Below are 95,821 nucleotides of genomic sequence, written 5' to 3' on the forward strand. Positions count from 1 at the left end.
TATGATTTAGATAATCTTAATGCTTATATCAAGCCAGAGCGTGATTTGCAATTTACTTATCTTGGTATAAAAACTTTGTATGATAGGTATTTGATTAAAGATTCTAAAGGTATGCCTATAGAATTACCACAACAAATGTTTATGGCTATTGCGATGTTTTTAGCACAAAATGAATTAGATTCTCAAACTTGGGCTAAAAAATTTTATGATTTGATCTCAACTTTTGAAGTAATGCTTGCAACTCCAACCCTTTCAAATGCAAGAACTACAAGACACCAATTAAGCTCATGTTATATAGGAAGCACACCTGATAATATAGAAGGGATTTTTGATTCCTATCAAGAAATGGCACTCTTATCTAAATTTGGCGGTGGTATAGGCTGGGATTGGTCTAAGGTGCGTGCTATGGGTGGAAGTATAGATGGGCATAAAAACGCAGCAGGCGGGATCATACCATTTTTAAAAATCACTAATGACATAGCCGTTGCTGTTGATCAACTTGGTACTAGAAAAGGGGCGATTGCTGTATATATTGAACCTTGGCATATGGATATTAATGACTTTTTAGATTTGCGTAAAAATTCTGGCGAAGAAAGAAGAAGAGCGCATGAACTTTTCCCTGCTTTGTGGATTAATGATTTATTTATGAAAAGAGTAAGGATAAATGGTAAATGGACGCTTTTTGATCCTGCTGATACTGCAAGTTTATGCGATTTATATGGTGAAGAATTTGAGAAAAAATACGAAGAATTTGAAAAAGATGAAAGCATAGCTAAAGAAATTATAGATGCAAAAGAGCTTTGGAAAAAAATACTTTTATCTTATTTTGAAACAGGTATGCCATTTTTATGTTTTAAAGATAGTGCAAACAAAACAAATCCAAATTCCCACGCAGGGATTATAAGAAGTTCAAATTTATGTACAGAAATTTTTCAAAATACAGATCCAAATTATTATCAAATCAAAATCGTATTTGATGATAAAACAGAGCTTCATTTAGATGAGGATGAAGAGCTTGCAATAGATGGAGGGTATAAAAAGCTTGCTAAGAAAGTTTCTACTTTAGATAGTATTAATGGTAAAAAAGTCTATATAGTAGAAAAATATAAAAACGAAGGAAAAACCGCAGTTTGTAATCTTGCAAGTATAAACTTAAGTAAAATCAACACCAAAGAAGACATCCAAAGAGTAGTGCCAACGGCAATAAGAATGCTTGATAATGTGATTGATTTGAATTTTTATCCCCATGTAAAGGTTAAAAATACCAACTTAAAATCACGCGCTATAGGACTTGGTGTAATGGGTGAAGCGCAAATGCTGGCTGAAGCTCAAATTTATTGGGGTTCTAATGAGCATTTTGAAAAAATTGATCGTATTATGGAGATGATTAGCTATGAGGCGATTTTAGCTAGCTCAAATTTAGCCTTAGAAAAAGGAAGTTATCCTGACTTTGAAGGATCAAATTGGAGTAAAGGTATAGTGCCAATTGATGTAGCAAATGAAAATGCTAAAAAACTTACCGCAAGTGAAGGTTTGTTTGATCAAAGCGAGTGTGATTGGGAAAAATTAAGAGAAAAACTAAAAAGAGATGGCATAAGAAATGGTTATTTAATGGCTATAGCGCCAACTTCTTCTATCTCGATTTTAGTGGGTACTACTCAAACAATTGAGCCTGTATATAAAAGAAAATGGTTTGAGCAAAACTTAAGTGGTATGATACCAACTGTGGTGCCAAATCTAAGTGCTAATACTTGGCAGTATTACACTCCTGCTTATGAGCTTGATCAAAAAATCTTAGTAAAAGCAGCAGCGATTCGTGGTAAATGGATTGATCAAGGTCAATCATTAAATATCTTTGTTTCTTTAGATAAAGCAAGCGGTGGATATTTAAATGAAATTTATCAACTTGCTTGGGAATTAGGTGTTAAATCAACTTACTATCTAAGAAGCGAAAGCCCTGATAGTCAAAAAGTAAATGATGATGTGGTTGATAGAACTATAGAATGTGAAGGTTGTCAATAAAAATGGAGAAACAAAATGTATACAAAAAACTCACTACCGGAGCTTACGCTTAGGGGTATAATACTAGGAAGTATTTTAACGATTATTTTTACTGCCTCAAATGTATATTTGGGGCTTAAAGTTGGTCTTACTTTTTCTACTTCTATTCCTGCTGTTGTAATTGCAATGGCTGTTTTAAAAATGTTTAAAGATTCTAATATTTTAGAAAATAATATGGTTCAAACTCAAGTTTCAGCTGCAGGTACGCTCTCGGCTGTGATTTTTGTTATACCAGGTCTTTTTATATGTGGGTATTGGTTTGAATTTCCACTTTGGCTTACCTTTATGCTCTGTCTTTGCGGAGGTGGATTAGGCGTGCTTTTTACTATACCTTTGCGTAGAGCTATGGTAGTAGAGAGTAAATTGGCTTATCCTGAAGGAAGGGCTGCTGCTGAAATTTTAAAAGTGGCCAATAAAGATCAAGCTGATAAAAAAGGAAAGGTGGGCTTAAAAGAAATCACACTTGGTGTAGTATTAGCTTCTATTGTAAGCCTTTTTTCAAGCGGCTTTAAACTACTTTCAAGTGGAAGTAGTTTTGCATTTATTTGGCAAAAAATGACTTTTGGATTTTCTATGGGCTATTCGGTGGCACTTTTGGGTGCTGGATACTTAGTAGGTATAGCTGGAGGTGTTGCATTGCTTGTGGGTATGGTGCTTGCTTGGATGGTTTTTGTGCCATATTTTTCTGCTAAAGAAAGTTTTGATGTAAGCTTAAGTGCGCTTGATATAGCTAATCAAATTTGGGCTCAAAAAGTACGCTTAATAGGTACAGGAGCTATTGCCATAGCAGCATTATGGACTTTAATAGAGCTTGCAAAGCCTGTATATGATGGTATGAAAAATATGCTTAAAAAAACTTCATTAAACCTCTCACAAGATCCTAAAGATATGGATTTGTCTTTAAAAGCTATGCTAGGTTTATTTGTACTTATGTGTATAGGCTTATTTATTTCATTTTATGCTTTTGTGGCTGATTCAAATTTAGCAAGTGGTTATCAAATTCTTTTTGCCTTAGTAGGAACTTTAGTAGCTATTTTTATAGGCTTTTTTGTAGCTTCTGCTTGTGGATATATGGCAGGTTTAGTGGGTTCATCATCTTCTCCTATTTCGGGTATAGGACTAATTGGGATTATGATTTCTTCTTTGATTATTTTACTTTTTGGTTATCAAGTAGATTTATTTAGTGATCCTTTAATGTCTAAATTTGCTATTGCTTTTGCTATATTTACTACTAGTGTTATTTTGGCAACTGCTGCTATTTCTAATGATAATTTACAAGATTTAAAAACTGGCTATTTAGTGGGTGCAACTCCTTGGAAACAACAAGTTTCTTTGATTATAGGTTGTGTGTTTGGAGCTTTAGCTATAGCTCCTGTGTTAAATTTGTTATACCAAGCTTATGGTTTTGTGGGTGCAATGCCAAGAGAAGGAATGGATGAGGCAAATGCACTTGCTGCACCACAAGCAAATTTAATGAGCACTATAGCTCAAGGTATTTTTAACGCTAACATTGATTGGGGTTATATTATAGCGGGAGCTTTTGTGGGTGTTGGTATAATCATTGTCGATCGTTTATTAAGAAAGAAAAATATGTCTTTACCACCTTTAGCTGTGGGTATAGGTATATATTTACCACCTGCTGTTAATATGCCTTTGTTTATAGGTGGATTATTGGCATATTTAATTAAAAAGCGTTTGGGTCAAAGATATGCTAAAAATGCTCATAAAAAAGAACTTATTCAAGAGCATGAGCAAAAAGGAACCTTATTTGCCTCTGGTTTGATAGTAGGTGAGAGTTTGTTTGGAGTGTTAATAGCTGGCTTAACTGTGCTTTCTATTAGCAGAGGTGGGGCTGAAGATCCGCTTGCTATTACAACTTCATTTAAAGATGATGGGATTATAGGTTTTGTAGTTTTTGTAGCGATTATGCTAATTTTTGCAAGAAGAGTGCTTAAAAAATGAATTTAGATTATTATTATGCTTTGATTTTAGGAATCATTGAGGGTCTGACAGAATTTTTACCTGTTTCATCTACTGGGCATATGATCTTGGGTGCTGAAATTTTGGGTTTAAATATAGATGATTTTTGGAGAAGTTTTTTTATTATCATTCAGCTTGGTTCTATACTAGCGGTGATTTTTATTTTTAAAGAAAAACTAACTCAAAAACTTGATATTTGGTTAAAACTTGCTGTGGGCTTTTTGCCTGCAGGTGGGGTGGGTTTTATAGCATATAAGTTTTTAAAAGAAATATTTAATGGCTATACCGTGGCTACTATGTTAATCATTGGTGGGATTGTTTTTATCATCATAGAACTTAAACATAGAAAAAAAGACTATACAATTCACTCTTTAGATGAGGTAAGTTATAAACAAGCTTTTTTGATAGGCTTAACTCAAGCTCTTGCTATTATACCAGGTACTTCAAGAAGTGGAGCAAGTATCATAGGTGGCTTATTGCTTGGACTTGATCGCAAAGTGGCTTCTGAATTTTCATTTTTGCTTGCAATTCCTACTATGATTATAGCAACAGCTTATAGCATTTATAAAGAACCACAAGTTCTAAGCAATATGAATAATTTCATTCCTTTAGCCATAGGTTTTATAACAGCTTTTATAGTGGCTTTTATAGTAATTAAAATATTTTTAAAATTAATCAGCAAGATAAACTTCATACCTTTTGGAATTTATAGGATAATTTTAGGTTTTGTATTTTTATACCTTTTTATGAGTGGTACTTTAGATATATCAAGAACAGGTGTTTGAAATATAAAAATATCCTTTATTTAAAAAAAGTTTAAGTTTTTCATAGCTAAAATTAGTCTTATATTTTAATTTAAGCTCACAAGGTTAGTGAGTGTTAAGGGTAGAAATGACAAAAGATATAATTGCATATGCAAATAATGAAACTTTAGTAGATACTCAAAGTTTTAACAATGATATAAATTTAACTCCGATTTATTTTGATAACTCTAAAGAAAGTTTAGAAGTTATCCGCCACTCTTGTGCGCATTTAATGGCTCAAGCGATTAAAAGTCTATATCCAGAGGCTAAATTTTTCGTAGGACCTGTGATAGAAGATGGGTTTTATTATGATTTTAGAGTTGATAGTAAGATTTCAGAAGAAGACTTAAGCAAAATCGAAAAGAAAATGAAAGAACTAGCAGAGGCAAAGCTAGACATCACAAAATATGAACTCTCAAAGACTGAGGTTAAAGAAAAATTTGCTAATGATGATTTAAAACAAGAAGTTTTACTAAGAATTCCTGATGGAAAAGTAAGTATTTATAAGCAAGGCGAATTTGAAGATTTATGCCGTGGACCTCATGTACCAAATACTAGATATTTAAGATTTTTCAAACTTACTCGTGTAGCGGGAGCGTATTTGGGTGGTGATGAAAAAAGAGAAATGCTCACAAGAATTTATGGTACTGCCTTTGCAGATAAAGAAAGTTTAAATGAATACTTAAAAATTATTGAAGAAGCTAAAAAAAGAGATCATAGAAAACTTGGTAATGAAATGAAGCTTTTTGCCTTTGATGATGAAATAGGTGGTGGGCTTCCTATATGGCTTAGCAATGGTGCAAAATTAAGAAGCAAATTAGAGCATTTGCTATATAAAGCACATAGATTAAGAGGCTATGAGCCTGTGCGTGGGCCTGAACTTTTAAAAGCTGATGCGTGGAAAATTAGTGGGCATTATGCAAACTATAAAGAAAATATGTATTTTACGCAAATTGATGAGCAAGAATATGGCATTAAGCCGATGAATTGTGTAGGACATATTAAAATTTATCAAAGTGATGTTAGAAGTTATCGCGATTTACCTTTGAAATTTTTTGAATACGGCGTGGTGCACCGCCATGAAAAAAGTGGAGTTTTGCACGGGCTTTTTAGGGTAAGAGAATTCACTCAAGATGATGCACATATTTTTTGTATGCCAACTCAGATAAAAGAACAAGTTTTAGAAATTTTAAGCTTTGTTGATACTTTGATGAAGGCTTTTGAGTTTGATTATGAAATGGAAATTTCAACACGTCCGGCAAAAGCAATAGGCGATGATGAAATTTGGGATATAGCTACAAAGGCTTTAAAAGAAGCTTTAGATGAGCAAGGTTTAAAATATGGCATTGATGAGGGCGGTGGAGCTTTCTATGGCCCAAAAATCGATATTAAAATTACTGATGCGCTAAAAAGAAAATGGCAGTGCGGAACTATACAAGTAGATTTTAACCTACCAAGCCGTTTTAAACTCGAATACACAGACGCAGATAATGAGAAAAAACAACCTGTAATGCTTCACCGTGCTATTTTGGGTTCTTTTGAAAGATTTATAGGAATTTTAGTAGAGCATTGTGCGGGTGAGTTGCCATTTTTTATAGCACCAACTCAAGTAGCTATAGTGCCTATTTCGCAAAATCATCATGAGTATGCAAAAGAAATAGCAAGAAAACTTTTAGAACTTGGCATTGATAGTGAAGTGTATAATAAAAATGAAAGCTTAAATAAAAAAATCCGCACAGCCGAAAAAGCACATGTGCCTATGATACTTGTTTTAGGCGATGAAGAAGTAGCAAACAAAAGTGTGGCTTTAAGAGATAGAAGAGCAAAAGAACAAAAAACAATGACTTTAGATGAATTTATAACCCTAACAAAGGAGAAATTAAGTGAGGTACGCTTTTGAGTAAAGAAAAAGAAGTATTGCTAAATGAAGAAATTCAAGCAGATGAGATCAGATGTATAGGTGATGATGGCAAGGTTTATGGCATTATTAGTAGTGATGAAGCACTAGATATAGCAAATAGACTAGGGCTTGATTTGGTGATGATAGCCCCTGAAGCCAAACCACCTGTATGTAAGATAATGGATTATGGAAAATTCCGTTATCAACAAGAAAAGAAACAAAAAGAAGCAAAGAAAAAACAAAAAGTTATTGATATAAAAGAAATCAAACTTTCTGTGAAAATCGCTCAAAATGACATTAATTATAAAGTCAAACATGCAAGCGAGTTTTTAGAGCAAGGCAAGCATGTGAAATTTAGAGTGTTTTTAAAAGGTCGTGAGATGGGCTCTCCTGAAGCAGGGGTAGCTTTGCTTGAAAAAATTTGGCAAATGGTTGAAGATATAGCAGATAGAGACAAAGAGCCTTTACTCGAAGGACGCTATGTAAATATGCTAGTAACTCCTAAAAAGAAAAAATAATCACAAGCCTTTTTAAGGCTTGTATTTTAAACTTATGCTAGAAGAAAATCCGCAATTTTTAAAAGAACAAATCATAACTTATCTTGGTAATAAAAGATCTTTGCTCGAGTTTTTAAATCAAGGCTTTAAATTCGCACAAAATGAGCTTAAAAAAGACAAATTTAGTTTTTGTGATGTATTTAGTGGCTCTGGGGTAGTTTCGCGTTTTGTGAAGCCTTATGCGAGTTTTATCATGGCAAATGATTTGGAAGATTATTCTAAAATCATCAATGAGTGTTATTTAAGCAATCAAAACGCGAAATTTTTACAAGAATTACAAAAACATTATGCTTTTTTAACTTCTGATTTAAAACTCAAAAAAGGCTTTATAAGCAAGCTTTATGCGCCAAATGATGATGAGTATATCCAAAAGAATGAAAGAGTTTTCTACACACTTAAAAACGCTATGTATTTAGACTCTATGCGAGAAAAAATTTCAAGCCTGCCAAGTAATATACAAAAATACTTCATCGCACCTCTTATCTACGAAGCAAGTGTGCATGCAAATACAAGTGGGGTTTTTAAAGGCTTTTATAAAGATAAAAATGGAGTGGGAAAATTTGGAGGAAATGGAGCAAATGCGCTTAGTCGTATAAAGGGTGATATAGCTTTAAAAATGCCTATTTTTTCAAATTTTACTTGTGAGTATGAGGTTTTTCAAAAGGATGCAAATGTTTTAGCTAAAGAGCTTGATAGCTTTGATGTGGCGTATTTAGATCCACCTTATAATCAACACCCTTATGGATCAAATTATTTTATGTTAAATTTAATCGCTAATTATAAAAAGCCAAAGGAAATTTCAAAGGTTTCTGGTATACCAAAAGACTGGAACCGCAGTGCTTTTAACAAAGAAAAAAAAGCCGAAGATGCTTTGTTTGATTTGATAAATGATTTAAAAGCCAAGATTGTATTGCTTTCTTATAATTGTGAGGGTTTTGTAAAAAAAGAAAATTTCACAAAAAGACTTCAAAGTCTTGGAGAATGTTTTGTGCTTGAGCAAAAGTATAATGCCTTTAGAGCTAGTAGAAACCTTTCTAAACGCTCTATGCATATACAAGAACAACTTTATGTATTAAAAAAACGTTAATCTTGCATGTATGTATTTAACTGCTCAAAAAGTTTTTCTTTTAAAGCGATAGGCTTGTTTATTTTAATATATGGTATCCAATATCTTATTAAATTTAAAAGCTCATCATCATAGGTATAAAATGCCTTGATGTAAATAAAATTCTCATCCTCATCTATAAATTCGTATTTAGTAAGGGCATTTTTTCTTAAGAAATATTCTTTGGTTTTTTTATCAAGTTTTAAAATAGCTTCTTTGTTTTCTTTACTAATCCAGTTGCTTTGATCTTTTTGAATTTGTTTTAAAAACTCTTCTTTTGGGGTAAAAATTTCTTTTTTTTCACTCTTAGTTGTGTGATTTTAGAAAAAGCAAAGGTTTTTAAAGTATTGTTTTCATCTGCTAAAAGATACCATATGTGATCAATATTGATGAGTTTGTATGGATTGGCTTTTCTGCATTTTTCTTTGTAGTGAAAACTAATGGGGTATTTTGCTATGATAGCTGCACTTAGTTCCTCAAAAACTTCTCTATCAAGTGTTTCATAGCTTTTGGTTTTGATTAAAAAGGCTTTATTGATTTTTTCATTAAGCAAGTTGTTTAAAAACTCTTTATCTAAACTAGGATAAAGCCTACCTATACCGCTTAAAATAGCAAAATTTTGTATATCTTTAAAGCTTAATTTTCCTAAAACATAGCCTTCTAAAAAGTATTTTCCACTTTCTTTTTTTATAGGGATAAAAGCAAGGCGCTCATGCAAGTCTCTTTGTATGGTGCGAATACTGACATTAAATTCTTGTGCAAGCTCTTCTAAGCTAAAACGCTCGCCATTGTTTAAACACTGCAGTATAGAAACTAAACGCGTAGAAAGCTTGTCTTTTTCCATATACAACCTTCTTTTGTTTATTTTAGCAAATCTTTGATGTTTTGTTTGATTGTTTTTGGATCATTTTCATAGGTAGTTAAAAGCTCTTGAATAAGCTTTAAAAAATCATTAAAATCATCAGGATTTTCTTTTTTAAATTTAAGCACTCTGTCTAGGATGATAAAAGCAGCTTCTGTTTTGTCATTTTCTTTTTCATAAAGCTCTTTTAGCTCTAAAGCAAACTTAGTGTAAGTATAAGCTTGCTTTGGCTTTGAGATGATATCAAAGATGTTTGATTTATAACTAAAAAGCAATGAAAAAAGTTGAGTTAGTTTGTTTAGCATGATTTTATTATATATATTGCAATAAAATTGCTATTATTGCAATCCCCAAAGATGTAATAGAAACTATTTTTAATATATTATTATCTAATAGATTTTCGTGTTTTTTTATTACAGTTTTTATATTTTCCAATTCCTGCATAATATCTTTCGATAAATTTGCTATTTGGTTTTCATATTTTTGCATAAATTCATTTTGTTGCATTGATAAATTGTCGATTTTTTTGAAGATAATAGTAAATCTTTATTAAGTGAGTTTATTTTGTTTTCTTGTGACTCAATATTTTCAGTGAAGTTTTTTTGTTGTTGTTTAATTAGATTTACTTCATCTTCATTTTTTCTATTTTTATTTGAATTTCTTGAAACTGTTTTATATGATCTTGCATTTGATTTATTACAATATCTGTAAGTTCATTATATATTTTTAAAATTTCATTTGTATCATAAGATAATTCTGTAATGCTAGTCTTATAATTTTCATTTGTTTTGGAAATTATTAATTGTAGATCGTTGATTGTATCATTTATAAATTCTGCACTATAACATGTAAGTTTTACAACTTCTTGAATTAAATCATTTTGTGCTTCAATAGCCTCTATATTCATCATGTTTAATTCTACTAGAATATTTATTTTTTTAATCTCTTCACTATCAATAAAATTTCCAATAAAAGGTATATTTTGCCATATTTTCCAAAAAAGTATTTTTAATATTTTTAGCTGATTTTGCAACTTTTTTGCCTCTATGATTTTTTTAGAAGCTTTGTGAATTTGCATTTTTATTAGGCGTATTTGCTTTTATTAAGCATTCATGTGGATTTATTATACTAATTTTATGTTTACTTTTACTATAACTAATCATGTAATTCCTTTAGATCAAGAATCTTTTTCTTCAGATTAGATATTTTAGTTTTTCTTTCCTCGTCCATCTTTTTATAAGTATTTAGCTCTTGAGTGAGATTGTTTTGCAGTATTAAATTCTTTTTTTATAGAATTTATTGCATGTGTTAAAAAAATATATGCATCATCTAACATAAGCCATGTTTGAGCTATTTTACAATTTAAAATAACACCACTCTGAGTAACAATCTGTAATCGTAAATTTCCTATTTTGGAGTTGTTTTTCCATTTATCCATATAAAAAATAACAATAGCGCTAACAATAGCTCCAAAAGCAGCACTTATGCTTAATGAAATTGCATCACCTATAGTTTCACTCGTAAATGGTATAGGTAAAGATAATAAAACATTAAGCCCAGGTATAGTTATAAGCCATTTATTTATCGCCTCACTTCCTAGCATTGCGAGTGAGGCGATAATACCTGCTGTAAAAATTTTAGCAGCCTCAAAATATATATCTTCTTTGGGCATATCTTTTGGAGGATTTATAATAATTTTTACCGCATTATATAAATATGAAGTAAAGCCAGCACGAATAACTTGAACTATTCTTTTTAAAGTTGTAAATATAGTATTTACAGCAAATACAACTAAATTAGATAAAAATGCTTGAATTTCTGCCTCTAAAGAACTTGCAAAATATTTTTCCATTTCTTTTTGATATCATCCCAGATGTAATGGATTCTATCTTTAAATCTTTTGAATATATTACTAAAACTCTCGTTTCCAAATTCTTTAAATGTTTTTTTAATTTCTATCATTAAGCCTTTGAAAAAGTCTCTTAAAATCATTCCAAATGCTGAATATACAATCATTTTTGTAGAGTCTTTAGTTCCTGTTATCAAAGCTTCTTTGTAAGGTTTTAGGCTTGTATAGTAAATTTTATCAATTTCATTATCAATATGTTTTTTTGACGATCATATTCTTGTATAAATTTTTCATTATCAATTTTACATTACATATCCAATAATCTTTCTATATTTTTTTGATCTTTTAAGGATAGTTTTCCATTTTTTATTTCTTTTTCGGTTAATATTTGTATCTGTCCTTCTAATTTCTCTAAAGTTTTTGTTGCGCTATTATCTCTTTTAAAATTATTTATCTTAGCATCCGTTTTTTTAGATTTTGAGGTGTATTAGCTAAAGACACACCATCAGCATTAGCTAAAATTCTTGCACGATCTTCATGAATTTCTTTGGCTGAAACAACATGATCTAGCTGTGTGTTGTCTTCCGGTTTAATTATTTTCCCAGTTATATAATCATACAACTCCCCTTTCTCTATTTCTTTCTTTAATTCATTGTTTATTTTGTTGTATTCTCCATTGTGGTATTTTTTGAATGGTATTTCTCACGTTTTTCATATTGTTGTTTGTCTTTTTCGTTGGCATATATATCTTTCCTGGAATTATGTGTAGTGCTTACATTACCACCGTCTTGAGAATCTAGAACAATAGCAGCCAATCCAAAATGACTTGTTATAGCATCAAGTGCGTTTTGGGTGCATTGCTCAAAAAGTTTTTTACTTTGCTCTTTTGGTAGTTGTATTTCTATGTTTTTTAGTTCTTGCAAGGCTTCTTCTAAGTTTTGATTTATATTAATTTTAAGTTGTTATCTTTGTGATATCTCTTTCAAATTATTTTCTAAAAGTTCATAATCGTTTATAAGTTCTTTATTATCTATCATAGTGGTCTCTTTTATAATAGTTTTTGGTTGTTTTGTTTCATATTATAACTTTGTCGTAGATATGCTATTTGAATAACAGCTGGTATAGTTACTCTATAAGCAGGTCCTGCTATATCTATTGCAGTCCACATCCCTGTTATTGCCCATCCAATAGGACCAACAAAAATACTCATCGCTTTTGTTAAACTCACATTAACTACAGCTGACAATCCTCTGCCTAAAATTAATTTTGATATGGCATTTGCAACAATAACTATTAATTGATAGCTTTTGAAACCACCTTGTTTTATTAAAAATTGCATTGCTGCCATTGTAGATTGTTTTGTAAAAGTTGATAAATTTAAATTTAATTCTTGAGAAATTTCCTTGATTTGCTCTTTGCTCATTTGGTCTAAAGAATTTTCTAAAATTTTCATAAAAAGATTTATTTCTATTGTCTCTGTATCGGAATTTTTATTATAATTAACTTTAAGTTTATCGGCTACATCGCATAAAATTTCTTTATAAAGTACACCTTTTCCCATTCTTAAGATATTTGCAAAGGTGTTTCCCCCAAAACACTGAAACTCATCTAAAATTAAATCTAAATACTGTTTGTGATCAGGATAGAATTTTTTATACAACTCATTTACTGTTATTAATTCCGTAAATCTTGTAGTATTATCTTTATCATGTGTAAGAATACTAACAAAATCATTTAATTCTTCGCTACTTAAGTTTCTCAAAAATTCCAAATCTTTGTCATATCTATATGCCATCTTTTTCCTTTCAATTTAAATTTTTATTATTATATCAATACCCCCCCCCGTATTGTCAAGGTTTTGTTTAGTATTGTTTACTTTTAATTATCCTTGTAAGTATCATTACACCAGCTAAAATTAGTGTATAAGAAACTACTACATTTATAATTCCGTATTTTTCTATTAAAAATAAACTTGGTAATATAACGCACCATAATATAAATATAAATAAAGCCCAAAAGGCTCCGCAAACTATAGCCCACATAGCAGTAGCTATCATAGCTATAACACCGACTATTATTGCCATTTGACTCCTTTATTTGGATTTTATAAAAATAATAAAATCATATTTAACCCTTGTGACAGGTTGTGTCATAAAAAATTTAATTTTTCTAAAGCATAGTTATAGTAAAATGATAGCTTTCTTTTATGAAAAAATTTATCCAAAGGATACACATGCCAAAAATGAAAAGCGTTAAAAGTGCTGTTAAACGCTTCAAAGTAGGTAAAAATAAAATCAAAAGAGGCGCTGCTTATAGAAGCCACATTTTGACTAAAAAACCTGCTAAAAGAATGCGTGATCTTCGCACTTCTAAGTATGTTCACTCAACCAATGTTAAAGCGGTTGAAAAAATGTTAGGAATTTAAGCTCGCTTAAATTTAGTTTTTGACGAAAGTCATTCAAACTCCCCTTATTTTAAAGGGCAAGATTCGTTTAACGAACGCCAATTTGTGAAAGGATAAATATGGCAAGAGTAAAAACAGGTGTTGTAAGACGCCGCAGACATAAAAAAGTTTTAAAACTTGCGCGTGGTTTTTATAGTGGTCGCCGCAAACACTTTAGAAAAGCTAAAGAACAATTAGAAAGAAGTTTGGTTTATGCGTATCGTGATAGACGCCGCAAAAAACGTGATTTCCGTCGTCTTTGGATAGTACGTATCAATGCAGCTTGCAGACTAAATGATATTAGTTATTCAAGATTTATAAATGGTCTTAAAAAAGCAGGCATTGAACTTGATAGAAAAATCTTAGCTGATTTAGCAATGAATGATGCAGCTGCTTTTGCTAAAATAGCAGATGCTGCTAAAAAAGCACTTTAATCTTACTGCAAGGCTTTTTATAAGCCTTGTTTTTCTCTTTACTCTCTTTTTAAATTCTCTTTTTGCTAAAGATATTTTGCTTTTTAAAGTTTATGATGAAAAAGCATTTAAAGATGTAAATTTAAGCCATTATCTCATGAGCGAAAAACTCGATGGCATAAGAGGTCTTTGGAGTGGTAAGTCTATGCAAACAAGAGCAGGAAATGCTATAAAACTCCCTTCATTTTTCACAAAAAACTTTCCTAAATTTGAATTAGATGGAGAACTTTGGATAAAAAGAGCTTCTTTTGAAGAAATTTCATCTTTAATACGCCAAGAAAATCCTGATGAAAAACTTTGGCAAAAAGTAAGTTATAATATCTTTGATGTGCCAAATGCTTGCGAGGAATTTAAGCTTGATCCTTGTACTTTAGAAGCAAGATTAGAAGTTTTAAAAAAGTATTTAGCTAAAAATCCAAATGATTTTATAAAAATCATCCCACAAATTCACATTAAAGATAAAAATCATTTAAAGCAGTTTTACCAAGATATCATTTCGCATAAAGGCGAGGGTGTGATCATAAGATTAAACAACGCACCTTATGAAAAGAAAAGATCAAACAATGCTTTTAAACTAAAACCTTTTGATGATACAGAATGTGTTGTAAAAAAGCATTTTGAAGGTAAGGGAAAATTTGAAGGTAAAATGGGATCTTTACTTTGTGAAGCAGTGATTGAGGGTAAAAAAGTGAGTTTTAAAATAGGCTCAGGTTTTAAAGAAAGCGATCGTTTAAATCCCCCGCCAATTGGTGCTATAATTACTTTTAAATACAATGGTTTAACCAAAAATGGCAAACCAAAATTTGCTAGTTTTTTAAGAGTGCATGAAAATAGTGTTTTAAAGTAAAAGTAAATTTCAACTTTTCTTTAAAAAAGCACTAAAACAAAGATAGAGCACAAAAGCTATACAAGCGCTAGCTATGATACAAGCTCCACTTGCAAGATTATAATAAAAACTCACAAAAAGCCCTATCACACAAAAATTTATGCTCAAAAGCGTAGAGATGATCATCATTTGACCAAGCTTTTTAGAAAAGCTCTCAGCGATAAATGCAGGTATGCTAAGCAAAGCTATCACAAGTATAAGCCCTACTACTTTGATACTTATAACGATACAAAAAGCCATCATTACGATTAAAAGATAATGAAAAAGATTAGTTTTAATCCCTCTTAAGCTTGCAAATTCTTTATCAAAGCTTAGAATTTCAAAGTGACGATAAAAAAGTAATACTAAAATGATAAAAATCACATCAATCGCTGCAAATAAAACTATATCTTGTGTAGGCACAGATAAAATACTACCAAATAAATATCCCATTAAATCACCATTGTACCCAGGAGTTAAGTCTATGAGTATGATACCAACAGCCATTCCAAAAGCCCATATAACCCCGACTATATTGTCACTTCTAAAAGGATATTTTTGTACCAAAAATGCTACAAGTAAAGCTAAAAAAAGAGTAAATAAACTCGTACTAACTAATACTGGCAAGCCAAAATAAAATGCTATGCCTATACCCCCAAAAGCCCCATGCGTAATGCCTCCCGCCATAGAGCTTAAGCGGTTGATCATGATCAAAGTTCCCATAATTCCACAAGCAATGCTAGTTAAAAATGCGGCTAAAAAAGCATTTTGTATAAAAGAGCTAGATAAAAGTTCAAGCATGATTTTCTCCTTTGCAACAACACTGCTCCAAGCTAAGCTCTACATCACAAAAATGTGTGTGATTTCGGCTTAAATGTGCTAGTAAATGTGCCTTTTTTTCAGGCGTATTTTCATGCAAGAATAATTCTTTGTTTAAATATGCGATTTTATTTGCATAAGCTAAGCTTACATTTAAATCATGGCATATTACTATCACGCCAACCCCGCTTTCGTGTAATTTTTTCAAAAGCTCAAAAATCTGCACCGAACCTTTAGTATCTATACTTGCAGTAGGCTCATCAAGGATTAAAAGTTTGCATTCACTTGCTAGAGCTCTTGCTATATAAACCCTTTGTCTTTGACCTCCGCTTAGCTCGTTGATTTTTTTATCCCAAAAATTCCTCATACCTACTTTTTCTAAGGCTAGTAAGGCTTGTTCTTGATCTTTTTTGGTGTAAAAACCAAAGAATTTTTTATCCACCCTTCCCATCATCACTACTTCTAGCACGCGTACTGGAAAGTTTGGATTAGCTAAAGTATTTTGTGGGACATAACCTATATCCTTTAAACTCAAGTTTTCAAAGTTTATATTTTTATGGCTATTTAGTAAGCCTAGTATGAGTTTTAAAAGTGTAGATTTGCCCCCACCATTTGGCCCTACTATGGCTAAAAAGTCTTTACTTTCATAGTTTAGGTTGATATTTTTTAAAACTTCATCTTGGTTATATGAAAAGTTTAAATTTTTAATATTGATTTTTATCATTGTAAAACACTTGCTATATTTTTTGCATCTTTTAAAAGCTCATTTTTATAATCATTTGGCAAATGATCAAGTTCTATGATTTTAAGATTATAATTACTCGCTATAGCTTTAATGGTGTTGTTATTAGCTCCTTTTGGCACGAAAATAGCTTTGATTTGCTCTTTTTGTATGAGTTTTGCAAGTTTGGCTAAGTCCTTTGGCTTAGGTTCTTTTCCTTCTATTTCTACAGGAATTTGGCTTAGATGATATCTTTTTGCAAAATACCCCCAAGATGGATGATAAACTAAAAAATGCTTATTGTTTGTGTTTTTAAATAAAGCTTGTATTTGTAAATTTAATGTATCCATTTCTTTTAAGAAATTTTCTAAATTTTGTTCATAAAATGCTTTATTTTGCGGGTATTGTTCTATAAGTGCTAAAGTGATATTTTTAGCATGAGTTTTTGCTAAAAGTGGATCAAGCCATGTGTGAGGGTCATCTCCATGATGATGGTGTCCTTCGTGAGCATGCTCTTGTAAAGGTATAAAATCAATGCCATTTTGAGTAGAGATGATTTTGGTATTTTTGAGATTATCTTTAAGTTTTAAAATCCAAATTTTTTCAAATTCTAAATTTGCTGTGAAGTAAATATCGCTTTTTTCAAGTTTTAAAATACCACTTGGTTTAAATTCGAAAGTATGTTCATTTGCATTAGGTGGTATGACTATATTGATATCCAAAGTGTCTTTAGCAATTTGCTTTACAAAATAAGCTTGTGGGGCTATACTAACACTTACCAAATCTTTGGCATATATACTTAAAAATGAAATCAAACACAAAAACAATACACGCATAATTTTCCTTTCTAAAAACAAAAAAATATTATACTATATTAGAAAAAATAAGGAGTGAAGATGAATTTATGGAATAAAAAAGCAAAAAGCTATGCAAGATATAGTTCTAACTTAAACGAAATTCAAAAAGTTACTTTTGCAAAACTTGGCTCTTTACAAGGCAAAATCGTGGTGGATATAGGTTGTGGAAGCGGTGTTTGGACTTTGCATTTAGCGCAAAAAGCAAAAAGTGTTTTGGGTGTAGATAGCTCTAGTGCTATGCTTGAAATTTTACAAGAAGATGCAAAAACTCATGCTATATCAAATATAAAAACTTTAAATTTAGACTTTGAAAACTTTTATAAAAACAATAACACAAATTTTGATTTAGCCTTTTTGAGCATGTCTCCTGCCTTGCAAAATGAAAAAGACTATAAAGCTTTTTTAAGCTTAGCTTCTAAAAAAGTGTATTTAGGCTGGGCGAGTAGGCGCAAAAGTAGCTTTTTAGATCCTATATTTGAGCATTTTAACACGCATTTTAAAGGTTTTTATGAAAGTGATTTGCAAAGTTTTTTAAATGCGCAAAATATTTCTTATGAGAGTGAAATTTTTAATGAAACTAGAGTGGTAAAAAGAGATAAAGATAGTGCGATAGAAAATGCTTTATGGCATTTGAGTATGAATGGCATTAATGCAAACAAACAAGAGTTAGAAAGCTTTGTAAAAGATGAGGTAGAAGAGATTATAGAAGCTAAGATAAAACTTTTGATTATTGATTAAATTTCAAGGCTAAATAACCTTGAAATTTAAAGTTTTTCCCGCCATAAATGGCACTACATCGCCGTATTTTTGCGCTACTTGCCATTCTTGTTTTTCTAAAGTGATGATTTTATCTTTTTCAAATTTAAGATTATGGATTTTACAAGCATTATCTGAAATAAATTTTTGTAAATTTGCTTCATTTGAGTGTTTTTCAAAAAGTTCAGCTAATACAGGTAAAATCACCGGTGCGCTAAATACTCCAGCTGCACAACCACAACATTCTTTAGTGTGCAATGGATGAGGTGCGCTATCGCTTCCAAGCATAGTCTTTTCATAGCCGCTAAAAGCAAGCTCACATAAAGCGTCTTTATCTTCATAGCGTTTTGCAATAGGCTTGCAAAATAAATGCGGATCCATCTTACCACCCACCACATCATCAAGGGTTATCATTAAATGATGTAAAGTGATAGTTGCGTATAAATTTTCATAATCTTTTAATAAATCACACAAAACCTTAGTGGTAATATGTTCCATTACAATTTTTAATTTTGGAAAATTTTTAGTTAATTTTTCATAGATTTTAGCAAAATTTGCCTCTCTATCCATTACAAAATCATTTGTTTCTCCATGTACAAGTAAAGGCAGGCCAAGCTCACTCATAGCATTTAGTGTAGGTTTTAACTTTTCTATATCAAAGCTTGAAATTCCATTATCTGAATTTGTAGTTATGCCTGCAGGATAAAGTTTGATAGCAAAAATTTCATCCTTAGCTTTTTCTAAAAATTGCTCATCATAGTCTTTAAAAAATAAAGTCATCAAAGGCGTAAAATCTTCATTTTTACATGCTTTTAAAATGCGTTCTTTATAAGCTTTTAATGCGTTTATTTCAGTAAGCGGAGTGATTAAATTTGGCATGATAACTCCCGCTTTAAAGTCTTTTGCGCTAAATGGAGCTACAAGTTCAAGCATGCTTTCATCGCGTAAATGTAAATGCATATCCAAAGGGTTTTTAAGCGTCATTTTATCTCCTATTTGAGTTTATATAAGCCGTTTTTGAGCTTTTCAAGCAAAGCTTTTTCTTCTAAAAATTTAAAAGTAGAAATGATGGTTGGTTTGCTGATGTTTAACTTTTTAGAAAGTTCTTCGATATTTGCAAAGACAAAGCCATCTTCATTAGCATGAAGGGCTAAAAATTCTAAAATTTCAAAGCGTTTTTTACCAAAGATTTTTATGCATAGTGTTTTTACTTTATCATCCATTCTCTAGCCATATTAAAAAGAATAAAACTCCAAGTAATTATAGCCAAAACAACGCTAAAAAACACCCCAGCGCTCGCACAATCTTTTGCTTTTTTAGCTAAGATGTGAAATTCGCTCGTGTAAAGATCCACGCAAGCTTCTATGGCAGAATTTAATGCTTCTATAATTAAAATCAAAACTAATACTAAAATAAGCACAAAATGTTCTAAAAAACTCACAGGTAAAAATAAGCTTACAAAAATCAAAGGTAAGATAATAGCAAATTCTATTCTAAAAGCCATTTCATCTTTAAGCAAGAATTTAATGCCACTAAAGGCATAACTTGCATTTTTAAATAAAGAATACTTTGGCTTCATTAAGGATTTTCCTTTAAATTTTTACTATATAAGTCATAGTTTTCTTCATATTCTTTAGTTTGGACATTAAAATATCCTAATAAACTTGAAAAAATATTATCTTGAGATAATTTATAATCTTTCTTTTTTTGTAATTCTTGGATTAAATTATTATCTTTGCTCCAAAGAATCATAGGAACATGAGTTTGTTCTTTTGGTGCTATAAAATAGGGCATTCCATGAAGGTAAATTCCATTTTCTCCTAAACTTTCTCCATGGTCTGATACATACAACAATGAAGCATTTTGTGCAGGACTTTGCTTTAGTAAGTCAATAAGACTTTTGATGATAAAATCTGTATAAAGTAAAGTATTGTCATAGGTATTAGTTAATTCTTCTTGCGAGCATTGTTGTAATTCATTTGTATCGCAAGTTGGCGTAAATTTTTTAAACTCATTTGGATAGCGCTTAAAATAAGCTGGTCCATGAGAACCTTGCAAATGAACGACTATGATTTTACTTGAAGATGGATTTTGTAATTGTTCTTTAACAAGCTCAAGTAAGCTCTCATCATAATCTTTTGAAATCAATTTATGTGCTATACGATCGCAGTTTCCTTTGCAACCTCCAGAATTATTTCCAAGCCAAACACTTTGAACTCCAACTCTTTGTAAAATATCTAAAGCATTTTCTTCATAAAGACTATTGTCAAAAGTAGCTCTTTTGTGTCTTGAAAATATACAAGGTAAACTTCTAGCAGTTGCTGTCCCGCAAGAGCTTACATTGTCAAAATATACTAAATTAGGTTCGTTTTTGGTATAAAAATTAGTATCATTTTTGGCATAACCACCCAAAGAATAGTTATTTGCTCTAGCGGTTTCCCCTATGACTAAAATCATAGTTTTGTTTAAGTCTTTTTCCATTTTCGCATCTAAAGCTATCTTTTGAAGTTCTTTTTCTGGAATAACTTCTAATTTTATATATTTAATTGCTGAATAAATTTGATAAAAAGGAGTGTTATAAACTCTTACTTCATTATAAGTTCTTAAAAATGGTACAATACTTTTTGAAAAAATTCCAAGCAATCCAAAAGCAACAAATAAAGCAACAAATAAAGTACTAAATTTGATGATTAAATGTTTTTTGATATTGTGATATTCTATTTTAGTTTTTATAACTAAAAATGCTGGAATCACAAAAGTAAAAAATATATAAACAAAAATATTAAAATTAATCAGATCGCGTACTTCTTTTTGATCAGTTTGCATAGCATTTCTAATCATATCATGATCTATAATAACACCATAATTGATCATAAAATAACTACTAATTGAACTCACACCTATTAAAAAAATCATTAAAATCTTGCTAAGATAAGGCAAAAATAATAAAGCGAAAATTCCAACTAATAGTGCAAAATATATAATTATATATAAAATAATGGAAATATCATTATTATGAGGATGTAAATTTTCGTGAATATAAGAAAACAATTTCAGATTGATACTAGTTATATAAAAAGCACTCAAAATAATAAATTTAAGCCACGATATATTAAAAAATTTCATGAAATCCTTTCAAAATTAAAGATTTAATTATAAATAAAAATGGTTAACTTAATATCTTTATGGTATGATTTTGCTTTTTGTAAGTTTAAGGATTAAATTATGAAATTATTATCATGGAATATAAATGGCCTAAGGGCAATTTGTGATAAAAATGCACTTGATTGGATTGAAAAAGAAGAAATTGATTTTATAGGCTTTCAAGAAATCAAAGCACACGAGGATAAATTTCCAAAAAGAATTTATGAGTATCCTTTTAAACATATGTATTCAAATAGTGCTAAAAGAGCAGGGTATTCAGGTGTAATGAGCTTGTGTAATTTTGATTGCGAAGTCAAAAAATGTGAGTTTTTTGATGATGATGAGGGTAGAGTTTTAGAGCATAGCTTTAAAAATGTAGTTTTGTTTAATATTTACTTTCCAAATGGTCAAAAAGATGAAGAGCGTTTGAATTTTAAAATGAAATTTTATAATGACTTTTTAGTATATTTAGATAAACTTTTAAAAGAAGGTAAAGAAATTATCATCTGTGGAGATGTTAATACCGCACATCGTGAGATAGACTTAACCCACCCAAAAGCTAATGAAAAAACTTCAGGTTTTCTACCGATTGAGCGTGCTTGGATAGATGATTTATTAAAATTAGGTTTTATAGATACTTTTAGACATATAAATGGCGATGTTAAAGAAAAGTATTCGTGGTGGAGTTATAGAATGAAAGCAAGAGAAAGAAATGTAGGCTGGAGGATTGATTATTTTTTCATTTCTAATGGCTTAAAAGATAAAATTAAAAATGCTTTTATAAGAGATGATATTTTTGGCTCAGATCATGCTCCTGTAGGGATAGAAATCGATATTTAAGGTATTTTTTAATGCCTTAAATAATTATTAAGTAAAAATTGTTATAATTTCATCTTAAAACTGCAAAATGGCCCATTCGTCTAGCGGTTAGGACATCGCCCTTTCACGGCGGTAACACGAGTTCGAGTCTCGTATGGGTCACCACTTACTATTTTATATCCACTTTTTTTGATAATCATTGTCATATTTTACAAAAAGTTACATTGTTTAATTTAAATATTTTTTATTTGTTTTCTCTTATTTAAATTAAGTTTATTTTAAAATACTTATTATTAATATATTGAAAGTTATTGTTAATAATTTGTAAATTTTTACATTGACTTCACACTTGTTTTTTAAAATATACAAAAAGGAGGACAAAATGTATAGACCTAAAAGCAAAAATGAGTTAATGAATTTGGTGCATAATGAAAGAATTTCTCTAAGGGATATTGATGTATCTTTGATTGATGATTTTTCTTATGTATTTTATTATTCTAAAAGATTGGATTTTTTAGGTATTGAACATTGGGATGTATCAAATGCTAAAGATATGTCTTATATGTTTTATTGTTGCGAAAGTTTTAATGCAAATTTGTCACGCTGGAATGTTTCTAAAGTTGAAAATATGGCAAGTATGTTTTTTAACTGCAAAAATTTTAATCAAGATTTATCAAAATGGGATACTCAAAATTTAAAAGATATGTCTTATATGTTTTTTAATTGTGTTAATTTTAATCATTCTTTATTGCATTGGAAAACTTCAAATACTACCAGAATGGCACATTGTTTTGAAAACTGTCATGCGTATGAGCATAGTGTTGTGAATTGGGATGTGCAAAATGTAATTACTATGGCATATCTTTTTCACAATTGCAAAAATTTCCATCATGAATTAGATGAGTGGAATATCCAAAAGGATTGTAATACTGAAAAAATGTTTGGAAATCGTGGTATTGATAAACTTTATGCAGTAAAAGGTATAGAGTTAGAATAAACAAAATTCACACAATTTTTGTGTGAATTTTTCTTTTATCTTTTTAAGTTTTTCATCAAGTTTTTGTACTAAACTTATCTTCATAAAGCGTTATTTTTTAGCTTCTAGAGATTATTTTTTAGGAAAATTTACATGAAAATAAAATTTATTACAAAAAGAGATAAAAGTCAAGTTGCATTTGATATTTTTAAAATTAAAAATGCTATTTTTAGAGCCAATATAAACTCTACTGATAAAAAATTAGAAAATGATGAATTAGGTAAGCTTTGTGATGAGGTTGTAGCTTTGCTTGATGAAAATCATGCACAGGTAGAACAAATTCAAGATAAAATTGAAGAGGTTTTAATAAAAAATGCTTTAATCAATACTGCAAAATCTTATATATTATACCGCCAAAAAAGAACACAAATCCGCAATGGTAGCTATGATTTGCTAAATTTGTATGATGATTTAACTTTCAAAGATTCTAAAGAAGCTGATTTAAAAAGAGAAAATGCCAATATCAACTCAGATAGTGCTATGGGTATGATGTTAAAATATGGTTCAGAAGGAGCAAAATACTATGTAGATGAGTGTATTTTACCAAAACATATCGCAAATGCACATAAAAATGGCGATATACATATACACGATAAAGACTTTTATATGCTAACACAAACTTGTTGTCAAATAGACTTGTTAAAGCTTTTTGAAAATGGTTTTAGCACTGGACATGGAAGTTTGCGTGAGCCAAATGATATCAGATCTTATGCTTCTTTAGCTTGCATTGCTTTACAGGCTAATCAAAATGAAATGCATGGAGGTCAATCTATACCAAATTTTGATTTTGCTATGGCAAAGGGTGTGGCAAAGACTTTTCAAAAAGAGTATAAAAAGGCTATAAATGCTTTTTTTGAAATAAAATTAGAACAAAACCTAGACGAGCAATGCTTTAAAAATGCTAATTTTCAAGTTTCAAGCGAAAAAGAATGTTTTAAAGAGCTTTTAAAGCTTGATTTAAATAATGATGAGAATTTTTTAAAACAAGCAAATGCTTATGCTTATAAAAGAGCATTAAAGCAAACCCAAGATGCGACTTTTCAAGCTATGGAAGCTTTGGTGCATAATCTTAATACTATGAACTCAAGAGCAGGAGCCCAAGTGCCTTTTAGCACACTAAACTATGGTACTGATACTTCTTTTGAAGGGCAAATGGTAATAGAAAATTTACTCAAAGCCACGATGAAAGGCTTAGGAAATGGTGAAACACCAATTTTTCCTGTGCAAATTTTTAAAGTAAAAGAAGGTATTAATTATAATGAAAAAGATCCAAACTACAAGCTTTTTAAACTCGCTATAGAATGTGCTTCTAAAAGACTTTTTCCAAATTTTAGCTTTTTAGATGCAAGCTTTAATGCAAAATACTATAAAAAGGGTGATTATAATAGCGAAGTAGCTTATATGGGTTGTAGAACTAGGGTTATGGCAAATGTTTATGATGAGAGCAAAGAAATCACAAGTGGCAGGGGAAATTTAAGTTTTACAAGTATAAACCTTGTGCGTTTAGCCATAGAAGCCAAAGGAAATTTAGAGCTTTTTTACTCACTTTTAAAAGAAAAATTAGAGCTTGTGTATGAGCAATTACTTCATAGATATAAAATTCAAAGTCTAAAAAAGGTTAAAAATTTCCCATTTTTAATGGGCGAGGGAATTTGGATAGATTCAGATTCTTTAAAAGAAAATGATAGCGTAGAAAAAATCATAGCACACGGGACTTTAGCTATAGGTTATATAGGACTTTGTGAGAGTTTAATAGCTTTAGTAGGTTCTCATCATGGACAAAGTCAAGAAGCAAGGGATTTAGGTTTGCAAATCGTGCGTTTTATGCGTGAATTTGTCGATGAAAAAGCACTCAAAGACAAACTGAATTTTTCACTCATAGCTACCCCGGCTGAAGGTTTAAGTGGAAGATTTTTAAAACTAGATCAAAAAAAATACGGCATTTTAAAAGGCATAACCGATAAAGAATTTTATACCAATTCTTTTCATATTCCTGTAGATTTTCCTATTAGTATATATGAAAAAATTCAAATAGAAGCCCCATATCATGAGTTAAATAATGGCGGGCATATTACTTATGTGGAATTAAATGGTGATGTGAGTAAGAATTTAGAAAGTTTTGAACGCATTATAAAATGTATGAAAGAAAGCAATATAGGCTATGGCTCGATTAATTTCCCTCTAGATAGAGATCCAGTATGTGGTTATAGTGGTGTGATAGATGAGTTTTGTCCAAAGTGCCATAGAAAAGAAGATGATATTAAATTTGAACGCATAAGAAGAATCACAGGCTATTTAGTAGGAACGCTTGATCGTTTTAATGACGCTAAAAAAGCTGAAGTTCATGCAAGAATTAAACACGATTTTTCTTAGATTAGCCGGTGTCATAAAAGAATCCATAGTCGATGGCTATGGTTTGCGTTATGTGATTTTTACTCAAGGCTGCCCTCATCATTGCAAAGGTTGTCATAATCCACAAACACATGATTTTAACAAAGGATATTTGCAAGATTTAGCAAGTTTGTATGATGATATTTGTAAAAATCCTTTGCTCCAAGGTGTTACTTTTAGTGGCGGGGAGCCTTTTATGCAAGCAAAAAATTTAAGTATTCTAGCAAAGCACATTAAGGCTTTAGGGCTTGATCTTACTATATATACAGGTTTTACTTATGAAGAGCTATTGCAAGAGCAAGCTATGAAAGAATTACTTATCTTAGCTGATGTTTTGATAGATGGGAAGTTTATTTTAGAGCAAAAAGACTTATCTTTAAAATTTAAAGGTAGTAAAAACCAACGCATTATCGATGTAGCAAAAAGCTTAGAGCAAGGCAAAGTAATACTTTTTGAAAAATAAAGACTCATTTAGTCTTTTTTAACTTAACTATGTTAGAATGCTATAAAATTTAAAAAAGGAGAACAATATGTTTGAATTAAGAAAACTACCTTATGAAGCAGACGCTTTTGGAGACTTTTTGAGTGCAGAAACTTTTGCATTTCATCATGGCAAACACCACCAAACTTATGTAAATAACCTAAACAATCTTATCAAAGATACTGAATTTGCAGGAAAAGATTTAGTTTATATCATACAAAACTCAAATGGCGGAATTTTTAACAACGCTGCTCAAGTGTATAATCATGACTTTTATTTTGACTGCATTAAGCCAAAAACATGCTGTGGTTGTGGCTGTTCTTTAAGTGATGAGTTTAAAGCAGCGGTTGAAAAAGACTTTGGTTCTATGGAAAATTTAAAAGAAGAATTCATCAAAGGAGCTACAGGAGTATTTGGTTCTGGTTGGTTTTGGCTAGTTTATAACACTCAAAATCAAAAATTAGAATTAGTAGCTACAAGCAATGCTGCTACACCTATCACTGAAGGTAAAGTTCCACTTTTAGTAGTTGATGTGTGGGAGCATGCTTACTATGTAGATCACCGTAATGCACGCCCTGCGTATTTAGAAAAATTCTACGCACACATTAACTGGGAATTTGTAGTAAAAGCTTATGAATGGGCTATCAAAGAAGGTATGAATTCAGTAAGCTTTTATGCAAATGAACTTCATCCGCTAAACTAAAAAATAAAATCTCTTAGAAAGTCTAAGAGATTTTACTCTAAAACAACCCCTTCATTTAGCACAACTTCGCCTATTACATAAGCATCTGAACTTTCTAAAACTTTTCCTACATTAGATGGGTCTACTACCATAACTAAACCCACGCCCATATTAAAGCTTCTATACATTTCAGCCTCTTCTACGCTTTGGCCTATTTGATAAAAAATTTCAGGAGTTTTTAGATGATGTTTTCTAATAATAGCACCTATTCCTCTTGGAAAAACTCTAGGTAAATTTTCTACTAAACCACCACCTGTTATATGAGCTAGTGCATTGATGAAAGGTTTTAATTTTAAAAAGTCTTTTACATAAATTCTTGTAGGTTCAAGTAAAATATCGATTAAATTTTTACCATCTATTTTATCATCAAACTTAAGCTTTTGTGCTTCAAATAATACTTTTCTAGCTAAAGAATATCCATTAGAATGAAGCCCACTACTAGGCAAAGCTAGTAAAATATCTCCATTTTTTACAAAATTTCTTCTATCTATTTCATCTTTTTCAGCCATGCCCACTGAAAAACCTGCTAAGTCAAAGTCATTGTTATGATACATTCCAGGCATTTCAGCAGTTTCTCCGCCTATTAAGGCACAATTTGCTTTTTTACAACCATTAGCAATCCCTGCTACAACCTTTTTAGCTACTTCTACATCTAACTTTGCACTTGCATAATAGTCTAGAAAAAACAAAGGCGTAGCAAAATTGCAAATTAAATCATTCACGCACATTGCTACTAAATCTTCGCCTATTGTGTCAAATTTTTGACTATCAATAGCAAGACGCAACTTTGTGCCTACCCCATCTGTTGCTGCTAGCATAACAGGATTTTTAAAACCACTTGGCATGGCAAAAGCACCTGAAAAAGAACCTATGCCACCTAAAACATTTTCATTAAAAGTTTCTTTTACTAAAGGCTTGATTGCTTCTACAAAAGTATTACCATTATCTATACTTACGCCCGCATCTTCATAGCTTATATTCATTTATCTTCCTTTAAGAATTTAAAAGGTATTTTAACTAAAAATATTTTAAGGTTAAATTATGCAAAATGCTTATTTTGTGACTTCAAGTATAGCAGGTGGAAAGTCAAGCTTTATAAAAATAGTTCAAAATTTGGGTTTTGATACTTTAAGTGCAGATGTGATAGCTCATGAGCTTTTAAATGAAAATGCTAATTCCATAGCTAAACTTTTTGATAATAATGATTTAATCATAGCAGGAAAAATAGATAGAAAAAAGCTTGGTGCTATTGTATTTAATGATTTAAACGCCAAAAAAAAGTTAGAAGGTTTTTTACATCCTAAAATCAAAGAAGAAATTTTACAAAAAGCACTAATTTTAGATAAAAAAAATAAGGCTTTTTTTATAGAATTACCTTTATTTTTTGAAAATAATCATTATCAAGATCTAGGAAAAAGTATATTGATTTATGCTCCAAAAGAAATTTTATTAAAAAGATTAATACAAAGAGATAATTTAGATGAAAATGAAGCCTTAAAAAGAATTAATTTGCAACTTGACATAGAAGAAAAACTAAAAAAAGCAGATTTTGTGATAAAAAATATTTCAAGTTATGAAAAATTTGAAGAAAATGTGCTAAATTTTTTAAAACATACTTTAAAGGTTAAAAATGAAATTTTATAAATATTGTGCAAGCGGAAATGATTTTGTAGTATTTGCAGATGGTGAAAAAAAAGATCGTAGCGAGTTAGCTAGAATTCTTTGTAATCGTTATGAGGGCATAGGTGCTGATGGGCTTATAGTAGTTGTGCCTCATGATAGATATGATTTTGAATGGGAATTTTATAATTGCGATGGTAGTAAAGCAAATATGTGTGGTAATGGATCGCGTGCAGCAGCTCATTTTGCTCATCATTATCTAAAAAAATCACAATATTTAAATTTTTTAACCGGAGCAGGACTTATAAAATCATTTGTTGATGATGACATGGTAGAGATTAAATTAAGTGGAGTGAAGGATATTAAAGAAGCTTTTAAACATAAAGATAGAATTTGGCAAGGATGTAATACAGGTGTGCCACATATGGTGACTTTTGTTGATGATTTAAATGAATTTGATGTAAATTTATGCAAAGAAGTGCGTAAAAAATATAATGCAAATGTTAATTTTGCTAAAATAGAAAATGAAGAATTTATAAGAGTTAGAACCTATGAACGCGGGGTAGAAGATGAGACTTTAGCTTGTGGTACAGGTATGGGAGCTTGTTTTTATCTTGCTTATTTAAATCAAAAAGTTAAAGATGATATTTTAGTAAAGCCAAAAAGCAAAGAAAATTTATATTTTAGATTAGAGGATGATCAAATATTTTTCAGAGGAAAGGTAAAGTGCTGTTTTGAAGCTGATTATAATTTTACTTAGCAGTTTTTTATTTTTAAAAGCTGAATTTATAGCAGGTTTTGATAAACATTATTACGCTTTAAGTATAAAAGAAAAGCGTGAAATTTTTATCAAAAAAATCAATGCTTTGTTAGATGTTTCTTTCAAAGAAATTGAAAATGAAAAAGAATTTATAGATATTTTTTTTGAGGAAGCTTTAAAGAGTAATTTTAGAAAACTAAATTCTAATGCTGTGCAAAAACTATGGTTTTTAAAAGAAAAATATCGCGTTAAAAATTTATACGATCACAAGGAATACCAACTGCGTATCCAAAAAGTTCCAAAATCTTTAGCCATAGCTCAAGCAATTATTGAAAGCGCAACTGGTACAAGTCGTTTTGCTAAAGAAGCAAATAATTTATTTGGAGAATGGACTTGGGGTGAGAAAGGTTTGATTCCAAAAGAAAGAAGTGAAGGTAAAACTCATAAAATTCGTATATTTGATAGCTTACAAGAAAGTGTGGATTCATACTTGCTAAATTTAAATCGTCATGATGCTTATAAGGAATTTAGAGCTTGGCGGTGGGATGCTATAAATCAAAATGAAAAACTTGATGGTAAAGAAGCGGCAAGTCATTTGGAAAAATACTCAGAGATCAAAAGTAATTATACCAAGCTTATTATTTCTATCATAAATCAACATAAGCTTGATAAGTTAGATTAATTTCCTAAAGCCCACTCATCAAAAGGTAAAATCATCACACGCACCCCTTCTATAAAAAACTCATCTCTTTGTGAAAGCGTGATGATATAAATAGTTGAAAGTGCGAGTTGGTTTTTACTAAGTATTTTTTTGACTTTTAAACTAAGTAAATCTTTATCTTTAAAGGGCGAGCATAAAAATGCATTTTTAAGACTTGGTAAGTAAAAATCAAAATGCTTAGTATAAAAAATTTCTTGTTTAAATTTAAATAACTCGCTTAAAATCAAATTTTCAAACAAAGCACTAAAGTCTTTTTGTATACTTAGAGAATTTTTTAGTGAAAAGTCCCAAAAATATACTTTTTTTAAATTTTTTTCAAGATTTTTTACAAAATACAAAGTGTAGTTTGATTCTAGTTTTTCTATGCTTTTGTATAAGGTATCTTTGGAAATTTTTATACTGTTTTTTAGTGTTTTTAATAGCTCATTAACGCTAAATTCATTCCCGAGTTCTAAGGCAATTTGTTTGAGTATGGTAAGCTCTAATGGAGTGTAAAAACTTCTTAAGTATGATGAGTTTGTGTTAAAGTTGTGATTTAAAATCACATTGCGTCCTGTATGTAAAAAATAACTTACCATGGTTTTAGTGTCAGCGTATTTTTTGTTTAAGCTTAAAAATTCTTCAAAGTCTAAATAATCTAAATGAAGTTCTTCAAAATAATCTAAATGAAAATTGCTATCACAAACACTTAATATGATTTGCAAATTAAGGTGTTTTAAACTGGCAAAGTCAAAATCATGAGCAAAGTTGCAAAGTGCTAAAAATTTAATCTGTGGATTATAGGTTAAAAACGAATTTAAATTTACCAAAGCACTTGCTTGAAATTTTAAATCATCACAATCGATAAAAAGTATATTTTCACTTTTGTACAAAGATAAAAAATTTAAAATTAAATTTTTCTTACCACTTGCAAAACCACCTTTTATAATGATGTTTTTATGGGTTTGAATTTGAATTTTTCTTTCATCAAATTTTTGAAATTTTGGGTAATTATCGTAAAAAAATTGTAGTGATTTCATAAATTTCTTTGTAATTAATGGTGGAGCATAGCGGGTTCGAACCGCTGACCCCAACGCTGCCAGCGTTGTGCTCTCCCAGCTGAGCTAATGCCCCTTTAGATTTTGAAATCATACTATATTTTTTCTTAGATTTTCTTAATGTATAAAAAATCTTGTAAATTTTATAAAATTTAATTTTTATCCTTTTTAAAAGGAAAATAATTAAAAAAAATGCATAAATTTCTTGACATAGCAAAGGCTCTTTTTATATAATTTCAACATCATTTTATATGGTGGTTAGATTCTTATGGGTCTAACGAGTTCTTTACAAAGGAAAAAATATGGAAAGAATCAGGCTTAAGCTAAAAGCTTATGACCACAGAGTTCTAGATCGCACAGTTGCAGCAATTGTAGAAGCTGTTAAAAGAACAGGTGCTGACATCAGAGGTCCAGTGCCAATGCCTACAAAAATCAAAAGATACACAGTTTTGAAATCTCCACACATCAATAAAGATTCACGCGAACAATTTGAGATGAGAATTCATGCTCGTATGCTTGATATTGTAGCAGCTACTCCAGATACAGTAGATTCACTCACTAAGCTTGACTTGGCTCCAGAGGTCAATGTTGAAGTAAGAGCTATGGGTAAATAAGGATAGAATATGGAATACATTGTAGAAAAAATTGGTATGAGTAGAACAATCAGCACACCAAGCATTCCTGTAACCTTACTTAAACTTGTTCAAACTAAAGTATGTGAAGTAGAAAATGGAAAAGCTTTGGTTGCTTATGTAAAAGGCAAAGCAAATAATAAATGCATTGCAGGTCAGCAAAAAAAATACAATCTTTCAGCTGAATATAATAGATTTGCTTCTTTAGAAGTAGCAAACACAGAAGCAGGTGATATTGATCTTAATCCTTTAAAAGAAGCTTCTATCTTAAAAGTAAGCTTTAATTCTAAAGGTAGAGGTTATAGTGGGGTTGTTAAAAGACACGGATTTGCCGGAGGTCCTGCAAGTCACGGTTCAAGATTCCACAGACGCCACGGATCAATCGGTAACCGCGAATGGCCAGGTCGTGTTCAACCAGGTATGAAAATGGCAGGTCATTATGGTAATGTAAAAGTTACTGTTAAAAATGAAGTAGTTTCATTTGATGAAGAAAATGGCATCTTAGTAGTAAAAGGTGCGGTACCAGGATTTAATGGTGCTATGGGTAAAATAAGGATTGCAAAATGAGTAAAGTAACTGTTTTAAATGATAAATTTGAAAAAGCTAGTGAACTCGATCTTCCAGCAAAATATGCAGAAGTTAATCCTCACAACCTTTATTTATATGTAAAATCTTATCTTGCTAGCCTTAGAGCAAACACAGCTCATACTAAAGGTAGAAGCGATGTAAGCGGTGGTGGTAAAAAACCATGGAGACAAAAAGGTCGTGGTGGTGCAAGAGCAGGTTCAACAAGAACGAATGTTTGGGTTGGTGGTGCTGTAGCATTTGGCCCTACAAACAATCGTAATTATTTCCAAAAAGTTAATAAAAAACAAAAACGCTTAGCGCTTGAAAGAGCATTGGCTGATAAAGCACAAAACAATGCATTATTCTCAGTAGATAGTTTAAGCATTGAAAGCGGTAAAACAAAAGATGCAAATGCAGTTATTAAAAAGCTTGGTTTAAAAGATGCTTTAATTGTAAAAGATTTACTAGATGAAAAAACACTTCTTGCTTTTAGAAACTTAGCAAATTGCTATGTAGTTGATATTAGCGAAGTAAATGCTTATTTAGTATCTGTATTTAATGCTGTTATCATTGAAAAAGCAGCGCTTGAATCTATCGTAAAAGAGGGTTAAAATGGCAGATATTACTGATATAAAAACAATACTTTACACTGAAAAAAGCTTAAACCTTCAAGAGCAAGGTGTTGTAGTTATTCAAACTTCTCCAAAAATGACTAAAAATGGTCTAAAAGAAGTTTTAAGAGAATATTTTGGTGTAACTCCAGTAAGAATTAATTCTTTAAAAATGGATGGAAAAGTAAAGCGTTTTAGAGGTCGCGAAGGTCAAAGAAATAGCTTTAAAAAATTCTATGTTAAGCTACCAGAAGGTGTGAGCTTAGAAAGTTCGGAGGCATAAGATGGCAATTAAAACTTATAAACCATATACTCCAAGTAGAAGATACATCACAGGTGTAAGCTCTGATGATATCACAGCAAAAGCTAGTGTGCGTTCATTACTTGTAAAACTTCCAGCTCATGCAGGTCGTAACAATAATGGTAGAATCACAAGCCGTCATAAAGAAGCAGGTGCTAAAAAACTTTACAGAATTATAGATTTTAAAAGAAGAAAATTTGGTATTGAAGGTAAAGTTGAAGCAATCGAGTATGATCCATACAGAAATTGTCGTATTGCATTAATCTCTTATAGAGATGGTGAAAAAAGATACATCTTACAACCAAAAGGTTTAAGCGTTGGTGATGTTATTTGTGCTGCTGAAAGCGGACTTGACATTAAGCCAGGTAATGCAATGAAATTAAGAAATATCCCAGTGGGTACTATCGTACACAATATCGAGTTAAAACCAGGCAAAGGCGGTCAAATGATCCGTTCAGCGGGTGCTTATGCTCAATTAATGGGTAAAGAAGAAAAATATGTTATCTTAAGACTTGCAAGTGGTGAAATGAGACAAGTTTTAGCTGAATGTATGGCAAGTATCGGTGAAGTTGGTAATGAAGAATGGTCAAATGTGACTATCGGTAAAGCAGGAAGAAACCGCCATAGAGGTATTCGTCCTCAAACAAGAGGTTCTGCGATGAACCCAGTTGATCACCCGCACGGTGGGGGTGAAGGTAAGAAAAATTCAGGCCGTCATCCAGTTACTCCATGGGGTAAACCAACTAAAGGTGCTAAAACTCGCCGTAAAAAAGCTAGCGATAAGCTAATAATTTCAAGAAGAAAAGGAAAGTAAGATGGCTAGGTCACTAAAAAAAGGTCCTTTTGTTGATGACCATGTAATGAAAAAAGTCATCGCTGCTAAAAAAGCTAACGATGGTAAGCCAATTAAAACTTGGTCAAGACGCAGCACTATTATACCTGATATGATAGGTTTAACTTTTAATGTTCATAATGGAAAAAGCTTTATCCCAGTATATATTACTGAAAATCATATCGGTTACAAATTAGGTGAATTTGCACCTACTAGAACATTTAAGGGTCATAAAGGCTCTGTTCAGAAAAAAATAGGTAAGTAAGGGAGATTTATGAGTAGAGCGTTAATTAAATTCATAAGATTATCTCCAACTAAAGCGAGATTGATTGCTAGAGAAGTTCAAGGTATGAATGCAGAGCTTGCATTAGCTAGTTTGAAATTTATGCCAAATAAAGGTGCTAAATTTATAGCAAATGCTATTTCAAGTGCTGTAGCAAATGGCGGATTTGAAGCAAATGAAGTTGTTGTTTCAAGTTGTCGTGTTGATGCTGGTGCGGTTTTAAAAAGATTTAGACCAAGAGCTAGAGGAAGTGCTAGTCGTATTAGAAAGCCAACTTCACACATTTTGGTAGAAGTTAGTAAAGTAGAAGCAAGTGCTGAAAAAACTACAAAAGCTAAAAAAGCATCAGTGAAAAAGGAAAGCTAATATGGGACAAAAAGTAAATCCGATTGGTTTAAGACTAGGAATTAATAGAAATTGGGAATCAAGATGGTTTCCTACAAAAGCTAATTTAGCAGAAAATATTGGTGAAGATTATAAAATCAGAACATTTTTAAAAAGAAAACTTTATTATGCAGGAATTAGCCAAATTCTTGTAGAAAGAACAGCGAAAAAATTAAGAGTAACTGTTGTAGCTGCAAGACCAGGGATTATTATTGGTAAAAAAGGTAGTGATGTTGATATTTTAAGAAAAGAACTTCAAGATTTAATCAAAAAAGAAGTTAATATCAATATCAAAGAAGAAAGAAAAGCAGGTGCTTCAGCTCAGCTTGCAGCTGAAAGTGTTGCTACTCAACTTGAAAAAAGAATTGCTTTTAGAAGAGCAATGAAAAAAGTAATTCAAGGAGCGCAAAAAGCAGGTGCTAAAGGGATTAAAGTTTCAGTTTCAGGCCGTTTAGGTGGTGCTGAAATGGCAAGAACTGAATGGTATCTAGAAGGTCGTGTTCCACTTCACACTTTAAGAGCAAAAATTGATTATGGTTTTGCAGAAGCACATACTACTTATGGAAATATAGGTATTAAAGTATGGATCTTCAAAGGTGAAGTTTTACAAAAGGGTGTTCAACCTGAAAAAACCGAAGAAAACGCTCCAGCTAAAAAAACTAGAAGAGCAAGAAGAGGTAAATAATCATGTTAATGCCAAAAAGAACAAAATATCGTAAAATGATGAAAGGGCGTAACAGAGGTTATGCCAACAGAGGGACTGAATTTACTTTTGGTGATTTTGCCCTAAAAGCAACTGAAGCTGGCCGTATCAATTCACGCCAAATCGAAGCAGCTCGTATTGCTTTAACTCGTTTTGTAAAAAGACAAGGTAAAACTTGGATTAGAGTTTTCCCAGATAAACCTCTAACTAAAAAACCTTTAGAAACTCGTATGGGTAAAGGTAAAGGTGCAGTTGAGGAATGGGTAATGAACATTAAACCAGGTCGTATTATTTATGAAATGGCAGGGGTTAATGAAGAAATGGCAAGACAAGCTTTAACTTTAGCGATGCATAAATTGCCATTTAAAACTAAGTTTGTTACAAGAGAGAGCCAAAATGAAATATACTGAGATTAAAGATAAAACAGCAGGTGAGCTTGCAACAATGCTAAAAGAAAAAAAGGTGCTTTTATTTACTTTAAGACAAAAGCTAAAAACAATGCAGCTAACTAATCCTAAAGAGATTAGCGAAGTTAAAAAAGACATCGCTAGAATCAATACTGCAATTAGCGCTTTAAAATAAGGATAGAAAATGGCATTTAAAAGAGAAATTCAAGGCGTTGTTGTTCAAATTGCTGGAGATAAAACAGCAACAATTTTGGTTGAAAGAAAAGTGGTTCACCCAAAATACAGAAAAATCGTAAAACGCTTTAAAAAATATTTAATTCATGATGAAAGAAATGAACTTAAAGTGGGAAATACTGTAGTTGCTATTGAATGTAGACCACTTTCTAAGAGAAAATCATTTCGCTTAAAAACTATAGTATCAGCAGGAGTTGAGTAATGATTCAAAGTTTTACTAGGCTTGCAGTTGCTGATAATAGCGGTGCAAAAGAATTAATGTGTATTAAGGTTTTAGGTGGTAGCAAAAGAAGATACGCTACTGTTGGTGATGTAATCGTTGCATCTGTAAAAAAAGCTCTACCAAATGGTAAAGTTAAAAAAGGTCAAGTAGTAAAAGCAGTTATCGTTAGAACTAAAAAAGAAATTCATAGAGACAATGGTTCTTTAATTCGTTTTGATGAAAATGCAGCAGTTATTCTTGATGCTAAAAGAGAGCCTATCGGAACGCGTATTTTTGGACCAGTAGGTCGTGAAGTAAGATATGGTGGCTTTATGAAAATTGTTTCACTAGCACCGGAGGTGTTGTAATGAAATTAAAAATTAAAAAGAATGATATGGTAAAAGTTATCGCAGGCGATGACAAAGGCAAAACAGGCAAAGTTTTAGCAGTATTTCCTAAAACAAATAAAGTAATTGTTGAGGGTTGTAAAATCGCTAAAAAAGCTGTTAAGCCAAGTGATAAAAATCCAAATGGCGGTTTTATCAATAAAGAAATGCCAATGGATATTTCAAATGTAGCAAAGGCAGGAGAATAAGATGATGAGATTGAAAGAAAAATATACTCAAAATATCAAACCTGCTTTAGTTAAAGAATTTGATATTAAAAATCCTATGCTTGTTCCTTTTATTGAAAAAGTTGTAATCAGTGTAGGTGCTGGGGAATTAGCAAAAGATCAAAAAGTATTACAAAATGTTGCAGATACTATTTCATTGATCGCTGGGCAAAAAGCAGTTATCACAAAAGCTAAAAAATCAGTTGCTGGTTTTAAAGTAAGAGAAGGCTTCCCAGTAGGTGTAATGGTAACATTAAGAAAAGACAATATGTATGCTTTCTTAGATAAGCTTATTACTATAGCTCTTCCTCGTGTTAAAGACTTTAGAGGTCTTCCAAGAGATGGTTTTGATGGAAGAGGAAACTATAACTTTGGTTTAGATGAGCAGTTAATGTTCCCAGAAGTTGAATATGATAAAATCTTAAGAACTCATGGTATGAACATTTCTATCGTTACAACAGCAAAATCAGATAAAGAGGCACAAAAATTATTAGAATTATTTGGCGTGCCATTTGCAAAAGGAAAGTAATATGGCTAAAAAATCAATGATTGCAAAAGCTGCCCGCAAACCTAAATTTAGTGTTAGAGGGTATACTAGATGCCAAATTTGTGGAAGACCACATTCAGTTTATAGAGATTTTGGAATTTGTAGAGTTTGCTTAAGAAAAATGGCAAATGAAGGTTTAATTCCTGGTCTTAAAAAAGCAAGTTGGTAAGAGGAAAGAACCATGATAAATGATTTAATTTCAGATTCACTAACAAGAATTAGAAATGCAGGGATGAGAAGATTAGAGACTACTCAACTTTTGCATTCTAAAGTTATCGAAGCTTTACTTGGAATTTTCCAAGCTAAAGGCTATATTGAAAGCTTTAATGTTATTGAAGAGGATAAAAAGAAATTCATCAATGTAGTTTTAAAATACGATGAAAAAGGTAAAAGCGTAATTAACGAAGTTAAGCGTATTTCTAAACCTGGTCGTCGTGTTTATAAAGGTAAAGATGAGATCAAAAGATTTAAAAACGGTTATGGTACTATCGTAGTAAGCACTTCAAAAGGTGTTTTAGCTAACGACGAAGCTTATAAAGCAGGCGTTGGCGGCGAAGTTTTATGTACTATTTGGTAAGAGTTTCTACTTTTTATGGTATTCGGTATCCATTCTTATAAAGTAGTCATATCGTAGACAAGTAAAAAGGAAAAATGAATGTCTCGTATAGGTAAACAACCAGTTGCTATTCCAAGTGGAGTAGAAGTAAAATTAGAAGGTAACTTGCTAAAATTCAAAAAAGGAAATTTAGCAAAAGAGCTTGATACAAAAGCAAATGTTAATGTTGAGATTAAAGAAGGACAAATTCTTTTCTCTCCTAAAGGTGAAGATAGACAAAGTAGAGCTTATTGGGGAACTTATAGAGCTTTAGCTCAAAACATCATCATCGGTTTAACTGATGGTTTTAGCAAAACTTTAGAAATCAACGGTGTTGGTTATAAAGCTGCGTTAAAAGGTAAAGTTCTTGAACTTGCTTTAGGTTTTTCTCATCCTATCAACTATGCTATTCCAGAAGGCATAGAAATTACCGTTGATAAAAACAATGTTATTATCAAAGGTAGCGATAAACAAGTGGTAGGTCAAGTTGCTGCTCAAATTCGTGAATTTAGACCACCTGAGCCTTACAAAGGAAAAGGTGTTAAATATTCAGATGAGCGTATTATCCGCAAAGCTGGTAAGACATCTAAGAAGTAAGGATAGAATATGAGAGCAAATGTATTAAAAAGAAAAATATCTTTAAGAATTAAAAGAAAAAAAAGAATTAGAGCAAAAATTTCAGGAACACAAGCTCTTCCAAGAGTTTCTGTTTTTAAATCAAACAGAACTTTATATATCCAAGCTATCGATGATGTTAAAGCAGTAACTTTAGCAGCAGTAGATGGAAGAAAAATTGGTGTTAAAGCAAATAAAGAAGGTGCTAAAAAAATAGCAGCTGAATTTGCAAAAGTTTTAAAAGCTAAAAACATAGAAGAAGCAGTGTTTGATAGAAATGGTTATTTATACCATGGTGTTATTGCAGCATTAGCTGAAGCACTAAGAGAAAACGGAATCAAACTATAACCCAAAAGGAAGATCGATGGAAAAATATAATAGAGAAGAATTTGAAGAAGTAATCGTCGATATCGGCAGGGTTACTAAGGTTGTTAAAGGTGGTAGAAGATTTAGATTTACTGCTTTAGTTATCGTTGGAAATAGAAAAGGTTTAGTTGGTGTGGGCTATGGAAAAGCTAAAGAAGTTCCAGATGCTATCAGAAAAGCAGTTGATGATGCTTTTAAAAACATTGTTGAAGTTAAAACAAAAGGTTCAACTATACCTCATGATGTAGAAGTAAAATACAACGCAAGTAGAATCTTACTTAAACCAGCAAGCGAAGGTACAGGGGTTATTGCAGGTGGTTCAACACGTCCTATCGTGGAACTTGCAGGTATTAAAGACATTTTAACTAAGTCTTTAGGTTCAAATAATTCAGCAAATGTTGTGCGTGCTACTATCAAAGCACTTACAATGCTTAAAGGATAATCAATGAATTTAACAAAAGCACCAGGTTCAACACATAAAACCAAAAGAATAGGCCGTGGTCAAGGTAGTGGTATGGGAAAAACTTCCACTAAAGGTGGAAAAGGCCAAACTGCTAGAAAAGGTTATAACGAAAAAAGAGGTTTTGAAGGGGGTCAACAACCACTTCAAAGACGCTTACCAAAAGTAGGTTTTACTTCTAAATTTGAAAAACCTTATGTGATTAATGTTGAAAAAATCACAGCAATCAAAGAGCTTAGCGAAATTACATTTGAAACAATCAATAGCATTCATAAGCTTTCAAAAAATGTAAATAAAGTTAAGCTTATTGGAGCAAGTGCTAAAGATCTTGCTAGTAAAATTAAAGACGAGAAGATCACTTTTAGCGGACAAAAATAATGAATAAAGCATTGACAAATAAAATTCTCATAACATTAGCTTTTTTATTTGCTTATAGAATATTAGCTTATGTTCCAGTTCCGGGGGTTAATGTCAGTGTTATCAAGGAATTTTTTGATTCTAATGCATCTAATGCATTAGGCTTGTTTAATATGTTTAGTGGGGGTGCTGCTGAAAGACTTAGCATCATCTCTCTAGGCATTATGCCTTATATTACTGCTTCGATTATTATGGAGCTTTTAGCGGCAACTTTTCCTAACATAGGAAAGATGAAAAAAGAACGCGATGGTATGCAAAAATATATGCAAATTATCCGTTATGCTACTATAGCTATCACTTTGATACAAAGTATAGGCGTTTCTATAGGCTTGCAAAGTCTTCATGGGAAAGCAGGTCAGTCAGCTATTATGATTGATATGAATACTTTTATTGCACTTTCTGCTATTTCTATGCTTGCAGGTACCATGCTTTTAATGTGGATAGGTGAGCAAATCACTCAACGCGGTATAGGAAATGGTATTTCTTTGATCATCTTTGGCGGTATTGTTTCTACAATTCCAGGTGCAATTAGTGGAACAGTAAATTTGGTAAATACAGGTGAGATGAATTTCTTGACTATCATTGCTATTTTAGTTGTAATTTTACTTACTATTTGGGCTATTATAGTAGTAGAGCTTGGAGAAAGAAGAATTCCTATTTCTTACTCAAGAAAAGTAATCATGCAAAATCAAAACAAACGCATTATGAATTACATACCTATTAAAATAAATTTAAGTGGAGTAATTCCTCCTATTTTTGCAAGTGCGATTTTGATGTTTCCAAGCACTATTTTGCAAACAAGTACAAATGAGTATGTGTTAAAAATTTATGACTTTTTAAATCCAAATGGATTTTTCTTTCATTTTTTAACATTCTTACTTGTTATTTTCTTTGCGTATTTTTATGCATCAATTGTATTTAATGCAAAAGATATAGCTGAAAATCTTAAAAGACAAGGCGGTTTCATACCAGGTATTAGACCAGGTGAAGGAACTGCAAATTATCTTAATGAAGTAGCATCAAGACTTACCTTGTCAGGTTCTATTTATTTAGGGCTTGTAGCTACATTACCATGGCTTATTGTGAAGTTGTTTGGTGTGCCTTTTTATTTTGGTGGAACTTCTGTTTTGATCGTAGTTCAAGTAGCGCTTGATACAATGAGAAAAATTGAAGCTCAAATTTATATGAATAAATACCAAACCTTAAGTGCAGTAGGCTTATAAGAAAGTAGATTTTCTACTTTCTTCTCTTTTTAAGGATTTTGATGAGACTAGGCGTTTTTGATAGCGGTGTAGGTGGGCTTAGTGTTTTAAAATCTTTACTTCAAGCAAAACTTTTTAAAGAATATATTTACTATGGAGATACCGCAAGGGTACCTTATGGGGTTAAAGATAAAGAAACTATCATTAAATTTTCCCTAGAAGCTTTAGAGTTTTTCAAAGAAAAAAAAGTCGATATGCTTATTATTGCGTGTAATACAGTTAGCGCGCATGCTTTAGAAATTCTAAAAGCAAATGCACCATTTCCGGTTCTTGGAGTTATAGAAGCAGGGGTTTTAGCGGTTAAAAACTCTTTAGAAGACAAAAACTCCAATATATTAGTCATTGCAACACAAGCTACCGTGGATTCTCACGCTTATAAGCAAGCTTTAATCAAAGAAGGTTTTTTAAAAGTGGAAGAAAAAGCAACTGGGCTTTTTGTACCTATGGTTGAAGAAGGGATTTTTCAAGGAGATTTTTTAAAAGCTGCTTTTGAGTATTATTTTAATAAGCTTAAATTTCATCCTAATGCTCTAATCTTAGCATGCACGCATTTTCCTTTAATCGCCCATTCTTTGGAAGAGTATTTTGGCAAAAATACAAAACTTATTCATTCAGGCGAGGCTATAGCTTTGCAATTGCAACAAGAATTTAACTTAACATCAATCCAAGAAGAAGCTAACATTCAATTTTACGCTTCAAGCGATGTGGAAAAACTAAAAAAAATTGCAAATTTATGGCTTTAATTAATGAATATTTACTAAAGTATTTTTTATATTAATAATTTATTTTTATTTAAACATAGTTGCATTATAATTTTTATCATTTCTAATGAAAGGACTAACATGAAAAAAATGTTAATGTGCGCAGCTATGGCACTAAGTTTAGGAGCAGGAATTTTGGAAGCAAAACCAAAAGTTGCAATTTTAGCTACAGGTGGAACTATTGCAGGCTCGATTGATAGTTCGGTAGCTACAACAGGTTATACAGCTGGTGTTTTAGGGGTTGATGCTTTGATTAAAGCAGTGCCTCAAATTCAAGATTTAGCAGTAATTAGCGGGGATCAAATTGCAAATATTGATAGTAAAGATATGACAAATGAAATTTGGCTAAAACTTGCTAAAGAAGTCAATAGGCTTTTAAAATCTGATGTAGATGGAGTTGTGATTACTCATGGTACTGATACCATGGAAGAAACTGCATATTTCCTAAATTTAACCGTAAAAAGCGATAAACCTGTTGTTTTAGTTGGTGCAATGCGCCCATCAACTGCAATTAGTGCAGATGGTCCTAAAAATCTTTACAATGCTGTAGCGTTAGCAGCAGATCCACAAGCAAAAAATAAAGGCGTAATGGTGGCTATGAATGATAGAATTCAAAGCGCTAGAGGCGTTATGAAAACTCATAGTTTAAATGTAAATGCATTTAGTTCACCGGATATGGGTGATATGGGTTATATAGTAGATGGAAAAGCATTCTTCTACAATACTAATACAAAATTACACACTAAAAAATCTCCATTTGATGTTAGCAAGCTAAAAGAATTACCAAAAGTAGATATTCTTTATAGTTATGCAAATGATGGTAGCGGTGTTGCAGCAAAAGCTTTGTTTGAAAATGGAACTAAAGGTATAGTTGTAGCTGGAACAGGTGCTGGCAGTATTCATGATTATCAAAAAGATGTATTAAAAGAATTGCTTAAAAAAGGTCTTAATGTAGCGGTAAGCTCACGCGTAGTAGCTGGTAGAGTTGCAGTAAGTGATACTGATGCAAAACTTGGTTTTATTGATACAGGTGACATGAGTCCTCAAAAAGCTAGAGTATTGTTAATGCTTGCTTTAACTAAAACAAGTGATCCTAAGAAAATTCAAGAATATTTCTTAAAATACTAAAATCTTTTAGCACCCAAATGCTACAATAACATTTGGGTGAGTTTTTCAATCAAAATCTTACTTAAATTAATCACAAGGATATTAAATGAGACAATATGAAAGCTATAAATGCCAAAAATGCGGCAATGAAGTAGAAGTGCAAAATGTAGGTGGTGGGAAGCTTAGTTGCTGTGGTCAAGAAATGGAGTGCATTACTAAAGATTTAACAGCCATAAATTTGATGAAAGCTTTCGCAGGTGAATCTATGGCAAGAAACAAATATGATTTATTTGCAGATATTGCTCAAGAAGAAGGTTGGCATGCTATTGCAAAGCATTTTAGAGAAGCTGCAGAAAATGAAAAATGGCATGCAAGAGCTGAGTTTAAAGCTTATCATGAATTAGTAGATGGTAAAGCTTTAGAAGAAACTGCTAAAAATTTAATCTGTGCAGCAGAGGGTGAAAATTACGAGCATACTACTATGTATCCAAATTTTGCACAAATTGCAGAAGATGAAGGCAAGAAAAACATAGCAAGATTATTTACTGCTATTGGTAAAGTAGAAATTGAGCATGAAAGAGAATATTTAGCACTTAAAAAAATGCTTGAAGAAGAAGATTTCTTTAATTCAGAAGTAGAAGAATTATGGGTTTGTGAAGTTTGTGGGCATATACACCGTGGTAAAAAAGCACCAAATGCCTGTCCTTTGTGTAAAGCTCCAAAAGAATACTTCAAACGAGAATTTTTAGGGTAATTTTAAAAATCTTGATAAAAATGATAAAATATTTTATTTTTATCAAGGCCTAATATGCAAATTCTAACTCATCCTTTTGAACCTTTTTTTGATGAAAACTCAGAAGTTTTGATACTAGGTTCTTTTCCATCTATTAAATCAAGAGAAGAAAATTTTTATTATCAACATAGTAAAAATCGTTTTTGGCGTATTTTTGAAATATTATTTGAGTGTGAGTTAAAAACAGTGCAAGAGCAAAAGGCTTTTTTAAAAGCAAATCATATAGCACTTTGGGATGTTATAGCAAGTTGTAAGATAAAAAATTCAGATGATAAAACTATTTCTTATGCCAAAGCAAATGATATAAGTATTATTTTAGATAAGGCAAATATAGAAAAAATTTGTGTATTAGGTAAAGTTGCAAGTAAATATTTTGCTAAATTTTATCCTGAGCAAGAATTTTTTGAACTTCCTTCAAGCTCACCTGCCAATATAAATTATTCTTTAGAAAATTTAGTAGAAAAATATACTATTATAAAGGAAAAATAATGGCTTTAGTTGGAGTAGATGAGGCTGGGCGTGGAGCTTTAGCTGGAGATATGCACTTGGCAGCTTGCAAGCTTTTAAAAAATATTGATGGTTTAGCTGATTCTAAAAAATTAAGTGCAAAAAAAAGAGAAGAATTATATGAGCAAATTCTTTCTAATTCAAATTTTTTAATCCTTGCTTTTTCACCTTTGCAAATTGATATTTTAGGACTTAGTCAGTGTTTAAATTTGGGCTTAAAGATAATAAAAAAACATTTTAACCAAGATGAGATTTTATATGATGGAAATTTAAATTATGGTGTTTTGGGTATTAATACTATGATTAAAGCTGATATGAAAGTGCAAGAAGTTTCAGCCGCTAGTATATTAGCTAAGGTAAGTCGTGATCAAAAAATGTGTTATTTTTCTAAATTATATAATAATTATGATTTTGATAAACACAAAGGTTATGGTACAAAAGCTCATATAGAAAAGATTAAAGTATTTGGTTATTCACCTTTGCATCGCAAAAGCTTTATGTTAAAGTGTTTTGAGAAAAGCTTATTTGATTAGATTGTGTTTTGTAGTTTTAATAATGAAAAAATATAATTAAAAACTATTTTTTTAATAATAATCTATTAAAAATTATAATATTGGTCTAAAATACTCTATGTTTTAAGAAAAATTAATTTTTTTCTATTATAGTAATATAAAAAATATTTTAAGGGGTATTATGTCTTTACTTTTGAGTGAGCTAAAGATTGGAAATTTTTATGTAAAAAATCGCATCGTAATGCCTCCTATGGATATGTATGAAACACAAGTTTTAGATGGTAAGATTAATCAATTTCACTTGATACATTATGGAGCTAGAGCTTTGGGTGGTGTTGGGCTTATCATAGTTCAAGCTTGTGCGATTAATGAAAATGCAAAAATTGCTGATAATGATATAGGCCTTTGGGGAGATTTTCAAATTCGAGGACATAAGGAGCTTGTCGATCTTTGTCATCATTTTGGTGCTAAGGTTGCTATCCAACTAAATCATAGTGGTCGTAAAAATTCATGCAAACAAGCTATATCAAAAGCCCCAAGTAATATCGCTTTTAGTGAAAAATTTTCTAAACTTCATGTTTTAAGTAAAGATGAAATTTTACAAATTGAACAAGAATTTATCCAAAGTGCTAAAAGAGCTAAAGAAGCAGGCTATGATGCGATAGAGCTTCATAGTGCTCATGGGTATTTGCTTAGTTCATTTTTATCTCCTTTATCAAATCAAAGAGATGATGAATATGGTGGTAGTTTTGAAAATAGAGCGCGTCTTTTGTGTGATATCATTAAGCGTATAAAAAAAGAAGTTGATATTACTTTATTTGTAAGAATTTCAGCTACAGAGTGGCAAGAGGGTGGTTGGAATTTGGAAGATAGTAAAAAACTTGCCTTGATTTTAGAAAATTTAGGCGTTGATATGTTAGATATTTCAGCAGGAGGAAATATCAACAAACCTTCTTTAGTGCCAAATATAGCACCACTTTATCAAGCTCCTTATGCTAAGGCTTTAAAAGAAGTTGTTAAAATTCCTATATCTTGTGTGGGTCTTATAAATAGTGCTAGCGAAGGTGAGGCTTTGCTTTTGGGTGAGGTGTGTGATTTAGTTTGTTATGGTAGAAAATTATTAAGAAATCCAAATTTTGCAAATGAAGCCGCAGTTGCTTTAAATGAAAGGGAAAAAATCACGCCAAACTACTCAAGAGCATATTTGTAAAATAATACAAAAAGTTTTTAGGTAAAAGCTTTTTTTATTATTTTATACAAGGAGAAAATGTGGATAATCTTAAGTGGAATTCTTTTGATACGCGTTGGATGCTTTCTCTTTTTGGGACTGCAGTTGGTGCGGGGATTTTATTTTTACCTATTAAAGCAGGTGTTGGTGGTTTTTGGCCAGTTGTTGTAATGGCTTTGATTATTTTTCCAATGGTGTATTTAAGCCATAGAGCCTTAAGTCGTTTTGTATGTCAAGCAAATGGTAATGATAAAGATATTACTCATGCGGCTGAAGAGTATTTTGGTAGAAAAGTAAGTATTTTTATTTCTGTGCTTTATTTCTTTGCAATTTTCCCAATTTGTTTAGCATATTGTGTAGGTATAACTAATACTTTTGAGAGTTTTATTTATAATCAATTCTTACCACTTTTAGATCCAAATGGTTCTTTCGCAAACGCAATTAGTGCTATGTATCAAACAAGTGTAAATGAGCAAGGAAAAACTATAGCTAATTTACTTCCTTTTTATAGAGCGCTTTTTGCTTTTGTTTTAGTAAGTATTTTTATGCTTATTATGCTTTTTAGTGAAGAATTAATTACCAAAGTATGTGAGTGGCTTGTATATCCTTTATGTGCTATTTTATTTTTATTTTCTTTATATCTTATCCCGCAATGGTCGTTTGAAAGTTTTAGTGCTATTCCTGGAACAAAAGAATTTATTACTATAGTATGGCTAACTTTACCGGTTTTAGTGTTTTCATTTAATCACTCACCAGCGATTTCTACTTTTTCTTTAAGTGTAAAAAGGCAATATCCTGAAAATTCAGTACAAAAAGCAAATCAAGTGTTATTTAGAACTTCTGTAATGTTACTTGCTTTTGTAATGTTTTTTGTGGTATCTTGCGTGCTTTCTTTAACTCCTGCAGAACTTGCTGAAGCTAGAGCACAAAACATACCTGTACTTTCTTATTTTGCTAATAAACTTGATAATCCATTTATTTCTTATGGTGGTCCACTAATCGCATTTTTAGCAATTTCTAGTTCATTCTTTGGGCATTATTTTGGTGCTAGGGAAGGTGCTTATGGTATAGTTAGAAAATGTTGTAAATTAGCAGGTAATGATAATCCGGATTTGAAAAAAATCGCAGTTTATTCAACTTTGGTAATGTATATTGTTATGTTAATTACTGCTTATGTAAATCCAAGTATTTTAGGTTTTATTGAAAGCTTAGGTGGTCCAATCATTGCCGCAATCTTATTTTTAATGCCTATGATTGCAATTTACACTGTATCTAAAATGAAAAAATTCCAAAACAAAGCTTTAGATGCATTTGTGTTTATCACAGGTATTTTGACAATCATCACTGTAATTTATACTTTTTAAGGTGCTGATGAATGAGTAGTAATTTAAGTATATTTAAAGTTGGTGTCGGTCCTTCATCTTCTCATACTTTAGGACCAATGCTAGCAGGGAATATGTTTTGTGAAAAAATCAAAGATAAAATCACACAAATTACAAAAATTCAAATCAAACTTTATGGCTCTTTATCGCTTACTGGTAAAGGCCATTTAAGTGATAAAGCTATTATATGGGGGTTGAGTGGCTTAAGAGCAAAAGAATTAAATATTGCTTTGCAAGATCGTGTGTTTAATAAAATTTTGCAAGATAAAATTTTGGTTTTAGATGCTCAAAAAGAATTAAATTTTGATTATGATAAAGATTTGATTTTTGAAAAAGACTTTTTACCTTTGCATGAAAATGGATTGAAAATAAGTGCTTATAATGAAAATGGAGAAATCATTGCTGAAGAAATTTATTATTCGGTAGGCGGTGGTTTTGTTATGAGTGAAGCTGAACTTCAAAAACACAAAGATGGAGCTTGTGAGCAAAAACATACTAAATTAGAACTTGATATTAATAATGCAAGCGATGCTTTAAGAATTTGCGAAGAAAATTCATGGGATCTAGCAAAACTCTCTTATGAATATGAGCTTCAATTTCACACTAAAGAAGAAATTAGAGCTTATTGTTTAGAAATTTGGGAAGTAATGCAAGAAGTTTATTATAATGGTATTCATCCAAGCTCAGATTTTCTTCCAGGGAATTTACATTTAAAACGCCGCGCCAAAGGACTTAATGAGCGTTTGGCTATGACAAGTGATCCTTTAGGAATTATTGATTTTATTTCTTTATATGCTATTGCTATTGCAGAGGAAAATGCAAGTGGAGCTAGAGTGGTAACTGCACCAACTAATGGTGCATGTGCTGTTGTGCCTGCTGTAATGCTTTATCTTAAAAATCATACTATTGGTTTTAACGATGAAAAAGCCATTAATTTTTTACTTACTGCTATGTTAATAGGCTCTTTTTATAAGAAAAATGCAAGTATAAGTGGTGCTGAAGCTGGCTGTCAAGCTGAAATTGGTAGTGCAAGTTCTATGGCAGCAGGAGCTATGGCTACTGTAATGGGTTTTGATGCAAAGATAGCTTGTAATGCTGCTGAAATTGCAATGGAGCATCATTTAGGTTTAACTTGTGATCCAGTAAGTGGTTTAGTGCAAATTCCTTGTATAGAAAGAAATGCCTTTGGAGCGATTAAAGCAATTTCAGCTGCTAGAATGGCAATGAGTAGAAAATCAACTCCAAAAGTAAGTCTTGATGAGGTTATAAAAACTATGTATGAAACCGGCAAAGACATGAACTCAAAATACAAAGAAACTTCTTTAGGTGGCCTAGCTACTAATCTTACAAGTGTATGTTAAAACCTTAAGTTTTAAAACTTAAGGTTTTTCCTTAAAGCTTTTAAAAGCGCATAAATGCTAAATTTTTAAAAATTTTAAGGAAAATATAAATGATAGAAATCAAAAAACCAGCAGAAATAGAAAAACTACGCAAGGCAAATGAACTTGTAGCTAGAACGCTTGACTATCTAGAGGGCATTATAGTTCCGGGTATGAGTTTAAAAGAAATTGACATTAAAGCAGAAGAATTTATACTTGATCATGGTGCAAAACCATCTTTTAAAGGCTTATATGGTTTTCCAGGCAGTATTTGTATCTCGCTTAATCAAGCTTGCATTCATGGTGTAGGGGATGAGCGTATTTTAAAAGAAGGCGATATTTTAGGGCTTGATGTGGGTACTTGTATAGATGGATATTATGGAGATGCAGCAAGGACTATACCTATAGGTCAAATTTCAGCCACTGATGAGGCTTTGATTGCTTGTGCTAAAGATGCTTTGTATTATGCTATAGATATTATCAAAGAAGGTATGCGTTTTAAAGAGCTTTCATATGAGCTTGGCGAGTTTATCACTAAAAGAGGATTTGTACCTTTGAAAGGTTATTGTGGTCATGGTATAGGTAAAAAGCCACACGGTGAGCCTGAAATTCCAAATTATTTAGAACCAGGTGCTAGTGCAAAAAGTGGACCTAAAATCAAAAATGGCATGGTATTTTGCATAGAGCCTATGGTATGTCAAAAAGATGGCACACCAATACATTTAAAAGGTAATTGGGAAGCAGGAAGCAAAGATGGATTAAATGCTGCTCATTATGAGCATTGTGTTGCAATTATAAATGGCAAAGCAGATATTTTATCTAAGTAAGAAAGTTTAAACTTTCTTACTCAAATGTTTTTAGTTTTTCTGAAAGTTTAGAAGCATTTTCTAAAACATCTTGTGAAATTTGTGTTAGCTCGAGTGAATAGTTTTTAACACAATTTGCAAGTTCAGTCACTTTTTCTACATTTTGTTCTAACTCATTCATTTTAGCTTTTGACTCATCGCTTTTTTCTTCCATAATTTTAGTAGAATGGATACTTGTTTTTAATTTTTCTATAGAAGCGCCGACTTCGCCTTGTAAGATATTAGCTTTGTTAGAAGTATCACTCATGGATTGATGAATTCCATCCATCAAGCTTTTGTTGTCATTGATTTGTTGTACTATAGTTCTTACAGTAGTTTCTATAGCGACTAAAGATTTTGTAGTTTTATCAGCTAAGTTTCTAACTTCATCAGCAACAACAGCAAAGCCTCTACCATGTTCTCCTGCACGAGCTGCTTCAATAGCTGCATTTAAAGCTAGCAAGTTAGTTTGATCGGCTATATCTTTAATAGTTGCTGTAACTTCTACAATACTATCAGCACTTTGTACTAGTATATCCATAGCACTTAAAACACTTTGTTCTTTTTCTCCACTTAGTAATATAAGCTCTACTAGCTCTTTAAGCGTTTTTTCAACTTCTCCCATAACTTCTTGCATATCATGCATATCTTTTATAGTATTTTTAGCTAGATTTTGAGTTAAGTCTATATGACTTTCTAAAACAGAACTTATTTCATGGACATTAGAAATTTGCTCATGCTGTAAAAGTGAACTTTGCTGTAAAATTTCAGCATTTTGGGAAAGTTTTTGTGAGCTTTTGTGGCTTGAATTTGCAGTTTGTATGGCTTCTAAAACTGAATTTTGCACTATCTGTATGAAAGAATTAATATAGTTAGCACTTGTAGCTAATTCACTTTTTTTATCAATGTCTAATCTTGCACTTAAATTCGCATGTTCTCCTGCTAGATTTGCACTTAGTTTTTCAAGTAAAGATATAGGTATGATTACTTTTTTTAATGTTAAAAGTATGAAAAAAATCAATACAACTAAGGTAAATAGGAAAATTCCTATAGCTGTATAAAGATTATATTTATTTTGTAGATTGATATTTTTAGCAATTAAATTTTGGTGTGCTAGAATTTGTTTTTGCAGTTCTTGATCAAGAAAACTTTGAGAATTATCTTTTAATATTTTAATTTGACTTAATATCATCTTACAATGTGTATTAAAAAGCTCAAATAACTCTTGTGGTAATTGAGAATCTTTTGCGTTTAAATTTGTGACAAGATTTTGTAATCTATTTTGTGCTAAAGGTTCTAATATATCCATAGTTCCTATAATGCTTAAAATATTTCCTATATATTCTATTTGTTTAGCCTCTTGAGTAGTGAGTGCTATTTGATTTGTTTGTTTGATGATTTCTTGTTGAATTTCATAAAGATAAAGCTTTGAATTTATAGCAATAGAATTGGCTGATTTAAAATGTTGTAGTTGTGTATTTTTTTTCTGAAAAATTGCTTCTAGCTTTTTAGTATCTATTTCATTGGCTTTTAAAATAGCTAAAGTATTTTCAAAATCTCTTACTAGTTTGACGCTGATGTCATAGTTTTGTAGATTTAGTTTATTTTTAAAAATTTCATCTATTTTAGTATCTAGAATTTCTAATTTTTGAAAAGAATCCATAATAAGTGAATTTCTTTTGGTGGTATTATAAGTATTAAAAATAAATAAAGTCAAAGTTAAAAGCAATACCAAAACCACTATGGATAAAGTGATGAATTGTTTTAAAAAAGAGAAAGTTTTTTTATTTGAGTGGATCATGGTATTCTCCTGTTAAAGAATTTAAAAATGCAACTATATCATCAACTACATCTTGCTCTAAAAATTTACCAAGCTGATAATACGCCATAAATTGTACGCAAGCATCAAGTGTTGGCATAGAACCATCATGAAAATAAGGAGCAGTTTTGGCTATGTTTCTAAGACTTGGCACTTTTACTACAAATTGATCGTGAGGATCTTGAGTGATCTCATAGCGTCCTTTCCAATTTGTTCCATTATCATAAGGAACAAATACCCCCATTTTTTGATACATATTTCCACCTATATTTTGTCCTTGATGGCACGCTATACAACCATTTGATAAAAAGGCATTATAGCCTCTTTTTGCTTGTTCGCTTATAGCATTTTTATCTCCCTTTAAGTAGCGGTCAAATGGGGAATTTGGCGTAAGTAAGGTTTTTTGAAATTCAGCTAAAGCATCTGCTATATTATCAAAGGTAACTTCTCCGTAAAGTCTTTTAAATTCTTTTTCATAAATTGCGTTAGTTTTTACTATTTGCACCACTTCATCTGCATCTTTTAACCCCATTTCTTTAGGGTTTAACAAAGGATGTTTGGCTTGTTCTTGTAAATCTTTTGCATTGCCTCTCCAAAATTGTGCTAGGCTAAAAACGGCATTAAAATTTGTAGGAGTATGGAATGGCTCATCTATTATGCCATTAATACCTGTTGAAAAAGTTTTATTATCTACTCCAAAATTTGCAATATCATGACAACTATTGCAAGATACTTTTTTATCTTTTGATAAACTTGTATCCATATAGAGTTTTTTTCCTAAAATAGCTTTTTCTTTATTATAAGGAATGCTTTCTGGTATAGGTGTAATCATTTCAAATGCTAAAAGTGGCAACAAAGAAAGTATTAAAACAATAAAAATTTTCATAATCATTTTCCTTTAATTTTATAAATTTTTAATTAATAATTTTTTTTAATTATAACATTAAAATCTTAACCTCTTATAAGTAAATATGGTAGTTATCAGTGTTATCAGGGATAAAAACAAAATATAAATAAAAATTCCATACACGAAAGGATTTTCAGGTTTTATAGCCAAAGAATGTAATGCAAATACAAGTTGAGGAGTGAAACCACCCGCTATTGCATAAGCTATATTATAAGAAAAAGAAATTCCACTAAAACGAATACTTGGCTTAAAAATTTTACACATTAAAATAGGTGCTAAAGCATTAATACCACCAAAAAAACACGCTATAAAATAAAAATATATACTCAAATGCAAAATTTGAGCATAGAAAAAATAAAAATAAAAAAAGCACGATAAACTAAATCCTATGGTAAAAATTAAAGCGGTAACTAAAAAACCAAATTTATCAACCCAAATTCCAGCAAGTAAAGTTCCACAAGATAAAATTACTATTGCAAACATTTGGATTAAAATCGCATCTGTTTTATCAAGAATCAAAACTTCTGATATAAAATTGGGCATAAGTAAAATAAGTATTATCACGCAGGCTGTGAGCATCCAAGTTAAAAGCATAGAAGCAATGATGTCTAGATAAATATTTTTTTCTTTAAAAAGTGTTTTTAAAGGAAATTTTTCCAAATCATTTTCTTGTCGCATTTTTTGAAAAACAGGTGTTTCTTCTAAAAATTTTCTAAGATATATAGAAATGATACCAAAAAATCCACCTATAGCAAATGGAATACGCCAAGCATATTCATAAATTGCTTCTTGATCAAAGTAATGATTAATCGCTAAGGCAACAATACAACCTAAAAGAATTCCAAAAGCCATAGAAGCATTAATAGCGCTAATATAAAAACTATCTCTTCCATCGGGTGCATGTTCTTTTACAAATACCCAAGCACCAGGGAGTTCTCCGCCTATAGCTATACCTTGAGCTATTCTAACAAGTAGTAAAAAAATAGGAGCAAAATATCCTATAGTTTCAAAAGTAGGTATAAAAGCTAGAGAGAAAGTTGGAAGCACCATGAGTAATATACTAAGCATAAACATCTTTTTGCGACCCATTTTATCTCCAAAATGTGCCATAATTATACCACCGATTGGTCTAGCTAAATATCCTGCTGCGAAAGCCCCATAAGTGTTTAAAAGTTTCCAAAAATCACTTAAATCACTAGGAAAAAAATTTCTTGAAATATAATTAGCAAAAAATACAAAAATAACAAAATCATAAAATTCTAAAGCTCCACCCAAAGAAGATAAGGAAAGAGTTTTAAAATCACCTCTTTTTAAAGTTTTTGACATCTATAAATACTTTCTTTTTGTAGTAATTTTGTAATTATAGTAAAAATATTATAGTTTGTAAAAAAATATTAAAAATTTAAAAAGAAAAATTGTGATAAAATAATAGCTTTGTATTTTATAGAAAGGAGAGAAATATTGGCAAAAGATGATATTATCGAAATCGATGGTAATGTAATCGAAGCTTTACCTAATGCGACTTTTAAAGTTGAATTAGATAATAAACATGTGATACTTTGTCATATTGCAGGTAAAATGCGTATGCATTATATTAGAATTATGCCTGGCGATAGAGTTAAAGTAGAGCTAACGCCTTATAGTCTTGATAAGGGTCGTATTACATTTAGATACAAATAAGTCTAAGTTGTTTAAAAGCAAAAGTAAAGTATAATTAGCACTTTTGCAGAAATTGCAATAAAACTGTATGAAGAAGTATTTTCAAAATCACCACTTATTTTGAAAATAGTTGGTTGCTCTAAAAACCTGGTGCAGTTGTAAAAAAGTGGAATTTACAATAACAGGAGTAAAGCATGAAAGTTAGACCATCTGTTAAAAAGATGTGTGACAAATGCAAAGTAGTTCGTCGTAAAGGCGTAGTTCGCATTATTTGCGAAAATCCAAAACACAAACAAAGACAAGGATAATTTATGGCTCGTATTGCAGGTGTAGATTTACCAAAGAAAAAAAGAATTGAATATGGTTTGACTTATATTTATGGTATAGGTTTGCATACTTCAAGAAAAATCTTAGATAAAACCGGAATTTCTTATGATAAAAGAGTTCATGAGTTAAGTGAGGACGAAGCAGCGGCTATCCGTAAAGAAATTCAAGAAAACTATATGGTTGAGGGTGATCTTAGAAAACAAGTTGCTATGGATATCAAAGCATTAATGGATCTAGGAAGCTTTAGAGGCTTAAGACATAGAAAAGGCTTACCGGTTCGTGGTCAAAAAACAAAAACAAATGCCAGAACTAGAAAAGGTAAGAGAAAAACCGTTGGTGCAAAATCATAAGGATAGAAAATGGCAAAAAGAAAAGTTGTTAAGAAAAAAATAGTTAAAAAAAATATAGCTAAAGGTATAGTTTATATCAGTGCAACATTTAATAATACTATGGTTACTGTAACTGATGAAATGGGAAATGCTATTGCATGGAGTAGTGCAGGTGGTTTAGGATTTAAAGGTTCTAAAAAATCAACTCCTTATGCGGCGCAACAAGCAGTAGAAGATGCTTTAAATAAAGCAAAAGAGCATGGTATTAAAGAAGTAGGCATTAAAGTACAAGGGCCAGGAAGTGGTCGTGAAACAGCAGTTAAAAGTGTAGGTGCTATGGAAGGTATCAAAGTAACTTTCTTAAAAGATATTACCCCATTAGCTCATAATGGTTGTAGACCACCAAAACGTCGTCGTGTCTAAGAATAAGATATAAGATTTAGGAGAATTATAATGGCAAGATATAGAGGACCAGTAGAAAAATTAGAAAGACGACTTGGCGTAAGCTTGGCAATGAAAGGCGAAAGAAGATTAGCAGGTAAAAGTGCTTTAGATAAACGCCCTTACGCACCAGGTCAGCATGGACAAAGAAAAGCTAAAATTAGTGAATATGGACTTCAATTAAGAGAAAAACAAAAAGCTAAATTTATGTATGGTGTTAGTGAAAAACAATTTAGAAGATTATTTAGTGAAGCTGCTAGAAAAGATGGCAATACCGGTGCGCTTTTGATCCAGCTTTTAGAACAAAGACTTGATAATGTTGTTTATAGAATGGGTTTTGCTACAACACGCCGTTTTGCTAGACAACTTGTAACTCATGGACACATTTTAGTAAATGGTAAAAGAGTAGATATTCCTAGTTATAGAGTAGAAGCAGGCCAAAAAGTTGAAGTGATTGAAAAAAGCAAAAACAATCCTCAAATTTCAAGAGCGATCGAACTTACTGCTCAAACTGGTATAGTTGCTTGGGTTGATGTAGAAAAAGATAAAAGATTTGGAATTTTTACAAGAAAACCTGAAAGAGAAGAAGTTATCATTCCAGTTGAGGAAAGATATATCGTTGAGTTGTACTCTAAATAATAAAGGTTTTTGATATGAGACATATTACAACTTCTGCTTATACACCAACAGAGTTTAGTATTGAAAATATCAGTGATACAGTAGCAAAAGTAAGTGCATGGCCTTTTGAAATTGGTTATGCTATTACTTTGGCGCATCCTTTGCGTCGTTTGCTTTATTCAAGCACAGTAGGTTTTGCTCCAACAGGAGTTAAAATCAAAGGCGTAGCACATGAATTTGATAGTATGCGTGGTATGCTTGAAGATGTAGCATTGTTTATTATCAATCTAAAAAAATTAAGATTTAAACTAAAAACAGATTCTGAAAAAGAAATCGTAACTTTTAGTTTTAAAGGACCAAAAGAAATTTGCGGAAAAGACTTAGACAATGAAGTTGTTGAAGTTGTGAATGCAGATAGCTATCTTGCAACGATTAATGAAGATGCAGATTTAGAATTTACTTTAATCATTGAAAAAGGTATAGGTTATGTGCCTTCTGAAGAAATTCAAAATTTCTTAGATCCTGAATTTATAGCACTTGATGCGTTCTTTACTCCGGTAAAACATGCGGTTTATGATATAGAAAAAGTGCTTTTTGAAGATAATCCAGATTATGAAAAAGTTGTTTTTACAATCACAACTGATGGTCAAATTTCACCAAGTGACGCTTTTAAAAATGCTTTAGAAGCAATGTATAAACAATTATCAGTGTTTGATAAAATCACTAATGCACAAAGCGTTGTAAGAAGTCAAACACCAAATAATGAAGTAGAACATGTAAAATTACTTCAAAATATAACTGAGTTAAATTTAAGTGCAAGAAGTTTTAACTGCTTAGAAAAAGCAAATGTAGTTTATATTGGTGAACTTGCTTTAATGAGTGTTAGCGAACTTGCAGATTTAAAAAATCTTGGTAAAAAATCTTTAGATGAGATTAAAAGTGTAATGGAATCTATAGGTTTCCCTATAGGAAATTCAAAACTCAGTGATAGTGCAAAAGAAACGCTAAAGAAAAAAATTACAGAATTAAAAGCACAAAATGAAGGATAATCAATGAGACATAGACATGGATATAGAAAGTTAGGTCGCACTTCTACTCATCGTGCAGCCTTATTAAAAAACCTTACCATTGCTATTATTAAAGCAGGTAAAATAGAAACAACATTACCTAAAGCAAAAGAATTAAGAGGTTATGTTGAAAGATTGATCACTCGTGCAAGAAAAGGTGATTTCAATGCTCACAGAGCAGTTTTTGCTAGCTTGCAAGATAAAGAAGCTACAAATAAACTTGTAACAGAAATTGCACCTAAATTCGCAGATAGAAATGGTGGTTATACAAGAATTATCAAAACAAGAATCCGCCGTGGCGATGCTGCAGAAATGGCTTTCATCGAATTCGTAGCTTAATTTTTAGCCTTTTAAAGGCTAAAAACTTCTTATTTTTATTTATTTACTTACTATTTTTTGTATTTTTATCCATTTTTTGCTACTATTAATTTTTTTAACTACAAAAAAGGAAAAAAATGCAAGAAAATTCAAGATTACGCATAGCTATACAAAAATCAGGTCGTTTGAGTAAAGATTCTATTGCCTTGCTTGAGTCCATAGGCGTAAAACTTCGCATACATGATCAAAGTTTAATTGCTTTTTCTACAAATTTACCTATTGATTTACTTAGAGTAAGAGATGATGATATACCAGGGTTAATTTTTGATGGAGTAGTAGATCTTGGCATAGTTGGGGAAAATGTTTTAGAAGAAAATGAGTTAGAAAGAAAATCAAAAAACGAAAATGCAGATTTTATAATGCTTAAAAAGCTTGATTTTGGTGGGTGTCGCTTGTCTTTAGCATTACCAGAAAATAGTGAGTATAAAGGTATAGAAAGTTTTAAAAATTTACGCATAGCAACTTCTTATCCACAGCTTTTAAAGCGTTTTATGGAAGAAAATAACATCCCTTATAAAACTTGTATGCTAACAGGCTCAGTTGAAGTAGCACCAAGTGCAAATTTAGCTGATGGAATTTGTGATTTAGTTTCAAGTGGAGCTACTTTAAAAGCAAACGGACTTAAAGAAGTTATGGTAATTTATAAGTCAAAAGCTTGCATTATCCAAAGAAAAGAAAGTTTAGCTTCACACAAACAAGAATTAATCGATAAATTACTCATTAGAATTCATGGAGTTATGCAAGCAAGAGAGTCAAAATATATCATGTTGCATGCTCCTATTGAAAAGCTAGAAAAAATCACAGCCTTGTTACCAGGTGTTGAAAAACCTACGATTTTACCTTTAGAAAATGATAAAGCTAGAGTGGCACTACATATGGTAAGTCAAGAAAATTTATTTTGGGAAACTATGGAAGCTTTAAAAAAAGAAGGTGCAAGTGCGATTTTAGTTTTACCTATTGAAAAAATGCTCTCTTAAAGGATAAAAATGCAAATACTTGATTTTGAAAAATTAAACCAAAACGAACAAGAATTAGCACTCAAGCGTCCTGCTATGAGTGCTAATGCACAGGTTAAAACCATAGTAGAACAAATCATTGAAGATGTTAAAACAAATGGCGATGAAGCTTTAAAGCAAATGGCTGTAAAATTTGATAAAGTAGAGTTAAATTCCATCAAACTAAGCAATAAAGAGCTTAGTAATTTAGCAGAGCAAATTGATGATGAGTTAAAACAAGCTATCAAAATAGCTTATGAAAATATCTATAAATTCCACAAAGCTCAAGAAAGTCAAACCATAGAGGTTCAAACCTTTGAAGGGGTAACTTGCAAGGTGCTAACAAGAGCCATTGAAAAAGTAGGGCTTTATATACCAGGAGGTTTAGCGCCACTTTTTTCAACCGCACTTATGCTAGCTATCCCTGCTAAAATTGCAAAATGTAAATTCATAGCCTTAGCTTCCCCAGCGCCATTACATCCTGCCATTGCTTTTGTGGCAAAACTTTGCGAAGTTGATGCAGTGTATCAAATAGGTGGAGCAGGAGCCATAGCAGCGCTTGCTTATGGAACGCAAAGTGTGCAAAAAGTAGATAAAATTTTTGGCCCAGGAAATGCCTTTGTAACTGAAGCCAAAAAACAAGTTAATAATCATGGAGTAGCTATTGATATGCAAGCAGGGCCTTCTGAAGTGTTAGTTTTAGCAGATGAGTTTGCTAATGCTAAATTTATAGCTTCAGATTTACTCTCGCAAGCTGAACATGGAGCAGATTCTCAAGCGATTTTAGTTTGCACAAGTGAAAAATTAGCCAAAGAAGTAGATAGTGAAGTTGCTTTACAGCTTGAAAAACTCTCGCGTAAAGAAATTGCTTCAAAATCTTTAGCACACTCTAAAATCATTCTTGCAAAAGATATAAAACATGCCATAAGTATTTCAAATGACTATGCACCCGAGCATTTGATCATTCATACACAAAATCCATCTAGCTTGCTTGATGATATTATGCATGCAGGTTCGGTATTTTTAGGTGAGTATTCTCCAGAATCCATGGGGGATTATGCAAGTGGGACAAATCATGTATTGCCAACATATGGTTTTACTAAATCTTATTCTTCATTAGGACTTGCTGATTTTATGAAAAGAATGAGTGTGCAAGAACTTAGTAAAGAAGGCTTTAAAAAGCTTGGTCCTGTGGTGGAAATTTTAGCAGCAGCTGAAGGGCTTGATGGGCATAAAAATGCCGTGAGTTTAAGATTAGAAAGTCTAAAATGAGTGCAAAAATTTTATTTATCGATAGAGATGGCACGCTCATTGATGAGCCAAAAGATGATTTTCAAATCGATTCTTTGGAAAAACTTGAGTTTGAAAAAGGTGCTATCAATGCGCTTTTAAAGTTAAAAAATTTTGGTTTTAAATTTGTTATGGTAAGTAATCAAGATGGTCTAGGCACAAATTCTTTTCCTAGGGAAAATTTTGACAAGGCTCATGAAAAAATGCTAAGTGTTTTTCAAAGTTGTGGCATAGAATTTGAAGATATTTTTATATGCCCACATTTTGAGCATGAAAATTGCGCCTGCAGGAAGCCAAAAACTGCCATGCTTGAAAACTACATCAAAAACAAACTTTATGACAAAAATAAAAGTTTTGTTATCGGCGATAGAGACAGCGATATGCTTTTGGCGCAAAATCTTGAAATTCAAGGTTTAAAATATGACAAAAATGACTTTAATTGGGAGCAAATCGCTGATTTTATTTTGCAAAATTACCGCAGTGCCTGTATAGAGCGTAATACCAAAGAAACCCAAATTCAAGTTAAAATGGCTTTTAATGAAAAAGCAAAAGCTAATATAAAAACAAATATTGCATTTTTTGATCATATGTTAGAGCAAATTGCTACGCATGCAAATATATCTTTAGAGATAAAATGCAAAGGAGATTTAGAAGTTGATGAACATCACAGCGTAGAAGATGTCGCACTTGCTTTGGGCGAGGCTATTAAAAATGCACTAGATCAAAAAATAGGTATTGCAAGATATGGCTTTGTTTTACCTATGGATGAGTGCTTGGCAAGTTGCGCGATTGACTTTTGTAATAGACCGCATTTAGTTTATAAGGCTAAGTTTAAAAAAGAAAAGCTTGGAGAATTAAGCACAGAAATGATAGAGCATTTTTTCTACTCACTAAGCTATGCTATGGGTGCGAGTTTGCATTTAAAAGTTAAAGGCAAAAACGATCATCACAAAGCCGAAGGACTTTTTAAAGCCTTTGCAAGAGCTTTAAAAATGGCTATAAAAATAGAAAATGAAAACCTAGCAAGCTCTAAAGGAGTGATATGAAACTAGCTATTATAGATACAGGTTGTGCGAATTTAGCTTCTCTTGCTTTTGCACTCGAGCGTTTAGGACAAAAAAGTATTATCACGCATGATTTAAAAGAACTCTCACAAGCAGATAAGCTTTTACTTCCTGGGGTTGGCACAGCAGCTAAAGCAATGGCTAATCTACAAGCACTTAATTTAGAAAATTTTATCCAAACTACCACAAAACCACTTTTAGGCATTTGTCTTGGTATGCAAATTTTGGGTAAATTTTCAGAAGAATTACACCAAAAAACACTTGGTATTATGTCTTTTGAAACACAAAAATTCCAAGAAAAAGCAAATTTTACTTTCCCGCATATGGGGTGGAATCAAGTCTTTAGCTCTCATGAGCTTTTTAAAGGCTTAGATGGAGCTTATTTTTATTTTGTGCATAGTTATTGTGTGAGTTTAAATGAATACACCATCGCAGAGTGTGAGTATTCTACCAAATTTAGTGCAAGTTTAAATAAAGACAATTTTTATGGTGTGCAGTTTCATCCTGAAAGAAGCGGCGAAGCGGGTGAAGTATTATTAAAAAATTTCATAAATATGTAGGTAAAAATGCAAACTCAAATCATTCCGGCATTAGACTTAATAGATGGCAAAGTAGTAAGGCTTTATAAAGGAGATTATACTAAAAAGCAAGAATATAGCTTCGATCCTTTGGTTAAATTTCAAGAGTATGAGGCTCAAGGTGTTGCTTGGCTTCATTTGGTGGATTTAAGTGGTGCAAAAGATCCTAGTAAGAGACAACTAAAACTCATAGAAAACCTAGCTTCTAAGATTAGAGTAAATCTTCAAGTAGGTGGAGGAATTCGCACTAAAGACGAGGTTAAAGCTTTGTTTGATAGTGGTGTTAAACGCGTAGTTATAGGCTCTTTAGCGGTTAAAAATAAGCCCCTTACACAAGAGCTTTTAAATGAATTTGGCGTAGAAAATATAGTCTTAGCACTTGATAGTATTTGCGTTAAAGATGAGTTTTTTGTGGCTGTTGATGCATGGAGTAAAACAAGCGATGAGAGTTTGTTTGGGCTTTTAAATTTTTATAAAGATGTAAAGCATATTTTATGCACAGATATTTCTAAAGATGGCACGATGAGTGGAGCAAACATCACTTTATACAAAGCTTTGCATAAGAAATTCCCACATTTGCAAACCCAAGCAAGTGGAGGTGTGGCGAGCTTAGAAGATTTTAAAAAGCTAAATGGCATAGTAAGTGGTATCATCGTAGGTAAAGCCTTGCTTGATAAAGAATTTAACATAAAGGAGGCTCAAGAATGCTTACAAAACGCATAATCGCATGTTTAGATGTAAAAGATGGTAGAGTAGTTAAAGGGGTGCAGTTTAAAAATCATGAAGATATGGGAGATGTTATAGAACTTGCTAAATTTTACTCACAAAATGGCATTGATGAACTTGTATTTTATGATATTACAGCTTCAGCCAAGAATGAGCGTATCAATAGAGCTTGGGTAAGCAAAGTAGCACAAAATATCTCTATACCATTTTGCGTTGCAGGAGGTATAAAAAGCGAAGATGACGCAAAAGAACTTTTAGCAAATGGTGCTGATAAAATTTCTATTAATTCCCCTGCTTTAAATGATCCTGATTTAATCTCACGCCTTGCAAAAAGCTTTGGAGTTCAATGTGTAGTCGTAGGTATAGATACTTTTAAAGATGAAAACAACGAGCTTTTAGTCTATAAATACACCGGAGATGAGAGCAAATCTCATCATAGTGGTAAAAAAACACTAGAGTGGGTAAAGCAAGTATGCGAGCTAGGAGCTGGCGAAATCGTGCTAAATATGATGAATCAAGATGGCATGAGAAAGGGATATGATCTTGATCAACTTGCTAAAGTTAGAAAAATTTGTCCTGTGCCTTTAGTGGCAAGCGGTGGTGCAGGAGCTAAAGAGCATTTTTTGGACGCTTTTAAACTTGGTGTTGATGGAGCTTTAGCAGCTTCAGTGTTTCATAAAAAACTTATAGATATTAAAGAATTAAAATTATTTTTAAAAGATCAAGGCATACAAATTCGTATTTAAAAGGAAAAACTATGGGTATAAATGAAGAAGAATTTATAAAAAGTATAAATTGGCAAAAGGTAAATAACCTTATCCCTGTGATAATCCAAGATTATCATTCTTGTGAAGTTTTAATGCAAGGTTTTATGAATGAACAAGCTCTAAGAGAGAGTTTTAAGCACCAAAAGGTTGTATTTTACTCACGCACTAAAGAGCGTTTGTGGATGAAAGGTGAGCAAAGTGGGAATTTCTTGCATATCATAGATATGGGACTTGATTGTGATAGAGATTGTATTTTAATCCTTGTAAAAGCTCAAGGTGCTACTTGTCATACAGGCGATACTTCTTGTTTTGAAACGCTTTCTAAAAAAGCTGATTTTGTATTTTTATCGCGTCTTGAAAGACTTATCAACTCACGCAAAAACACTTGTGCAAGCTCTTCTTACACGGCTGAACTTTTTTCAAAAGGTACTAAACGCATAGCACAAAAAGTAGGTGAAGAAGGCGTTGAAACCGCTTTGGCTGCTACTATTAAAGATAAAGATGAGTTGATAAATGAAGCTGCCGATTTACTTTATCATTTAGAAGTGTTATTAGCTGATGCGGATTTGAGTTTAAATGATGTGATTGCTAAATTAAAAGAAAGAAATAAAAGTTAAGCGTGATTTCTCACGCTTAATTAAGCAATATTTTTGAAAAGATTCACTAACTATATCGAGTAATTTTAAAAAAACTTTACACATTAAAATCTAATTTTTGATTTATTTTCTACTTTTTAATTTCATTTTATTTACATTTTTGGAACACTTATTGCTTTGTTTTGGCTAAGCAATAGTAGATTGTGAAGTAATCACAAAGCAATATTTTTTAAAGGATTTAATTATGATGAGATCTCTTTGGGCTGGGGTTTCAGGACTCCAAGCACACCAATACGCAATGGATGTAGAAGGTAATAACATAGCCAATGTTAATACATTTGGTTTTAAATATTCTCGTGCGGATTTCTCAACGCTTATGAGTCAAACTTCTAAGATAGCTACAGCTCCAGATGGTAACCTAGGTGGTAAAAACCCTATGCAAGTTGGACTTGGTGCAGGTGTAAATTCTACTACTAGAATTCACTCTCAAGGTAATATCCAAACTACAGACAAAAACACCGATATGGCTATCAATGGTGATGGATTTTTCATCGTTTCAAATGATGGTGGCACTACGCAGTTTTTCACCCGTGCAGGGGACTTTAAAACAGACGCAGTAGGAAATTTCGTAGATAATAACGGTTACACCGTTCAAGGCTGGAATTATAATCAAGAAACAGGTCAAATTGACTCTTCAACTTCAGTGCAAGATATAGTTATCCCACCTGGTATGAGTATGCCTGCTAGAGCAAGTACTTCAGTAAGCCTTACAGCAAATTTAGATAGTGGTAATACTTTAGGTATGAATGCTTCTGCTAAGCGTCCTATCTATGCACTAGATTCTTTACATGGTGGTAGAAAAGATACAGGAACGACGATAGATGAGAATGATACTGGCCATACCGAGTTTTATACTACTTCTAAAAGTGGAGCCCAAGTAACTGAAAAAGGTGTAGATATGGGCGTGGTATTTAATGCTCAAGGCGAGGGCTTAAACTTAAGAGATGGGCAAGGTATATGGGTAAGTTATAAAGAGGCAAAATGGACAAATAATCAACAATTTGCTGCAGATTTGCCAGCTAATCAGGCGGATTTTCAGCCAAATGCAAATTATACTTTTTGGGGCTATACTGGAGAAGATGGCGCTCAGGTTCCTGCTACATTGGATATTACGATAAATGGGGTCCAAATAACAGCTACAGGTGTAGGTAGAGATACCTTTATCAATGCTATCAATGCTAAGACAGCAGAAACAGGTGTAGTAGCTTCTATAGTAGATGGTAGAATGACATTTACAAATGATAATAGCACAGGAACTACAGCAAAATCTAAGAATTTAAATATTACGGTGGGCGCTACAAATACTGCTGGTGGTCAAGTCACAACTGGAAATCAAGCAGATCCTATAACAGTTAATCCACCTGCAGCTGGAAATAATTTTATACTTGGAAATCAAAATAATCCAGTGAGTGTTATTACTGCTCATGAGTATATTTATAGTTCAAATAGTGTAGATATCGGAGAGAATCCACAAGCTGATGATATGCAAACTTGGCCTGATATGACTGGAAGAAGGACTTTCCATACTACTGAGGATTTAAGAGAGCTTTTACAAAGAGATGCTAGATTTGCAGTAGACTATGACGGTAGTGGCACAAGAGAGATTGGTGATGCTAATGTTGGTGTAGAGGTTGTAGTAGAAAGCGATGGTAGGTATAAAATTACAAATCCAAAATTAAATGATCAGTCGAAAGACATGACTTTTAAAGTTACAGGTTATTCTAATGAAGCTAATAAAATTTCTACCAATGATAAATTCACAGCGATGTTTAGTGCCTTAGATGGAAATTTCAACGCAGGTAATAATGAAAAGTATTCTCAAGACATGTATCTTTCAGCTCATACTGCTAGTATAGAAATCTTTGACTCATTAGGAACTAGACATGAGCTAACTGTGCAATTTACTAAACAAACTAAAACAGCAGATGGTGGAGCTGAATGGTCTATTATCATTTCAGTGCCTGAACCTGCAGAGATTAATTTTAGTGGTGATGGAGCTCCTGGAAATATAGTAGTAGGAAATTTAAGATTTGGCAATGATGGCTCACTTCAAAGTTATACACCAAATGTATTAAATTTCACCGGAAATAACGGCTCAAAACCTGATCAAGTTATAAAACTTGACTTTGGAACAACAGGTGGTTTTGATGGTTTAACAAGCTATGATAAAGACTCATCTACTACTAAACAAGAAACAGATGGTTACACAGGGGGTAATCTAAAGCCAGACGCATTAAGAACTGATGAGAATGGTTATATCTATGGAGAATTTACAAATGGTAAAACTCTAGCTCTAGCTAAGGTTGCTCTAGCTACTTTCCCAAATAATATGGGTCTTGAAGAAATGGGTAATAACCTTTATAAAGCGACAGCAAACTCAGGAACAGCTACCATAGGTCATGCGGGCGAAGGCGGTAGAGGGGGCTTAAAAGGTTCAGCCATAGAAATGTCGAATGTGGATTTAAGTCGTGCATTAACAGAGCTTATCGTAATCCAAAGGGGTTATCAAGCAAACTCAAAAACGATTACCACAAGTGATCAGCTTTTAAATACTTTGCTTCAATTAAAACAATAATCTTAACCCAAGGTTTTAAAAACCTTGGGATCAAGCTTTACAAGGTTATCGAGGTAGCCTTGTAATACTTGATAGCCTTGAAGCCTTCAATCTATTGCTAACTCACTTCTTTCTTGCCTTAAGGAGTGAGTAGCATGATTTGCATATCGACAAGTTAAAATAAAAATTTATAAAGCTAATCATCTATTAATAGTTTTAATCATTGCAAATTTAAAATATTTTGTTTTGCTATTATGATCAAAAACACTAAAATTATCAAGAAAAATATAAATATTGTTTATTGATATAAAGTTTTTTGAAAAAGGTTCGATATAGTCAGTGAATCTTTTCAAAAATATTGCTTAATTAAGCGTGAGAAATCACGCTTAACTTCTTTTTGATTTTATTTAACTTTCTTTTATTAATCAAACTCAGATAAGAAATCAAAGATAAAAATGTGCAAGTTCCTAAAATAAGTGATAAAAATATAGGTGTATTAGCATTTAAAAGACTTACTAAAAATGCCATTACTCCCGCCATAGCAAATTGTGCTGCACCTAAGAGTGCTGAAGCACTGCCTGCATTTTGTTTTGATCTTGCCATAGCTAAGGTTGTGGTATTTGGCAGGATAAAACCCAAACTTGCTATGATAAAACACAAAGGAATTTCAAAAGCCCAAAAACCTAGCTCAAAAGTTGCACCCAAAATGAGTAAAAAAGTTAAAAAAGTAATTACCATAAGCGCTCTAGGGAGTATATAATAAGGAGAAAATCTAAGGACTAATCTTGCATTGATATTTGCACATATAACAAAGCTTAGAGCATGAGCTCCAAAAAGGGCTGCGTATTGTTGCTCGCTTAATCCAAAAACGCGTGTAAAAACAAAAGATGAGCCGGTTAAATAAGCAAAAAAACCTGCAAATATTAAATTTCCACAAAGCAAATACACTACAAAACGGCGATCTTTTAAAACTTTTTTGTAACTTTTTGTAACCTCTTTGTGATTGAATTTTTTTCCTTTGGTGTTGTGATTGCTTTCTTTTAGAACAAAAATAACAAGCAAAAATAAAATAAAGCCTAAGATAAACAATGTCAAAAATATACTACGCCAAGAAAAAAATTCAAGTAAAATTCCACCAAAAGTAGGAGAAAGCATAGGTGCTAAAGAAGTAAAAACCATCATTAAAGCATAAACTCCTGCTGCTTCTTTAAGCTCAAAAACATCATTTACTATAGCTCTTGCTACGACTACACCCACGCAACCTCCTAAAGCTTCAAAAAAACGCAAAGCTATAAAAGCATGAATGGAATCAACTAAAACACAAGCAATACTTGAAGAAATAAAAATAAAAAGTCCTATATATAAAGGTTTTTTTCTGCCATATACATCACTTAATGGTCCATATAAAAGCTGACCTAAAGAAAAGGCGATGAAAAAACTTGCAAGAGAAAGTTGAGTGTAAAAAGAATTTGTTTGAAAGCTTTTTTCTACTTCATTTAAAGCAGGTAAATACATATCAGTTGAAAGTGGTGCTATGGCAGATAAAAAGCCTAGTATGATAATGAGTTTGAGTTTTTCAAAACCTTTTATTTGGGTGTGTTTTTGCATAAAATTTCCTAAAGTCTTTTTACCATTGTATAGCAAAAAGTCTAAAATAAACAATAATTTACATTTTTTAAAGGCAAATAAGATAAAATTAAACTAAAAATAATCAAGGAAAAATTATGAATATGCCTTTTAGTGATGAGGAATTAATCGAACCTGTAAAAGCCAGTCTAGCTAAAACTATGCATATTTTAGAAAATGATGGCGGAGGGCTTGATTTTTTGGGTGTGAAAAATGGTGTAGTTTATGTGAAGCTAACCGGAGCTTGTCATGGCTGCCCAGCTAGTGGGACGACTTTGAAATATGGCTTGGAAAAACAACTTAAAATCGATATACATCCAGATATTACTATAGTAAATTTAGCAGGTGGGGAAAGCGAATTTGCAAAATTATAAAAAAATAGCCATAGAATGTTTTTACAAAAAAGATTTTAAAAATGCTAAGATGTATTTTTCTCTTGCTTATGAAAAGCGTAAAAATAAGAGACTTTTAACTTTTATTAATATTTGTGATTTGGCTTTAAAAAGCCCTGAAGAAGCTTTTGTTTTTTTTGAATTTTTTATGCAAAATTATAAAAATACTAAAGTAGATAAAGACTTAGAAAAACTCATTAATCTTAGCCAAAGTGTGCAGTTTGAAGAAGATAGCGAAGATTTTGAGGGCTTGAGTTATCAAGATTTTTTACTTAGCGAAGCAAAAGTTGGGTTTAAACAAGCTTTAGAAAATGTTATAATATCTAATAAACTTATTATTAACGATAAAGAAGATTTTGTGGATTTTTTAGAAAAGCTTTTAGAACATGGTTATAAAGATATGCTCGTAGCTTATATGGAAGATGTTTCAGCGCATTTTTATTCTAATTATAGATTTATTAAGCTTAGTGAGAAAATCAAGGAATTAAATTATGATAGTAAAGATTGAAAATACTTTCATTTGTGATAATTCTAATGAATGCGAAAAAGATTGTTTTTTCTTAAAAACTACTCAAAATGAAAAATTTCTTCATCAAGCTTTAGAAAAACAAGCAAAAGTTATTGGCATTGGCGAATGCAAGAAGCTTTTAAATATAGATGAAAGTATTAAAATCATAGGCATTACAGGCACAAATGGCAAGACAACTACTGCGGGGGCTATTTACTCTATCTTGCTTGATTTAGGTTATAAATGTGCCTTAATGGGAACTAGGGGTAGTTTTATAAATGATAAAAATATCACTCCAAAAGGCTTAACTACTGCTCCTATTTTACAAACCTTAGAGCTTTTATCTTTAGCAAGTAAGGAAAAATGTGAATTTTTGATTATGGAAGTAAGCTCGCATGCTTTGGTGCAAAATCGCATTGAAGGGCTTGAGTTTAAGGCTAAAATTTTTACTAATATCACTCAAGATCATTTAGATTTTCATGGGGATTTTCAAAACTACCAAGCAGCAAAAGAAAGTTTTTTTACCGATGAGTGTATGAAATTTATCAACAAAGATGCAAAAGCTATAAATTTTAATGTCAAAGGTGCTTTTACTTATGGAGTGGAAAATCCAAGTTATTATCATATTAAAGCTTATGCTTTAAAAAATGGCATTGAAGCTGTGGTAAATTTTGGTAAAGAAACTTTTATGATTGATTCTTCTTTGGTGGGGCTTTTTAATCTTTATAATCTTTTGGCTGCAAGCGCTTGTGTAAATGAACTTGTTAAGCCAAATTTAAAAGAACTTGAAAAGGCCATTAGTAATTTTGGTGGCATTGAGGGTAGAATGCAAGTGGTTGCAAAAGATGTGATTGTAGATTTTGCTCATACGCCCGATGGCATAGAAAAAGTTTTAGATGCTTTAAAATATCGTGATTTGATTGTAGTTTTTGGAGCAGGGGGAGATAGAGATAAAACTAAGCGTCCGTTAATGGCTAAAGTTGCCAAACACTATGCTAAAAAACTCATCATCACAAGTGATAATCCGCGTTCAGAAGAGCCAATGGATATAATTAATGATATTTTAAATGGTATAGAAAAAGATGAGAGTATTTTTGTAGAATGTGATAGAAAAGAAGCGATCAAAAAAGCATTAGAGCTTAAAACAAAAGATGATTTTGTAGTGATTTTGGGTAAGGGCGATGAGACTTATCAAGAAATCAAGGGTGTAAAATATCCTTTTAATGATAAAGAAGTAGTATTAGAGATATTAAAAGAAGGAAAATAAATGTTTGAAAATATGGATTTTTCTAAAATGGGCGAGCTTTTAACTAAGGCTCAAGAAAAAGCAAATGAATTAGAGCAAGAAGCTTTAAAAAAAGAATTTAGTGCAAAAAGCGGTGGTGGTTTAGTAAAAGTTAGTGCTAATGGAAAAGGTGAAATCATCGATATAAACATTGATGATTCTTTGTTAGAAGATAAAGAGTCTATGCAAATTTTATTAATAGCAGCGATTAATGATGTGATGAAAATGGTAGAACAAAATAAAAAATCAATGGCTAGTAATTTATTTAGCGGAATGGGAATGCTATGAGAATTTTACTTTGTATTTTGGGTGTAGTTTGCACACTTTTTGCTGTGCCAAGACCGACTTTTAATGATTTTTTGGGTTGTTATGAAAAAAATAAAGCTAGTATGTTGATTTATGAGGGCTTACCTGCCTTTGCTTTAAATGAAAATACTTTAGCAGTAGTTAAAACTAAAAACGCGAAATTAAACAGCTATACTAAATATGATCCCTTTTTAAATTTGTATTTAGTAAAAACAGATTTTAGTTTAATTCCTGCACCTATGGGAAATGAAGAAGATTTAACACGCAATAGTTGGGTGGGAATTTTAGATAGCAATAAAAGCTATATAGGACATTTGAAGTATTTTGGGCAAAGTTTGACAGAGCGTGATCAACTTGACTTTGCTTCTAAAATCGGAGAACTTAACTCGCCGTGTTGTAAAATGCTTGGTATAAGTTTAGAAGATGGCAAACTTATAGGTAATCGTTATTTAAAACACTTTGCAAAATATCCTGATGCTTATTGGGGTGATATAGGTGTGGATTTTGATATGCGTGATGGCAAAATTTATGTTAAAAATGTGCGTAAAAATGGACAATTTTTACTTAATGATGAGCTTGTGAGTGTTGATGGACAAGCTTATGATGATTTAAGAAAACTAAATGAAAAAATTTTATTTGCTGATCGCGGTGCAACTTTATACTTTAATGTATTAAGAGATAATAAAGATGTTAATATCTCCACTATGGTTTTTGATAAAGACTTGGGTGCATTTGCTAAGCCTAAAAAAGTGGTTCAAGCTAAGCCAAGTTCTTTTTATAGCAATCTAGGATTGCGCGTAGATATGAAAATGAATATTACAGAAGTTACTCCAAATTCTAAAGCGCAAATGGCTGGATTTTTAAAAGGGGATAAAATTTTAAGAATTAATAATCAAAAAATCAACAATTTTAATGAACTTCAAGCTGTTTTAGCTCAAGCTAATACTTTTGATATTCTAGTCTCAAGACAAGCAAGCAATATCCCTTCAGCGAAAAATAATGACTTTGAGCATTTTAATAAAGGATACTTTGACTTTTTTATAAGGCTAAATAAGTGATTTTAGAAAAATTCAAACAGCATTTAGAGCAAAATTTTCCTAAAACTCAAAGCTTTCATCCATTTTTTAATGAAGCTTTAAAATGGATGTTAGAAGCTGGTGGGAAGCATTTTAGAGCCCAACTGCTTTTGGGTATAGTTAATGCTAAAAATCCTGCTTTGTTTGAAAAGGCTTTAAATGCAGCTTTGGCTTTGGAATTTATCCACACTTACTCTTTAATACATGATGATTTACCCGCTATGGATGATGCTTCTTTGCGTAGAGGAAAGCAAACTTTACACAAAAAATATGATGAAACTACGGCTATTTTAGTGGGCGATGCTTTAAATACCCAAGCTTTTTTACTTCTTTCTAAGCTTGATTTAAAAGAAAATGTTAGATTAAAACTCATAGAAACTCTAGCCTTTAATGCAGGGCTTGGCGGTATGATTATCGGGCAAGCTATTGATTGTTATTTTGAAGATATGCCTTTAAATTTAGAGCAAGTTGAGTTTTTGCACATTCATAAAACTGCAAGATTGATTGCAGCGGCTTTAAAAATGGGTTGTGAAATTTGTGAGTTAGATGAAAAAGAATGCGAGCAAATTTATGAAATAGGGCTTTTGATAGGATTAGTTTTTCAAATCAAAGATGATATTATCGATGCGACTTTAGATACTCAAGAAGCAGGAAAGCCAACTCATAATGATTTGCATAAAAATTCTTTTGTTAAACTTTTAGGTTTAGAAGGTGCTAAAAAGGCAAAAGATGATAAAATTGCTTTATGTGAAGAAAAAATGAAAAATTTAGACTCTAAGCTTACTAATGAGCTTCAAATTTTGATTGATAAATATTTAAAAGGTTAAACAATGTTACAAAAACAAGCCAACACTATAAGATTTTTATGTGCGGATATGGTGCAAAAAGCAAATTCAGGCCACCCAGGTGCTCCAATGGGTTTAGCAGATATTATAAGTGTTTTAAGTACTCATTTAGTGCATAATCCAAAAGATCCTACATGGTTAAACCGCGATAGATTAGTCTTTTCAGGTGGTCATGCTAGTGCTTTGCTTTATAGCTTTTTACATTTGAGCGGTTATGATGTAAGTTTAGAAGATTTAAAAAATTTCCGTCAATTACACTCTAAAACCCCAGGTCATCCTGAAATTTTCACTCCAGGTGTTGAAATTGCCACAGGACCTTTAGGACAAGGCATTGCAAATGCGGTTGGTTTTGCTATGGCAGCTAAAAAAGCAAGTTTGCTTTTGGGTGAGGATATTATCAATCATAAAGTATATTGTTTATGCGGTGATGGAGATTTACAAGAAGGAATTTCTTATGAGGCTTGTTCTTTAGCAGGTGTGCATAATCTTGATAATTTAATCATCATTTATGATAGCAATAATATTTCAATTGAAGGTGATGTGGCTATTGCTTTTAATGAAAATGTAAAAGAGCGTTTTAGAGCGCAAAATTTTGAAGTACTTGAGATAGATGGGCATGATTTTGAGCAAATTGATTTAGCATTAAAAACTGCTAAAGAAAGCAAAAAACCTTGTTTAATTATCGCTCATACTACCATAGCTAAAGGAGCTTTAGATCTTGAGGGAAGTCATCATTCTCACGGAGCACCTTTGGGCGAAGAGCTTATAAAAAAGGCAAAAGAGGCTTTAGGTTTTGATCCACAAAAAACTTTTGAAATCCCAGAAGAAGTTAAAATTCGCTTTAGCGGGGCAATAGAACTTGGGGATTTAGCACAAGCTAAATGGAATCAAAAAGTGCAAAATTTAAATACAGAGAAGCAAGCATTGCTAAAAGAGCTTTTAGAGCCTGATTTTTCAAAAATACAATTTCCTGATTTTAAAGGACAAGATTTAGCTACTAGAGATAGCAATGGTGTGATTTTAAATGCTATTGCTAAAGCCTTACCGGGATTTTTAGGTGGTAGTGCAGATTTAGGTCCATCAAATAAAACTGAACTCAAAGATATGGGCGATTTTCCAAATGGAAAAAATATCCACTATGGTATAAGAGAGCATGCAATGGCTGCTATATCAAATGCTTTTGCAAGATATGGTTTGTTTTTGCCTTATTGTGCTACTTTTTTTATATTTAGTGAGTATTTAAAACCTGCTGCAAGAATAGCAGCTTTGATGAGGGCTAAACACTTTTTCATCTTTACTCACGATAGTATAGGTGTAGGTGAAGATGGCCCAACACACCAACCTATAGAGCAGCTTAGCACTTTTAGAGCTATGCCAAATTCATTGACATTTAGAGTAGCTGATGGGGTTGAAAATGTAAAAGCATGGCAGATTGCACTTAAAACTAATATGCCAAGTGTTTTTGTTTTATCGCGTCAAAAGTTAAGTGCTTTAAGCGAGCCTGTTTTTGGAGATGTTGAAAATGGGGCTTATTTATTAGAAGAAAACGCAAATGCGCAATTTACACTTTTAGCAAGTGGTAGTGAAGTGTCATTATGTGTAAAAACAGCTAAGATTTTAAAAGAAAAAGGTGTGATTGCTAATGTGGTTTCTATGCCTTGTTATGAGTTATTTATTGCTCAGGAAAAATCTTATAAAGAAAGAATTTTACAAGGTAAGGTTATAGGCGTGGAAGCTGCAAATTCAAACGAGCTTTATAGAATTTGTGATGAGCTTTATGGTATAGAAAGTTTTGGTGAGAGTGGTAAAGATAAAGATGTATTTGAGCATTTTGGATTTAGTGAGGAGAAATTAAGCTCATATATTTTAAGTCTATGTAATGAAAAATAAAATAATCAAAGATGTTAAAAATCAAGAATGCATTTTTAGCGTCTTTGGTATATGGGATAAAACAAGCGTAGGAAAATTGGAAAAATTAGATTTTCCTACTCAAAAAAATATTATTTTTGATTTTGCAAATTTAGATTTTATAGATACTGCTGGGATTAGGTATTTTCTAGCTTTAGAAAATGAATTTAAGCAAAAAGGTTTTGAGTTTAGTAGGATAAATCTTAAAAGCGAGCATGCTAAGCTTTTTGAACTTTGTCAAAAACACTACAAAAGCTTTTGTGATTCTTATGAAGATAAAAAAACAATCAAAGATTTTTTTGAAAATTTAGGAAAGAAAGTTGCAAATTCTTTTACAATTTTAGTGCAGTTTTTAAATTTCATAGGACTTATTATTTATACTTGTTTTAAAACACTTTTAAACCCTAAAAAACTTCGCTTTAAGGCATTTTTATATCATGTAGAAAATAGCGCTATTAATGCTTTACCTATTATTATGCTAACTTCATTGCTTGTGGGTGTGGTGCTTGCTTATCAAGCTGCGTATCAACTTGCACAATTTGGAGCTAATATTTATATTGTTGATTTAATGGGAATTTCTGCCACCAGAGAGCTTGCACCATTAATTAGTGCTATTGTTATTGCAGGCAGGAGTGCAAGTTCTTATACAGCTCAAATTGGAGTAATGAAACTTACTGATGAAATTGATGCGATGAAAACTATGGGTTTTAAAGAAAGTGAATTTATCATTTTGCCTAGAGTTTTAGCTTTAGCACTTGCTATGCCTTTGGTAGTAATAGTAGCTGATATTTTAAGTATTATAGGTGGAATTGTAGTTGCTTGGTTTAGTTTAGAAATTAGTGCGAGTGAGTTTATGAGTCGTTTTAAAGAAGCAGTGGAGCTAAAACATATTATCATAGGGCTTATAAAAGCACCTATTTTTGGATTTTTGATTGCTTCTATTGCTTGTTTTAGAGGATTTTTTGTACAAAAAACTACCGAAAGCATAGGTGTTTATACGACAAAAAGTGTGGTAAATGCTATTTTTTGGGTAATAGCTTTTGATGCGATTTTCTCTGTATTTTTGACAAAGGCTGGATTTTGATTATAAAGGCTAAAAATATCAGCACTTATTTTGGAAGTAAATGTGTGCATGAAGATATTAGCTTTGAAGTGCAAGATAATGAAATTTTTGGCATTTTAGGTGGTAGTGGTAGTGGTAAATCTGTGCTTTTAAGACAAATGTTAATGCTTGAGCATTTTGATAAGGGTGAGTATGAAATTCTAGGCAAGAAATTAAAAAATATAAGCGATGAAGATGCTTTGTTTTTGCAAAAACAATGGGGTGTTGTTTTTCAATATGGAGCATTATTTAGCTTTTTTAATATACTTGAAAACATTAGCATACCTTTGGTTGAATACACAAAACTTAGCAAAAACGACATTAAAGAAATAGCTATGATGAAGCTTAAGATGGTAGGGCTTGATGAGAGCGTGGCAAAGCTTTATCCTAGTGAGTTAAGTGGGGGTATGAAAAAAAGAGTGGCCATAGCTAGAGCTTTGGCACTTGATTCTAAATTACTTTTTTTAGATGAGCCAACTTCAGGGCTTGATCCTTATAGCTCAAGAGAATTTGATGAGTTACTTTTGAGTTTAAAACAAAGCTTTAAATTATGCGTAGTCTTAATTACTCATGATAAAGAGAGTATGAAAAATGTTTTAAACCGCTTTTTGATTATAGAAGAAAAAAAAGTTGGTTTTTTGGGAAATGTCGAGGCTTTGCAAGAGCAAAATCCAAGACTTTATGAGAGGTTTATGCAATAATGGAAAACAAAGCAAATTATATTTTGATTGGAATTTTTGTTTGTGTGTTATTTTTTATCAGTTTGTTTTTTATAGTGTGGTATGGAAATTTAAAAGATGAAAAATCATTCAAATATTATGAAATTTATATGGAAGAATCAGTTGCAGGACTTAGTGTAAAAGCTCCAGTTAAATTTTTAGGAGTAGATGTTGGAAGTGTTGAAAATATCAGTATAGATAGCTCAAGTAAGCAACTAAGAGTAAAAATTTTAGTTAAGCTTGATTCTAGTTTGGTTGTTAAAACAGATACTTATGCAAGTTTGCAAATTCAAGGCATAACAGGATTTAAATTTATTCAGCTTGCAGGAGGTAGTGAGGAAGCTAGTGTTTTGAGAGCAGGTGATGATGTTTATCCTATTATAAAATCAAAAGAAAGTTTTTTTGCAAGTATAGATAAGCAAACTTCAAATTTATTAGAACTAATCACAAGTTCAAAAATAAAATTAGAAAAACTCTTAAGTGATAAAAATTTAAAAAACATAGAGCAAATTTTGCAAAATTCATCAGAATTTTCTGCACATTTAAATGCTAATGTACCAGCATTTTTAGCAAATTTAAATAAAACAAGCTCTAAACTTGGCAAAAGTGCAGATGAATTTTCAAATTTTTTAAACAATGCTAATGGCCAACTTAATGAGCTTAATAAAAGTAGAATGCTCTTAAATGAAAATTTAGATATTTTAAGAGTTTTGTTTTTAGATTTTACGCAATTATTAAATATTTTAAAGCAAAATCCTTCAGATATAATTTATAAAGATAAGGCTACTCAATATGCTCCAGGAGAATAAAATGAGATATTTATATATTAGTTTAATAGCTATTTTTTTTAGTGCTTGCTCTTTGATTAATCCAAGTCAAACTTTACCTGCAAATAAATATTTTAGTATTAATTTAGAAAAGCTAGAGCAAAGTCAAAATAAAAAAAATGCAACTATTATAGTTTCCTTACCTAAAGGCTTAGCTTATACTAATGAAATTTTTTATAAAAAAGATTATACTATTAATACCTATGCTTATCATTTTTGGAAAGAAAATCCTGCTTTAATGATAAAATCTTTTTTGGAATTTCATTTGCAAGATTTGGGGGTATTTAAAGCAGTTTTAAATCAAGATAGTCTAGCTAGTGCTGATTATGTTTTAGAAAGTAAAGTGGATATTTTAGAGCAAGATTTTAGTGATGAGTTGCATTCTAAAATAAAGTTTGGTATTAATTTAAATTTAGTGCAAATAAACACTAAAAAACTTATAGCGAGTAAGTACTTTTACTATGAAAAAGAATTAAATGATAATAATCCTCAAATTTTAATCCAAAACTATGATGAGGTTTTTTTGCTTTTTGCTAAAGATTTTAGAGTTTGGATAGATCAAAATTTGGAATAAAAAATGCTTTTCTTGTTATAGCAATAACAAGGAAGGTGTATTATGAGAGATGAATTAGAAATCTTACAAAAACATTTAGGACAAGTAGGTTCAAGTATAGATGGTGCGAATTTAAAACATCAAACGCAAAAATTTAGTGAAGATATTACTGATGCTAATGACTTTATAGGTGCTTTGCAAATTTTAGATTCTTCATTGAAAAAAATTTCAAAACTTCTAGAAGATAAAAACTATGAAGATGTGCAAGATAAAGTTTTAATTGCTAGTGAAAGTTTGAAAATAGTAGATAATTGCTCATTTTTAGGTAATGCTTTATTTGATAATAATTATAATGTAAATGTTGGTTCAAAGGCATTTGCTTTTGAAATTTATAATCCTTTAAAAATTTTAGAAACTAGTGATTATGAAGGTATGAAAGCTTATATAGTCGATAAAAGAGAAGAAATAGCTTCTATGCTTAGTGAGCTTGCAGTGGCTATTGCTACTTATAGTCCTAGTCAAAGTTTTGGCGGATCAAGCCATGATTTTATGGGTGATTTTGATTTTACTAAGCTTTTTAAATAACACTAAAGGCTAAAAAGCCTTTAGATTTTTATTTTATAACACCACATGCCATTCTAGCACCGCCACCGCCAAGTGCTGCAGGATGATCGCTGTGATTGTCTCCTCCAAAATGTATCATTAGAGCATGATTTTTAAGCTCATCAAGAGTTTTGATTTTTGGTGCTAATACGGGGTTAGTTGCTTTACCATCTTTTTCTACATAAAGTGGTGGTAAATCTCCTTTGTGACCTTTATCATCCCATGGGCTTGAGTGAGCATCTGTTTTTTCAGGATCCCAGTGTCCACCCGCTTTCATACCTAAACCTTTATCAGTTGCTCCACAATCAGCATTTGCATGAACATGAAAGCCATGAATTCCACTTTCTAAACCTTTAAGATTTGGATAAAATGCTACCCCATAAGGAGTTTGTACTGCTACAACTTCGCCCGCATCTTTATTAGCTTTTTTATCAAGAATTTCCATTTTGATAACTAAATGATCTTTTTGTGCTTTTGGATTAAAATTTTCTAAATTTGCTCCAAATAAAAAGCTTGATGCTAGTAAAGAACCTAGAATGATTTTTTTCATTTTTTTCTCCTTTTTTAATTGAAATTAATTATATTGTAACATAAATTCTTAATAAAAAATATTTTTTATTGTATTATATACATAATCAAAAAACTTATAAAAAGGTATATATGTTAATTTTTCCAAAAGATCTTGAAAAAATCAGTCAAAATGTTTTGAAAAATACTTTTTTTTCTTTATGTTGGTATCAAAAAGATTTTTCAAATGATAAAAATCAAGAAGTTGTATTTAAAGATTATGCTTTAGTATTTATTTTAAAAGGTTCTAAAAGTATTTATACTATGGATAATCAGTTTAATGTAAAAAAAGATGAGCTTGTGTTTTTTACAAAAAATTCTTTTTCCATTAGAGATTATTTAAATGATGAAAATATATATGAATCTATTATTTTGTGTTTTAAGGAAAGTATTTTAATAGAACTTATTTTTAAATATCAAGAATTAATTTGTAAATTAGATTCTCCAAAATATGCTAAAAGCTTATTTAGCTTAAAAACTAATCTGATAACTAAAGGTATTTTCGAGTCTTTCTTACCTTGTATAAATGAATTTAATGAGAAAAATGAATATCTGCTTAGATTAAAATTTGAAGAATTGTTTTTGTCTTTATTATATAGTGAAGATAATGCAGAGTTTTTAGCTTTTTTAAAAGCCATTTTAAGTGGTTTTAAATTAGAGCTTTATAAGATGTTTGCATATTGTCAAAATGACTTTGAAAGTGTAGCTTCTATGGCCAAATTTAGTAAAATGGATATAGCAAGTTTTAGTCGTAATTTTAAACAAAGTTTTGGTATTACTCCTAAAGAATGGCTTGATAATAAGCGTTTTGAAAGAGCTAAATTTTTACTTGAATTTTCTACGAAAAATATCACTCAAATTTGTTATGAACTTGGATTTAATTCTCCTGCTTGGTTTATAGCAAGATATAAAAAAAGATATGGCATTACCCCAAAACAAGAACAAAAGTCAAAAAACTTATATTTTTTATCTTAAAAATGATAGATTTTATTTTGGTTTTTTATTAGAATTTGTTAATAAAATTTAAGAAAGGTAACAATTATGAAAAAAAGTATTTTAACTTTGGCCTTATTTGCATTTTGCAGTGCAAATGCTTTAGAGGTTCAAGAATTTAAAGGTTTTTCACATCCTGAAAGTGTATATGTAGATAAAAATGCAGTTTATGTATCTAATGTAGGAAAAGAGCTAACTCCATTAAATAAAGACAATGATGGTTTTATTTCAAAATTAGATAAAGATGGAAAAATTTTGGAATTAGAATTTATAAAAGGTCTTAATGCTCCAAAAGGTATGTCTAAAATAGGTGATGTTTTATATGTGGTTGATATTGATATTTTATATGGCTTTGATATAAAAAATAAAAAAGAAATTTTCAAACTTCCTATAGAAAATGCGGTATTTTTAAATGATATTGCTGTGTTAAATAATGACACATTATTAGTTAGTGACACAGGTACAGGATACATCCACAAAGTATTTTTAAAGGATAAAAAATATGAAAACTTTATCCATTTAGATTCAAAATATGGTGGCCCAAATGGATTGTTGATAGATAAAAATACTTTGTTTGTAGCAGGTTATGATCCAAGTGATAAAGCAGGTGGGAAAATCATTAGTATTGATTTAAATTCAAAGAAAATTCAAGAATTAAGCAAAAAAATAGAACAATTTGATGGCATTGTGTATGATAAAAATAAAAATCTTTTAGTGTCAAGTTGGGGTAAAAATCTTCAAGGATATATTTATACTCTAAAAGATAATAAAGAAATAAAACTTGATTTGGCTTCTATAAAAGGTCCTGCAGATATGTTTTTTGATGGTGAGTATTTATGGGTGCCAAAAATGGCAGAAAATGCTTTAATTAAAGTAAAAATATAAAAACTTTTAAGCCTTTGGGCTTAAAAGTCAAATAATTCCCCAAGCCAACTTTCTTTTTTCTTGTATTTATAGCCGTTATTATGATGGTAGTTTGCTTGTTGGTTATAATTTTGTTGTTGAGGTTGTTGCGTGCTTTGAGAAGAATTTCTTTCTATGATTTTATCAAGCTCACCACGATCAAGCCAAACACCACGGCATTTTGGACAATAATCAATTTCAACTCCATTTCTTTCGCTCATCAATAAGTCAGTATTTACACAAACTGGACAAGTCATTGTATTCCTTTTTTGAAAATTTTTGAAAGTATATAAGTTTTAAGTAAATTAAGGGTTTAAATTCCAATCAATAAGACTTTTACCAAGTTTTGATAAAATTTCATTACTTTTTGAAAAATGCTTGCAACCTAAAAAAGCATTTCTTGCTAAAGGCGAAGGATGTGCTGCTTCTAGGATAAAGTGTTTTTGAGGGTTGATTAAATTTTTTTTATTTTTAGCATAATTTCCCCAAAGTAAAAATATCAATCCTTCTTTTTCATTGCTAAGTTTTGATATAACCGCATCGGTAAATTTTTGCCAACCAAAATGTGCATGTGAAGCAGGTTTATTTGCTTCTACACTTAAAATAGAATTTAAAAGTAAAATTCCTTGTTTAGCCCATTTACTTAAATCACCATGTTTTGCTATAGGAATGTTTAAATCATCTTGCAATTCTTTATAGATATTAAGCAAAGATGGGGGAATTTTAACACCCATTGGCACGCTAAAGCTCAAACCCATGGCTTGGTGAGGGTTGTGGTAAGGATCTTGTCCTAAAAGTATGATTTTTAAATCTTGTAAAGGGGTTAGATTAAAAGCATTAAAGATTAAATTCGCGGGTGGATATATAGTTTTTCTTTCATTTAAAGCATTGATATAATGAGTTTTTATTTCTAAAAAATAAGGCTTTAAAAACTCTTCTTTTAAAAATTCTTTCCAAGCATTATCTATTTTAATTTTTTCTAAGCAAATTTCCATTTTTATCCCTACCAAGAAAGTATAAATTCACTTCCTTTATCTTTTTTACTCAAAACTTTTATGTTGATATTGTTTTTATCGGCTATTTGTTTGACTAAATTTAAGCCTATGCCAAAACCACCTTGGTCTTGATTAAAGCGTTTGTAGCGTGTAAAAATTTGAGTAATTTCTTTAGCGCTCATACCTTGACCTTCATCTTTAATACTAAGTGTTTTTTCTTTTAAACAAATAAAGATTTTTTTATTAGTATTGGTGTATTTTATGGCATTGCTTAAAAGATTGTCAAGTAAAATTTGCATTTCTTCTTTATTTGCATAGAAATTTTGCTCTAAAAGCTCTTTTTCAATGATGAGATTTTTTTGAGAGATTAAAGTGTCAAAATATTCTAATCTTTGTTCTAAAAGCTCTTTTAAATTTATATCTTCTTTTGTATTTTCTTTTTGTAAGAAAAAATTTAAGGCTATGAGGTTTTGATAGATATGATTTAAATTTTTACTTGCTAGTTTGATATGATTTAGTTTTTTAGTGTTATTTGGATTTAAATTTGTATCATCAAATTTTTTAATACTAGCTAAAATCACGCTCAAAGGCGTGTTAATTTCATGTGTGGTATCTTTAATAAAATCATTGAGTGTTTTAAATTGTTCTTTGATATTTTTAAAAACAAGCAAGATGAGTATATAAGCAATTATAGCAAGTAGTAAAATACATATAAGTGTATAAAAAATAGTTTTTAATTTTAGTTTCCAAAGTTCATTAGCATAATCGTTAATATCTAAATTATTGTAGTTATCTTTGCGGTATTGTTCTTTTTTAAAGCCAAGATCTTCCGTTTCTATAATGATATGGATATTTTTATGTCTCAAAAAATGAGAATGGTGTTTTGGCTTTCTTAAATTACTCGTATCTATATAAGTATTAAGATTTCTAATCCTTGAAAAATCTATGAATAATCTTTTGTTTTCGTTGTAAATAAAGTTGTTTTCTTTAAGCTGTGTTAATATTTTTAAAGCATCAAAAGTTAAATTACTAAAAATGATTTGATTGTTTGCAACAATAGCAAATTGAGTATTTATTTTTTTAGAAATATAAGAAAAATCATCTTCGTTTAATAAATTTTTATCGTGTCTTGCTTCAATGATATTTTGTAAAATATAATTATAGTGAGTGTATGAGTGTGTGATTTGATTTAATCGTATATAATTTGCTTCTTTTTGATAAAAAGTAATAAAAAAAATCGTTAAAAATATGCCACTTGTGATGATATAAAGAGCCAGGATTTTAAAAATGGTATTATTAAAGTTTTCACTTTTCATTTTCTAGCCTAATGGCATAGCCTATATTTCTTTGATTGATGATAAGGTCTTTACCAAGAATTTTTCTTAAATTTTTGATATACACTCTAAGGCTCATAATCACAGGCTCTTCATCTAAACTCCAAATTTCGTCAAAAATAGTTTCTATATTTACAAAATGAGGGCGTTTTTTTAAAAGTAAAGCTAGGAGTTCTTTTTCTTTATTAGTTAGGTTGATAATTTCTTCATTTTGATAAAGGGTTTTATTGATAGGATCAAAAGAAATATTTTTTGAAGAGCTAAGTAAGATTAAGTCTTCTTTTTGATGACTAAAATTTCTTTTAATGATATTTTTTACACGGATAATTAACTCATCAACATCAAAAGGCTTTTTAATATAATCATCACAACCTGATAAAAATCCTTGTTTTACATCATCAAGCATGGATAAAGAAGTTAAAAATATAGCAGGAGTGTTTTTAGCACTTTCTCTTAATTCCTTTAATACTTCAAAACCATTGCCTTTTGGAACTTTAACATCAAAAATCCAAAGATCAAAATTTTCTTCATAAGCTTTTTCTAGTGCCTCTTGTGCATCATATACACAAGAGACTTTAAAACCTTCATCGCTTAAGGCTTCATTGATGATTTCATTTAAGCTTAAATCATCTTCTAAGAGTAGAATTTTTGCTGCCATTTTATCTCATTGAGCAATTTCCATGATTTGCACCATGCCCTTGATGATTCATTTTATGGGCTTTGTGTTCATTTTTGTTATAATGATGTAAATTTAAATCTCGTATTTCTTTGCCACTCATTTCATCGGTTAGTTTTTGCATATCTTCTTGAACGATAGCCTTTCTTTGACTTCTTTCTTGAGGAGAAAGTTTAGAGATGTTTTCGCGTAAGTTACTTTTAAATTGTTGATGAAAAACTTTTGCGTCTTTGTATTTCATCTCATTCATTCTCTTTTTCATTTCTATAATTAAGTCAGCTTGATCTTGTGCTTTTACGCTTTTTGCAAGATTTAAAATTTCATCATTGCTTTTTTTGGAAAAATCAGCACTAAATGCTAAAGAGGCTGCTAAAGAACCCATAATAAATAAACCTATAATTTTTTTCATTTTTTCTCCTTTAAATTAATGATGAGAAATTATAAAAACCCAAGATAAAGCCAAAATAAAATTTATTGACAAACAAAAAGCACATTAGCTTTTAAGCTTTGCTTTTCATTTTTAATAACAGGAAGCACTACACTATCTGCACTAGCTGCTAAACTTGGAGAATTGTATTTGATATTACAACTATCAAAATGAACATTTTTTACTATGCAAGTTTTTGTTAAAGTTTTAGAATAATATTGAGCTTTTTCAAAAGCTTTTTTAAACGCAAGATCGTATAAATCTTCTTTGTTTGCTTCTAAGGTTGCTTCGTCAAATCCTGCTTGCAAGGCTTTGGTATTAAAAGAAATTAAAGTATTGGTATTGCTGATATTTTCTATATCCTTTATAAGATTTTCATAGTCTTTATTTTTATTTTGTGGGATTTGACAAGTGAAATTAGAATACAATCTATACCCATTAAGTGTTTTTACTCCTTGATAATAATTATAACTTGGCTCTAAAGTATAACTTCCACCTTTACAATAGTCTTCTTTGGTAATACGATCTGAAATTTCTTTGAAAGTTTTAGCAATATGATTTTTTTCATCACTAGAGATGATAGTTTTTTTACTAAGTTCTTCGCTCGCACTAAAATTTAAAACAGTATTAAAAACATTTGGCATGATTTCATTTGATACTTCTATATTTCTTGAAAATTCTACATTTTGTTTATTATGATTTTTTAAACCTAAAAATTCAGTATTAAAAACTACTCCTAGTACAAACAATACCAAACAAAGTAATCCTAATCCTAAACCTTTTAAAAAACTTTTCATTTTTACTCCTTTTTAAAAATATTTTTTTAATTTTAACATAAAGCTTTTAAGAATAGATTGTATAATTTTTAAAAACAAAGAAAGTTTTAATGCGAAAAATTCATGAAAGTATTTTAAAATGGTATAACGAGAATGGTAGAAAAAACCTTCCTTGGCGTATTTTGCATAAAGAATATAGAAAATATGGTAGCGAGGATGATTTAAAAAAGCTAAAAAATATTGATAATGCTTATGCTGTTTATATTAGCGAGATTATGTTACAACAAACTCAAGTAAAGAGTGTTTTGCAAAATTATTATTTTCAGTTTTTAGCTAAATTTCCTTCTTTAAAAGCACTTTCTATGGCAAGTGAAGATGAGGTTTTAAAAGCTTGGCAAGGACTTGGGTATTATACTAGAGCTAGGAATATACATAAATGTGCAAAAATTTGTGTGCAAGAATTTAATGCAAAATTACCATTTGACATTAAAGAGCTTCAAAAACTTCCTGGTATTGGAGAATATACAGCTGGTGCTATAGCTTGTTTTGGTTTTTTACAAGCTAAAGCTTTTGTGGATGCAAATATTAAAAGAGTTTTGAGTAGATTTTATAGTTTGCAAAATCCAAACTCTAAACTTTTAACGCAAAAAGCAAAAGAGTTTTTAAACTATGATAATGCATTTGATCACAATCAAGCTTTGTTGGATATAGGGGCTTTGATTTGTTTACCTAAAAATGCAAAATGCAAGCTTTGCCCCATAGAGAGTTTTTGTAGTGGAAAAAATGAATATGAAAAATTTCATGTATCTAAAAAAACTCAATATGAAAATATTATTTTAAATATACTCATAGTGCAAAAAAATGAGCAGTTTTTGCTTATCAAAAGCAAAGAAAAGCTATATTTTAATATGTATAATTTTTTAGAATACAATAAAGAAAAAAATGCAAAATTCATAGGTGAATTTAAACACTCTTACACCAAATATAAAATTAATGCCAAGGTGTATTTTTTAAAAGATGATGATTTTGAAGATTTCAAAGCAAAAACATTTTCTTATAAAGAATTAGAATATCTTGCACTTTCAAAACTTGCCCTAAAGGCGTTTGAACTTTTTAAAAAGAGTGATTATGCATTTTGAGAAAATTTATATAGAATTAAGTGATATTTGTGGATTAAAATGTGATTTTTGTCCTAGTCAAAAAGCGCAAAGAAAACAAATGAGCCTTGAAAATTTTGAAAAAATTTGCAAAAGTGTGCATAGTCATGCCAAGCTTTTTACTTTTCATGTGCTTGGAGATCCTTTAAGGATTTTAAATTTAACAGAGTATCTAAAAATAGCTTTTAAATTTAATATGCAAATAGAACTTACTACAAGTGGGTTTTATTTTGATGATGAGAAAATAAAACTTGTTTTAGATTCTAAAAACATACGACAAATCAATATTTCTTTGGGTGCTTTTTTATCTCAAAGTAGAATGAGTTTAAAAGAATACTTTGAGCCTGTTTTAAAACTTATTTTTTTGCACTTGGAAAATAAAGACAATTCTTTTATCAATTTAAGACTTTGGAATTTAGATAAAAATTTCAACCCACCTTTAGAAAATGAGAAAATTTATGATTTTTTAGAGCAAAATTTTAAAGTAAAAATTCAAAAGCAAAAAGTTAAAAATCGCCTAGAAAGGCATGTTATATTACACCAAGCTAAGCTTTTTAAATGGCCTTCTTTGAAAGATGAGGTTATTAGGGAGAATGGGTGTTGTCATGCTTTAAATGGACAAATTGCTATTTTAAGCGATGGAGTTTTAGTGCCTTGTTGTTTGGATACTAAAGGGGATATAAAACTTGGAAATTGTTTTGAAAAAGATTTTAGCGAGCTTTTAAATTCGTCTTTATATATAGAATTAAAAGAAGGCTTTAAGCAAGGAATTTTAAAAGCTGATCTTTGCAAAAGATGTGAGTTTTTGCAATTTAAAAACTGATTTTCCTTGCTCGGACAATTATGATTTCAGGAAATTCTTCATCTAAAAAAGGTTCTTCAAAAAATCCATCTATGATAAAACCATTTTTAAAACAAGTGTTAAAAATTTCTTCTAAAGAACGGTGGTAGTAGTGATGTTTTACAGGTTGTTTTTCAAATGCATGCCCAAGATAATTATGCGGACTAAGATATTTTTTAGTTAATGTTACAAAACAAGGATGTTGAGTAGCAAAAACAAAAATTCCATTTTCTTTTAGTAGAGAATAAAGACTTTTAAATAAGGGCTGGATATTTTCCATATCCATGATAGCCATATTTGAAACAGCTTTGCTAAAGGTGTGTTTTTTAGCTAAATTTTGCAAAGTTAATTTATCAGTAGCATCTATAGTTTGAAAATGAATTTTATGTAGAAAATTTTTCCATCTTTGTTTTGCTAATTTTATCATTTGATCACTATAATCAAAAGCATAAACATTTATGTTGTATTTTTTGCACATATAAGCGGAAAAATTTCCATTTCCACAAGCAATATCTAGAATATAATCATCATCTTGTATGTTTAGCAATTCTTCAACTTTAGGACGCACAACTTTTTTATGAAATTCATTAGAATCATCTCCCATTTGTACATCCCAAAATTTTGCATTAATATCCCATGCTTTTTGCATTTTAAAAACCTAAATTAACTCCACCTTCATTGTTGATTTGATAGTTTGCGTCTAAACCATGTTCTATTTCTTCTTCTTTGTCATTGTCTTTAGAATGTTTAAAAATATCTTCGGTAATTTTTGTAGCTATACCTCTAAGGGCTTTTTGTTTGCTTGATTTGCTTGTAGAACTCATTTTAAATTCTAAGGTATTGGAAGCTTTGATTTGAGTTGTAGCAAATTCTATCAAACGATAATCAATGTTAATATTATAAGTTTGAGTGTTAATTTCATTTTGTGTTTGTGTTATTTTAGGGTTTAAAATAAGTAAAAAATCAGCCCCTAAAACATTATAAAGCTTAACAAGTTCATCATCGCTTGCATTTTTTATAAGTAAAGATTTTTCTTGATTATAAAGATCAAGATTTGCTCTATCTAAAATTCTAAATTTTTTACTTTGGAGCAAAACGCTTAAAAGCTCTTGTTCAAATTTAGCCGAAAGTTCATCTTTAACTTTATTGATGATAATTAGCGAACTTTTATCTTCAAGATTTTTTTCACTATAAAGTTTTTTGTAAATCACAACTTTTGCATGGAATTCATTTTGATTTGTTTGAGTTAAAGATTTAATATCATAGCTATTAAAAACTCCATTGCTAACTAAGTCTATTTCTTCATCATAACCTATATTGAAATTTCCGTTAAAACTAAATTCGAATTTTTTAAGCTTAACTTGTTTTAAGCCCTCCATTTTCCCAAGAGCTTCATTGATGGCATTTTTTATTGCTTCACTTCTTGTATTTCCAAAACCCTCACCATAACTTTCTTTGTTTAAAGCACTTTGTGCTTGACAAAAACAAACAAGAGCGAAAAAAAGAATTAGTAGTTTTTTTACCATGTTACACTCTTGCTTTTACCTGTTTTATCAATAGTTTTTTCATCTTCCCAAAAAGCTAAACCGCTAGTTAAATCTGTAAGAATTAAATGGAAAAAATATTCAGTTTGGATTTTGCCATTATAAAGTTTAACGGTATCTTGTCTGATTTTACCAGAAAGTGAGAAATTTGGGGCCAAAAGTGTGCCTTTTTTAGCTATGGAATTTTGATTAAATTCTTCATTGTCTCTTAAATCTCTTACATCATGAGATAAACTATCTTTTGCTCCACCTGCTGCTACAGCGGTTGTTAGTATAAATTTACCAGATTTTCTTAATGCTATGGTAATTTTTGAAGTGAGTTTATCTGTGTCTATTCTTTGCGGGGTGTCATTGATGATTTTTCCTATGGCAATAACTTTTCTATTAGAGTTATTTAAATTTGCAAAAGCAGGATCACTAAGCAAGCTTTGTATCATATCTTCAGCAGTTTTTTCAAAATCTTCTCTATCAAGTCCTAAAGTAAGTGCGTTTCCTTGAACTTTTTGCGAAGCTTTACCATCAGTATATTTTGGTTGTGAAGAACAAGCGCTGAAAATCAAAAGCGCAAAAACCATAAAAAATAAACTTTTTTTCATTTTATCTCCTTATTTTTCTTTAATTTTGTAAATAATATTTGAATTTGGCACAAAAGATCTTATAAGCACAATATAATTTTTATCTTTTTCCAGCTCATCTTCAAAGATTATTTTTTCTTTATCATTATAAATTTTAACTAAACCTTCATTTTTTAGCATTAAAATACTAGCACTTTTTGGTAAAGCTTGCCACATTCTAAGATCTGCTTTATTGATTAAAGCAGTGCTAACAGCGCTAATAAATGATAAAAAGCCACTAGAATCATTATTAGCTATGGCTAAATTAATTGAAGTTTTAAGAGCGCTTGAGGCTAGGGTTTTCATCACCATAGAGGGTAAAAGAGTTTTAAATTCACTTGCTATAATATCATCAAAATAAATTAGATTTTGTGTTTTTTCATCTTGACTTTGCAAGAATTTATAAGAAGCATTTCTTGATTTTAAATAAGCAAAAGCTACACTAATATTTGCAAGATTATCATTAAAAACAAATGGCAGGGTAAGATCAAATTCTTCTTTTGTAGCACTAAAACCATCTTCATAAATGATAAAAATATATTTTTGTTGAGGGAAGGATGTTTTTAAATGAGTGAATTTTTCAAATACTTGAAATTGTTTTTGAAGTTGTTTGTTTTTTACATCGCTTAATGCTACTTCTTTTAAAAGATCATAAGCTTTAATATAATCTTTATCAAAAAAGAAAAATAAAGCACTAAGATAACTAGCATAGATATTAGTATAATTTTTATTTGCGTTAAATGTGCTAAGAAGATTGTCATATTGTTTATAGATAGGGTTTAAATTTTGCTGAAAACTCGCATATGTTTTTTTATCTTTTTGAAGCTCTTTTTGGTATTCTTCTTGAGCTTTTTGTATATAATCATAAAAATATTCTTTCATTCTATCTTGTCTGTATAAAGCTCTGTTAAACTCTACTCTTGCATTTTTAAAATCTCCCAAGCTCATATAATTTAAACCTTTGTAGGTATTTAGCATAATCCTTTCGTAAAAATAACCTTGATAATCATTGATGGTGTCATTAAGTAAAATTTCGCTAAAATTTCTTGTGGCTTTCTGAAGCCCGTTTTGTAAATCTACATCATATTTGTAAGCCTCTTCTGCTTTATCAAAAAAAGCATTACTTTTTTCATAATCTTTACAAACTCTTGCTAAAGAGGCTAAATTTAACCCTGTGTATATAGTGTCTTTGTCTGCATTTTTTAAAGTTAAAGTATTTTCATCACATTGTTTGTTTACAAAGGCTTTTTCATAAGATAAATTAACATTAGCATGATTTGAACAAGCACTTAAAAAAAGTAAAATAAAAAGATAAAAACAAGAGTAAAAAAGCTTCATAAAATCCCTTTTTTTAGTATAAATTTAAAAAAATAAGTTATAATTTTCATTTTTAGAGAGGTGTCCGAGTGGTCGAAGGAGCACGCCTGGAACGCGTGTGTGGGGTAACTCACCGAGGGTTCGAATCCCTTCCTCTCTGCCACTATGCACTTTTATTATACTGACTTCCTATGTAATCTTGTGATGAATTTTGTGTGTATGATTTTATGGCTTTAGAATTTGGATTTGCTTTTTTATCGTCTTCGTCTTTATTTTTATCATTTTGAGTCTTTGATTCTTCTGCTTTTATTTTAGCTTGCTCGGTGCGCGCATCATTTTGCATTTGCATAGCATTAGCTGCTACTTTATAATCTTGGGGGCTAGGATCAGCTGGTGCCATAGCTGCAGCAATTACTTGCATAGCATTGGCTATAGTTTCTTCAGGAGTATTGCCTTTTTGCATTCTTATAGGCACTTCTCCTTCAACTGCATACATTTTATTATCAGGACCTCTTGTATAGCCAAAACTTGCAGCTCCTGCTAAGGCTCCACCTGCTGCTTGGTGGGCTGCTTCATGAGCCCTTACTTCTCTGTCGATTTTTTCAAGCTCTCGTACCTGTTTTACTTCTTCGCTACTTAAGTCTTTACCATTAACTTTTTGAGTTTTTTCATCTTTTTCTTGATCGTTTTTATTTTCTTTTGTTTGCTGTGGGTTTTCTTTTTCAGAAATATTTTCTTTTGTTTGTTCTTTGTCTTTGTTTTGATAAGGATTTTGCGTATAAAAGGCACCGCCATAACTTGAGCTAATTTGCATTAAAATCCTTTTTAAATATAATTTCATATTTTTAGCACAAAAAAGTTAAAAAATATATAAAATTTATAAAATAAGTATTTTATAAAATGTTAAGCAAAATAAAGTATAATTTTAACTTCTTTTTATGTCAGGGTAGCTCAGCTGGCTAGAGCGCTGGTCTCATAAGCCGGAGGTCGGGAGTTCAAGTCTCCCCCTTGACACCACTTAAAATATCTCTTTAATGTTATATTTATTTTTTATATTTTGTAAATTAGCTTTCAAGAATGCTTATAAGTATAGTTTTTTGATTATATTTAATTTATTGTATGGTTTTAATGTCCTTATTTTGCAAGGACATTAAAAATTTAGTGACCTAGAATATGGATCGGGTCTGTGTAGCCGTGTACTAGAGTTTCTTTTCTAGATTTATCATATTGATAGTGCAAAGTAAAAGTAGCATTTAAAATCTTCAATAATCATATTGATTAAGTTCTTCTTGAGTGCCAAGTAGCATTAATATATCGTTTAAATAAGCGGTATTTTCTAGATTTGGCATAATGCTCCAAGTATCATGTTGTTTGTGTGCAATGACTTTTAAATTTTGTCCAATGGATTGCAAGGTTTTCCCCGCTAAATTCTCATCGATTAAAAGTTTTGCTACCTTTATGGTGTTGGCTGAAAGATCTATGATTTCAAAATTTGGATTAGTGATAAGAATTTTAGCCAAACGCTTTGCAGATTCTTTTTCAGGATAGATGACTTTATTAACTCCAAGTTTTGAAAGAATTTGTCCATGTGTAGAAGAATTTGCTTTAGCTATGATATTTTTTACCCCTATTTCTTTTAAGGCCATGAAGGTAAGTATGCTTGATTCTAGATTTTCACCTATACTAAGTATGACAACATCAGCATTTGAATAGCCCGCTTCTTTCAAAGCTATGGTGTGAGTAGAATCTAAGATATAAGCAAAATCTGCATGATCTTGCAACTCTTTAACAGCTTCTTCATCAATATCTGAAACAATAACTCTTTTGCCTTGGTCAATAAGTTCTTTTGCTAAAACAGAGCCAAATCTTCCAAGTCCTATAATACCATAAGTTTCTTTTTTCATAGTATGATTTTTCCTTTTGGGTAATTTAAATATTTTTCTTTTTCTTTAAAAAATATACTAAATAAAAACGCAAGCACACCCACTCTACCGCTAAGCATTAGTAAAATAACAATAAGTTTGCTTTCGGAGCTAAAAAGCGCACTAAGTGATAAGGTCCCACCATCGCCAACCGAAACACCTACTGTGGCAAATGCTGAACTTGTTTCAAAAAGCAAAGGTAAAAAACTTTTATCATCTTCAATCAAAGATAAAAGTAACACGCAGGTAATAATATAAACAATTGAACTTACTGCTATAATGAAAGCTTTATTAATAGTTTCGCTTGGAATTTCAAAGTTAAAAATTCTTGTATTACTATCTTTGATACTCCAATATGCATAAATTAATAGTACCGCAATAGTAGTTACTTTAATGCCCCCTGCAGTTCCACCTGGTGCACCACCTACAATCATAAACAAAGATCCAAAAAATAAGCTTGCATCCTTAAAGGTGCTAAGATCAAGAGTGTTAAATCCTGCAGTTCGGTAATTTACCGCTGTAAAATATGCACTCATAATTTTATCAAAAAGAGAAAATTCTCCTATGCTTTTTGGGTTGTGATATTCAAATAAAAACACAATCAAACTTGCAAAAATGATTAGTATAATAGTGGAAATTAAAACAAGCTTTGTATGCAGACTTAGACTAGCAAAGCGTTTTTTTGAAAAAAAGTATAATTCTAGCAATACAAAATAGCCCAAACCGCCAATAATAATCAAAGAGGTAATGATAAAGTTAATCCAAAAATCATCTCTATAAGGCATTAAACCACTTTCAAATATGCTAAAACCTGCATTATTAAAAGCAGAAATGGAGTGAAAAATACTAGCCCATAGAGCATCAGTTAAATTCATATCTAATTTAAATCTTAAAAATAATAAAACAGCACCAACAATTTCAATAGCAAATACAAAAAATAAAACCTTTTTCAAAAAACCTACAAGTCCATCAGCACCAGGATAAATTAAGGATTCTCTTAAAAGATTTTTTTCTCCAAAACTCATCTTTTTTCGTACTAAAATATATAAAGCCATGGCTATACTCATATAGCCTAAACCACCTATTTGGATAAGTAGTAAAATAATAAGCTGTCCATAAAAACTAAAATCTAATGAAGTATTTAGCACAATGAGTCCTGTCATACTTACAGCTGAAGCACTAGTAAAAAATGCATCTAAAAAAGATATTGGTTTAGTGTGCATAATGGGTAGCATAAGGATGAAAGTGCCAAAAAGAGCTATAAGTATATAACCTATAAATAAGATTCTTATATTATTTCTATCTAAAGATAATTTTGCCATTTTATTTCTTTAAAAATTAAAAAAATATTCTACTTAAAATTAGTTAATAAGTAAAAGAAGAAAACTTTCCGCTAAAAGCGGAAAGTAAGAGCATTAAAGCATTCCTACTGCTAAAAATCCTAATGAAACAGCAATAGCAATAGCTAATACACCCGGAATAAAGAATGCGTGATTAAATATGAATTTTCCAATTCTTGTTGTACCTGTATCATCCATTTGAACTGCACCTAATAAAGTAGGATAGGTTGGAAGTACAAAAAGTGCTGAAACAGCAGCAAAACAAGCAACTAGCATATAAGAATCTGCAGGATTTGTAGCTGAAATTCCTAATGCAGCAACGATAACTGGGACAATAGCTTTTGCAGTAGCTGCTTGAGAGTATAAAAGCATACTAGCAAAGAAGAAAGCAACTGCAAGCATAGCAGGAGTTTGTTTAACCCATTCACCCGCTACTTCTTTAATACCTGCTTCATGGCCTGCAACGAAAGTATTTCCAAGCCAAGCAACACCAAATACACATACACAAGCTGTCATACCTGATTTAAATACACTTGTATCTAAAATTTTTGCAGGTTCAACTTTACATAAGAATGTAATTAAAGTTGCAGCAGTTAATAAAAAGCTCATAATTGCAGCATCTCTTGGGATAACTACAGGATCAATCCATTTAATATTATTAGAAATTGCAGTAGCATAAAGAACAACTGCTAATACCGTAAATAAAAATATAGCAACTGAAAGTTTTGCACCCGGTTTATCTTCACTATGTAAAACATCTGAAGCACTTTTTACAAGACCAGCTTTTAAGCGTTCTTGATATACAGGGTCTTTGCTAAGATCCATTGGGGTAATTAAACTTACAATAAAAGCTGTAATCATACAAGCAGCAAAAGTAGTTACAATCCAAATTCCAATTAATGCAGGATAGTTCCAGCCAAGTGGCTCTAATACACCAGTCATATAAACAACAGCAGCACTAACTGGAGAAGCTGTAATACCAATTTGTGAAGCAACAACCATTAATGAAAGTGGAGCTGATGGCTTAATATTTTGAGATTTTGCAACATCAATAACAACAGGCATTAATGAAAATACTGCATTACCGGTACCTGCTAAAATAGTAAGTAACCAACCGCAAGCTGGTGCAAGATAATTAATGAATTTTGGGTGTTTACGCAAAATTCTTTCAGTAACTTTTACCATGTAGTCTAAGCCACCTGCTTGTTGCATTGCAGAAATCGCAGCAATAGCAGCAGCGATGATTAAAATAACATCCCAAGGAATATTACCTGGCTTCATGCCTAAAACAAGACCTAAAATAACAACACCCAAACCTCCGGCATAGCCTATTGCTATGCCGCCAAGGCGGATACCTATGAATATTGCCCCAAGGAAGACAACAAGTTGTAAAATAATCATAATATCCATGATTAAACTCCTAAGTTATTAAGCTTTTCTTTTTTCTGTCATATGAGGATTTAACATATTTTCTGGTGTTAAAATCTCATCAATTTTTTCTTTTGGTAAATAGCCTCTTTCAAGGCAAATATCACCTACTGCTTTTCCAGTTTCTAGAGCTTCTTTTGCAATACTTGCTGATTTTTCATAACCTAAAACAGGATTAAATGCAGTCACGATTCCGATTGAATTTAATACAAGTTTTTTGCAGTTTTCAGGATTTGCTTTTAATCCTTTAATAGCTTTTTCAGCTAAAGTTTTCATTGCATTTTCAAGCAATACGATCGAGTTAAATAACCCATAAGCAATGCCTGGCTCAAAAGCATTAAGTTCAAATTCACCTCTTTCAGAGCAAAGCATAATAGTAACATCATTACCTATAACTTCATAGCAAGCTTCGCCAACTGCTTCACAAATTACAGGGTTTACTTTACCTGGCATAATAGAACTACCCGGTTGCATAGCAGGCAAACTAATTTCAGCTAGACCGCATCTTGGACCTGAATTCATCAACCTTAAATCATTTGCGATTTTAGATAATCTTACAGCTGCAGTTTTTAATGCGCCACTTACATGTACAAAATCAGCTGTATCTTGAGTAGCTGCAATGAAATCTTCAGCAGGTTTAAAATCAACACCAGTGATTTCTTTTAATTTTTTTTCAACCACAAATTTATAATCAGGGTGGCAGTTAATTCCTGTTCCAATAGCTGTAGCACCTAAATTTAAATAGCTCATTGACTCACGAGCTGCTGTGATCTTTTCAATATCACTTTTAATATAGCTAGCAAAAGCATTGAAAGTGTTTCCTAAGGTTGTAGGAACCGCATCTTCAAGTTCTGTTCTACCCATTTTGATGATATCTTTGTATTCTTTAGCTTTAGCTTCTAATTCAGCTTTTAAACCTTCCATAGCTTTTAAAAGATCACTAAGTTTTGCATAGGTTGCTACTTTGATTGAGCTTGGATAGGTATCGTTTGTAGATTGACCTAAATTTGTATGATCATTTGGGTGAAGGTATTGATATTCTCCTTTTTTATGACCCATACTTTCAAGAGCAATATTTGTGATAACTTCGTTAGTGTTCATATTTGTGCTAGTACCAGCACCACCTTGGATCATATCCACAACAAATTGATCTAAAAATTCACCAGCAATCAATCTATCGCAAGCTTTAGCAATAGCATCAGCTTTATCTGCATCAAGAACTCCAACTTCTTTGTTAGCTAGAGCAGCTGCTTTTTTAACTTGAGCAAAAGCTTTTACAAAATAAGGATAATCTTGTAGTCTTCTACCACTCATATTGAAGTTTTCTAGTGCTCTAAAAGTTTGCACTCCATAATAAACTTCATCAGAAATTTCTAACTCACCAATAAAGTCGTGTTCTTTTCTTGTTCCCATGATGTACTCCTTGTGGGTTTTATTTAAGTTTCGTTTATGAACTTAATAGGTATTATATAACAATTTTTTATAAAAGTTTCATAAAATTTTCCAATTTTTTCTAATTTTAATAAAAATATATAAAATAATATAAAGTATTGATATTCATTTTCTAAATAGTGGATATTTTATGAATAATTTTATTTATAATGATATTAATTATATTTATTTTTTGTATATTTTTTTGAAGCATTTGTTGAAGTTATGATTGTAATGGGTATGATTTTTCAGATAATTTGATTATAAGCTATCATCTTAACACT

117 protein-coding genes, 4 tRNA genes and 1 pseudogene (1 of these 122 running past the window's edge) are annotated in these 95,821 nt (G+C 31.1%); 82 read left to right on the top strand and 40 right to left on the bottom strand.

Annotated elements, in window-relative coordinates; genetic code table 11:
- From L8T82_RS02070 to L8T82_RS02095, 6 genes are all read left to right on the top strand, one after another.
- Positions 1-2,022, top strand: partial view of a ribonucleoside-diphosphate reductase subunit alpha gene (locus tag L8T82_RS02070; protein ID WP_263725776.1) — the 3' portion only. 354 nt of this gene lie to the left of the window's left edge; 2,022 of the gene's 2,376 nt are visible here — the last part of the coding sequence; its start codon lies beyond the left edge, outside the window; the stop codon is at positions 2,020-2,022.
- Between the two features lie 15 nt (positions 2,023-2,037).
- On the top strand, positions 2,038-4,023 hold the full coding sequence (locus L8T82_RS02075; RefSeq protein ID WP_263725777.1) for an OPT family oligopeptide transporter: 1,986 nt from the start codon (positions 2,038-2,040) through the stop codon (positions 4,021-4,023).
- Positions 4,020-4,826 carry an undecaprenyl-diphosphate phosphatase gene (locus L8T82_RS02080; protein WP_263725778.1) on the top strand — a complete coding sequence of 269 codons (807 nt, stop codon included), beginning with the start codon at positions 4,020-4,022 and terminating at the stop codon, positions 4,824-4,826. The genes L8T82_RS02075 and L8T82_RS02080 overlap by 4 nt, the downstream gene beginning before the upstream one ends.
- A gap of 106 nt (positions 4,827-4,932) precedes the next feature.
- The gene (gene thrS, locus L8T82_RS02085) at positions 4,933-6,744 is read left to right on the top strand and encodes a threonine--tRNA ligase (RefSeq protein WP_263725779.1); all 1,812 of its coding nucleotides are present in this window, start codon (positions 4,933-4,935) and stop codon (positions 6,742-6,744) included.
- Positions 6,741-7,262, top strand: coding sequence for a translation initiation factor IF-3 (infC, locus tag L8T82_RS02090; RefSeq protein ID WP_039617082.1), 522 nt, complete (start codon positions 6,741-6,743; stop codon positions 7,260-7,262). Before thrS ends, infC begins: the two co-directional genes overlap by 4 nt.
- A gap of 34 nt (positions 7,263-7,296) precedes the next feature.
- Complete coding sequence (locus tag L8T82_RS02095) at positions 7,297-8,388, top strand: DNA adenine methylase (protein WP_263725780.1); 1,092 nt, start codon at positions 7,297-7,299, stop codon at positions 8,386-8,388.
- 280 nt (positions 8,389-8,668) lie between these two features.
- Here the strand turns inward: L8T82_RS02095 and L8T82_RS02100 are convergent, their stop codons facing one another.
- The 9 genes from L8T82_RS02100 to L8T82_RS02140 form a co-directional block, all read right to left on the bottom strand.
- Entirely contained in the window at positions 8,669-9,250 is a 582-nt protein-coding gene (locus L8T82_RS02100) for a helix-turn-helix transcriptional regulator (protein ID WP_263725781.1), read from the bottom strand.
- A gap of 17 nt (positions 9,251-9,267) precedes the next feature.
- Complete coding sequence (locus L8T82_RS02105; RefSeq protein ID WP_263725782.1) at positions 9,268-9,573, bottom strand: hypothetical protein; 306 nt, start codon at positions 9,571-9,573, stop codon at positions 9,268-9,270.
- Between the two features lie 7 nt (positions 9,574-9,580).
- The gene (locus tag L8T82_RS02110) at positions 9,581-9,757 is read right to left on the bottom strand and encodes a hypothetical protein (protein WP_263725783.1); all 177 of its coding nucleotides are present in this window, start codon (positions 9,755-9,757) and stop codon (positions 9,581-9,583) included.
- Between the two features lie 133 nt (positions 9,758-9,890).
- Entirely contained in the window at positions 9,891-10,346 is a 456-nt protein-coding gene (locus L8T82_RS02115) for a hypothetical protein (RefSeq protein ID WP_263725784.1), read from the bottom strand.
- A gap of 156 nt (positions 10,347-10,502) precedes the next feature.
- The gene (locus L8T82_RS02120) at positions 10,503-11,120 is read right to left on the bottom strand and encodes a hypothetical protein (protein WP_263725785.1); all 618 of its coding nucleotides are present in this window, start codon (positions 11,118-11,120) and stop codon (positions 10,503-10,505) included.
- Positions 11,121-11,567: 447 nt separating this feature from the next.
- The gene (locus L8T82_RS02125; protein ID WP_263725786.1) at positions 11,568-11,738 is read right to left on the bottom strand and encodes a hypothetical protein; all 171 of its coding nucleotides are present in this window, start codon (positions 11,736-11,738) and stop codon (positions 11,568-11,570) included.
- 35 nt (positions 11,739-11,773) lie between these two features.
- Positions 11,774-12,040, bottom strand: a complete 267-nt coding sequence (locus L8T82_RS02130; protein WP_263725787.1) for a hypothetical protein — start codon at positions 12,038-12,040, stop codon at positions 11,774-11,776.
- Positions 12,041-12,165: 125 nt separating this feature from the next.
- A complete protein-coding gene (locus tag L8T82_RS02135) occupies positions 12,166-12,912 on the bottom strand; it encodes a DUF3944 domain-containing protein (RefSeq protein ID WP_263725788.1) in 747 nt (248 codons plus the stop codon).
- A gap of 67 nt (positions 12,913-12,979) precedes the next feature.
- Positions 12,980-13,201, bottom strand: a complete 222-nt coding sequence (locus tag L8T82_RS02140; protein WP_263725789.1) for a hypothetical protein — start codon at positions 13,199-13,201, stop codon at positions 12,980-12,982.
- Positions 13,202-13,350: 149 nt separating this feature from the next.
- Here L8T82_RS02140 and rpmI point away from each other — a divergent pair, with 149 nt between their 5' ends.
- From rpmI to L8T82_RS02155, 3 genes are all read left to right on the top strand, one after another.
- On the top strand, positions 13,351-13,542 hold the full coding sequence (gene rpmI / locus L8T82_RS02145) for a 50S ribosomal protein L35 (RefSeq protein WP_039617094.1): 192 nt from the start codon (positions 13,351-13,353) through the stop codon (positions 13,540-13,542).
- A 98-nt stretch (positions 13,543-13,640) separates the two neighbouring features.
- Entirely contained in the window at positions 13,641-13,994 is a 354-nt protein-coding gene (rplT, locus tag L8T82_RS02150) for a 50S ribosomal protein L20 (RefSeq protein ID WP_039617097.1), read from the top strand.
- Complete coding sequence (locus tag L8T82_RS02155; RefSeq protein WP_263725790.1) at positions 13,972-14,880, top strand: DNA ligase; 909 nt, start codon at positions 13,972-13,974, stop codon at positions 14,878-14,880. Before rplT ends, L8T82_RS02155 begins: the two co-directional genes overlap by 23 nt.
- Before the next feature lie 9 nt (positions 14,881-14,889).
- Here L8T82_RS02155 and L8T82_RS02160 read toward each other — a convergent pair whose 3' ends face one another.
- The 3 genes from L8T82_RS02160 to L8T82_RS02170 are packed head-to-tail and all read right to left on the bottom strand — an operon-like array spanning position 14,890 to position 17,274.
- Positions 14,890-15,699, bottom strand: coding sequence for a metal ABC transporter permease (locus L8T82_RS02160; RefSeq protein ID WP_263725791.1), 810 nt, complete (start codon positions 15,697-15,699; stop codon positions 14,890-14,892).
- Positions 15,692-16,441, bottom strand: coding sequence for a metal ABC transporter ATP-binding protein (locus L8T82_RS02165; RefSeq protein ID WP_263665325.1), 750 nt, complete (start codon positions 16,439-16,441; stop codon positions 15,692-15,694). The genes L8T82_RS02160 and L8T82_RS02165 overlap by 8 nt, the downstream gene beginning before the upstream one ends.
- A complete protein-coding gene (locus L8T82_RS02170) occupies positions 16,438-17,274 on the bottom strand; it encodes a metal ABC transporter solute-binding protein, Zn/Mn family (RefSeq protein ID WP_263725792.1) in 837 nt (278 codons plus the stop codon). The genes L8T82_RS02165 and L8T82_RS02170 overlap by 4 nt, the downstream gene beginning before the upstream one ends.
- Positions 17,275-17,334: 60 nt before the next feature.
- Here L8T82_RS02170 and L8T82_RS02175 point away from each other — a divergent pair, with 60 nt between their 5' ends.
- Positions 17,335-18,033: a class I SAM-dependent methyltransferase gene (locus L8T82_RS02175; protein ID WP_263725793.1), complete on the top strand. Its 699-nt coding sequence runs from the start codon at positions 17,335-17,337 to the stop codon at positions 18,031-18,033.
- A 9-nt stretch (positions 18,034-18,042) separates the two neighbouring features.
- On the opposite strand, the gene pyrC is transcribed toward L8T82_RS02175, so the two are convergent.
- The 4 genes from pyrC to L8T82_RS02195 are packed head-to-tail and all read right to left on the bottom strand — an operon-like array spanning position 18,043 to position 21,177.
- The gene (gene pyrC / locus L8T82_RS02180; protein ID WP_263725794.1) at positions 18,043-19,035 is read right to left on the bottom strand and encodes a dihydroorotase; all 993 of its coding nucleotides are present in this window, start codon (positions 19,033-19,035) and stop codon (positions 18,043-18,045) included.
- Positions 19,036-19,043: 8 nt separating this feature from the next.
- Positions 19,044-19,274 (bottom strand): helix-turn-helix domain-containing protein, encoded by a 231-nt coding sequence (locus tag L8T82_RS02185; protein ID WP_012660796.1) that lies wholly within the window; start codon positions 19,272-19,274, stop codon positions 19,044-19,046.
- Positions 19,259-19,630, bottom strand: a complete 372-nt coding sequence (locus tag L8T82_RS02190) for a diacylglycerol kinase (protein WP_263709592.1) — start codon at positions 19,628-19,630, stop codon at positions 19,259-19,261. The genes L8T82_RS02185 and L8T82_RS02190 overlap by 16 nt, the downstream gene beginning before the upstream one ends.
- On the bottom strand, positions 19,630-21,177 hold the full coding sequence (locus L8T82_RS02195; protein ID WP_263725795.1) for a phosphoethanolamine transferase: 1,548 nt from the start codon (positions 21,175-21,177) through the stop codon (positions 19,630-19,632). The genes L8T82_RS02190 and L8T82_RS02195 overlap by 1 nt, the downstream gene beginning before the upstream one ends.
- 99 nt (positions 21,178-21,276) lie before the next feature.
- Here L8T82_RS02195 and L8T82_RS02200 point away from each other — a divergent pair, with 99 nt between their 5' ends.
- From L8T82_RS02200 to sodB, 6 genes are all read left to right on the top strand, one after another.
- Positions 21,277-22,035, top strand: a complete 759-nt coding sequence (locus L8T82_RS02200) for an exodeoxyribonuclease III (RefSeq protein ID WP_263725796.1) — start codon at positions 21,277-21,279, stop codon at positions 22,033-22,035.
- Between the two features lie 69 nt (positions 22,036-22,104).
- A tRNA-Glu gene (locus L8T82_RS02205) sits at positions 22,105-22,179 on the top strand.
- Between the two features lie 217 nt (positions 22,180-22,396).
- Positions 22,397-23,011, top strand: coding sequence for a BspA family leucine-rich repeat surface protein (locus L8T82_RS02210; protein ID WP_263669998.1), 615 nt, complete (start codon positions 22,397-22,399; stop codon positions 23,009-23,011).
- 132 nt (positions 23,012-23,143) lie between these two features.
- On the top strand, positions 23,144-25,423 hold the full coding sequence (locus L8T82_RS02215; RefSeq protein ID WP_263725797.1) for an anaerobic ribonucleoside triphosphate reductase: 2,280 nt from the start codon (positions 23,144-23,146) through the stop codon (positions 25,421-25,423).
- On the top strand, positions 25,395-25,904 hold the full coding sequence (gene nrdG, locus L8T82_RS02220; RefSeq protein ID WP_165955263.1) for an anaerobic ribonucleoside-triphosphate reductase activating protein: 510 nt from the start codon (positions 25,395-25,397) through the stop codon (positions 25,902-25,904). The genes L8T82_RS02215 and nrdG overlap by 29 nt, the downstream gene beginning before the upstream one ends.
- A 67-nt stretch (positions 25,905-25,971) precedes the next feature.
- Positions 25,972-26,625, top strand: coding sequence for a superoxide dismutase [Fe] (sodB, locus tag L8T82_RS02225; RefSeq protein WP_263725798.1), 654 nt, complete (start codon positions 25,972-25,974; stop codon positions 26,623-26,625).
- 32 nt (positions 26,626-26,657) lie between these two features.
- Here sodB and purM read toward each other — a convergent pair whose 3' ends face one another.
- Positions 26,658-27,647 (bottom strand): phosphoribosylformylglycinamidine cyclo-ligase, encoded by a 990-nt coding sequence (gene purM / locus L8T82_RS02230; protein ID WP_263725799.1) that lies wholly within the window; start codon positions 27,645-27,647, stop codon positions 26,658-26,660.
- A 58-nt stretch (positions 27,648-27,705) separates the two neighbouring features.
- Here purM and coaE point away from each other — a divergent pair, with 58 nt between their 5' ends.
- Genes coaE through L8T82_RS02245 form a run of 3 tightly spaced genes read left to right on the top strand, consistent with a single transcriptional unit; the run spans position 27,706 to position 29,726 of the window.
- Positions 27,706-28,308: a dephospho-CoA kinase gene (gene coaE / locus L8T82_RS02235; protein ID WP_263666455.1), complete on the top strand. Its 603-nt coding sequence runs from the start codon at positions 27,706-27,708 to the stop codon at positions 28,306-28,308.
- A complete protein-coding gene (gene dapF / locus L8T82_RS02240) occupies positions 28,295-29,044 on the top strand; it encodes a diaminopimelate epimerase (protein WP_133319131.1) in 750 nt (249 codons plus the stop codon). The genes coaE and dapF overlap by 14 nt, the downstream gene beginning before the upstream one ends.
- Complete coding sequence (locus L8T82_RS02245; RefSeq protein ID WP_263725800.1) at positions 29,019-29,726, top strand: glucosaminidase domain-containing protein; 708 nt, start codon at positions 29,019-29,021, stop codon at positions 29,724-29,726. Before dapF ends, L8T82_RS02245 begins: the two co-directional genes overlap by 26 nt.
- On the opposite strand, the gene L8T82_RS02250 is transcribed toward L8T82_RS02245, so the two are convergent.
- On the bottom strand, positions 29,723-30,784 hold the full coding sequence (locus L8T82_RS02250) for an ATP-binding protein (protein ID WP_263725801.1): 1,062 nt from the start codon (positions 30,782-30,784) through the stop codon (positions 29,723-29,725). The genes L8T82_RS02245 and L8T82_RS02250 overlap by 4 nt on opposite strands.
- An 18-nt stretch (positions 30,785-30,802) precedes the next feature.
- Positions 30,803-30,878 (bottom strand) — tRNA-Ala (locus tag L8T82_RS02255).
- Positions 30,879-31,104: 226 nt separating this feature from the next.
- On the opposite strand from L8T82_RS02255, the gene rpsJ reads away from it, so the two are divergent.
- The 30 genes from rpsJ to map all read left to right on the top strand — a co-directional run bounded on the left by rpsJ (position 31,105) and on the right by map (position 49,329).
- On the top strand, positions 31,105-31,416 hold the full coding sequence (rpsJ, locus tag L8T82_RS02260; protein ID WP_012660810.1) for a 30S ribosomal protein S10: 312 nt from the start codon (positions 31,105-31,107) through the stop codon (positions 31,414-31,416).
- Positions 31,417-31,425: 9 nt separating this feature from the next.
- Complete coding sequence (gene rplC, locus L8T82_RS02265; protein WP_012660811.1) at positions 31,426-32,001, top strand: 50S ribosomal protein L3; 576 nt, start codon at positions 31,426-31,428, stop codon at positions 31,999-32,001.
- Positions 31,998-32,612 (top strand): 50S ribosomal protein L4, encoded by a 615-nt coding sequence (gene rplD, locus L8T82_RS02270; protein WP_039617137.1) that lies wholly within the window; start codon positions 31,998-32,000, stop codon positions 32,610-32,612. The genes rplC and rplD overlap by 4 nt, the downstream gene beginning before the upstream one ends.
- A gap of 1 nt (position 32,613) precedes the next feature.
- Positions 32,614-32,895: a 50S ribosomal protein L23 gene (locus L8T82_RS02275; RefSeq protein WP_039617139.1), complete on the top strand. Its 282-nt coding sequence runs from the start codon at positions 32,614-32,616 to the stop codon at positions 32,893-32,895.
- A 1-nt stretch (position 32,896) separates the two neighbouring features.
- Positions 32,897-33,727, top strand: coding sequence for a 50S ribosomal protein L2 (gene rplB / locus L8T82_RS02280; RefSeq protein ID WP_039625087.1), 831 nt, complete (start codon positions 32,897-32,899; stop codon positions 33,725-33,727).
- 1 nt (position 33,728) lies between these two features.
- Complete coding sequence (rpsS, locus tag L8T82_RS02285; protein WP_039664929.1) at positions 33,729-34,010, top strand: 30S ribosomal protein S19; 282 nt, start codon at positions 33,729-33,731, stop codon at positions 34,008-34,010.
- A gap of 9 nt (positions 34,011-34,019) precedes the next feature.
- Positions 34,020-34,394 carry a 50S ribosomal protein L22 gene (gene rplV, locus L8T82_RS02290; protein ID WP_039617143.1) on the top strand — a complete coding sequence of 125 codons (375 nt, stop codon included), beginning with the start codon at positions 34,020-34,022 and terminating at the stop codon, positions 34,392-34,394.
- A gap of 1 nt (position 34,395) precedes the next feature.
- Complete coding sequence (gene rpsC / locus L8T82_RS02295; protein WP_039617145.1) at positions 34,396-35,097, top strand: 30S ribosomal protein S3; 702 nt, start codon at positions 34,396-34,398, stop codon at positions 35,095-35,097.
- Between the two features lie 2 nt (positions 35,098-35,099).
- A complete protein-coding gene (gene rplP / locus L8T82_RS02300; protein WP_012660818.1) occupies positions 35,100-35,525 on the top strand; it encodes a 50S ribosomal protein L16 in 426 nt (141 codons plus the stop codon).
- The gene (gene rpmC / locus L8T82_RS02305; RefSeq protein WP_012660819.1) at positions 35,512-35,697 is read left to right on the top strand and encodes a 50S ribosomal protein L29; all 186 of its coding nucleotides are present in this window, start codon (positions 35,512-35,514) and stop codon (positions 35,695-35,697) included. The genes rplP and rpmC overlap by 14 nt, the downstream gene beginning before the upstream one ends.
- Positions 35,698-35,706: 9 nt before the next feature.
- A complete protein-coding gene (rpsQ, locus tag L8T82_RS02310) occupies positions 35,707-35,958 on the top strand; it encodes a 30S ribosomal protein S17 (RefSeq protein WP_039617148.1) in 252 nt (83 codons plus the stop codon).
- On the top strand, positions 35,958-36,326 hold the full coding sequence (rplN, locus tag L8T82_RS02315; protein ID WP_012660821.1) for a 50S ribosomal protein L14: 369 nt from the start codon (positions 35,958-35,960) through the stop codon (positions 36,324-36,326). The genes rpsQ and rplN overlap by 1 nt, the downstream gene beginning before the upstream one ends.
- Positions 36,326-36,553 (top strand): 50S ribosomal protein L24, encoded by a 228-nt coding sequence (gene rplX, locus L8T82_RS02320; protein ID WP_012660822.1) that lies wholly within the window; start codon positions 36,326-36,328, stop codon positions 36,551-36,553. The genes rplN and rplX overlap by 1 nt, the downstream gene beginning before the upstream one ends.
- A gap of 1 nt (position 36,554) precedes the next feature.
- Positions 36,555-37,100: a 50S ribosomal protein L5 gene (gene rplE / locus L8T82_RS02325; protein WP_133319134.1), complete on the top strand. Its 546-nt coding sequence runs from the start codon at positions 36,555-36,557 to the stop codon at positions 37,098-37,100.
- Position 37,101: 1 nt separating this feature from the next.
- Positions 37,102-37,287, top strand: coding sequence for a type Z 30S ribosomal protein S14 (locus L8T82_RS02330; RefSeq protein ID WP_012660824.1), 186 nt, complete (start codon positions 37,102-37,104; stop codon positions 37,285-37,287).
- A gap of 12 nt (positions 37,288-37,299) precedes the next feature.
- Positions 37,300-37,695, top strand: coding sequence for a 30S ribosomal protein S8 (gene rpsH / locus L8T82_RS02335; RefSeq protein WP_039617152.1), 396 nt, complete (start codon positions 37,300-37,302; stop codon positions 37,693-37,695).
- A gap of 78 nt (positions 37,696-37,773) precedes the next feature.
- A complete protein-coding gene (gene rplF, locus L8T82_RS02340) occupies positions 37,774-38,310 on the top strand; it encodes a 50S ribosomal protein L6 (RefSeq protein WP_039617154.1) in 537 nt (178 codons plus the stop codon).
- A 9-nt stretch (positions 38,311-38,319) separates the two neighbouring features.
- Positions 38,320-38,676, top strand: a complete 357-nt coding sequence (gene rplR / locus L8T82_RS02345) for a 50S ribosomal protein L18 (RefSeq protein WP_039617157.1) — start codon at positions 38,320-38,322, stop codon at positions 38,674-38,676.
- Between the two features lie 16 nt (positions 38,677-38,692).
- Positions 38,693-39,136, top strand: a complete 444-nt coding sequence (gene rpsE, locus L8T82_RS02350) for a 30S ribosomal protein S5 (protein ID WP_039617161.1) — start codon at positions 38,693-38,695, stop codon at positions 39,134-39,136.
- 3 nt (positions 39,137-39,139) lie between these two features.
- A complete protein-coding gene (gene rplO / locus L8T82_RS02355) occupies positions 39,140-39,532 on the top strand; it encodes a 50S ribosomal protein L15 (protein ID WP_039617163.1) in 393 nt (130 codons plus the stop codon).
- Positions 39,532-40,794, top strand: coding sequence for a preprotein translocase subunit SecY (gene secY / locus L8T82_RS02360; RefSeq protein WP_133319135.1), 1,263 nt, complete (start codon positions 39,532-39,534; stop codon positions 40,792-40,794). Before rplO ends, secY begins: the two co-directional genes overlap by 1 nt.
- Before the next feature lie 41 nt (positions 40,795-40,835).
- Positions 40,836-41,576, top strand: coding sequence for a glutamate racemase (gene murI / locus L8T82_RS02365; RefSeq protein WP_263660381.1), 741 nt, complete (start codon positions 40,836-40,838; stop codon positions 41,574-41,576).
- Positions 41,577-41,690: 114 nt separating this feature from the next.
- Positions 41,691-42,722: a type II asparaginase gene (locus L8T82_RS02370; RefSeq protein WP_263664537.1), complete on the top strand. Its 1,032-nt coding sequence runs from the start codon at positions 41,691-41,693 to the stop codon at positions 42,720-42,722.
- A gap of 85 nt (positions 42,723-42,807) precedes the next feature.
- Entirely contained in the window at positions 42,808-43,455 is a 648-nt protein-coding gene (locus tag L8T82_RS02375) for a ferritin family protein (protein WP_220567003.1), read from the top strand.
- Positions 43,456-43,509: 54 nt separating this feature from the next.
- Entirely contained in the window at positions 43,510-43,983 is a 474-nt protein-coding gene (locus tag L8T82_RS02380; protein ID WP_263662693.1) for a DNA-deoxyinosine glycosylase, read from the top strand.
- Entirely contained in the window at positions 43,983-44,534 is a 552-nt protein-coding gene (locus tag L8T82_RS02385; protein ID WP_263660379.1) for a ribonuclease HII, read from the top strand. The genes L8T82_RS02380 and L8T82_RS02385 overlap by 1 nt, the downstream gene beginning before the upstream one ends.
- Positions 44,535-44,694: 160 nt before the next feature.
- A complete protein-coding gene (locus L8T82_RS02390; protein WP_220567006.1) occupies positions 44,695-45,723 on the top strand; it encodes a tRNA-dihydrouridine synthase in 1,029 nt (342 codons plus the stop codon).
- A 98-nt stretch (positions 45,724-45,821) separates the two neighbouring features.
- The gene (locus tag L8T82_RS02395) at positions 45,822-47,105 is read left to right on the top strand and encodes an aromatic amino acid transport family protein (RefSeq protein WP_133319191.1); all 1,284 of its coding nucleotides are present in this window, start codon (positions 45,822-45,824) and stop codon (positions 47,103-47,105) included.
- A gap of 11 nt (positions 47,106-47,116) precedes the next feature.
- Positions 47,117-48,484: an L-serine ammonia-lyase gene (locus L8T82_RS02400; RefSeq protein WP_133319140.1), complete on the top strand. Its 1,368-nt coding sequence runs from the start codon at positions 47,117-47,119 to the stop codon at positions 48,482-48,484.
- 89 nt (positions 48,485-48,573) lie between these two features.
- Positions 48,574-49,329: a type I methionyl aminopeptidase gene (gene map, locus L8T82_RS02405; protein ID WP_263725802.1), complete on the top strand. Its 756-nt coding sequence runs from the start codon at positions 48,574-48,576 to the stop codon at positions 49,327-49,329.
- Positions 49,330-49,345: 16 nt separating this feature from the next.
- Here the strand turns inward: map and L8T82_RS08020 are convergent, their stop codons facing one another.
- The 4 genes and pseudogenes from L8T82_RS08020 to L8T82_RS02420 form a co-directional block, all read right to left on the bottom strand.
- A complete protein-coding gene (locus L8T82_RS08020) occupies positions 49,346-49,993 on the bottom strand; it encodes a methyl-accepting chemotaxis protein (protein WP_412175061.1) in 648 nt (215 codons plus the stop codon).
- A gap of 480 nt (positions 49,994-50,473) precedes the next feature.
- Positions 50,474-51,148: pseudogene (locus L8T82_RS08025) on the bottom strand (DAHL domain-containing protein); the annotation flags it as partial.
- Positions 51,132-52,055: a cytochrome-c peroxidase gene (locus tag L8T82_RS02415; protein WP_243705637.1), complete on the bottom strand. Its 924-nt coding sequence runs from the start codon at positions 52,053-52,055 to the stop codon at positions 51,132-51,134. The gene L8T82_RS02415 and the pseudogene L8T82_RS08025, both read right to left, overlap by 17 nt.
- Positions 52,056-52,109: 54 nt before the next feature.
- Positions 52,110-53,399 carry an MFS transporter gene (locus L8T82_RS02420; RefSeq protein WP_263660375.1) on the bottom strand — a complete coding sequence of 430 codons (1,290 nt, stop codon included), beginning with the start codon at positions 53,397-53,399 and terminating at the stop codon, positions 52,110-52,112.
- A 135-nt stretch (positions 53,400-53,534) separates the two neighbouring features.
- Between L8T82_RS02420 and infA the strand changes: the two genes are divergently transcribed.
- From infA to flgE, 15 genes are all read left to right on the top strand, one after another.
- Complete coding sequence (gene infA, locus L8T82_RS02425; RefSeq protein ID WP_012660842.1) at positions 53,535-53,753, top strand: translation initiation factor IF-1; 219 nt, start codon at positions 53,535-53,537, stop codon at positions 53,751-53,753.
- Between the two features lie 173 nt (positions 53,754-53,926).
- Complete coding sequence (rpmJ, locus tag L8T82_RS02430; RefSeq protein ID WP_002781429.1) at positions 53,927-54,040, top strand: 50S ribosomal protein L36; 114 nt, start codon at positions 53,927-53,929, stop codon at positions 54,038-54,040.
- A gap of 3 nt (positions 54,041-54,043) precedes the next feature.
- Positions 54,044-54,409, top strand: coding sequence for a 30S ribosomal protein S13 (gene rpsM / locus L8T82_RS02435; protein WP_012660843.1), 366 nt, complete (start codon positions 54,044-54,046; stop codon positions 54,407-54,409).
- A gap of 9 nt (positions 54,410-54,418) precedes the next feature.
- Positions 54,419-54,811: a 30S ribosomal protein S11 gene (gene rpsK, locus L8T82_RS02440; protein ID WP_133319145.1), complete on the top strand. Its 393-nt coding sequence runs from the start codon at positions 54,419-54,421 to the stop codon at positions 54,809-54,811.
- 30 nt (positions 54,812-54,841) lie between these two features.
- The gene (gene rpsD, locus L8T82_RS02445) at positions 54,842-55,468 is read left to right on the top strand and encodes a 30S ribosomal protein S4 (RefSeq protein WP_263659172.1); all 627 of its coding nucleotides are present in this window, start codon (positions 54,842-54,844) and stop codon (positions 55,466-55,468) included.
- 14 nt (positions 55,469-55,482) lie between these two features.
- Complete coding sequence (locus L8T82_RS02450; RefSeq protein ID WP_039627711.1) at positions 55,483-56,496, top strand: DNA-directed RNA polymerase subunit alpha; 1,014 nt, start codon at positions 55,483-55,485, stop codon at positions 56,494-56,496.
- A 3-nt stretch (positions 56,497-56,499) separates the two neighbouring features.
- Positions 56,500-56,853, top strand: a complete 354-nt coding sequence (gene rplQ, locus L8T82_RS02455) for a 50S ribosomal protein L17 (RefSeq protein WP_012660847.1) — start codon at positions 56,500-56,502, stop codon at positions 56,851-56,853.
- Positions 56,854-56,969: 116 nt separating this feature from the next.
- Positions 56,970-57,869: an ATP phosphoribosyltransferase gene (gene hisG / locus L8T82_RS02460; RefSeq protein WP_133319147.1), complete on the top strand. Its 900-nt coding sequence runs from the start codon at positions 56,970-56,972 to the stop codon at positions 57,867-57,869.
- 9 nt (positions 57,870-57,878) lie between these two features.
- Positions 57,879-59,159 carry a histidinol dehydrogenase gene (gene hisD / locus L8T82_RS02465; RefSeq protein ID WP_263725804.1) on the top strand — a complete coding sequence of 427 codons (1,281 nt, stop codon included), beginning with the start codon at positions 57,879-57,881 and terminating at the stop codon, positions 59,157-59,159.
- Positions 59,156-60,223 carry a bifunctional histidinol-phosphatase/imidazoleglycerol-phosphate dehydratase HisB gene (gene hisB / locus L8T82_RS02470; RefSeq protein WP_263661438.1) on the top strand — a complete coding sequence of 356 codons (1,068 nt, stop codon included), beginning with the start codon at positions 59,156-59,158 and terminating at the stop codon, positions 60,221-60,223. The genes hisD and hisB overlap by 4 nt, the downstream gene beginning before the upstream one ends.
- Positions 60,220-60,801, top strand: coding sequence for an imidazole glycerol phosphate synthase subunit HisH (gene hisH / locus L8T82_RS02475; protein ID WP_263671432.1), 582 nt, complete (start codon positions 60,220-60,222; stop codon positions 60,799-60,801). Before hisB ends, hisH begins: the two co-directional genes overlap by 4 nt.
- Before the next feature lie 6 nt (positions 60,802-60,807).
- Positions 60,808-61,542, top strand: coding sequence for a 1-(5-phosphoribosyl)-5-[(5-phosphoribosylamino)methylideneamino] imidazole-4-carboxamide isomerase (locus L8T82_RS02480; RefSeq protein WP_263725805.1), 735 nt, complete (start codon positions 60,808-60,810; stop codon positions 61,540-61,542).
- Complete coding sequence (hisF, locus tag L8T82_RS02485; protein ID WP_263662681.1) at positions 61,524-62,291, top strand: imidazole glycerol phosphate synthase subunit HisF; 768 nt, start codon at positions 61,524-61,526, stop codon at positions 62,289-62,291. Before L8T82_RS02480 ends, hisF begins: the two co-directional genes overlap by 19 nt.
- A gap of 11 nt (positions 62,292-62,302) precedes the next feature.
- Complete coding sequence (gene hisIE / locus L8T82_RS02490) at positions 62,303-62,929, top strand: bifunctional phosphoribosyl-AMP cyclohydrolase/phosphoribosyl-ATP diphosphatase HisIE (RefSeq protein ID WP_133319155.1); 627 nt, start codon at positions 62,303-62,305, stop codon at positions 62,927-62,929.
- A gap of 223 nt (positions 62,930-63,152) precedes the next feature.
- Positions 63,153-65,543: a flagellar hook protein FlgE gene (gene flgE / locus L8T82_RS02495; protein WP_263725806.1), complete on the top strand. Its 2,391-nt coding sequence runs from the start codon at positions 63,153-63,155 to the stop codon at positions 65,541-65,543.
- Positions 65,544-65,888: 345 nt separating this feature from the next.
- Here flgE and L8T82_RS02500 read toward each other — a convergent pair whose 3' ends face one another.
- Complete coding sequence (locus L8T82_RS02500; protein ID WP_220567024.1) at positions 65,889-67,130, bottom strand: multidrug effflux MFS transporter; 1,242 nt, start codon at positions 67,128-67,130, stop codon at positions 65,889-65,891.
- Between the two features lie 122 nt (positions 67,131-67,252).
- On the opposite strand from L8T82_RS02500, the gene L8T82_RS02505 reads away from it, so the two are divergent.
- The 12 genes from L8T82_RS02505 to L8T82_RS02560 are packed head-to-tail and all read left to right on the top strand — an operon-like array spanning position 67,253 to position 77,254.
- On the top strand, positions 67,253-67,522 hold the full coding sequence (locus tag L8T82_RS02505) for an iron-sulfur cluster biogenesis protein NfuA (protein ID WP_039619526.1): 270 nt from the start codon (positions 67,253-67,255) through the stop codon (positions 67,520-67,522).
- Positions 67,509-68,048: a histidine kinase gene (locus L8T82_RS02510; protein ID WP_133319159.1), complete on the top strand. Its 540-nt coding sequence runs from the start codon at positions 67,509-67,511 to the stop codon at positions 68,046-68,048. Before L8T82_RS02505 ends, L8T82_RS02510 begins: the two co-directional genes overlap by 14 nt.
- A complete protein-coding gene (locus L8T82_RS02515) occupies positions 68,032-69,315 on the top strand; it encodes a UDP-N-acetylmuramoyl-L-alanyl-D-glutamate--2,6-diaminopimelate ligase (RefSeq protein WP_263725807.1) in 1,284 nt (427 codons plus the stop codon). Before L8T82_RS02510 ends, L8T82_RS02515 begins: the two co-directional genes overlap by 17 nt.
- Positions 69,316-69,621, top strand: coding sequence for a YbaB/EbfC family nucleoid-associated protein (locus L8T82_RS02520; RefSeq protein WP_039667857.1), 306 nt, complete (start codon positions 69,316-69,318; stop codon positions 69,619-69,621).
- Positions 69,618-70,697 (top strand): PDZ domain-containing protein, encoded by a 1,080-nt coding sequence (locus L8T82_RS02525; RefSeq protein WP_220567026.1) that lies wholly within the window; start codon positions 69,618-69,620, stop codon positions 70,695-70,697. Before L8T82_RS02520 ends, L8T82_RS02525 begins: the two co-directional genes overlap by 4 nt.
- Positions 70,697-71,542 (top strand): polyprenyl synthetase family protein, encoded by an 846-nt coding sequence (locus L8T82_RS02530; RefSeq protein ID WP_263725817.1) that lies wholly within the window; start codon positions 70,697-70,699, stop codon positions 71,540-71,542. The genes L8T82_RS02525 and L8T82_RS02530 overlap by 1 nt, the downstream gene beginning before the upstream one ends.
- 3 nt (positions 71,543-71,545) lie before the next feature.
- A complete protein-coding gene (gene tkt, locus L8T82_RS02535; protein WP_263725808.1) occupies positions 71,546-73,450 on the top strand; it encodes a transketolase in 1,905 nt (634 codons plus the stop codon).
- A 1-nt stretch (position 73,451) separates the two neighbouring features.
- Entirely contained in the window at positions 73,452-74,552 is a 1,101-nt protein-coding gene (locus L8T82_RS02540; protein ID WP_375154869.1) for an MlaE family lipid ABC transporter permease subunit, read from the top strand.
- Positions 74,549-75,271, top strand: coding sequence for an ABC transporter ATP-binding protein (locus L8T82_RS02545; RefSeq protein WP_263665361.1), 723 nt, complete (start codon positions 74,549-74,551; stop codon positions 75,269-75,271). The genes L8T82_RS02540 and L8T82_RS02545 overlap by 4 nt, the downstream gene beginning before the upstream one ends.
- On the top strand, positions 75,271-76,098 hold the full coding sequence (locus L8T82_RS02550) for an MlaD family protein (RefSeq protein ID WP_133319166.1): 828 nt from the start codon (positions 75,271-75,273) through the stop codon (positions 76,096-76,098). The genes L8T82_RS02545 and L8T82_RS02550 overlap by 1 nt, the downstream gene beginning before the upstream one ends.
- A gap of 1 nt (position 76,099) precedes the next feature.
- Positions 76,100-76,690 carry a hypothetical protein gene (locus L8T82_RS02555; RefSeq protein ID WP_263665362.1) on the top strand — a complete coding sequence of 197 codons (591 nt, stop codon included), beginning with the start codon at positions 76,100-76,102 and terminating at the stop codon, positions 76,688-76,690.
- A 42-nt stretch (positions 76,691-76,732) separates the two neighbouring features.
- Complete coding sequence (locus L8T82_RS02560) at positions 76,733-77,254, top strand: flagellar FLiS export co-chaperone (protein WP_133319168.1); 522 nt, start codon at positions 76,733-76,735, stop codon at positions 77,252-77,254.
- Between the two features lie 28 nt (positions 77,255-77,282).
- On the opposite strand, the gene L8T82_RS02565 is transcribed toward L8T82_RS02560, so the two are convergent.
- Complete coding sequence (locus tag L8T82_RS02565) at positions 77,283-77,822, bottom strand: superoxide dismutase family protein (protein ID WP_133319169.1); 540 nt, start codon at positions 77,820-77,822, stop codon at positions 77,283-77,285.
- A gap of 110 nt (positions 77,823-77,932) precedes the next feature.
- On the opposite strand from L8T82_RS02565, the gene L8T82_RS02570 reads away from it, so the two are divergent.
- Both L8T82_RS02570 and L8T82_RS02575 read left to right on the top strand, forming a co-directional pair.
- On the top strand, positions 77,933-78,814 hold the full coding sequence (locus L8T82_RS02570; protein ID WP_133319170.1) for a helix-turn-helix domain-containing protein: 882 nt from the start codon (positions 77,933-77,935) through the stop codon (positions 78,812-78,814).
- A gap of 66 nt (positions 78,815-78,880) precedes the next feature.
- Positions 78,881-79,717 carry an ATP-binding protein gene (locus L8T82_RS02575; protein ID WP_263725809.1) on the top strand — a complete coding sequence of 279 codons (837 nt, stop codon included), beginning with the start codon at positions 78,881-78,883 and terminating at the stop codon, positions 79,715-79,717.
- A gap of 20 nt (positions 79,718-79,737) precedes the next feature.
- Here the strand turns inward: L8T82_RS02575 and L8T82_RS02580 are convergent, their stop codons facing one another.
- The 6 genes from L8T82_RS02580 to L8T82_RS02605 all read right to left on the bottom strand — a co-directional run bounded on the left by L8T82_RS02580 (position 79,738) and on the right by L8T82_RS02605 (position 83,964).
- Positions 79,738-79,992 carry a zf-TFIIB domain-containing protein gene (locus L8T82_RS02580; RefSeq protein WP_133319172.1) on the bottom strand — a complete coding sequence of 85 codons (255 nt, stop codon included), beginning with the start codon at positions 79,990-79,992 and terminating at the stop codon, positions 79,738-79,740.
- A gap of 48 nt (positions 79,993-80,040) precedes the next feature.
- On the bottom strand, positions 80,041-80,730 hold the full coding sequence (gene ung / locus L8T82_RS02585; RefSeq protein WP_220567033.1) for a uracil-DNA glycosylase: 690 nt from the start codon (positions 80,728-80,730) through the stop codon (positions 80,041-80,043).
- Between the two features lie 8 nt (positions 80,731-80,738).
- Positions 80,739-82,046 carry a sensor histidine kinase gene (locus L8T82_RS02590; RefSeq protein ID WP_263725810.1) on the bottom strand — a complete coding sequence of 436 codons (1,308 nt, stop codon included), beginning with the start codon at positions 82,044-82,046 and terminating at the stop codon, positions 80,739-80,741.
- Positions 82,036-82,722: a response regulator transcription factor gene (locus L8T82_RS02595; protein WP_263661454.1), complete on the bottom strand. Its 687-nt coding sequence runs from the start codon at positions 82,720-82,722 to the stop codon at positions 82,036-82,038. The genes L8T82_RS02590 and L8T82_RS02595 overlap by 11 nt, the downstream gene beginning before the upstream one ends.
- 1 nt (position 82,723) lies before the next feature.
- The gene (locus L8T82_RS02600) at positions 82,724-83,149 is read right to left on the bottom strand and encodes a DUF1104 domain-containing protein (RefSeq protein ID WP_258108242.1); all 426 of its coding nucleotides are present in this window, start codon (positions 83,147-83,149) and stop codon (positions 82,724-82,726) included.
- Between the two features lie 62 nt (positions 83,150-83,211).
- Positions 83,212-83,964: an SIMPL domain-containing protein gene (locus L8T82_RS02605; RefSeq protein WP_263725811.1), complete on the bottom strand. Its 753-nt coding sequence runs from the start codon at positions 83,962-83,964 to the stop codon at positions 83,212-83,214.
- Positions 83,965-84,053: 89 nt separating this feature from the next.
- Between L8T82_RS02605 and mutY the strand changes: the two genes are divergently transcribed.
- Both mutY and L8T82_RS02615 read left to right on the top strand, forming a co-directional pair.
- Positions 84,054-85,082 carry an A/G-specific adenine glycosylase gene (gene mutY, locus L8T82_RS02610; protein ID WP_263725812.1) on the top strand — a complete coding sequence of 343 codons (1,029 nt, stop codon included), beginning with the start codon at positions 84,054-84,056 and terminating at the stop codon, positions 85,080-85,082.
- A complete protein-coding gene (locus L8T82_RS02615; protein WP_263725813.1) occupies positions 85,072-85,923 on the top strand; it encodes a radical SAM/SPASM domain-containing protein in 852 nt (283 codons plus the stop codon). The genes mutY and L8T82_RS02615 overlap by 11 nt, the downstream gene beginning before the upstream one ends.
- On the opposite strand, the gene L8T82_RS02620 is transcribed toward L8T82_RS02615, so the two are convergent.
- From L8T82_RS02620 to L8T82_RS02635, 4 genes are read right to left on the bottom strand one after another with little or no spacing between them, the layout of a single operon-like run.
- Positions 85,913-86,590 (bottom strand): class I SAM-dependent methyltransferase, encoded by a 678-nt coding sequence (locus L8T82_RS02620; RefSeq protein WP_263669969.1) that lies wholly within the window; start codon positions 86,588-86,590, stop codon positions 85,913-85,915. The two genes, L8T82_RS02615 and L8T82_RS02620, sit on opposite strands and share 11 nt — an antisense overlap.
- A 1-nt stretch (position 86,591) precedes the next feature.
- Positions 86,592-87,467, bottom strand: coding sequence for a CsgG/HfaB family protein (locus L8T82_RS02625; RefSeq protein ID WP_259443361.1), 876 nt, complete (start codon positions 87,465-87,467; stop codon positions 86,592-86,594).
- Positions 87,461-88,081 carry a penicillin-binding protein activator LpoB gene (lpoB, locus tag L8T82_RS02630; protein WP_263725815.1) on the bottom strand — a complete coding sequence of 207 codons (621 nt, stop codon included), beginning with the start codon at positions 88,079-88,081 and terminating at the stop codon, positions 87,461-87,463. The genes L8T82_RS02625 and lpoB overlap by 7 nt, the downstream gene beginning before the upstream one ends.
- A 9-nt stretch (positions 88,082-88,090) precedes the next feature.
- On the bottom strand, positions 88,091-89,437 hold the full coding sequence (locus L8T82_RS02635) for a hypothetical protein (protein WP_263665370.1): 1,347 nt from the start codon (positions 89,435-89,437) through the stop codon (positions 88,091-88,093).
- A 54-nt stretch (positions 89,438-89,491) separates the two neighbouring features.
- Here L8T82_RS02635 and L8T82_RS02640 point away from each other — a divergent pair.
- A tRNA-Ser gene (locus tag L8T82_RS02640) sits at positions 89,492-89,579 on the top strand.
- Here the strand turns inward: L8T82_RS02640 and L8T82_RS02645 are convergent.
- A complete protein-coding gene (locus L8T82_RS02645) occupies positions 89,580-90,230 on the bottom strand; it encodes a putative metalloprotease CJM1_0395 family protein (protein WP_263661462.1) in 651 nt (216 codons plus the stop codon). It abuts the tRNA gene before it with no gap.
- Between the two features lie 126 nt (positions 90,231-90,356).
- Between L8T82_RS02645 and L8T82_RS02650 the strand changes: the two genes are divergently transcribed.
- Positions 90,357-90,433 (top strand) — tRNA-Met (locus L8T82_RS02650).
- Between the two features lie 245 nt (positions 90,434-90,678).
- On the opposite strand, the gene L8T82_RS02655 is transcribed toward L8T82_RS02650, so the two are convergent.
- From L8T82_RS02655 to L8T82_RS02670, 4 genes are all read right to left on the bottom strand, one after another.
- Positions 90,679-91,320, bottom strand: a complete 642-nt coding sequence (locus tag L8T82_RS02655; RefSeq protein ID WP_133319183.1) for a potassium channel family protein — start codon at positions 91,318-91,320, stop codon at positions 90,679-90,681.
- Positions 91,317-92,660 carry a TrkH family potassium uptake protein gene (locus L8T82_RS02660; protein WP_263725816.1) on the bottom strand — a complete coding sequence of 448 codons (1,344 nt, stop codon included), beginning with the start codon at positions 92,658-92,660 and terminating at the stop codon, positions 91,317-91,319. Before L8T82_RS02660 ends, L8T82_RS02655 begins: the two co-directional genes overlap by 4 nt.
- Positions 92,661-92,753: 93 nt before the next feature.
- A complete protein-coding gene (locus L8T82_RS02665; protein WP_133319185.1) occupies positions 92,754-94,088 on the bottom strand; it encodes an anaerobic C4-dicarboxylate transporter in 1,335 nt (444 codons plus the stop codon).
- Between the two features lie 18 nt (positions 94,089-94,106).
- Positions 94,107-95,519 carry an aspartate ammonia-lyase gene (locus L8T82_RS02670; RefSeq protein WP_263661463.1) on the bottom strand — a complete coding sequence of 471 codons (1,413 nt, stop codon included), beginning with the start codon at positions 95,517-95,519 and terminating at the stop codon, positions 94,107-94,109.
- Positions 95,520-95,821 lie beyond the last annotated feature (302 nt).

Origin of the sequence: Campylobacter sp. IFREMER_LSEM_CL292 (assembly GCF_025771615.1) — a bacterium.
In the GTDB taxonomy this organism is placed as follows: domain Bacteria; phylum Campylobacterota; class Campylobacteria; order Campylobacterales; family Campylobacteraceae; genus Campylobacter_D; species Campylobacter_D lari_D.

Excerpts from the sequence above, each read along its gene's own strand:
- rpsJ (WP_012660810.1), top strand. The coding sequence starts at position 31,105 with ATGGAAAGAATCAGGCTTAAGCTAAAAGCTTATGACCACAGAGTTCTA.
- L8T82_RS02615 (WP_263725813.1), top strand. The coding sequence starts at position 85,072 with ATGCATTTTGAGAAAATTTATATAGAATTAAGTGATATTTGTGGATTA.
- L8T82_RS02580 (WP_133319172.1), bottom strand. The coding sequence starts at position 79,992 with ATGACTTGTCCAGTTTGTGTAAATACTGACTTATTGATGAGCGAAAGA.
- dapF (WP_133319131.1), top strand. The coding sequence starts at position 28,295 with ATGAAATTTTATAAATATTGTGCAAGCGGAAATGATTTTGTAGTATTT.
- L8T82_RS02370 (WP_263664537.1), top strand. The coding sequence starts at position 41,691 with ATGTGCGCAGCTATGGCACTAAGTTTAGGAGCAGGAATTTTGGAAGCA.
- L8T82_RS02100 (WP_263725781.1), bottom strand. The coding sequence starts at position 9,250 with ATGGAAAAAGACAAGCTTTCTACGCGTTTAGTTTCTATACTGCAGTGT.
- L8T82_RS02420 (WP_263660375.1), bottom strand. The coding sequence starts at position 53,399 with ATGTCAAAAACTTTAAAAAGAGGTGATTTTAAAACTCTTTCCTTATCT.
- L8T82_RS02210 (WP_263669998.1), top strand. The coding sequence starts at position 22,397 with ATGTATAGACCTAAAAGCAAAAATGAGTTAATGAATTTGGTGCATAAT.
- coaE (WP_263666455.1), top strand. The coding sequence starts at position 27,706 with ATGCAAAATGCTTATTTTGTGACTTCAAGTATAGCAGGTGGAAAGTCA.
- flgE (WP_263725806.1), top strand. The coding sequence starts at position 63,153 with ATGATGAGATCTCTTTGGGCTGGGGTTTCAGGACTCCAAGCACACCAA.
- L8T82_RS02395 (WP_133319191.1), top strand. The coding sequence starts at position 45,822 with ATGCTTTCTCTTTTTGGGACTGCAGTTGGTGCGGGGATTTTATTTTTA.
- L8T82_RS02645 (WP_263661462.1), bottom strand. The coding sequence starts at position 90,230 with ATGCAAATTAGCTCAAGTTATGGCGGTGCCTTTTATACGCAAAATCCT.
- rpmC (WP_012660819.1), top strand. The coding sequence starts at position 35,512 with ATGAAATATACTGAGATTAAAGATAAAACAGCAGGTGAGCTTGCAACA.
- L8T82_RS02105 (WP_263725782.1), bottom strand. The coding sequence starts at position 9,573 with ATGCTAAACAAACTAACTCAACTTTTTTCATTGCTTTTTAGTTATAAA.
- rpsE (WP_039617161.1), top strand. The coding sequence starts at position 38,693 with ATGGAAAAATATAATAGAGAAGAATTTGAAGAAGTAATCGTCGATATC.
- L8T82_RS02515 (WP_263725807.1), top strand. The coding sequence starts at position 68,032 with ATGATAGTAAAGATTGAAAATACTTTCATTTGTGATAATTCTAATGAA.
- hisG (WP_133319147.1), top strand. The coding sequence starts at position 56,970 with ATGCAAGAAAATTCAAGATTACGCATAGCTATACAAAAATCAGGTCGT.
- L8T82_RS02635 (WP_263665370.1), bottom strand. The coding sequence starts at position 89,437 with ATGAAGCTTTTTTACTCTTGTTTTTATCTTTTTATTTTACTTTTTTTA.
- secY (WP_133319135.1), top strand. The coding sequence starts at position 39,532 with ATGAATAAAGCATTGACAAATAAAATTCTCATAACATTAGCTTTTTTA.
- thrS (WP_263725779.1), top strand. The coding sequence starts at position 4,933 with ATGACAAAAGATATAATTGCATATGCAAATAATGAAACTTTAGTAGAT.
- L8T82_RS02135 (WP_263725788.1), bottom strand. The coding sequence starts at position 12,912 with ATGGCATATAGATATGACAAAGATTTGGAATTTTTGAGAAACTTAAGT.
- pyrC (WP_263725794.1), bottom strand. The coding sequence starts at position 19,035 with ATGACGCTTAAAAACCCTTTGGATATGCATTTACATTTACGCGATGAA.
- rpsC (WP_039617145.1), top strand. The coding sequence starts at position 34,396 with ATGGGACAAAAAGTAAATCCGATTGGTTTAAGACTAGGAATTAATAGA.
- L8T82_RS02160 (WP_263725791.1), bottom strand. The coding sequence starts at position 15,699 with ATGCTTGAACTTTTATCTAGCTCTTTTATACAAAATGCTTTTTTAGCC.
- rpsM (WP_012660843.1), top strand. The coding sequence starts at position 54,044 with ATGGCTCGTATTGCAGGTGTAGATTTACCAAAGAAAAAAAGAATTGAA.
- rplP (WP_012660818.1), top strand. The coding sequence starts at position 35,100 with ATGTTAATGCCAAAAAGAACAAAATATCGTAAAATGATGAAAGGGCGT.
- rplC (WP_012660811.1), top strand. The coding sequence starts at position 31,426 with ATGGAATACATTGTAGAAAAAATTGGTATGAGTAGAACAATCAGCACA.
- murI (WP_263660381.1), top strand. The coding sequence starts at position 40,836 with ATGAGACTAGGCGTTTTTGATAGCGGTGTAGGTGGGCTTAGTGTTTTA.
- tkt (WP_263725808.1), top strand. The coding sequence starts at position 71,546 with ATGTTACAAAAACAAGCCAACACTATAAGATTTTTATGTGCGGATATG.
- L8T82_RS02155 (WP_263725790.1), top strand. The coding sequence starts at position 13,972 with ATGCTGCTAAAAAAGCACTTTAATCTTACTGCAAGGCTTTTTATAAGC.
- ung (WP_220567033.1), bottom strand. The coding sequence starts at position 80,730 with ATGGAAATTTGCTTAGAAAAAATTAAAATAGATAATGCTTGGAAAGAA.
- rpsQ (WP_039617148.1), top strand. The coding sequence starts at position 35,707 with ATGGCATTTAAAAGAGAAATTCAAGGCGTTGTTGTTCAAATTGCTGGA.
- rplV (WP_039617143.1), top strand. The coding sequence starts at position 34,020 with ATGAGTAGAGCGTTAATTAAATTCATAAGATTATCTCCAACTAAAGCG.
- L8T82_RS02075 (WP_263725777.1), top strand. The coding sequence starts at position 2,038 with ATGTATACAAAAAACTCACTACCGGAGCTTACGCTTAGGGGTATAATA.
- L8T82_RS02215 (WP_263725797.1), top strand. The coding sequence starts at position 23,144 with ATGAAAATAAAATTTATTACAAAAAGAGATAAAAGTCAAGTTGCATTT.
- L8T82_RS02480 (WP_263725805.1), top strand. The coding sequence starts at position 60,808 with ATGCAAACTCAAATCATTCCGGCATTAGACTTAATAGATGGCAAAGTA.
- L8T82_RS02175 (WP_263725793.1), top strand. The coding sequence starts at position 17,335 with ATGAATTTATGGAATAAAAAAGCAAAAAGCTATGCAAGATATAGTTCT.
- L8T82_RS02500 (WP_220567024.1), bottom strand. The coding sequence starts at position 67,130 with ATGCAAAAACACACCCAAATAAAAGGTTTTGAAAAACTCAAACTCATT.
- rpmI (WP_039617094.1), top strand. The coding sequence starts at position 13,351 with ATGCCAAAAATGAAAAGCGTTAAAAGTGCTGTTAAACGCTTCAAAGTA.
- rplT (WP_039617097.1), top strand. The coding sequence starts at position 13,641 with ATGGCAAGAGTAAAAACAGGTGTTGTAAGACGCCGCAGACATAAAAAA.
- L8T82_RS02525 (WP_220567026.1), top strand. The coding sequence starts at position 69,618 with ATGAGAATTTTACTTTGTATTTTGGGTGTAGTTTGCACACTTTTTGCT.
- L8T82_RS02550 (WP_133319166.1), top strand. The coding sequence starts at position 75,271 with ATGGAAAACAAAGCAAATTATATTTTGATTGGAATTTTTGTTTGTGTG.
- rplX (WP_012660822.1), top strand. The coding sequence starts at position 36,326 with ATGAAATTAAAAATTAAAAAGAATGATATGGTAAAAGTTATCGCAGGC.
- L8T82_RS02190 (WP_263709592.1), bottom strand. The coding sequence starts at position 19,630 with ATGAAGCCAAAGTATTCTTTATTTAAAAATGCAAGTTATGCCTTTAGT.
- L8T82_RS02565 (WP_133319169.1), bottom strand. The coding sequence starts at position 77,822 with ATGAAAAAAATCATTCTAGGTTCTTTACTAGCATCAAGCTTTTTATTT.
- L8T82_RS02575 (WP_263725809.1), top strand. The coding sequence starts at position 78,881 with ATGAAAAAAAGTATTTTAACTTTGGCCTTATTTGCATTTTGCAGTGCA.
- map (WP_263725802.1), top strand. The coding sequence starts at position 48,574 with ATGATAGAAATCAAAAAACCAGCAGAAATAGAAAAACTACGCAAGGCA.
- L8T82_RS02400 (WP_133319140.1), top strand. The coding sequence starts at position 47,117 with ATGAGTAGTAATTTAAGTATATTTAAAGTTGGTGTCGGTCCTTCATCT.
- L8T82_RS02165 (WP_263665325.1), bottom strand. The coding sequence starts at position 16,441 with ATGATAAAAATCAATATTAAAAATTTAAACTTTTCATATAACCAAGAT.
- L8T82_RS02115 (WP_263725784.1), bottom strand. The coding sequence starts at position 10,346 with ATGCAAATTCACAAAGCTTCTAAAAAAATCATAGAGGCAAAAAAGTTG.
- L8T82_RS02080 (WP_263725778.1), top strand. The coding sequence starts at position 4,020 with ATGAATTTAGATTATTATTATGCTTTGATTTTAGGAATCATTGAGGGT.
- L8T82_RS02570 (WP_133319170.1), top strand. The coding sequence starts at position 77,933 with ATGTTAATTTTTCCAAAAGATCTTGAAAAAATCAGTCAAAATGTTTTG.
- rpmJ (WP_002781429.1), top strand. The coding sequence starts at position 53,927 with ATGAAAGTTAGACCATCTGTTAAAAAGATGTGTGACAAATGCAAAGTA.
- L8T82_RS02195 (WP_263725795.1), bottom strand. The coding sequence starts at position 21,177 with ATGAAATTTTTTAATATATCGTGGCTTAAATTTATTATTTTGAGTGCT.
- L8T82_RS02660 (WP_263725816.1), bottom strand. The coding sequence starts at position 92,660 with ATGGCAAAATTATCTTTAGATAGAAATAATATAAGAATCTTATTTATA.
- L8T82_RS02520 (WP_039667857.1), top strand. The coding sequence starts at position 69,316 with ATGTTTGAAAATATGGATTTTTCTAAAATGGGCGAGCTTTTAACTAAG.
- L8T82_RS02590 (WP_263725810.1), bottom strand. The coding sequence starts at position 82,046 with ATGAAAAGTGAAAACTTTAATAATACCATTTTTAAAATCCTGGCTCTT.
- L8T82_RS02655 (WP_133319183.1), bottom strand. The coding sequence starts at position 91,320 with ATGAAAAAAGAAACTTATGGTATTATAGGACTTGGAAGATTTGGCTCT.
- rplD (WP_039617137.1), top strand. The coding sequence starts at position 31,998 with ATGAGTAAAGTAACTGTTTTAAATGATAAATTTGAAAAAGCTAGTGAA.
- L8T82_RS02605 (WP_263725811.1), bottom strand. The coding sequence starts at position 83,964 with ATGAAAAGTTTTTTAAAAGGTTTAGGATTAGGATTACTTTGTTTGGTA.
- L8T82_RS02250 (WP_263725801.1), bottom strand. The coding sequence starts at position 30,784 with ATGAAATCACTACAATTTTTTTACGATAATTACCCAAAATTTCAAAAA.
- L8T82_RS02670 (WP_263661463.1), bottom strand. The coding sequence starts at position 95,519 with ATGGGAACAAGAAAAGAACACGACTTTATTGGTGAGTTAGAAATTTCT.
- L8T82_RS02185 (WP_012660796.1), bottom strand. The coding sequence starts at position 19,274 with ATGGATGATAAAGTAAAAACACTATGCATAAAAATCTTTGGTAAAAAA.
- L8T82_RS02600 (WP_258108242.1), bottom strand. The coding sequence starts at position 83,149 with ATGAAAAAAATTATAGGTTTATTTATTATGGGTTCTTTAGCAGCCTCT.
- L8T82_RS02450 (WP_039627711.1), top strand. The coding sequence starts at position 55,483 with ATGAGACATATTACAACTTCTGCTTATACACCAACAGAGTTTAGTATT.
- L8T82_RS02170 (WP_263725792.1), bottom strand. The coding sequence starts at position 17,274 with ATGCGTGTATTGTTTTTGTGTTTGATTTCATTTTTAAGTATATATGCC.
- rpsH (WP_039617152.1), top strand. The coding sequence starts at position 37,300 with ATGATAAATGATTTAATTTCAGATTCACTAACAAGAATTAGAAATGCA.
- lpoB (WP_263725815.1), bottom strand. The coding sequence starts at position 88,081 with ATGAAAAAAAGTTTATTTTTTATGGTTTTTGCGCTTTTGATTTTCAGC.
- L8T82_RS02330 (WP_012660824.1), top strand. The coding sequence starts at position 37,102 with ATGGCTAAAAAATCAATGATTGCAAAAGCTGCCCGCAAACCTAAATTT.
- hisB (WP_263661438.1), top strand. The coding sequence starts at position 59,156 with ATGAGTGCAAAAATTTTATTTATCGATAGAGATGGCACGCTCATTGAT.
- L8T82_RS02595 (WP_263661454.1), bottom strand. The coding sequence starts at position 82,722 with ATGGCAGCAAAAATTCTACTCTTAGAAGATGATTTAAGCTTAAATGAA.
- L8T82_RS02275 (WP_039617139.1), top strand. The coding sequence starts at position 32,614 with ATGGCAGATATTACTGATATAAAAACAATACTTTACACTGAAAAAAGC.
- rpsS (WP_039664929.1), top strand. The coding sequence starts at position 33,729 with ATGGCTAGGTCACTAAAAAAAGGTCCTTTTGTTGATGACCATGTAATG.
- L8T82_RS02140 (WP_263725789.1), bottom strand. The coding sequence starts at position 13,201 with ATGGCAATAATAGTCGGTGTTATAGCTATGATAGCTACTGCTATGTGG.
- L8T82_RS02110 (WP_263725783.1), bottom strand. The coding sequence starts at position 9,757 with ATGCAAAAATATGAAAACCAAATAGCAAATTTATCGAAAGATATTATG.
- sodB (WP_263725798.1), top strand. The coding sequence starts at position 25,972 with ATGTTTGAATTAAGAAAACTACCTTATGAAGCAGACGCTTTTGGAGAC.
- L8T82_RS08020 (WP_412175061.1), bottom strand. The coding sequence starts at position 49,993 with ATGCATGATATGCAAGAAGTTATGGGAGAAGTTGAAAAAACGCTTAAA.
- L8T82_RS02505 (WP_039619526.1), top strand. The coding sequence starts at position 67,253 with ATGCCTTTTAGTGATGAGGAATTAATCGAACCTGTAAAAGCCAGTCTA.
- L8T82_RS02625 (WP_259443361.1), bottom strand. The coding sequence starts at position 87,467 with ATGGTAAAAAAACTACTAATTCTTTTTTTCGCTCTTGTTTGTTTTTGT.
- rplF (WP_039617154.1), top strand. The coding sequence starts at position 37,774 with ATGTCTCGTATAGGTAAACAACCAGTTGCTATTCCAAGTGGAGTAGAA.
- hisF (WP_263662681.1), top strand. The coding sequence starts at position 61,524 with ATGCTTACAAAACGCATAATCGCATGTTTAGATGTAAAAGATGGTAGA.
- rplE (WP_133319134.1), top strand. The coding sequence starts at position 36,555 with ATGATGAGATTGAAAGAAAAATATACTCAAAATATCAAACCTGCTTTA.
- L8T82_RS02120 (WP_263725785.1), bottom strand. The coding sequence starts at position 11,120 with ATGGAAAAATATTTTGCAAGTTCTTTAGAGGCAGAAATTCAAGCATTT.
- L8T82_RS02385 (WP_263660379.1), top strand. The coding sequence starts at position 43,983 with ATGGCTTTAGTTGGAGTAGATGAGGCTGGGCGTGGAGCTTTAGCTGGA.
- rplB (WP_039625087.1), top strand. The coding sequence starts at position 32,897 with ATGGCAATTAAAACTTATAAACCATATACTCCAAGTAGAAGATACATC.
- nrdG (WP_165955263.1), top strand. The coding sequence starts at position 25,395 with ATGCAAGAATTAAACACGATTTTTCTTAGATTAGCCGGTGTCATAAAA.
- rplN (WP_012660821.1), top strand. The coding sequence starts at position 35,958 with ATGATTCAAAGTTTTACTAGGCTTGCAGTTGCTGATAATAGCGGTGCA.
- hisD (WP_263725804.1), top strand. The coding sequence starts at position 57,879 with ATGCAAATACTTGATTTTGAAAAATTAAACCAAAACGAACAAGAATTA.
- hisIE (WP_133319155.1), top strand. The coding sequence starts at position 62,303 with ATGGGTATAAATGAAGAAGAATTTATAAAAAGTATAAATTGGCAAAAG.
- L8T82_RS02620 (WP_263669969.1), bottom strand. The coding sequence starts at position 86,590 with ATGCAAAAAGCATGGGATATTAATGCAAAATTTTGGGATGTACAAATG.
- L8T82_RS02390 (WP_220567006.1), top strand. The coding sequence starts at position 44,695 with ATGTCTTTACTTTTGAGTGAGCTAAAGATTGGAAATTTTTATGTAAAA.
- rplO (WP_039617163.1), top strand. The coding sequence starts at position 39,140 with ATGAATTTAACAAAAGCACCAGGTTCAACACATAAAACCAAAAGAATA.
- L8T82_RS02560 (WP_133319168.1), top strand. The coding sequence starts at position 76,733 with ATGAGAGATGAATTAGAAATCTTACAAAAACATTTAGGACAAGTAGGT.
- purM (WP_263725799.1), bottom strand. The coding sequence starts at position 27,647 with ATGAATATAAGCTATGAAGATGCGGGCGTAAGTATAGATAATGGTAAT.
- rplR (WP_039617157.1), top strand. The coding sequence starts at position 38,320 with ATGAGAGCAAATGTATTAAAAAGAAAAATATCTTTAAGAATTAAAAGA.
- L8T82_RS02665 (WP_133319185.1), bottom strand. The coding sequence starts at position 94,088 with ATGGATATTATGATTATTTTACAACTTGTTGTCTTCCTTGGGGCAATA.
- hisH (WP_263671432.1), top strand. The coding sequence starts at position 60,220 with ATGAAACTAGCTATTATAGATACAGGTTGTGCGAATTTAGCTTCTCTT.
- L8T82_RS02200 (WP_263725796.1), top strand. The coding sequence starts at position 21,277 with ATGAAATTATTATCATGGAATATAAATGGCCTAAGGGCAATTTGTGAT.
- mutY (WP_263725812.1), top strand. The coding sequence starts at position 84,054 with ATGCGAAAAATTCATGAAAGTATTTTAAAATGGTATAACGAGAATGGT.
- L8T82_RS02380 (WP_263662693.1), top strand. The coding sequence starts at position 43,510 with ATGCAAATTCTAACTCATCCTTTTGAACCTTTTTTTGATGAAAACTCA.
- L8T82_RS02375 (WP_220567003.1), top strand. The coding sequence starts at position 42,808 with ATGAGACAATATGAAAGCTATAAATGCCAAAAATGCGGCAATGAAGTA.
- L8T82_RS02555 (WP_263665362.1), top strand. The coding sequence starts at position 76,100 with ATGAGATATTTATATATTAGTTTAATAGCTATTTTTTTTAGTGCTTGC.
- rpsD (WP_263659172.1), top strand. The coding sequence starts at position 54,842 with ATGGCAAGATATAGAGGACCAGTAGAAAAATTAGAAAGACGACTTGGC.
- rplQ (WP_012660847.1), top strand. The coding sequence starts at position 56,500 with ATGAGACATAGACATGGATATAGAAAGTTAGGTCGCACTTCTACTCAT.
- L8T82_RS02095 (WP_263725780.1), top strand. The coding sequence starts at position 7,297 with ATGCTAGAAGAAAATCCGCAATTTTTAAAAGAACAAATCATAACTTAT.
- rpsK (WP_133319145.1), top strand. The coding sequence starts at position 54,419 with ATGGCAAAAAGAAAAGTTGTTAAGAAAAAAATAGTTAAAAAAAATATA.